Here is a 115,343-nt window from a genome sequence, read left to right on the forward strand (position 1 = left end):
TACTAGAGATATCGCAAATACAATCGCAATTAGATGGAATGGCACTGGAATTTGATATGGATACACAATGCTCCACCAAACGAAAATCTCATAAATCGCATTGTAAAGTAAGGCAGCTACAATCAAATCTTTTGTACTAGAATAAACATCGCTTGGATTGGCAAAAGCTTTACTTCTGCTATTTAAATATAATTCCGGTAGAATCGGTGCAATCACAACTAGAATCCAATAGATTGGGAGTTCGCCTTGTAGGAAGAAGTTAATGGCGCACCACGCGGCCGTAAAATAAACAGACGCATAAGGTTTTCTTACAACTACCCAACATAGCACTAAAGCAAAAGCACAGAACAGGTAAACAAAAGTATGGTTAAACGGGAAAACAACACCAGCAAATTTGAAGAAATACCAAAGTACACGATATAAAACAGCAAATATTACAATTGTAATTAAATCAACCGCTGTTACCTTTCTTTTTACCATTGAAAGCTTAGTACCTAACTCTACTTGTGACATCACATAACCTCCTACATATTCATATTTTTTTATTTAAATGTATGGTGTAAGCCCTCTCAAATGATTAATATCCTCTACTGTAAATCCCTCAAAACTTATTCCTTCCGCTTTAAAGTCTCTTTCCATTAACAGTGACGCTGTATTAATAAGTGAGTCGGTATATGGCGTCTCTAACCCTACTTTTCTACTTAACTCTGAAATCGGCACCAGCCCATATGGAATATCTTCGGTGACATATCTGTAGTCCAAAGTAGTTGGTGCTAATCCGTCTGGAAATAATCCCGGAAGTGCCTCGTATAAGCTTGGGTAATCAGTTTTATAAAACTCGTTCAAAATAGATAGGATACTTTGTGTTTTTATATTAAGATGTTCAGCAAGTTTGATCCTTTCCTCATCCAGTTTTTCAACATATGAAACAGTCAATGGTGATGTTCCGTCACCGTAAAATCTAAATTCACTTGCTGAGTCGATTCTGCTAGCATTAAACAAAGTGATTGGAGTATGTACTACGACGTTTGAATTGTTCAGGGAAGTTTCGATAACATTGTTAGCTAGAATTAATTGTGGGAATGTTTCTAGGAAGTATTTTGAGATTGTAAGATTCTTAGAAGTAGGTATTACACTAATTTGTACATTTTGCTTAATTCTACTGATTGTTACAGATCCAGTGGAATCGGCTTTTGATATAAAAGGCATTGCGCTTGTTTCAGCGATTGTAAGATTTTTCTCTTCAATATCATCGCCAAGCACTGCCTTACATTCAATTGCTCCCCAATATCCAGGGAATATTGCAATTGTTTGGTTCTTTTTCAAATGTGGTTTTAGTTGTTTGAATATTGATTTATGTCCTGAAGCTGTAGACGTGATAATAATATATTCTACATCATCAATTACCTCCTCCATTTGAGATGATACTTGGATTGGAACTCTACCTGTATAAACCCCTTTTAATTCTAGACCTTGAAAAGATAGAATTTCTGCTTTTACCGGACTTCGACTATAAAGCTTTACTTTCTTTCCTTGTAAAGAGAGGTATCCAACAATAGCTTGACCTGTATTACCTGCTCCAATGACAGCGAAAGACATATAACTCCTCCTTGCAGCTATTTAATTAAAATACTTAACTGATAAAACGATCTGTCACTTCAAAGATTCTAGATATTGTTCCACCCCTATTACGGCTTGTTCCATTGAATCTAAAATATGTTTTTTGATTGCTAATTCTGCATTCAATTTATCCTTTTGAATAATAAAGTTTAGGATTGTCTCATGCTCATCTGAGGTTTTCTTTGTATCTACTTGATGTGCTAGACGTCGATATCTTGAGATTTTATCATTCAGTTGAAATAAAATTTTTATAACTGTCTGGTTGTTGCTAAGTGTGTATAGCGTTGTGTGGAACTGACCTCCAAAATGATCTACATCTTCGTAGTTGCTTTTAGTTGAATTATTTTTAATCATAAAAGCATGATAAGCAAGATGCTTAATGTCATTTTCTGTAATATTATCAATTGCCTCGATAATAATGATTCCTTCTAACAAGCTTCGGACAAGAAATAGTTCCTTCACTTCTTGTACAGAAATAGATGCTACCTTTAAACGACCATTTGACTGTCGTTCCACTAACTCCTCTATTTCTAAACGTTGAAGCGCCTCTCTTAAGGGCGTCCTACTAATCTCTAATTCTTTTGCTAATTCATCCTCAATGATTGGTTGTCCTGGCTTAAAAGAACACTTAATAATACGTTCCTTTATTTCTGTATAAGCGATATCTTTTGCAGAAACTCTTGTCATCGACGTTTTTTTCAAATGCATTTTTTCACCTCCCCTAATATAAAAAAATAATTGAATATTTGTATACAATTATATTTCTAAATGTTTTAAATGTAAAGAAAATTTAGTTTATTTTAATGAAAAATTTTTCTTCGTTTACAAATAATAAAAAAGGCGCTAGCCCTATTAAAAAGAGCTGCGCCTGTTAATATTTAATTGCCCTAACTGTTGAATCTGATCTATTGTATTCGTTACGTTCTGTAACGTATGAAATAACTCACTCACTATTTTCAAGAAGAGCTGGATCGAATTGTCCATTCTCGATATTGTGTAGATACAAGTTGATGCCTTCTTCTTCTTGTTTGTTATATTCAACGATTTGTTGCTGCGACTCCTGGTGGCTGAAGTCCATTGAAGGTTTCCATGTCTTCCTGGATTTCAGTAAGCATTGTTTCAAACATTTAAATCCCAATACGGCAAAAAATCAACTTTGATGTGGTGGATATATAGAGGTTCCTCCATAAGATTTTGGAAACATCACCTTCCATTCAGTGCCACTATATTGATGACAATATAAACCACTCCCGATAATGGCTATCTTCTTAATCAGGAAGTGGTCTTTTATTTGAGATTATTTGGGGACGCTTCATCCCAAAATGTACTTTTTAGACAACCATTTTATTTGGTTTCTAATATACTTAATACATTTTTTACAGAATGTGCCGATTTTGCGAGGGCTGTTTTTTCATCATTTGTTAACGGAATTTCGATTATACTTTCAATTCCATTACCACCTAAAACGGTTGGAACACCTAGGTAAATATCCTTATAGCCATATTCACCTTCTAGATAGGCAATAGATGGTAAGATTCGTTTCTTATCTTTAAGGATTGCTTCTGTCATTTCGACCATCGAGGCAGCTGGTGCATAATAGGCACTACCTTGGCCAAGCAAGTTGACGATTTCGCCTCCGCCTTTACGCGTCCTTTCCACAATAGCTGCTATTCGTTCTGCTGGCAGTAATTTTTCAAGAGGTATGCCTCCTGCATAGGAATAGCGAACAAGTGGAACCATATCATCCCCATGTCCACCCAGAACAAATCCTGAAATATCCTCAATCGAAACTCCCAATTCTTCTGCAACAAAGGTATTAAAACGAGCTGTATCTAGAACACCTGATTGTCCAATAACGCGATTCTTTGGAAATCCTGTTGTTTTATAGCACACGTAGGTCATTGCATCGACTGGATTACTCAAAACTAAAATGTAGCTATTGGGAGCATACTTCTTAATATTATTTGAAACTTCAATCATAATCTTTTCATTTGTTGCTACTAAATCATCGCGGCTCATACCTGGTTTACGCGGAATACCAGCGGTTATGAGGACTAGATCAGCGTCTTGAATATCTTCATAATTAGAGGTCCCTGTAATGTTAGCGTTAAAGCGCTGAACTGGACTTGCCTCTAGCATATCAAGGGCTTTCCCTTTTGTAGGATTTGATTGTGAAGGAATATCAACTAATACAACATCTCCCAGCTCTTTTTGAGCTAGCATAAGAGCGGCTGTTGCACCGGTAAACCCTGCACCAATGACAGCTAATTTCTTTCGTGTAAAAGCCATTTTTCTCCTCCGTTCTTAGTCATGTTGTCTATCCATTAGATAAATATTATTCTGTTTTCTCATCTTGCTTAGGCTCGGCTTTTGGTGTTTCACTCTTGACGTTTGTTGCATTCTTCTTAGAATTTCTTGTATTACGTTTTGGTGTTGCTGATTTTGTAGGTACTGGTGAACTTTTTCCCTTTTCTTCTTTCTTACTTTCAAATAATGTAGAGTTGATTGATTCATCCGGATGTGGGATGACATGTGCGGAAATAAGTTCCCCCACTCTTCTTGCCGCCTCTTTTCCGGCATCTACAGCAGCTTGGACAGCACTCACATCGCCTTGAACTAAAACAGTAACAAGGGCTGCATCAACCTTTTCTTGTTTTACCAACGTAACATCCGCCGATTTTAACATTGCGTCCGCCGCCTCAATCGAACCGACTAATCCTCTCGTTTCAATCATTCCTAATGCTCTACCCACGTTCATTTCACCTCTTTTTCTACATCAACAGAATCTATAATTCCAATAATCAGGGCATCTATTGGTATCTTTTTTTCACTAGAAGATAGATTAGCAGCTGCGCTTCCACGGGTTACAAGAACTTGGTCACCAAATCCAGCTCCAATCCTATCTACTGCAACAAATGGAACTCCAGCATTCGTTCGGTCTGCATGTTCAGGTTGCACAATTAAGAATTTTAATCCTTGTAACTCATCCTCTTTCCTTGTAGCCCAAACGTTTCCAATTACTGTCCCTAATTCCATTTAAATTTTCGCCCCTTTTGAATCAAGTATCCTGATGTCTATTTGCATTTCTCTAGCGGTATCTCTAGCTAACGGTGTCATAATTGTATTAGAATCCACTTCTATGAAATTCTCCTTACAATCCTGTATATCACGCCTTGTCAAAATCTTTTTCTTTTTAGATCGTAGCTTATCCTTTTGACTTGAGGCAGTGGTTTCATTATTTGCTTCTACAAAGCGCTCAAAAGTGCCTACCCTTGCTCCAAACAATAGGAGTGAATCAATATATCCTCTTAGGTGAGTAACATATGCTTTATTAATGGGACTCTCGGAAAATAAACGGTCCTCTAAATAGATAGTGGGTACAATTGTTACAGGAGTTGACTCCATGAAACATCGAGAAAGTAATTTACTTTCGGGTGTGTCAAATATTCCCAAAGCCCCTTTTACAAGCAAGTCCTGTGTTGCGTGCATAAAGAGTACATGGTTGATATGATCCAATCTTACTTTTTCCTCGCCCACATAATTGCTAATCGACCATTTCGCTTGTAATTTCGATAATTGTTCAGGCGCTGCAAACGAAATATCCCCAACTACTAGTAAATTTGGTTTCTCTATTATATGGGGGTCCTTTACCGATAGCCTTCCAACAACTTCTCCTACAATTCTTTCAATCATCTCTCGATCAATCATGATCCGTTCTCCCCATACTTAACAATTCTCCCAAATGTTTTTCCTTTTAAAAAACCAGCATTCGCTTCATCTGTATCGACATGCATTTCGAGTTCGTATTTTGGTGAAACACGAATTAACACCTTGCCAAAAGTAATCGGTCGTTCTCCTTGAACCTCTATCTTCACATATTCTCCATCTTCTACACCTTGATTCTGTGCCTCGTCAGGATTCATGTGAATATGCGCCTGGGCAATGATTAATCCTTCTTTTTTGTAAATACTTCCTTTAGGTCCAACAATAGTAACTGGTGCTGATCCTTCAAGATTACCAGATTCTCTAAGAGGTGGCTTTACGCCAAGTTTAATAGAATCTGTTTGACTAATCTCTACTTGGGTCATATTACGCGCAGGACCAAGAATGCGCACTTTTTCAATGCTGCCTCTTGGTCCCACAATCGTAACGAATTCATTTGCTGCGAATTGTCCAGGCTGTGACAAATCCGCTTTTTTTGTTAACTTAAATCCTTCACCAAATAGTTCTTCAAGGTCACCTATACTCAAATGGCAGTGTCGAGCAGAAACTGCGATTGGAATAGAATAAGGTTTTGCCTTTATCCCATTCAATTGGGAAACAACTTCCTCCACAATCGTTTCTATGAGACGTTGATTCATGTTTCATGCTCCTAACCTATGTGTCTATTTATTATTCTTGGATTTCTAATTTTGGCAAAATGCTTTCTAATTCATTATGTGGTCGTGGAATAACGTGTACCGAAATGACTTCCCCAACGCGTTGAGCTGCAGCAGCTCCAGAATCAGTAGCAGCCTTTACTGCACCTACATCACCTCGGACTAAGACAGTTACAATACCTCCACCAACATGTACTTTACCTACTAAGTGAACATTTGCTGCCTTTACCATCGCATCAGCAGCTTCTACAGAAGCAACTAATCCTTTAGTTTCAATCATTCCTAATGCTGTTAATTCTCTACTCATTTTTATTTCCTCCTATTGGTACGTTTTTAATTTTTATATTTTAATAAATTGTTAATTCATTTGATATTTTTTTATAACTTGGTTCACCATTTCTGCTACTTGCTTCTCATCAATTTCATTTTTCGATGGTACTTTGTTTAAGATTTTTTTGACAATATCATCAACACTTTGAGGTTTGCTCGTTTCTTGTTTAGTAGTTGTATTTGAAGAGGATGGTTTAGGAATCGAAACTTCCTTAATTCCATATGCCATTCTCTTGATATTAATTAGATGGCGAGCTGTTACATTATCAGAAGTGATATTCCCACCAAAGGAACCACATCCCAATGTCAAGGATGGCAATAAGCCTGTTGTTGCACCCACTGCCCCAATTGACGAAAGTGTATTTACCATCAATCTTGAAACTGGCATTTCAAGAGCAAATTCATTTGCAATTTTTTCATCATTTGTATGAAGCGCTAAGCTATGTCCTCTTCCACCTAAATTAAGAAGCTTTGTACAATATTCTTTCGCTTCTTCAAAATTATCTGCTGTATAGAAGCCAAATATTGGAGAAAGTTTTTCAATTGAGAACGGTACACTTTTTCCCACATTCGTTTCTTCAGCAACTAATATTCTGGTATCAGACGGTACAGTAAATCCTGCCATCTCCGCAATTCTAGCCGCACTTTGACCGACAATTGCAGGATTCAATTTTCCTGGCTCTGGTGATATGAGTTTTTCTAGATTTGCCTTTTCACTTTCGTTCAACATGTATGATCCATTGTTTTTTAGCTCACGAATCACCATATCTTTAATATTCTTATCTACAACAAGCGCTTGCTCTGTTGCACAGATGGTGCCATTATCAAAAGATTTACTATCTACAATCATTGAAACGGCCTTCGAAACATTTGCTGTCCTTTCAATATAACAAGGTACGTTTCCTGGTCCTACACCATAAGCTGGTTTCCCAGAGCTATAAGCAGCCCTTACCAAACCACCACCACCAGTTGCTAAAATAACGTCAATATCACGATGCTTCATTAATTCAGATGTTGCAGCCATGGAAGGTTTTGAAATCCAACCAATCAGCCCTTCTGGAGCTCCAGCCTCAATCGCTGCCTGTTCACAAATTTTCAGTGCTTCTACTGTACATTTAATGGCGCGTGGATGTGGACTTACAACAATTGCATTTCTAGTTTTCAAGGAAATCAATGCCTTAAAAATAGCAGTCGAAGTAGGGTTTGTCGTGGGAATAATCCCAGCTACAACTCCGAAAGGATAGGCGATTTCTGTTACTCTCCTCACTCGGTCCTCATTAACAATTCCAACCGTCTTTTCATCTTTAATTGATTCATAGACGGCCATCGAACCTACTTCATTCTTTATCTTCTTATGCTCAACAATACCCATCCCTGTTTCTTCAACAGCCATCTTTGCAAGTTCAAGTGATTTTGAATAAGCAGCTTTTGCAACACGTTCAACAATTTCATCAACCTGCTGCTGTGTAAAGGACAAGTACTTCAGCTGCGCTTCTTTTGCGCGTTTAACCGCATTGCGCATTTCTTGAATGGATTGGAGATCTTGGTCAAATTGCACAGGACAAACTCCTTTCTATTTAATATTTCAATGGATTTTCGGCAATCCGTAGAATACTCTCTCGGAACGCATCGGCTGCTGCCTTACAAGCAGATTGTGAACCTGTCAGCAATCCTCCACCAAAGTTCGTTTCAGACGGTGGTCCAAAAAACTTAACTAATTCTACGTCTGCAGCCTTCAAAGCTGCATCTAAACCATATACTGCTTCAAGAGGAGGTGCGATTAAATAAGCAATCGGTTCTCCCTGATTGATACCTGCCTCTTTTGAGAGGTAAGAACCAGAACTAGAAATAACATGAGCATATATTGCATGCGTTTTTTCTGAATCAAACGCTTCAAAATATGCATCAGTTTCTGCAGTTTGTAGTACAGCTTCTATTCCACTTTGAACTTCATCTGGTGTTGGTCCTGCTAAGATACCTATCATTTCACCAGATAGAGGTCCTGAAGCATGAGCAGACCCAGCGTAAAACGATCGCGCATAGACAACATCAACAGCTGCCCTTTTCGTTGCTTCATCTAAAGCTGTGTATCCAATATCATCAACGGTTGATGTAAAGATTCCCAAACTTCGCTGATGAGGTCCAAGGTTCAATTCCCTTCCCAATACAGGATCTACATTTGGTATGATACGAACAGCTAAAATATCAGCATAAATTCGCTCTAAGGCCAAATTGATTACCTCCTATGATTCTTTCTGAACCAGTGATACTCCACTAGCTTCATATTTTAATATTTTTTGAATCACAGTTCCGATATAAGCACCGGCTTCTACAGGGGGAATACCGCCCTTATGGATGTTTGAAATCACCATCCGGTCTGCTTCAATTGTTCCTATTCTTGGCTGGTAACAAAGGTATGCGCTTAAAGATTCTGCACTAATAAGTCCCGGGCGTTCACCAATTAAGAGAACCACAACGTCTGGTTGAAGGATTTCACCGACATCGTCCATTACAGCGACTCTACCTTTTTCAATATAAAAGGATGTCCCTGTATCAATGCCAAGACTTTTCAAAGATTGTTGTAAGGAGAGGTAAACGTCTTCCACATTCTCTTCTACTGCGCTTGAGCTTAACCCATCAGATACAATAATTTGAACTGTCGGGTTTTTCTTACATTTTTCTAGGATGGTTTTCTTTGCTTCATCTGATAATTTTCTTCCAAAATCAGGTCTGCGAATATAAACCTCTTTATCATTTACCTTCGTTTCCACCTTAAATAGTTCCAAGCTTTGTAGAAGTTTATCATTCACCGTACCATAGACAGCATCTACAGCAGCAGCGTGGTCATATCTAAACTTTAACCAAGTATTCGTTTTGGGACGAAGACCAGCTCTACCAATTCCAATTCGAGCAGGTGTTTTCGAAACTAATTCCTTAAGCTCATCAGGATTTTTAGGATTTTCAATTCCGGTTGGTGTCTCAAGGCTGGTTGGTATATCTGGTTCCTGTTCGATTGGACCCTCTGAATTATTGGTATAAGGCTTAATCTGAATAACATCCCCAAAAGATTCAGTACTTTCTTCATGAACTGTAGAATGGAATGTCTTTTTCTTTTTTGAATTAGAAGAATGATTCCAAAATGTAACAGCTGTTTCTTCTTGTTTTTCAACAACAGACTGCTGTTCATCTGTGCCTTGTTCATTCTGTAACTTTTCAATAACGAGCTTAGTGACCATCTCAACTAAATCTGGATTCATTTGATTCATCTCCTAACGTGAAAAAATGGTTGGATCTCCTGCAACTTTGCTAAGTTTTCCATTTTCGAATATGCCCATTTTTTCCAGCCATTCTGCAAATAGTGGGGATGCACCTTTGTTCAATGTTTGTCTTAATGTAGCTACGTCATGGTAACTGAGTGATTGATAATTTAGCATGCAATCATCCCCCATTGGTGTAGCAATGACAAAATTCACTCCTGCAGCAGTCAAAAGAACACTCAAATCTTCAATATCATTTTGGTCCGCTTTAATATGGTTTGTATAGCAAATATCCACACCCATTGGAATTCCATGCATTTTCCCCATAAAATGATCCTCTAACCCTGCTCTGATAACCTGCTTATTATTATACAAATACTCAGGGCCGATAAATCCAACAACAGTGTTGACAATGTACGGGTCATAGTAACGCGCAAAACCATAATTTCTTGATTCTAATGTCATTTGATCGATTCCAAAATGAGCTTCTGCTGATAATTCGGAACCTTGCCCTGTCTCAAAGTACAAGCACTGTGGACCGGTTCCCGTTCCTAAGGTTCGAGCCATGTCCCTAGCTTCCTCAAGCATAGTTGCTGAAATACCAAAGGAACGATTTGCAGACTCAGTTCCAGCGATACTTTGGAAAATCATATCTGCTGGTGCTCCTTGTTCGATGGCTTTCATTTGTGTTGTAACGTGAGCTAATACACAGTTTTGTGTTGGAATCCGCCAATCTTGAATAAAATCATGTGTAGCATGAAGCAACCGTTTTACACTTTCAACTGAATCATCTACAGGATTAATTCCTATAACGGCATCTCCTACTCCATAAGAAAGCCCTTCTTTTAATGAAGCAATAATTCCTTCAACATTATCTGTTGGATGGTTTGGTTGAAGACGTGATGCTAAGGTTCCTTTCTGTCCAATAGCAATGTTACATTTTGTGATAATTTCTACTTTATTTGCAGCATGTACTAAATCGAGATTAGACATGATTTTCGTAACAGCTGCAATCATTTCACTATTTAAGCCTAAGCTCAGGCGTTTAAGGTCCTCTCCAGTTACCTCATCATTTAAAATAAATTCTCGTAACTCTGCCACAGACCAATTTTTAATTGATTGATATACTGGTTCTTTCACCTGACTTTCTATAATTTTTGATACTTCATCCTTTTCAGGAGGGAGTAGTGGATTTTCCCGAATATTTGAAAGTGTTAATTGACTTAGAACCTCTTTTGCTGCAATACGTTCTTGTACTGTTTCAGCCCCAATACCAGCTAAACGATCCCCTGATTTCTCTTCGTTTGCTTTTGCGAATAAATCTTTTAATGATGAGAATTGATAAACTGTACCCAAATAATTGGTTTTCAGCCTCATTTGGCCCCCTCCTTTCTTAATGGTGGAATGTTAATGTTTTTATAACTACTGGGACAACACTCGTTTGTAGAAGATGACCAATGTCAATATAGTCACCATGTTCAACTCGAATTTGATCGATACATATGATGCTTTGTGTTGGACTTTGAACTTTCAATGTTTGCCCTAATGCCTTTGCATGATCACTTTCGAGAACGATAACCAGTGGCTGTTTGGTGTTTATCTTTAATTTCATAGAATCCAAGATTGCTTTGGCAAATGCTTGGATATCCTTAAAGCTCAAATAAGGAATTTCTGTAAAATACAAGGCAAAATTTTGTCCCTCTTGATTCGGGTCATACATTTCAATAGCCTGTTCAACAGATATTCGTAGTTGCTTCAATCCTGTGTCTAAGTTATTCCCTAATGGAACTTGATAAACAGGCAAGTTTCGAAGTGGTAGGTCATTGCTATCAACCTGGATTGTAGCGCCACTTATTTCAGTAGTTTGTGTCCCAGCACCTAGTACTGTTGCTCGTACAGTCTCATCAGGTTGAATCCAAGTCCACTTAGATAACTCTTTGCTCTCTTTTAAGGATGTGGCTAGCTTTTCTCCGATGTCGTCATAATCTGCTTCACTTGCTGATGCGGATTCCTGACGATAGATACACTCACTAATTCCACCTGAGAACATGATCGTTTCAATTTCTTCCTTCCAATTTGGCTCATGTCCTAGAAGTAGGACTTTATCTGAGTCAGTCAGTCTTCTTTCCAACATTCTAGAAATGACTGTTGCCATATAATCCGTTAGCTTTTTCTCCTCAGAATTGTTTCTGACGTCTCCTTCTTTAACTGAAACGCCCCAATGATTAAATAGCTCTTTAATTGGTGGAGAAATACTTTTAACTCTTGAGTGACTATACTCAATGAGCCGTCCACCAATATGTAGGGTACAGGTTCCACATAGTTTTCCTGACTTATAAACAGCTACGTTTGCCGTTCCACCACCAATATCTATATTGGCAATAACTTTTCCTGCCTTCTTCGAAAACTCAAATGCGCCAGAACCTTTTGCCGCAATAATTCCCTCTAAATCTGGACCTGCAGTTGCTACAAGAAAATCACCAGCATGATCAGATAGTTGATGAACCATTTGTTGGGCATTTTGTTTTGTGGCTGTTTCACCTGTGATAATGACAGCCCCTGTTTTAATATCATTTGCGGTAATTTTTGCCTTTTCATACTCCTTTTTGACAAGCTCTTCTACTTGCTCAATATTTATTGTTGTAGAATTCAATAAGGGCGTTCGATAGATTGGGCTTCGATGTAAGACTATTTTATTAACAATCTCAATACGTGGCATATGTGTTCCGCCAGCCATATTCATTAATGAAAATTGACTGATAACAATCTTAGTAGTACTGGTCCCAATGTCAATTCCAGCACTTAAAATTTCCTCACTTTGAGGCTCATACTTTTTGATGTAGCTCACCTCATTCCAAACTAATGACAAAAGAAAAAAAGGCACCCTATACAAACTGTCATTATTGACAGGTTATATAAGGCGCCTTTGCCTAGTAAATTCATTTGTTATATTAATAATATAATCTAATGCTATATTATTGTAAAGGTTTTCACACGAAAATGAGTAATTCGCTTTGTTTTGTTTCAGCATATTCTCTCATATCTAGCATCGTGTTACAGTTTACTAGATCCTTAATTTCCTGAATACCTTTACCAGTAATGGAGGAACTAATTACAATAGGACCGTTTGGAATAACTCGTTTTAGTTGTTGAACGGCTGAATCGATATCAGCATTTTCAGAATCACTTTTTGTCACGACCCCAATTGGGAGTTTGTTGATACCTGTACTAAATCCAGGTGGAAAAATTGTTTTTTTTCTAGTCGCATCCTGTAAGAACAAAACATGAGTCACTTCAAGTGATGTAGCCATAATATTTTTATAAAATAATGGATTTTCGGTGTACTCACCAGGTGTATCAACAATCCAGTCGTAATAAACTAATGCCTGAGTTTTTACTGCTTCTACCTCTCGACCTAAAAGAGCATTTGTTAAAGTAGATTTACCAGCACCAATTGATCCAATCAACATCGCTCTATTTTTTCTAGCCATTTTAATACTCCTTTACGATTTAGTAATGGCTGCCGGGGTATATTTTAAGGTTTCTGATAAGAATCTATTAATCTCTTCCATTGCCATTTCGACAGAAGATACTGTTCCTACAATCACTAGACTACCAGTAAAGCGGTCTAAAAATCCAATTTCAACATCTGCCGCTTTCGTTGCAAGATCACCTGCAATAATTACTGTTTCACTTGGAGTTAATGTAAGAATACCAATAGCTCCAGCCTGCTGTATACCTAATTTTTCAAACATATCAGGACCTGGGTTTGCGATTAAGTGACTCAATGTAACCTGTTTTCCCGGAACAAATTCCTGAATAAATCGCTGTTTCTCTTCACTCAACCTTAAAAACCTCCTTGTTTTATGCCTCTAAGCTGCGTTTTTGTTCTACTAGGTCTTCCTTCGGTAAGTACTCATCTTTACCAATGATTCCCGCTTCACGATCTTTTTTCTCTAATTCCAAGGCCTTCGGTACAGATAACCAATAAGCCAAACCAATTCCAAGTGCCCCTGCGGAAATTTTGCCAACTATAATTGGAAGAATTAATGTAGGCTGGAAATTGGCTGTAAAGGATAAATGATCTCCAAGTAAGAAAGCAGCACATACACCAAAAGCGATATTGATAACTTTATCCTTTGGAGGCATTGTTTTTACTAATTTGAACATAGCAAGGATATTTGCAATAGTCGCAATTAATCCAGCACTTCCTTCTTTACTTAAGCCAAGCTTTCGACCAAGTGCTTCAAGTGGTCCTCCCGCGTATTTCTGTAATAAATATACCATCGGGAATGCACCTGCTAGCATAATTCCGATATAACCAGCTGTTTCAAGAGCACGGAATTGATCATCAGCATCTGCCATGATTGGATCGAATCCCCACGCACCGAATACAGTTGAGAATAAGCCTGTAAAAATTTCAACAATCGAGAAAACAAGAACCAGCTTAATAGCAGCGTCCATGAGTCGGCCAAACAACATGAAACCTTTGATCATTAAATCTGGTAGAAAATATAAACCAGCTGCAATAAGTACTACAAATATGAGTAATGGACTTAAGTTTAATAATATTTGACCATATCCTAAGGCAAATTGATATTTTGCTTCACCAGATGTTGATATAAAATCTCGTACCGTTGAGTTTGTAAATACGATAATTGTACTAGAAATGAGTGCGCCAATCGGTATGGTTAATACCCCCGCCATTACTCCAAGGGCCATATATTTATGGTCACGTTTATCAAGCATCGCTAACCCCATTGGAATGGAGAAAACAATCGTTGCACCTGCCATAAACCCAACAATCATCGCCATAATCCAACCCTCTTGGGTTTCTTTTAATACCTCAGCTAATTGGTAACCACCCATATCAGTTGCTAAAATAGAAGTTGCTGCAATAGCAGGATCTGCACCAATCGCTGAAAATACTGGACCAAATACTTTATCGATGAACCAAGATAAATAAGGAATTGATGCCATAATCCCCGCAGCAGGTACGAAAATATGTCCAACTGCATGTAACCCTTCCATAAATTGAGCACCTAACCCATCATCACTGTTTCGAATTGCAGCAACAGCCCCTGCAACCGCACAAAGCATGATGATATAAATTACAATTTGCCCTACCATTTCCATTTAAATATCCCTCCCTGTTCTCTGTTATTATATAAATGGAGAATACGTATTTTTTCACACGATAGACTACCCTTATAAAAAGACAAAAAGGTACTGTACGGTATAAAAATGGATATACCGTTACAGCACCTTTGCTTCGTCTATTCACTTGTAAAAATGTTACACATCATATTTTAATATGATGTGCTTTGCTACCTTCTCCAGAGTAACCTGTTTATTCATACTAATCTTTCTCATTTTTTTAAATGCATCATCTTCGTGTACATTAAACTTTTTCATTATAATTCCTTTTGCTTTTTCAACTACTTTTCTTTCCTGTAATTGTTTATTAATATTCTGAACTTGTTCACGATATGAATTTGCATTTTCAGCTTGTTTTAATGCGATTTCAACAGCTGGAATTAAACTTGCTTCTGTAATAGGTTTCACTAAGTAGCCCAAGATATTGGCTTGCTTTGCCTTATCAATATATTCACGTTGACTGTAAGCCGTTAAAATAAGAATTGGAGTATGTAATTTTTTTGATATAATTTCACTTGCTTTTAGGCCATTTAATTTAGGCATTTTAATATCCATAATGATTAAGTCGGGATTTAGAGAAAAAGCTTTTTCTAAAGCCACTTCACCATTGCTAGCTTGCGCGATTACCTCGTATCCGTTATCCTCAAGCATCATTGCTATATCCATCCGAGTAATCGACTCATCCTCAACTACCAATACCCTTTTTTTCATGCCTAATTTCCCTCCTTTTTATATCGGGAAAACAACTGAAGCAACGGTCCCATTCTCAGCCTTGTGAATTTTAAATTGACCTGACAAATCATGTTCAATTAGAGTTCTTACTATATCTAACCCTAATGATGATTTTGATGGAGGTGAATAACCTTCACCATTATCTATTACTTGAACGATGATTTGACTATCCATTTGCTGTAATTGTACCTCAATTTCACCTGATTCAATTGTTTTAAATGCATGCTTTACACAGTTTTGGACTAATTCATTGACAACAAGTGCAACTGTAACTGCTTTATTGGATTTGATTTGTATATTTGGGCCAGAGTATGATAACGAAATATTCTTATCTACCCCTGATTCCTTCACAAGTTCATTTCCAATCTTTTCAATTAATTGATAAAGATCAACATCATCTACAGTTGAATTTGATAATATGATTTCATAAACGGCAGCAATACTTGTTATTCGATTGAGACTTTCCTCGAAATGAATTTTACTTTCTTCAGGAAGCCCTCTTCTCATTTGTAAACGTAATAGACTCGCTACAGTCTGAAGATTATTTTTCACACGATGATGAATTTCTCGAATTGCAACTGACTTAACAATAAGCTCCCGTTCTTTCTCTCGTAATTCAGTTATATTCTTTAAGATAACAAAGAAGCCGTATTCGCTTTCCTTCATGGATAGTCTTATCTTCTTCACTTGAAAAAACCTATTCAAGATCGTTAGTTCTTTGATTAGGAGGTCTTCTGGATCTTCAAGAATACTATTTATTTCAGGAAAAAACTCAATTAACATCCGATCAACCCAATGACCATCCGCATAGGTCTCTTGAATTAAGTTAGATGCTGATGGATTACAATAAACGATTCTCCCCCTATCATCAATTAAAAACAAAGATTCCTCAAGCATTTCCGGAATGATTGGACGATTTTGTGTGATTCCGACCAAAATTTCGCTCAATGTCTCAGTTGCTTCTGATAACGCTTCCATCTTTTCCTGAGTTTTTAGCTGCTCACTGATATCTTTTTCCATGATTAAGGTTCCGATGACTTTATCCCTATTATTTTTAATTGGGACAACACTTTGATTTACGGTTCTACCTTCTTGTGTTAATGCACGATTTAGAAAAATTGGTTTGCCTGTCTTCAATGAAGATAACACGGAAGGTTCAAAAACATCATAAGCAAATTTACCGACAATAGGTTTTGAATAGATGGATTTAGCTGTTGTTGGTGAGGCTTCTGCTACAACAATTGCATGTTTTCCCTCTTTTGTAAGGCAATCAACAAATACATTTGCCTTATTTAAATCTGCAATCAAGAATAAGTTTGCAGCCAAACTTTTTATAATTTCAATGTCTACCTCAGATAGATTTGTGTGGAGGGTACACAACTCCTCAATCTTGTTGTTTGTCATAGTACTTATCTCCTGTTTCTATTGAGAGCAATATATAATAAGTATTATAAGAGTCTTATATTTTTATGTCAATATTATGAATTTAATAATTAATATGATTAATAGACTTTTAGACAAAAAACAGGAATAAAGAATGTCCATTGACATTTCATAATTCCTGTTTTTTTACAAAGTTTATGATAATTGAGTAAGCTTAACGCCACTTACCTTATGTTTTAAAACCTTTTCTATTATGTCAGCAAGGTAAGCACCCGCTTCGACAGGAGGAATTCCACCTTCATGTATATTTGAAATTACCGTTCTGTCTGCCTCAACCGTATTTTCTGTTGGTCTGTATATAAGATACGCACTAATACTTTTGGATGTAGCAAGCCCTGGTCGTTCACCTATCAAGGAAATCACTACATCACAATTTGTCATAGAAGCGATTTCATCTTGAATCCACACACGACTTCTTTTAATAAAAACAGGTTCTCCCATTGAAATATTTTTCACCTGTAATCCTTGAATTAATGAAGGTAGTAAATCTGGTATATTGGCTTCAATCCCGGTGGAGCTTAGGCCATCCGATATGACAATTTGGACTTGTTTGTTTTTTGATAGATTTTTTTTAGCCCAATCTCTAGAAGTATCATTTAAAAAACGACCGCTATCTAAATTCATTAAATATTCATCCATTGATTTTGATTTGGAATGAAGGACAGGTAAATTCATTTCTTTTAAAAACTCCTCCGATACTCCATTAAATACTGCATCCTGTGCAGCAGCATGGTCGATCCGAAAATAGAGATATTCCTTTGTTTTGAATCGTGTCCCTGTACGACCAACTCCAATTCTTGCTGGTGTTATCGCCCTTGCTTTTTCGATGATGTCATAATCAACTGGATTATCTACTCCAATTTCTCTTTTATTCTCCACAATAATATGACTATTGATGTTTTCTTGTTGATCATTGGTGCTGGATACCTTTTTCTGTTTTTCCAATTCTTCAATTACTTGATTGACAATGTCTTGAATATCCATTCCATCATCTCCTATTATTTAAAAATAGATAAGTCTCCTGCTCTATCAGTTAATCGACCATTTTCCATAATCCCCATTTTTTCCATCCAAATTTCAAATTCTCTTAATGGTCGTAAACCTAGCATCTCTCTTAAACTAGCATCATCATGGTAACTTGTATCCTGATAACTAAGCATTACATCATCCCCGCCTGGAACTCCCATATAAAAGTTCGCCCCAGCTAACGCCGTTAACATTCCAGCGATTTCCTGGTCATTTTGATCAGCTTGCATATGATTTGTATACGTTGGCGCAATTCCCATTGGAATTCCATGTAATTTCCCCATAAAAAGATCCTCTAAATCCGCACGTATCATTTGTTTTCCATCGTATAGAGTTTCTGGTCCAATAAATCCAGAGACATTATTGACCATAAATGGTTTCCAGTGGCGTGCAAACCCGTAGGTTCTTGACTCAAGGGTTTGCATATCAACACCGTGGTGAGAATTGAGTGAAACCTCAGAACCTTGTCCAGTTTCGAAATAAAATTGATTCGGACCTGCTGAAGTACCGTGTTTAGCCATTAGGTCTGCTGCCTCATCTAAAATAGACTTTGAAACTCCAAAATCATCATTTGTTGAATTTGTTCCAGCTAAACTTTGAAAAATGATTCCACTTGGTGCCCCTTTTTCAATAGCTTTCATTTGAGTGGCAATATGTGCTAATACACAATTTTGTGTCGGAATTTCCCACTGCCTCATAAAATCATGTGTCATGTGTAAAATCCTAGATACAGATTCTACTGAATCGTTATTAGGATTGACTCCAATTACTGCATCCCCTGCCCCGTACGAAAGTCCTTCCTTTAAAGAAGCAAGAATTCCTTCTAGATTGTCATTTGGATGGTTAGGCTGACAGCGAAAAGCTAAACGGCCTTGTTCCCCAATTGTTGTGTTGCAGTGAGCAGTCGGTCTAACTTTCTGTGAAGCCATCACCAAATCGATACTGGACATTAACTTTGCAACAGAAGAAATCATTTCACTCGTTAGCCCTTTACTAATTCGTAGCAGTTGGGAAGAACCTGTGTTGTGCGAGAGGATGTATTCCCTTAATTCACCAACTGTCCAACCCGAGATTTCTTGATAAATATATTGATTAATATCATCATAGATAATCCTTGTCACTTCGTCTGATTCATATGGAATCACTGGTTCCTTGTAAATGTCCTTTAAGGTTAACTCACTTAAAACAAATTTTGCTGCCATACGCTCCAAATTCGAACGAGCTGCAATACCCGCCATAATATCCCCAGATTTCTCCTCACTTGCTTTTGCTAAAATTTCTTTAATGGACTGAAATTGATACACTTCATTTTTCAATGTACATTTAAACATCTTTAAGCCTCCAATCTATTTACTCTTCTTCACAATTCAGGATTCAGAAAGCGCTAACAATAATAAGTTAAATAAAAAAGGCACCTTAACAACAAGCCATAAAAATGGCTTCAGTTAAGGCACCTTTACCTGAACGTTTCACTTTTTAACAATTATAGCAAAGAGTGTAAAAACTTGAAAGGTTGTTTTTCGTAATGTTATATAATTGCAGGTTTGATCACTTTTCTATTTTATTCGACCGATAATCCATTCCAAACAATTTATATTTTTTCAGAGACCCCGGTAGCATCTTAAGCAATCCAACCGGCAATTTCTCGCAGTCTGCTTTCGACCTTTTAAAGCGGAACAACTCCTTTACCAATCTCTAACATAACGAGGGACGATTCAATTGTTACGTTTTTGTTTTTCGTTAAGCAAGGTCTCCAAAATTTCCATAAACCTACTTCGAATGTCGTCATTGTTTTGGTATTCGTAAGCTCAGCTGCAATCCATTTTTCCCGTCCCTCTTATACCAAGGTAGTTTCGGGCTCCCATTTTGTTTTCCAATCTCGGAGCGAATTACCATCATAGGCTATTATCCGGCTACATCGGTTATTCTCTTCTCCTACTTACTTCCTTCCCGAGAAGGCACCGCCAATAACGAGTTGCATTTCCAGTCCCCTTCATACTGCATTGATAATAAAACACCCTGACCATGTGAAACCGAATCCTCCCAAAAGGTTTTTAAAGCTAAGTATTTTGATACTATGTAGCGAATGACACCCACATGGGTAATGACAAGAATATGCTTCCTCTCATTAGTTGGACGTTCCATTACTTGTAGAAATAAATCATGGAGAAAGGCATCAATTCTTGATTTGAAGGTTTCCGCTGCCTCACCGTTTGGTATTGGTATTGCTTCCCAATCATCAAGCCACTCCTGCTAACGTGGCTCATTTTTTAAGTGATGATATGTTTTTCCCTCCCAATCACCAAAGTCTATTTCTCTTAATCTTGAATCTATAGTAGCTTCCGTCGAAATATTTAAATAATCAAATGTTTCTTGGCACCGTCGTAAATCACTAGTAAAGATAGAATCAAATTCCTGCTTTACTAAATCTCTTTTTAACTCTAAAAGTTGATGTAGTTCACTTTTTATAACTTGTCGGTCCGCATGCCCTAAATACCGTTTTTCCTGATTCCAGTCGGTTATCCCATGACGAACGAGAAATAAGTCCACATTATAGCAAGTCCCCATAATTCGCCTCCTTCTATTACGGTACCAAGTAAATCTCCATCTGTGCCTTTAAGATCCCATTATCGATCTGATAATAGAAGAACAAAACTCAATTAGCTATTTTCCCCTCCTGTTTTTGAACGCCCAAAAACGCTTTCCCTCAGGAAAGCGTTGTGAAAAGGCAATTTATATACTGCTCGTATATAAAACTTGCAATCTATCTATTAAATAGCAAACATATATTATTTAGAGATTGCCGCTCTTTAAACATTCCTTTCCTCGAGGAAGCTTAAACAAAACAAATAGGCAGGTCTCCTGACTTGCAAATTAACGGTTGGATACTCCTTCCCATGCTAGTTGCACAGTGGATAAAACGTAACCTTCCTCCTTGCTTACAGTGGCGGGACCGTGTTGGAATTGCACCAACTTCCCTCTTAGTCTTAATTGGCTCACTAGGAGCACATTAAGAAACCTATTTGTTAATATTCGTTTTTTTATTCTAACTGCATTATAGTCCAATCATATACATTTGTAAAATATTGTTACTTCCGAAGCAAAGTAAATCGTAAGGTAATTTGAACCTACTTAAATTACTTTAGTTACATATGGTATTCGGATAAACACTATCAAAATAGACCTTATGTTAATCCAATGATTCTACGGTAGATTAGAGATTGCCATTCACGTCCACCCCATCTATCCAGTAAAGTCTCCTTACACTATATATATTTAAAAATATTTTAATCTCTAAAGTAAAAACTGTGACAATCATAAAATAGTTGTCACAGCCATTTATTTTAGAGCAATGTTTTATTCACCCAACTGTTGAATTTGATCTATTGTATTCGTTACATTCTGCAACGTTTGAAATAACTCACTATTTTCGAGTAGAGCTGGATCTAATTGTCCATTTTCGATATTATCTAAATAAAGGTTAATGCCTTCCTCTGCTTGCTGGTTATAATCAACGATTTGTTGATGAAGGTCCTCTGCGACTCCTGGTGGCTGAAGTGAGTTAAATGAATCCATGTCTTCCTGCATTTCAGTTAGCATTGTTTCAAGATCTGCTCTTGCTTGCTCATCGGTAACAGCCTGTTCTGCTAGGCTAGGAGCCTCGTTAACAAAAGTACTAACCTCATTGACATAATCTGTTGCCTCATTCACATACGATAATGTATTATTAACATCCTCTAGGACGGAACAAGCCCCAAGAAATAGTAACCCTATTAAAGAAAAAACTAAAAATCGTTTCTTCACTCTATCCCCTCCTATTTTTTTCATACTATATATACGATACAAAACGGGAAAGGTTTCATTTTTCTTAAACTGACCCTTGTCTCCAAACTTTAGTAAAAATACGAATGATCAAAAAGAACAATGTGCTTGCGATTCCCGATTCCATCACCTTTCAAATCCCAATATGGTAAAAAGTCAACTTTGATATGGTCGATATATAGTGGTTCATCCATGAGATGATGAAAAACATCATCTTCTCGTTCAGTTCCACTATATTCGATGACAATATCCAAATCACTTTCGGCATGAAAATTGCTGTATAAACGACTCCCGATAATGGCTATCTTTATTATTTCAAGATCAAAATCGTCAAGTGTCTCGTTAACATGAGACATGATCATTGATGCTATTTCACTCTTGGAATATTGACTTAACCCGTACACCTCAACAGTACCCAGAAAGACACCTCTATTCTTCTTTTAAATAATGTATACAACTTTAGTAGTAACCGTGTGTCCCAATTTTTAGTTTTTCCTTTAGGACACTCATCACTTATTGACTGTCCACTCTGTGTGATAACCATTAAGAAGTAATGAGGTAACCTTGGTTTTGAATGTCTACATTAAATTGGATATCCATTTTCAAATTTGTATAGTATTTTGTTCTCCAATTTTTTAATTCCTTACGTGTTAATTCTCTCCGAAAGAATTGACCTATTCCAAAAATATCTGCCTTATTCTCTTTTGTTTTTGAAATCATATTGTTAAATCGTTCACTAAGTGCTTGGTTTAATTCCCTTTTAATTTCATTTAGAGACGGCTCTCCTCTTGTTTCCAATATCACTACCTTCAACTTAATTTTGCTTTTTAAGAAGGGTTGGTTGTTATGCATCGAACCTTTGTGGTGGATTGAATTATTAACAATCCGAACAGTTGCTTTTTCCATAACCTCAATTTCTCCTGAACTACTTTCGCCTTTAAAAATATTATATAATAGCGTTTCATCCGGACTTATTTGATCTACCATTTTCCCATTTTTAACGATGGCTGATCCTATTTGTTCCATAGGAAATTCATCCCCTGAACGAATTAAGGGGATTGCAACATCATACGTATAGGAATGGATTCCTCGGTAAACCTCCCAAACTCTTGTAAGTGCAATATCAGGATCCCAACCTGCATTCTTCTCAAAGAAATCAACAGTTGTTGAACCAATTGATCCAATTGTATCTTTTAACTTTGAGAAGAGCACATTTATATCCTCATCACAAATGGCTACCAAAGCTTTAGGGGAAACTTCACGGGAACGCATAAATCCTCCAATAATATCTTTCACACCGTCCTCTGCTGCTCCTCTTTCTATTATGATAAGTTTTACATGAAGTAGATCGACCCTGCTTTCTAAATTTCTACTAATTGTGTCAATCGCCTTTGCTATTGTTTTATCTTTGAAAGATACGATCCTTGATTCGATTTTCCCAGCATTTGACACTGGTAGATTAATTATAACTTCATATTCATTTTCTATTTTAGACACACCGAGAACAACCGGAAGTAATCGATGGTTGATATCCTTATTATCCCAGCATCCCGTCAAAGGTAAAATCGTTATAAGTAAAATTGCAAATGTATATATGACAGTTTTATTATATAGTTTCATGTTTACCATTCCTTTTTCTGACTCCCCAGAAATAGATCGATAATGGAACAGCTATAAATACGTAGAATCTTAATAATGTATTCCACCAAAATAGTTTCTCAACATCCTTCCAATCTGGAATCAAAAAACAAAGAAAAAAGAGTAATGAAGATAATAGATACAAAAGGTGGACTGGTTTAATACTAGGCACATAACGATTTATAATAAGGATTGTTTTACACATAACAAGAGAAATATATAAAATCATAAAGGAAATTAAACTTAATAGGAAAAAGAGAGTCACTCTATCAAACATCAGCCAACTAACGTTAATTGAGTCAGCAATGACTACAAATGGTAAAAAGGTAACCGAAGCAGTAGCTTGGCCAAGGGTAAGAATAGGTATATAAACGGAAAAAATAAAAAAAGGAATAAGTAATAATGCCGAAAAAATAATGTACTTTCTCTCATACGAAAAATAAGGTTGTACAAATCCAAGAAACAAAAAGCCACCTGAAAAAACAAAAAAGCTCTCATAGTAACTCCTACTTGTAAGGAAGTTAAGATCAGGTCTTACAGGATTAAAATATCTCCAATCCACATTTTGAAATGATAAGATAAAAACAAATAAGAATAGTGGGAGAAAAATAATAGCCAACAGTATACCTGTCCTTAAAACCGTTTCCATTCCGTTTTTTGCAACATATGTTGAAACAATCAATAACAAAAGAGTAACCGCCCATAGTGGTGTAAATGATAAAAAAACAAGTGTAATAATTTCTGAATAAGCTCGAACGGTTATTAATGTAATAATGAAGAAATACAATAGTACCGGAACTAGAAGTAATATGACAGCCCATTTCCCTATACCCGAGAATATACTTATTAAGTTTTCTCCAGGAAAATAATTTAAACCTTTCATGTAAATGTGTAAAAATAACACATGTACAAATATCCCTATCAGAATTGGTAGCCAATGACCTTGTTGCGTACTAGCGATAATATTACTAGGAAACATAAAGAAGATAAGTCCCAAATGTGTAAGCAAATAAAGAATCACAACATGCAAACTTCTTACCACTAGTACTCACTCCTCCCAGTGTTAATATGAAGATAGGATTTTCCAAAAGTATTTATACTAGCCATATGGGCACAGATGATAACAAAGCCTGTTACTAGTCCAAACACACCAAAAATAGATGCTAGAATGACATTTATATATTTGTATATCCTTATTGAAGTGAAGTTCTGGGCCCCAATTAGCGTCGAGTTGCCAATAGTAGTTGCTGCCAGAATGATAATTAATAGATTGCTTACTAATTTTGCTTCAACAATGGCTTGTCCTAAAATAATTCCTCCAACCATTGTAATTGCTGGACCAATAGACTTTGGTAGTCTTACAATCGCTTCAAGTATTAGTTCAAGTATAACCAGCATGATCAATACCTCTACAATTGCAGGGTAAGGAACTCCTTCTCGACTTTGGAGAACCGATAAAGCAATTTCAATTTGAAGAACTTCGGGATTAACCGCTACTAACGCTACGTATAAACCTGGGCTAATTAATGCAACAAGCAGACCAATCACCCGTAAACAACGGAGCGCAATCATGAGAGGTTGTGGAAGATTACGATCATTCTCAACGATAAACATATCCCATAACAAATTCGGTAAAATGATGGCAAAGGGTAACTGGTCTATAAATAGAACTATTCTCCCCCTTTTAAGAGACTGTGACGCATTATAAGGAAGCTCTGTTGAATTAAATTTTGATATGGTATCCCAAGTTGAAAACTCGAACATTTTCGATAAACCTTGTATATTGCTTATATCCATTTTTTTATTTTTTTCAATAAGAGAGTTCACCTTTTCAACAATTTTGGTATCGACCTTCCCATTTATAAAGAGTATTGCAAGACTTTTAGGAATATCATTGCCTATCGAAAAGGTATTAACAGTTAGTTGACTTGAGACAATTTGTTTACGCAGTAATCCAATATTAATTTCAATATCCTCGTTAAAAGAATTTAGCGCACCTTTTATGACATTTTCATTTGTTGATACGTCAATCGATCTATTTAGCATTTTGGAAACAGGTTCAAATAGTATACACCGGTTTGTACCTTCTATATTAATAGCAAGCTTGCCTTCCTTTATGGCAGAAATCACTTTATGACTGCTACCTTCTATCCTTTCACCAATTACATTCCAGATATCTTGTGTTGATGTACCCTGAGACAGTAACCCATGTATTAACTTTTGAAGAACGACTCTCGTTTTTTGCTTATCAACTAATGTATCAAGACATAACAAGACAACGGCAGAGTCCGCTACAATATCACGTTGAAGAAAAAAATCATTGTTCTCACCAAGAATTGACCTTATTTCCTTTACTATAGGATCCATTTCAATATTCCTCTCACAATGAAATAGTATTATTCTTCGTAATATTGGTGTTTTTTATTCACTTAGGCACTTTTATGAATAAAACACTACATTTCAACTATTGTGATATCTAACATATCACCTCTGTTACTTTGACAATTACTAAACAGTTTGTTTAGCTTTCCCATTTATTTCTGGAATCGTTTTATTGGAGAGTAGATATCCCCTATAATCTTGAACAATCCGCTATCCATATCGGTTACAATACATGTCTTTAACTATCTTAAAGTACATAATATGGCTACAATTGGAAAAATTATGAGGTAGGATGGAATTTAATATAACGTTCCTAATTGTGTATGTTGGAGGATTTTATAGATGCTACGGCACATATTTAGTAAATCGAGAAAATCAAACAAGAGGGAAAAGAAGAATCAAGATGTTAAAATACCGAGTATAATTTATGATGATTTAACAGAAAATTTATCCAACATCAAAAATATCTTAGACTCGCCTAGTGATCTGATTGTTCGTGTGTTTACTATTGGTGAAAGTGGACATCCTTGTGCGGTAGTATGTATTGATGGATTAGTAGATAAGGAATTAGTGAATGAAGAGATTATTAAAAGTATTCAAATTAGCTGTACAAAAAACAATCAGGAGTTTCCTCCTAGTGGAAAGAATATCTTGACTGAATTAGAGAATAGAGTTCTCTCCGTCCATGAACTAAAAAAGGCTGATACATTGGACAAAGTGATGTTAGCGATTTTAGAGGGAGACACAGCTCTTTTTATAAATGGTATTAACCAAGTACTCCTCGTCGGCAGTAAAGGATGGGCTGGTCGAGGGGTTGAAGAACCCATGACAGAATCGTTAATAAGGGGCCCCCGAGAAGGTTTTACCGAGAATATTAGAACGAATACTATGTTAATCCGCAGAAATGTTAGAGATCCTAATCTTCGGTTTGAATCGAATAAAATTGGCCGCCGTTCGAAAAAGGATTTGATTGTTTGTTATATCGAAGGAATTGTTCACCCAGAAATTTTGGCAGAAGTTAACCGTCGCTTAAAATGCATAGATGTAGATGATGCGCCAGAAAGTGGAACGATTGAAGAATGGATTGAGGATAGTTTTCTTTCACCTTTTCCACAAATTTTACATACGGAAAGAGCTGATAAGGTATCAACCTCTCTCTTTCAAGGAAAGGTAGCTATATTATTAGACGGTACACCCTTTGTTTTAATAGCACCAACTACACTCGCTTCCCTATTCCAATCACCTGAGGACTATTATGAACGATGGTTCATTGGTAGTTTAATACGTATATTAAGGTATTTTGCGGCATTTTTCGCAGTATTTTTACCAGCATTGTATATTGCAATTGTTTCCTTTCATCAGGGAATGATTCCATCAAGATTAGCCTTTTCCCTTGCTGCATCCAGGGAAGGCCTGCCCTTTCCTGCAATTGTAGAGGCACTATTAATGGAAGCTACATTAGAACTTCTCCGTGAAGCTGGGATTCGACTGCCGAAAACAATTGGCCAGACCATCGGAATTGTAGGTGGACTCGTTATTGGTGAAGCTGCCGTTCAAGCTGGAATCGTTAGTCCTGTTATGGTAATAGTTGTAGCGTTAACAGCCATTTCCTCATTTGCCATTCCATCGTATAGTGCAGGAATTGCGTTTCGAATCCTACGATTTGCTACTATGTTAGCTGCAGGTATTTTTGGTCTGTATGGTATCATTCTTGTTTACATTATGATTAATATTCATATTGCACGATTAAATAGCTTTGGCATTCCTTATTCTGCACCATTTGCCCCCGCCTTTTATCATGATTGGAAGGATTTGGTCATTAGAGCCCCATTAACCGCTCAACATAAAAGACCTCAATATGTTCAGACGGTTGATGACACTCGGTCGAATAAGGGGGATGAAAACTCTTGAAAACATTTGAATACGGTGACAATGAAATAGGAAGTAAAGAAATAACAATGTCTGTAGCAAGTATGGTAATAGGGTTTGGTGTCCTCACTCTCCCTCGTACAATTGTCAGTACTACGAATTCGATTGATGGATTTATTTCAATAGTTATAGGTGGTATTTGGGTACTTTTCTTTACTTGGATATTAGGAAAGCTTACAACGAGATTTCCTAAGAAAAATCTGCACGAATTTACAAGTTTGATCATTAATAAACAAGTGGCAACCATTTTAACAATGATATTTGCCTTCTATTCTATGCTATTTGTTAGTTATGAAATGAGGGGTACTGCTGATATTTCAAAACTCTATTTGTTCGACAATACACCTGTAGAAGTTATTGGCTTTGTATTTTTATTGGTGGTTATATATGCTGTTTCCGGTCCAAGCGCTGTGATCATAAGGATTAATTTAATGTTTTTACCTATTGTTTTATGTATTTTAGCTGTCTTAATTTTGTTGAATGTAAACTTTTTTGAAGTAAAAAATATCAAACCGTTCTTCGTTACCGATTGGCTAGGAATGTTACAAGCCTCAAGAGAAACGATATTCTCCTTTTTAGGTTTCGAAATCATTTTATTTTATAATATGTTCCTGAACAAACCGAAGGACATGGTGAAGTCAGCTCTGGTTGGTATATCAATCCCTTTCCTTTTATATTTACTTATCTTTTTGTTCGTAATCGGTGTTTTTGGTACCGAAGTAACTAGAAATTTACTCTATCCAACAGCTGAATTAGCAAGACTTGTAGAAATTCCGGGGGGCTTTTTTGAGAGATTCGAATCTCTATTTTTTACAATTTGGGTGATGACGCTTTTTACAACTGCTGCTATGGCCTATGATGTAACCCTGCTCGCATTAAAATCAGTATTTAACAAGGTCAATCGAATGACCCTCATTTTTATACTTTCGCCGATTATGTTTATCATTGCAATGGCGCCTCAAAATGTTCTAGAACTTTCAAGATTTGGAGAATGGATAAGTTATATTGGAATCATATTAAGTATGTTCATCCCCATTGTACTGCTGTTCATTGCAAAAATACGAGGAGTGAAAGGCAATGGCTAAACTCATGAAACTGTCAGGTATCCTTTGCATCCTTTTATCGGTTACAGGGTGTTGGGATCGCGTAGAAATAGAAGAAAGAGGCTTCGTGATTGGTGCTGCCATTGATACAACCGAGGAGAATCCTGACGATTCATTTGAAAATCTACCGAACAATGCAAGAAAAGAAAATTATAAATTGACTTATCAATATGTTGTTCCTGCAAGCATTCAAGGAAGTGGTGGTGGACAATCGGAGGGTGGATCCGCTGGAGGAAGTCCCTTCTTCAATGTCTCATCAGAAGGAAAAACTATTTTTCAAATTACAAGGCAGTTATCAACCCAAGTCGGTCGATCCCCCTATCTTCAACATGTTAAAATTATTGTTCTGTCAGAAGAACTTTCAAAACAAGGATACTTATATGATGCACTTGATTTTTTTGTTCGTGATCATGAAATGAGAAGGGTTGCGAAAGTGATGGTTACAAATGGAAAAGCTATCGATGCTTTACAAGTTGACCCCAAAAACGAACCAATGCCTATTATGTTTTTAGAATCAATCACTCAAAATACCGTGAAAACAGCTAAAATGTTACCACCAACCAATCTAGGTGATGTCCATGAAAACTTATTAATTGGAACAAGCTTTGTTATTCCGAGACTGGTAGTGGACAATAAAAATGCTGCGATATCAGGTGCAGCTGTTTTTGACTCCCAAGACCAAAAATTGGTTGGAACATTAAATGACAAGGAAACTATTGGACTAAATTTCATTCTTGGGGATATCGAAGGTGGGGTACTCGAGTTTTTAATGAAAGATCAATATTTTGCAGTAGAGGTAAAGCAAGCCAAAACTAAAATTGTTACAAATGCATTAGATAAAAATCAAATGAAATTTTCAATCGAAATAAACTCAGAAGGAAATATTGGGGAATCCTATGGAAACCTTAATTTACTCGAACCAAAGGTGTTGGCTGAGATCGAAAAAAAGGCAGAGCAGGAAATTGAGCTAATCGTTAACCAAGTGATTGAAAAACTACAAAAAGAATATAAGGTCGATGTCATTAGACTTGGAGAACATCTTAAACAAGATCATTATCAAGTATGGGAAAGCGTAAAAGATGATTGGGATAAAGGAGAGAATTATTTTTCGAATAGCGTAATTGACCTTAAAGTGAACTTCACATTAAGAGAAATTGGTTCCTCAGTTGAAACAGTTCAATAAAAAGGAGGTATGAATGTGTGGAACATGATTTTAGAAAGAATGCCTTCCATGTTTATCATCACACTCGCCATCTTATCTGCCCTACTTCCATGGGGGATCTACAAGATTAACCGAACTTTGCATCATTATGCTGACCCCCCGTGGAAAAGGGATAATGAAAAACAATGAGGGTAAATAAGCAAAGAAAGGAGGATACAAGCTCATCTAAATTCAAATGAAGTTTGGTCCTCCTTTCGTACCTATATTCAAATAATACCGTTTAGGAAACCACCCTATCGTTCTTAAAGTTCATTCACAGTCACAAACCTATACCCCTCATCCTGAAGCGATTGGATAATCCCTCAATTTCTGATAAAACTTTATCACTATCTTCATACATTGGATGCATCAGAAGGATTGAACCAGGGATGATTTGTTCTTTGACATACTGGATTCGATCATCCGATTCGGTATAGAAGGTGTCCGGTTCAATATTCGTGGTGATGTTTTGCTATTAGTTTTTTGACCACTTATGCTTTTATTATGCTTCTACTAGTAGTTTCTCTGTTACGTTTGAATTGACCGTATCCAGTTCCAAGGAGAACACCCGCTACGATTAATCCAAACCCTGCCCAATGTGATAAATAGATGCTCTCATGTAATACAAAGTAAGCAGAAATCACTGCGAAGAATGGAGAAAGATTTAAGAAGATTGCAGAATTTCCAGCACCTACCCTATGGATCGCAGCATTTACAATTAAGTAAGCTAATCCAGTAGCAACAAAACCTGAGAAAATCAATAATCCCAAAGCGACCGCACTTCCTTCTGGAATTTGAGAGATTCCGTTTGGTTCAGTGATAAGTGCATTAATCATCAATATCAATGAACCTACTAAAAGGGTAATTCCTGTCATATATGTCGTATTCAACGTATCAGAAACCTTCTTGATTAAGACAAAACTGACCGTCTGAACAATAACTGCGATCAATAAATATAAGTCACCCATTGATATCGAAAAACCTTCGTTGCTTCCTGCCAAAATGATAATGAAAACACCGATAAAACCCAATACAAAGCCTAACGCTCTCATGAGAGTAAATTTATCATTGAGAAATATTGCTGCACCAATTGCAGTTGCAATTGGTGCAGCCCCTAAAATAATGCCGGCATTTGTTGCAGTCGTAAAATTCAGTCCAACAGACATAAAATATTGGAAGCCAAATATTCCAAAAGTGGAAATACCTATAACGTAAAACCATTCTTTTCTCGTTAATTTACGATACAGTTTTTTATAGATGATGAACGGTACTAGTGCAAGAAACGCAATAAAAACGCGAATTGCAGTGATGGTAACAGGTGGAAATTCAGAAACAACAATTTTCACTGCAATTACATTAAATCCCCAAATAGCCATCATGACTGTTAATAATAGATAAAGATAGGACTGCTTCATTTATTAATCCCCATTCCCTTAAAATTAGATAAAACTTATTAATCCATAAGAAGACCACTGCAATTACTCACAGAATATGAGATTACAGTGGTCTTTGGTTAGAATAATGGTAACGAGTCAAATTCTAATTTAAGTATTCTCTTAGGCTTGAACCTTAGAACTTAGTTGAATATTTTTGAATTGTTGAACCTGGCCGGAAATAGCTTGTTCAGTTGGTAATCTTTCAATACTAGAAGCACCGAAGAATCCCGAAACTCCATTCGTTCTGCTTAGTACATATGCAGCATCCTCAGGTTCAGAGATTGGTCCACCATGACATAATACGATGATATCTGGGTTAACTGATTTACCTGCATCATGTATTTTTTGAACTAACCCCACTGCATCATCAATGTCCATCGCAGTTTGTGCACCTATTGCTCCTTTTGTAGTAAGTCCTACGTGAGCTACTAGAATATCAGCTCCTGCCTCTGCCATTTTAATTGCATCTTCTTCACTAAATACATATGGAGAAGTCACAAGTCCTAGATCATGCGCTTTACGAATCATTTCAACCTCTAAGTCATAGCCCATTCCTGTTTCTTCAAGGTTTTGACGGAATTGTCCATCTATTAATCCAACTGTTGGGAAGTTTTGTACACCAGTAAATCCTTGTTCCTTTAACTGTTTAAGAAATACATCCATATTTCTAAATGGATCTGTTCCACAAACACCTGCTAATACAGGAGTATCCTTAACAATTGTTAGAACCTCATTACCCATTTCAACAACAATTTGGTTTGCATCTCCATATGGCATAAGTCCAGCTAAAGATCCACGACCTGCCATACGGTAACGACCTGAGTTATAAATGATAATTAAGTCAATGCCACCAGCTTCAGCACTTTTGGCTGAAAGACCAGTACCCGCTCCACCACCAATAATAACCTCATTGTTTTTGATTTTACCCTTTAACTTTTGAATTACTTCTTCTCTTGAATTAGACATGTGTCGCGTCTCCTTTCTTTGCACTCATTTGCTCTAATAGTTTTGTTGCAATTAGCTTCGAAACACTTGGATCATTAATATCTTCTTCTACTTCAATCAGTGTAATATGTTCTTTTAGATTTACTTTAATTGCGTCGTATAACGCTTCACGTTCTTCTTGACCGTCGAATGGTTGACCAGCACGGTCTAATAGTGAAACACCACCTTTTGGGAAAACAAGTACAACTGGCGATGAACTTTTATTTAATTTATGTGCGATTATTTCTCCCAATTTGTGATTCTCTTCTATTGTTGTCCTCATTAACGTTGTTGTTGAATTATGCTGGTAAAACTTTCGATTCTTGAATTGTTGAGGAACTGTTTCTGGAGGACCAAAGTTTACCATATCTAATGCTCCAACAGAAACCACTTGAGGAATACCAACTCGACCGGCTGCTTCGAGGCGGGATTCACTAGCTTTGAAGATTCCTCCAACAAGGCCATCAGCTAATTCAGTTGTCGTAATATCTATAACTCCTTCAATAAAGCCTTCCTTTATTAAAGCTTCCATAGAGTCTCCACCTGCACCAGTAGCATGGAACACAAGTACATCGTAGCCATTTTGCTCTAAAATTTCTCTTGTTTTATTTACACAAGGCGTTGTAACCCCAAACATTGTTGCTCCAATCATTGGCTTTTCTTCTACTTCAATACTAATTTCATTCCCTTTAACCATCCCGCTTAAAGCATTTGCTGCATTCTTTAAGATAAGTGAAGAAAGGCTATTAATACCAGCAATATCCACAATTGAATACATCATCATAATATCTTTTTCACCAACGTATGGTCTGGTGTTACCTGAAGCCACAGTTGACACTAACAACTTAGGAATTCCAATCGGAACATCCTTCATTGCGATAGCACCTACAGTTGTTCCAGCAGTTCCACCCATTCCGAATACTGCAGCGACCTTACTCTCTTCCACTAAACGTTTTAAGACTTTCCTAGCACCGTCTGCCATTACTGTAACAGCGGTACCGCGATCATTCTTTTCTCTTAACTCCTCCAATGAAGATCCTCCAGCTTTGGCGACTTCATCATTGGGAATATCCCCTTCAGATAAAGAAGGGTAGACACCAGTATTGATTAAAATTGTTTCAAGTCCATTCTCTTCAATTATCCCCTTGACATATAAAAACTCTTTTTCCTTAGTATCCAATGAACCTATTAAAACGATTTTTTTACTCATGAGCACCCTCCTTCGCTACTGTTTGTTCAAAAAATGCCTTGGTTTGACGAACTACTTCTACTTCACCAATACGATCCTGAACATAAAATGATGGATAGTGAGTGTCAATTGTTAAAATTGCTTGTGGATCGTTTTCCGCAATTGCCTTCATTACTGGTGTATGATCATAATCATCCTTACCCGCAATTGCAAAGTTGCCAAAAGTTCCTGTAGGATTTTCTTTTGTGATTGAATTCGATAAACGGTATGCACCCTTTAAGTGCGTTTGATAAACATGACCCTTAATATGTTCATATGCTTCAACAGTTGGATATTCACCTGCTCTCCAGCCATTCAACACATCCCAATTAACCTTTAAGTTCGGATGATTCGTATATTTCATAAGAATCCCAAGCTCTTTAGCACTGTTTGTAAGTGTTGGTGGCTCGTTCTCTACTAAAAGAATTTTGTTTCTAGATTTTGCCTGTTCCGCATGTCGTAGCATAATATTTGCATTGTGACGATATTGAGCATCTTTCTCTTCATCAGAAAGAAGGTTGAAATCCTCTTGACGGTATAAGGAATAGATACGAATAAAGGTTGAACCGAAGATATCAGCTAAATCGATTAGACGGTTCAAAACCTCTTCCATTTGCTTGTGGTGCTCTTCATCATGATTATCGTATTTAGGAGGTCCTGAGAACGTACAAGAGTTTACTGCCCAAGAGCTTAAGCTGCTAACCTGCAGGCCTTGCTCTTGGATCATTTCACTTAATACTCGTGCTTTTTCTAGTGTGACATCATCTATTGTAGACCCGTTTAATTTTCCTCTTAGATCAATATTCGTAAATCCTAAGTTTTTTGCATGCTCTAAGGATTCCTGAAAAGATTCAGTTCCTAACATGTCTGTGAAAATACTAAATTTCATCTTATAACCCCCGTCTACTCGATTGTGATCCACTTACCTGAACGATTGTTCTTATACGCTTCAAAGATTTTTGTTAAATGAACAGCATCTTTTAAAGTAGCAAGTTCTACTTTTCGATCATTTAAGACTGCATGGGCGAAATGATTTACACTTTGAACCATCCCTTGTAAAAATAGGTTCTTATTATATAACTGACCAAGTGAGAATTCAGGTTCCCAATGAACAGGACCTTCTAATGGATTATCCCCAATGTAAATTGGTGCCTTTCCGTATTCTCCACTACCTTTTGACCCTCTATAGTAAGCAAGGCGGATTGCATTATCAATAACCACATTTTCTTTATTTCCTATCACTTCATAACGCTCAAATGGACTTGTGTCTGCTTGTGTTGAAGGCAGCTCTAAATTTCCAATAGCACCAGATTTGAATTTTAATAGAGTCTGCACATTCCCGCTTGGCTGATGCTCGATAAACATCATTTCTTTCACATCACCCATTAGGTAATGAATACCGGACATTGGGTGACAGATGTCTAAAAACCAATGTAGACCCGTTCTCTCTCCTAGCTTCTCGTCAAATGGAGATAATGTTAATGGATATCTACCAGTAACAGAAGCTGCCTCTCCAAAACTGCTAGATTGTAAGATTTGTTTTGTTTTTACAAAAGTAGGATAGAAATAACGTTTATTCGATACTAAGACTGTTTGGCCTGTTTGAGCTTCTAGTTCAAGAAGCTCTTCGCCTTCTTTCGTTGTGTATGCTAATGGTTTTTCCATCCATACAGGAAGCCCCGCTTTAAGGATATCTGGAACAATTTTTGGATAAAGTGGATGACCATTTTTATCAAAGTTTAAAACAATGAATACAGCGTCAAGATCTTCTTTTTTGATCATTTCCTTGTAATCCGTATAGGCACTTTTTGCTCCAAAACGCTTCTTGTACAGTTCCGCTCTTTCTTGATTTAAATCACAAACTGCTATTAGATCAATCGGTGCATAATCAAATGTTGGATATACATTTCGATATGCATGTGCACCACATCCGATAAAACCTATTCGAAGTTTGTTGGTATACTCATAGTTAAATTTAATTGGTTCCATGTTTAAGTCTCCTTTTGATTCGAATTTTTATCGTCCTTATTCACCAATTGTTTGTCTGTCAGGTGCAGAATAAGCGATAATCATTCTACATGGCTCCCAGCTAGTAACAGTTGCATTATGTGGAACATTTCTAGGAATACGTAACATCATTCCTGGTTTTAAGTGGTACGTTTCATCACCTAGGGTATGTTCACACTCACCTGATATAACAAAGATTACTTCTTCACAATTTGGATGGATATGTCGTGGATTTGATTCACCAGCATTGATATAAACCATCCCAAAAGTCATTTCAGATTCTGGATCGATTTCCTGACCGCAAAGCCATTGAATGGATCCCCAATCGTTTTTAAGTGTGTGTTTTCCTTCATATAAATCTGTAATTGTAGCCATTAAAAAATCTCTCCTTTTGTTTTAATTTTTCATTTATGATTTACAAGTATTATTTATTTGCACCACTTGCCATCCCTTCAACAAAGGACCGTTGGAAAATCAAATACACTATAATACTCGGGATCATGCTTATAACAGTTCCACCAAAGATTAACCCGAAGTTGGTTGTTTGCTCTCCTTGGAAGGAATATAGACCTAAAGAAATTGTAAATTTCTCTTGTGAAATTAATAGAACTAGCGGCAGTAAGAAATCATTCCATATATTCATAAAAGTAAAGATAAGTAGTGCAACTAAACCTGGTTTTGCTAAAGGCAACATAATTGTCCAATAGGTTCTCCATTCTCCAGCCCCGTCCATTGCAGCTGATTCACGCAATTCCTTTGGTACATCCCTAAATGTATTTCTCATTAGGAATATTGAGAATGGAAGTGCTAGACCTGCCGATACTAACGTTACACCTGAAAGAGTATCTACCATCCCCATAGCCTTCAGTTGAAAGAAAATCGGAATGATAATAGCCTGAACCGGGAGGGCCATTCCTAACAACACTAGATAAAAGATTAGATTATTTCCTTTAAATGAAAGCTGTGCAAATGCATAACCTGCTGGTGCAGCAACTAATGCAACTAGCACCATGCCCCCTATCGTAATAAATGCACTATTAAGAAAGTAAGTTTTAAAGTTTCCTAAATTCCAAGCGCCAATATAATTATCAAAATTCCATGATTTAGGTAATGAGAAAGGTGAACTAAAAATCTCCATATTCGATTTAAAACTTGCTAATATTGCATATACAATAGGGGATGTAATGAAAAGTAACAATACCGATAGGGTAATCCATAGAGTTAGCTGGGATCCTTTTAACTGTCTCAATCGTGTTACCATTCTATTCAGTCCTTTCTCGGTAATAGTTAAAGCCAATCGTAAATGCGATTACAATAATCCCCAATACCACGCTACCGGCAGTTGCATAACTTACTTTGTTCATACTAAATGCCGCTTTATACACATAAGTGGAAACAACTTCACTCATGTAGAAAGGACCGCCTTGCGTCATTATCCAAATCAATGCGAACCCTTTAAGTGCGTGGATAATAACCATACTGATAACAACATTTAATGTATTTCTTAAACTTGGAATGGTAATATGCCAAAACTTACTTATTGGTCCAGCCCCGTCGATGTCCGCAGCTTCATATACGCTATAGTCAACGCTTTGTAGACCTGCAAGGAAAAGAATTAAATACAAACCATAGAATGCCCAAGTACTTGCAATTACGAGAGCTGGGATAACAAATAAAGGTTCCCCTAACCAGTTTTTTGCTAGACTATCCAACCCTACCGTTTTAAGAAAAACATTAATGGGACCCATCATTGGATCATAGATTTTTGACCAAAGTACCCCAACAACAGCTAAGGAAAGAACACTTGGTAGATAAAATCCTGCTCTAAAAAACGTCTTTCCTTTCTTAACCCTACTGATTAATACTGCCAACACTAAGGTAGGAACCACCATAAGGGCAAGGCTAAGTACGACCCATAAAAGGTTATGGCCTAATGATTTTAAAAAAATGTCATCTTTTGTTAATTGGACATAATTTTCAAGCCCTACAAAGTTCATGGTTGATGATGCTCCATCCCAATCGAAGAAGCTATAACGGATAGCGTCAATCATTGGATAAAGCATAAAAACTGCATATAATAACAATCCTGGGAGAATGAATGACGCGATCGTAATTGCCTTCTTAATTTTCATTCTTGCTTTACTATTAACAGCGATTACATTTTTTTTATTATCCATTTCTAATACAGGTGGTGAATGACTCATATATTGCCTCCTTCCTTAGTTGGGACCTAGTCACATAATCAGCGTGTCCAAGTCCCACCATTCAATTGTTATTTCAAACTAAACCCATTAGCTCGGTCTTTTTCAGCACCTTTTTCAATGCTTTCCATTGCCTCTTGCGGTGTAACCAATCCACCGACAAGCCCTTGGAGATTTTGATAGTAAGCTTCTTTTGCTTCTACACCAATAAATACACTTGGATTTAAGCCAGAGCCATCTTCAATTTGTTTCATAGCAGATTTTAAAACTTCACCTACAGGTTCAATAGACATAGAAGCCTTAGATGCAGGGATAAAATTGTAATCTGGAAAGTTTAATACGATTTTGCTAAAGTCCTCTGATAAAATGAATCCCATCCATTTTTCAGCATAATCTACATTTATCGCCTTCGTAGGAACTACCCATGTTTGTCCAACACCCCCAACAGGCTTCGCAGTTTTTCCATCAACAAAGGATGGCATCATAAACATATCAACACTATCCTGAAGGTTTTGATCAGCTAAATCGGTAATGAGATAAGTACCTTCAGATTCCATTGCTGCTTGTTTCGATAAAAATCTGAACTTAGAATCGGCCTGAGTTTGGGTAACTGACTCTTTCGTGATATAGCCCTCTTCTACCCATTCAGCAAGCATTTCAGCAACCTTTACTACTTCTGGGTCATTCCATTTTCCATCCCCATAAAGTAATTCTTCTACTTTTTCAGTTCCCATTACACTTTCCATCATGACACCGAAGATCCAACCTATCGCATATCCGTTTCTTGCCCCAACTGTAATGGGTGCAACGCCCCCATCTTTAAGTGTTTGAAGCGCTTTCAAAAATTCATCTTTAGTAGATGGTACTTCTACACCATGCTGCTCAAAAATATCTTTGTTGTAAAACATCCCGATTGCATCAATCATGTGTGGTACCTCGTAGATGTTTTCCCCTTTTGAGATAAGGTCATATGCAAATGGTCGAAGGGCATCTTCCCAATTATTCTTCTCATATAGCTCATTGAGTGGCTGAATTAATTCTACATCTGATAGAATCGATACCCTTCCTGGACCTGCATTCATCAAGATAGCATCTGGAGGCTCAATTCCTGATTGCAAAAGAGTTGGCAATTTTCCAGACTCTACTTGCACATCCCCAGTTGTAAGATTCACTTCAATTCCAGGATTCAATTCTTTAAATTTTTCTACTACACTTTCCCATTGTTGTTTCTCTACATCGTTGTAAAAGTTCGGTATCATTAGATCAAGCGCATCACTATTCCCGCTTGCTGTTTCGTTTTTCTCTTCTGTAGAATCTGTTTTTGTTTTATTATCAGTTGATGATGTGGGTGATTGACAAGCTACTGTAAATAACATCAGTATTACAAGTAATAAAGAAATCTTATGTTTGCTCCCCTTCATAAACATCCCATCCTTATTTTCTTTTTTTGTTTAATAGAATTACAAAATTACTATTTTACTTTTCACGCTCCTTTTCATAGAATAAGAATAACGTTTATTTATTAATAATTTTAAATGATGTTAATTTTCATTCAATAGTGTAGAAGGTGGATAATAGGGGGGTGAATCGTGGTTAATATTTCATAGATTTCAAATTCACCTAATTTATGGAGGAAAATTATGAAATTCATTAACTCAATTTTTTTCAAGCTCTTTATGACTTTTCTTCTATTTTCCTTAATTCCTATGGGTATTGTTGGCTGGTTTGCCTATGATAGATATTCCAATAATGTTTATGAAAATTTACAGAATCACGCAGATGATATATTAAAGCAAAAGATGAATGCGCTTTCCTTAATCATAAATGATATGGAAAGGATGGAAAAAGGCATTACTCAGAGTAAGGTGTTTTCAGAGTTTCTCACAAATACAAATCCATTAGAACATTCTAAACTTTATTTAGAGCTCGATGAATTACTCTTGAGTATACAAAATATAAGACCTGAAATAGCAGGAATTATGATCGTTAGTAATAATGGGTATTTTTACAATTATGGGTACTCTCATGATTTACAATTTACAAATGAGGGCTTCAGAAAGCTTCCATGGGTGAAAGACGTGGAACAAAATAATTACCTTACCCCACAAATTACAAATCTACATGAAAGACCCTATTCAAATCATGATAAGGGCCAAGAAGTTTATTCCTATGTAAAAAAAGTATGGGATCGTAAATTAAAGTCATACGGATTTCTTATCATTGATTTTAAAGAGGATTCGGTCAAAGCAATATTGCAAAATAATTCAGGTACTTCCTATAAAAATTCAGGAACCTTCATTCATGACAATTCTGGTTTTGTTTTAGCACCAGAGAATAGCATAGTTTTTAAAGATGTATTTCGATCGCATTCAGGTTCAACCATTAAAAGCCAATATGGAAGGGAATATCTTATTTTCACGAAGTATTTTCCACAAACAGGTTGGTTTGTATCAGAGTATTTTGAGAAGACCGCTTTCTATGGACCAATTTATGAAATTAGAAAAATCGCAATGCTTGTTACAATTATTACTGCATTGATTTGTTTACTGGCTTCATTATTTATATCACATCGAATTTCAACGCCTATTAAAAATCTTGGTAGAGTGATGAAGAAAGTAGAAAAAGGATACCTTGAAGAGAAATTTCTTGTTAAAACAAAAGACGAGATTGGTGAACTTGGAAAAGGCTTTAATACGATGATTACTGAATTAAAGAAACTTATCCAAGCAGTTAAACGCGAAGAAAAGTTAAAAAAAGAAGCTGAAATCACGGCTTTGCAACTACAAATTAATCCACATTTTATTTATAACACTTTAGAAACGATAAACTCTTTGGCTAGAAAAAAAAGAGAACATGAAATTAGTCGTTTGATTGTATTGCTCGGTAGACTATTACGATCAAGTATAAGCTCATTTGAAGAAAAAATTCCAATCAAACAGGAAATCAATTATATTGTGAATTATTTAGAAATTCAAAAGGCAAGAATGAGAGTGCCATTTAAATACTCACTTTCAATTGACCCAAAAATAGAAAATTATCTATCAGTAAAATGGATCCTCCAGCCAATTGTTGAAAATGCCGTCATCCATGGGATAGACCCTATAAAATCAGAAGGCCAAATAGAGATTATTGGGGAAACAAAAGGAGAAACGATACTTTTTACAATTAAAGATAACGGAATAGGAATTGATTCCTTTAAGCTACAACAAATTCGGCACCAACTTAAGCACAGCTCGAAAGAACTTGCGAAATATAAGAATAAAATTGGGCTATACAATGTTCAAACAAGAATCCAGTCACATTATAACACGTCTTTTGGAATATCGATTGACAGCGAACTAAATGAGGGAACAACTGTTACAATCTCAATACCAATGGAGGTACACAATGCTCAAGATGTTAATAGTAGATGATGATTGGCTAATTTCAGATAGTTTAAAATCATTAGATGAGTGGCACGAACGTAATATCGATGTCGTTGGCACCGCTGAGAACGGAAAAGAAGCGATTTTTTGGATGGAGCAAGAGAACCTGGATATCATTTTAACTGACATTCGAATGCCAGAAATGAATGGGATTGAATTAACTAAGCATATTTATGAAAGAAATTCCAACATCCAAGTGATCATTATGAGTGGGTACGAAGAATTTTCTTACGCACAAAAAGCAATGAAGTACAATGCTAAAGGGTATGTGTTAAAACCAATTGATACGGATGAACTAATGGAAACAATTGATCGAATTCAAAAGGATATTAACCCGATGAAAAATGAAAGCTCTCATCCTGAGAATGAGCCAACTACCTACCATGATAGGCTGGTTCTAAGTGCTCAATCATATATTTTAGCCAATCTAATGAAATCACTAACTTTAAAGGAAATTGCAAATCGTTTGCATCTTACTGACCACTACTTCGGACAGGTTTTTAAATCTGTTACAGGCGAAACCTTCTTAAACTATTTAACAAGAGTACGAATGGAAAAAGCAAGTGAACTAACAAAGAATCCAAATCTTAAAATATATGAAATAGGGTCATTAGTGGGGTATAAGGATCCAAAATCTTTTACAAAAACCTTCCAAAAAGTATTCAACATGACCCCCAATGAATTTCGAAAACAATATTTTGTAAATGAAAAACAATGAAAAAAGATTACCCTTTGTGGGGTAATCTTTTCACGTTTTTACGACTTGCCTTTATTATTGTTTAAAAATAAAAGGAAAATTTATTTCTTCACTTCAATAAACTTTCTACTTTCAACATAATACTCATTCAAAGTATCACTATCAACAATCTCCAAACAATTTAATTGATGACCCATCGCACATCCGCCGTCTATTCCGATTTTATCATTAGAAAACCAAATGTTTGCGGATTTATGGATTTTATTTGTGATGATATGTCCAAAGATTACTTTTCGATCCACGTTTGTTTTATTGTTAACAAACCCGTCACGAATCGTAAAAAAAGTGCTAGGAGGTTGGTCTTTCCAGTTAAGATATGCTGGATCTAATCCAGCATGTACATAAATAAAATCATCGTCTTCAAAATATAATTTTGTTTGTTGGAGAAAGTCAATATGGTCATGATACTTTTGGTTAATAAATTGAATAGTTTCGTTGATTGACATGTTCTCGGCATCAGGACAATAACTTTGTAAAGCTTCCTTCCCACCATATTCCATAAAGACGTCATATACCGAAGAATCCCAATTTAGAACCCTGAGAAACCTGTCATCATGATTTCCACGTAAAACAATCACATTTTCATATTCTGCTAGTTCTATAATCTTTTGAATAACTTCTTTACTTTTGGGGCCTCTATCCACATAGTCACCTAACAGGATTAAGCGATCCTGGTTAGGTACATATTTGACAAGCTTTAATAAATCGTTAAATTCATCGAAACAACCGTGAATATCACTAATGACAAGTGTTCGCAATTGTCTTCCTCCTATCTATTCATTTCCTTACCACAAAATCATTCATTAACAAACTATTATTACATGTATACGATAAATCACTTAACTTTACCTTAGCATAAAATTCTAATAATTCTATTACTTTAACACCATCCCAGTCTACATCCCCTGCAACTCATTAACAGTCACAAACCTATACCCCTCATCCTTAAGCGATTGGATAATCCCCTCAATTTCTGCTAAAACTTTATCGCTATCTTCATACATCGGATGCATCAAAATGATTGAACCAGGGATTATTTGTTCTTTGACATACTGGATCCTATCCTCGGTTTCAGTGTAGAAAGTGTCCGGTTCAATATTCATGGTGATTGTGTCTTTCTTTTGTTTGTAAAGATAGTAAGGTAATCCAACGAGCTTTTTGCTGTTTGGTGGGCGGAAGTCAATTTCTCCCTCATACCCTGCTTCACGGATTAATTCATCAGTTTTTTCAATTTCTTCTTTAATATAGGATGGGGATTTGAAAATCATTCGGTTATGGGAATACGTATGATTTCCAACCTGATGCCCAGCTTCAGCTATTTTCTTCGCTTCCTCTTGATATTTCTCGATATCTTGTCCAATTAAAAAGAATGTTGCCTTCACATCATATTTGTCCAAAAGTGGTAGGATGTCGTTCACATTTTCAGTCGGTCCATCGTCAAATGTCAAAGCAACTAGCTTTTGATCTGTTTCAACTTGCTGCGTAAGCCCGCCAAAAAGTTGGAATGACCTTGAGTTCATTAACTTGTAACTACCCAGTAAAGCAAGAAAAATAATTAAAATAACAAGTCCACTAATTGATAATTTTCTTTTCATCATTTACTTCCTTTTCAATTTATTGAACTTCTATTATAGTAAATTTAACAGGAAAATTGAAACCAGAATTTGGAACAAGAAATTGCCTTGCTTAAATTTTGTAAATTGAATCGTTGAAAAAGGAAATTGATTCTTTTTAAATTAGATAATAAATGGTACAAAGAACCAGAAAAGTTTCATGAAACAGTTGTTGAGTACCTTACAGAGGAAGGAAAAAAGTCGAGTCTCTTTAAATCATAAAGAACATAACGAGCAATAATGTTCTCCGGCTTACTCATAGATAGGGAAAAGTATGAACTTTTTGTTCTCACCGGAAGTATATCAGCGGCTCCGCAAACTGCAGTATTTTGGAAAACAGACTAATTATCTCTGCTCTTTTTCATAATTGGAACATAAAAAAGAGATATACCGATATCGGTATATCTCTTAGCTTATTAAGCGCACTTATTAAGCTTTGCGAACGTTAGAAGCTTGTGGACCACGTTGTCCTTGCTCTACATCAAAAGTTACACTTTGACCTTCGTCTAATGATTTGAAGCCTTCGCCTTGGATTGCTGAGAAATGTACGAATACGTCTTCTCCACCTTCACGCTCGATGAATCCAAAACCTTTTTCTGAATTAAACCATTTAACTTTACCTTGTTCCATGTAAATTGCCTCCTAGTGTGATTGCCACACATATGTTACTATCCTTGTTCAAATACCTTAGACGAAAAACAAAATGAATCTTTAATCTGAATAAGAACAAAAATAATTCTTCCTTAGAATAACAGATATAAAAGAAAATAGCAAATGATATTAAGAAATTAATTATTATCAGGACTTTGTACTTATAGAGGAGCCTATATTAGAGGGCTCCTCGAGTACATACATTCATAAAAGAACAGTAGTGGAGTACCTATTTCACCTTAATCAATTGTAATAGATTCTTTATTTTGGGACAGTGGACCTGTCCCTCTGTCCCAATCGATATCGAATCCTAGGTCTTCTAACATTTTATGGTCAGCCGATCCTTCTTGGCCAATAGTTGTGAGATAATCTCCTACAAAAATTGAGTTTGCTGCGTAGAGGCCTAGTGGTTGAAGGCTTCGCAGATTTACTTCTCTTCCTCCTGAGATGCGAATTTCCTTCGTTGGATTGATAAAGCGCATGAGGCACAGTACCTTCAGGCAATATCGTGGGTTCAACTCGTTTGTCCCCTCCAGAGGGGTTCCAACAATCGCATGCAAGAAATTCACCGGTATGGAATCCGCGTCTAGGACGCGTAAGCTTCTTGCCATATCGACAACATCTTGCTTGGATTCCCTCATTCCCACAATTACCCCGGAACAAGGTGAAATCCCCTGTTCTTTAATGGTTTCCACAGTATTAACCCGATCTTGATAGGTATGTGAGGTTGTAATACATTCATGGTGATTTTCAGATGTATTAATATTGTGATTATAGCGGTCAACACCCGCGTCTTTTAGTTTTTTGGCTTGATCTGATTTTAAAATCCCAAGACAAGCGCAAATTTTTAAATCATATTTTTCTTTGATTTCCCTTACGACAGATACAACGTGGTCCACTTCCTTGTTACTAGGACCGCGTCCACTTGCTACGATACAATATGTGCCCACTTGCATTTGATGAGCTTTTTCAGCCCCTTTCAAAATTTCTTCCTTGTCCATCATTCGATATTTTTCAATCGGTGCAGTTGAAATACTGGATTGTGAGCAGTACCCGCAGTTTTCCGGACATAGCCCTGACTTTGTATTAATAATCATATTTAGCTTCACCTTGTTGCCATAGTAATGATGACGAATCACGTACGCACCATGAAGTAACTCTAAAATTTCTTCATCTGGAGAGTTTAAGATATCTAACGCCTCATCATTCCTTACTTTATAGCCATCTATCACCTTTAATGCTAATTCCTTCCATTTACTCATCATTTTTTCTCCTCCATCTTTTCTAATTAACTGATTTTTTCAAGTTCGCTAAATAACCACGACTAACAAGTGTCCGTTCAAAGCGGTGCGCAAATAATCCTGCTCCAATCGCAAGGACGATATCTTTTGGTAACGGGACAATCATCCACAACCATGCCATAGAATACGTAAATCCTTCTGGAGCATCCGCAAATAATTGATAGGAAAAATACATCCAGTTCGTTCCGAAAAGATAATTAATGGACATCCCAATTAGTGATGCAATGATGTATGTATGTAGCGCCTTATTTTTTTCGATGATTATTCCTGTGATATATGCCGTTAAAATAAATGAAACAATAAAACCAAAAGTTGGACTTAATAAATGAGTAAACCCTCCGCTAAACTTAGCAAACACAGGAACCCCTACTAAACCTACAAATGCATACACACACATGCTAATCGCACCAAGACGACTACCTAAAATCGCACCAGCCAAGATCGCGAAAAAGGTTTGCAATGTGATCGGTACACCGCCAACAACCATAAATGGCGCAATCGATGTAATATTTGCCCCGATTGCCATTAACGCCACGAACATTCCTACTAAACTAATATCAATTGTTGATAACTTCCTTTTCAATTCCTTAGCCTCCTTCTCTTATCTATATAATTAAAATAATGAGAAAACGGTTTATTTGTCAACCTATTTTTATTCTAAGTTAACATATAAACCATAAAAATAGGAGTCTCTTTAAGTGAGACTCCCTAAAAAATGGACTAAATTCGGCAAATAATTAGTAAACTCTAAATGTTGTAGAACCCGTACTGCTTGAGTATCCACTCTTTGAAGCAGTGGCGTCAAGTCGATATGTTCCAGTTGCAGTTGAATAGCTTGTGCCGATCGACCAAGTTGCTACACCTGACGAATTGGTTGTTGCAGTTCCTGTTACAGTTGACCCATTTGGACGTGTAACTTTAAAATTCACGGATGCATTTGCAAGCGCGGCTCCATTTGAATCTCTTACTGTACTTGTAACATAGACGGTTTCGCCACGATAATAGTAGCTATAGTTAGTAGATACTGTTGTAACTGTCTCAGTTGATGATGGTGGTGGTGGTGTGGTTCCACCGCCTCCAGAAGCTGCTACAACAGCTGCATGGGCATCAACAATTCCATATCCGTATTGCGTGGAGCTACCAGCCTCTTGTGCTGTATCTCGAAGGATTTGTCTAGCTTGTGAGACTGAAATATTCGGATTCGCCGCTCTAATTAATCCCGCTACCCCAGCCACATGCGGAGTCGCCATTGATGTACCTGATAAGGATGTATAGCGACTATTTGGATAGGTGCTGTAAATATTCGAGCCAGGTGCCATAAGCTCTAAACCTGAACCATAGTTTGAAAAGCTTGAGCGTGTTCGGTTCGATGTAACGGATCCAACCGCGATTACACTACTATAAGCAGCTGGATACGAAATACTCGATGCCCCGTCATTACCAGAAGCTGCTACAACAATCGTTCCTTGCGATGTGGCAGTTTGTACCGCCTCATCCATGCTTTGATTATAACCTCCACCGCCAAGAGACATATTAATGACATCTGCATCAATATTGGCTGCATATAAAATTCCCTGTGTGATTCCGTATAAGGAACCTGATCCATCATCACCGAGTACCTTCACTGGGATAAGGGTTGCATTTTGCATGACACCCGAAACAGACCCATAGCTTGCAATCGTTCCAGCAACGTGAGTTCCATGACCTTGAACATCCATCGTTGTTCCACCGACAAAGGTTCTTCCTAAGCTCGTGTTCACAAAATTGGCCAGACTAGGGTGGTTATGGTCGATTCCAGTATCCAACACAGCAATTTTTACAGCACTTGAACCATTTGTAACTGTCCATGCTTGCGGAGCCTTAATCATGTCGTAATGCCATTTTTGATTTTGATGAACAGCTTGAATTGTCGCTGTTCCTTCAATGGCCATCATCTTATAGTTTTCGGAAATATATCTAACTTTGAACCCAAGATTCATTAACGCTTTACGCAATTCTTTTATAGCCATATTACTAGATTTGAACTGATTCGGAGAGTATTTGACTAAGTAGACTAAGCCCATTTTCTCGACTACTTTTTTGTTAAAATTTTTATTTAGGAGTGGTTTGACTGAAGTATCTTCAACATGGAGAGTGTCTATGATTGAGAATCCTTTTGCTTTTAACGCATCATCCTGACCTGTCAGACTGTCTGCGCTCTGGATTGTGGAATCTGAATTGCCTTTTTGTTTTGGCTCCACTGAAACGATTAGTTCACCTTCAACAAAGTCTTGGTTCCCTTTCCCCGCATTGTCGGGCTGGTCGGCAAAAGTTACACCTGCAAACATCGTTAAAACGAGTAAAAGCACAATCGCAAAACTGACAAATTTCTTCATTTACATACCTCCGCTTTTAGTTTTGAAAAACAACTCGTATGATATAAGTCAGTGGCACGCTCCCTTCTATGTATCGTGTATATACAGAAAAAAAGCAAAAAATGTCGACTAACTGGTGACTTTTTCACTTTTGACTGTCAAGATTATGTATTCGCAAGAATCGTTTGATGAGGAATTGTTGAGAAGATGTAAATTGCGTTTAGTGTTTGTAAAATTTGAAATGTCCTCTGCCTCCATTACACTACAATTTTCCAGTTGTGACCGTCAATATCTTTTGTAATATTCAGTTATTTACTACCACAAAATATTTTTCACGCCAAACATGTATAAGCCGAAATATCTAATTTTACTAGTATTATAGTCTTTCACATAGATTCACCGCTTTGGTGCGGTAATAGAAAAAAAAGGTACCTCCCGAGGGAAGTACCTGATTTTTTAATAACCCGAATCCTCTGATGTTAAGTTATCTAGCATTGAGTAATCATATTTCTGTAGTGGCTTTTCTGCCGGCCCTTCTAAAACTTCGCCCGTATAGGAGAAACGTGACCCATGACATGGGCAGTCCCACGATTTTTCACTATTATTCCAATGACATTCACAGCCAACATGGGTACAGGTTGTATCAACAATGTACAGTTTTCCAGTTTCGTCTTTGTAAGCCCCTTTTCGATGACCATCAATGGAGATTACGGCACCTTCCCCTTTTTGAATGTCATTGACATTTTTCTGAGGGATTTCCATTTTTCCTTGTACTAAATGCTTCACCACTTTCGCATTGTTCACAAAGAAATTTTTCAGAGAAGGATGTGCATAGAATCGGGCTGGTGAATACAGATCGCGATATGGATTATTTCGTTTCAAAATAATATCTCTAAATAGTAAGGCAGCTACTGCACTGTTTGTCATGCCCCACTTACGGAAACCCGTTGCGACCAGAATGTTTGGTTCACTGGTTGTTAACTCCCCGATATATGGGATTTTGTCCAAAGTCTCAAGATCTTGTGCGGACCAGTGGTATTGAATATCCTCTAATTCAAAAACCTGTTCACTAAAAATACGTAAGGAATTGTAATCTTCCTTTGTGTCCGTTCTTTCACCCGTTTGATGACTTCCGCCTCCAAGGATAATGTACTCTTCGCCATTCGTTGAAACAGATCGAATCGAACGAGTTGGCTTATCGACACTCAAATACATGCCACCTGGGTAACTCTCCTGTGCTTTAATGGCAACAGCGTATGAACGCGACGCTTTCATTCTAGCCGAATAAAGCCCTGTCCCTTCGAAAAATGGGAAATGCGAACATGCAAGGACAAAACCACCAGTTACCCGTTTGTTATTGCGAGTGAGTACGGTAGGTTTTTCCCCTGTTTCAACATTGACCGCAACCGTATGTTCAAAAATGAGTCCACCTTTTTCTTTAATGATTCTGACAAGGTGCGCTAAGTATTTGACTGGATGGAATTGTCCCTGATTTTTCATCACAATTGCGTTTTTTATCTCAATGTCAAAAGGAATAGTGTCTACAAGGCCACCATCAATTCCAATTTTTTCATAGGCCTGGGCTTCGTTCTCAATCTTTTGTGCATACTCATCCGTTGTGGAGTAAAGGTAGGCATCCTGTTCCTTAAAGTCACACTCAATTTGGTGCTCTTCTACTGTTTTTTTGACAAAATTTAATGCATCCGTGTTTGCTTCATAATAAAGCCTTGCGGTGCTTCTTCCGAAATTCGTAATGAACTCATCATAGATGAGGTCATGCTGTGCTGTAACTTTTGCAGTTGTGTGTCCGGAAGTACCATTGGTTAGATGATCCGCCTCTAATAAGGCGACTTTCAATCCCTCGTTTACTAAGACATACGCGGAGGTAATACCTGCAATCCCCCCACCTACAATCACAACATCTACCTCTAGGTCTTCCTCGAGTGGTGGAAACTCCGGAATGTCAACATCGGCTCTCCATAAAGGCTCGGGTGCTTCGGGAAGCTTTTTCTCATTTGCCACAATAAACCCTCATTTCCTAAATAAGTAAGTTTAGGTTTAGGTTTTCCAGTATTTTAGGTATCATGCATGGGTCGTGATGATATTGGGGTGGGTATTAATATAATTGGGACAGTGCTGAAATTGCTTAGTTGCTGATGAAGGGGATTCGTTGATCGCTTCCGCGGGGTTTTCCCCTTCATACCGCTGGTGAACGGGATCCGCGGGTTTTTCTGTGGAGTTTTCCTCCTCATATCGCTTATGAAGGGGATTCGCCAATCTCTTCCGCGGGGTCCTCCTCTTCATATCGCTTATGTAGAACTCTACTGACCGAACTCTGCTTGGCAAGGGACTTCATTGTCCTTATGAAGGACTCTACTGATCGAACTCCGCTTGGCAAGGGACTTCATCCACCTTTTGAAGGAACCTACAAACATAACTCACTGCCTCCGGGATTTCATCTAACATCCCAAAATAAACTTAGGAAATCAAACCTCTTCCCACCCATATTGGGCCGGGGCTTCACCTTTTCTATCAACTATCCGTGCCTTAGTTTTACGCTTTTCTTCAATAATTTTTAGAACATCTATATAAAATTCCCATTCATCGCCAAAATCGAATAGATATAGAAAACTTTTTCCCTCTCGAAGTTGAAGTTCTCCCAAACTCACCTCATTTGCATAGGGACCCTCAAAATCAAATGGTGAGTTATAAAAGTTTTCTCTGCTAAATTTTTTTCCATCCATAAAAAAGGCGTAAAGATGATCATCTTCAAAATCAAAAGCCTCTTGGATTAAATGATGAACATCCAATAAAGTATGTGAAGCTGAAAATTGTAACTTCCGCCAGCATGACTGGTTTAAAGTCACTTTAAATAAATAGGTACCCGAACTATTCTTTATTTCGCTCTCAAGAAAGTTTTGAGTGACCTCACCTTCTTCAAATAAAGGCTGTAATAAAGGAAAAAGAGATTCATGTTGCATTCTTTCTGGTTCTTCACTATCTTGCCCTTGATGATATATTGAACTAAGACCTAATATATCAAGATATGATCGTGAACCAAACTCTTGATTTGACTCAGAATCCCATGTATCAAGTAATGATTCTTGTAAATGTTTAAACAATGGGGTTAGCAGAATTGATTTCGCGGCACGATAAGTCGGACTGACTTTTTTTGTTTTTTCTTCATCAAACACAACTTCCCAGAGCCCAAAGTAATGAAAGTAATATAGAAAATTCTCAAAATCAAAAAATAATCGTCTTAATATATCATTTTTATTAATGTAGATTATCTTATTAGCAGGGTATTCCTCAAGTTTATCAAACAGGATATCAATACTATGAGGGGCCCTCTCAAAATAGCCGCCTTGTAAATAATCCCAATCAACCTTCATCCAAAAAGCCTCTAACAATGCAATATATTGCTCAGAAGTTGTTAGTCTAAAAAATTCTTCATATCTTTTTGATTGTAATGTAACTGTCTTTTGTGAATGCAAAGGCTCTTTTCGAAATAGATCTAACTCGATGCTCGCAAGAAAAAATAAATGCAAAAGTGGATATCCCGGTTGATTGTTTTTTAAAGGAACATCAAATTTCGGCTCAGACATTATGTCATAAATTGCAATTAAATCCTTTCGAGGAAGGAACTCATTTGCTTTTGTTAACTTTATTTTGTTATTTGCTATGTAATCTAAGAATTGGATAAAGTCCCTAGTAATTTTTGTAGGGTATTCCTCTGTAATACGTATTCTCGTTTCTTTTTTACTCATATAGAATTCTCCTTATTCCTGTTCAGTTATATTTTTCCATTGTACCCTGTCTACATAAAAAAATCACCCGCCCACAGGACAGGTGAATTAACTTAAGAAGTAACTTCCTTATTTTTCACAACGCGTGATGTTAAAATTGGAATCACAACGATAACCCCAATCATCACAACAAGCGCAACAATCGAATACAGGACAGGGAATCCAAACAGATTGATTGTGTTAAAATCATCAAAAAATGGCTCAACATTCATGTAATATATAAACGAAAATTGGAAGATATCCTCTACCCAATTAGGAAGTTGAAGTGTTTCTACCAAAAAGTATGGTATCGCAAAGATAGCACCATTTATGATAAGTGAAACCAAAGCATTTTTACATACAGACGAGATAAGCACAATCATAATGGCAAAACTACACGCACCGAACAAATGGAACCCTAATTGCAGTAAATGGTACTCTAACATTGTAAAACTATATGGCGAAAAATAGTATTTAAATGTATATTGGATGGACGTTTCCCAGCCACTATTCCCATATTGAATAAGGTTCCACGCAATATTAAAAATCTCCCACCCTACTACAACAATAGCGGTATAAATTAAGGCAGCTCCAATTTTGGCACCTAGCAATGATCCTCTACCCTTTTTTGAGCTAAGAATATAGTTGTCCACCCCCGTGCTATATTCCTGGGTGTACATACTAGAAAGCCCCACCAAAAGCATTGCCCCGGTGATGAATACCGAAAAAACACTTGCAAAATCAATGATTTCTGCAGGACCTTTGCTATAGGCGAAATAAGAGGTATCGATCTCTTTTAGCATGGCTGTTTGAAGCTCGGTATTATATTTATTTTCCCCTGCTAGCTCTTTGATTTTTTCCTGAGCATTCAATTCCACCTGATGGCCATACGAGAGATTTTCGTAAACTCCCATCAGGGTCCATTCATCTTCAGATAACCACTGATCGGTTTCCATCATTTCGTCTTGCTTTTTCATTAACTCTTCATTGCCCTTTGCAGCAACTTCAAGTTTTTCCTCAGTAACTTTCCCTTCCCAATCCTTATAAATTGCTCTTTCTTGATCAGCACTAGGATAATAGGTGAATCCCGTCGAAAAAACAATCAACAAAAGAAACGTAACATAGACCATTCTTTGCTTAAAAATTTTATATAACTCAAATTTTAATAGCTCCATTTATGCGACCTCCTCATCGAAATAGTAGAGATATAGATCCTCTAGATTTGGATGTTCATTTACAGCATTTAGATGAGGTTTAACATCACTTAAAATCCGTAACTTGAATTTATCCCCAACACGAGCAATGTTGCCAACCTTATATATAGATTGAAACTTTGTAGTTTCAGATTCAGTATCAACTGTGACAGACCAAACCTTTTCTTCGATTCCTTTTAATAACGATTGAGGTGTCTGCTTTTGAATCAGTTTTCCTGACTTTAAAATCAAAACTTCCTTCGCAATGAATTCGATATCTGACACAATATGTGTGGATACCAATACAATACGGTTTGTTGAGATTTTTGATATCAAATTTCGGAACCGGATTCTCTCTTTTGGATCAAGTCCTGCCGTTGGTTCGTCTACGATCAGAATTTTCGGGTCATTTAACAGAGCTTGCGCAATTCCGACACGTCGCTTCATTCCGCCTGAAAACTTCCCTACCTTTTTCTTGGCGTGCTCAGTTAATCCTACCAATTCCAATGTTTCCATGACCTTTGCTTTTGCGTCTTCCTTTGACAGACCTTTTAACGTTGCAATATAAAGCAAAAACTTTTCAGCTGTAAAATTTTTGTAAAGACCCACATGCTGAGGCAAATATCCGATGACATCTCGATATCGATAATCCAAAACCGAAATATCTTGACCGTCTAGCAATACTCTTCCGGAGCTCGGCTTCATAACACTAGCAAGAATGCGCATCAATGTCGTCTTTCCTGACCCGTTCGCCCCTAAAATCCCGTACACCCCTGTTGTAAATTCTAAATGTAAAGAGTCCAGAGCCTTTTTATCATCAAAGACTTTTGAAACATTTTCAACGGTTAAATTCATATGAAATTCCCCTTTTGTAAATTCTACTCATTTTAATCAAGATAAATATCGTTGCAGCAACAGTTACAAAAATATATACAACAGCTGAAACCGTTTCGATTCTTTCCATCACATCTTGTTGTACAAGAAAAAGAGCAACAACTGTCCAAACAACTAGTCCACCAGTTAGCGTGTATGATCCACGAAATTTTGAAGCTACCACTAACATGATCGCTGTAACGATCGTAAATGGTGTCGCCCAATAAAGAATTAATTTTCCAATCATCACCTCAGGTTGAAGGACTGCAAAACTAATCGTCAAAAGGATATTCAGGGTAATATTGAAGGCTCCTACAACAACCATTCTCGATAAAATAATTTCTTGTAGGCTAAATTTAAATGACATCTCTAGTTCAGCCATCTCGGTATTTCCACTCTTAAATATTTCAATCATCCCGATGAATGTTGGGAGTGGAGCCACATACAGCATAATGAGATATGGATCTACCTCGTAAAATAGAGTTGAAGTTACTCCGATTAGTAAAAATAATAGATTTAACCCCCAAAACAATGGTGAAAAATAAAAGACTTCCCTTGTAGAATACTTCATTACGGTTGACACACTGGCAACAAGTGTATCCCATTTATTTTCTATTTTAGGAACGTGAGGACGGAGCGCATCAACTGTCATCATAATTTCAGATTCACTTGGAAATTCGACATCAAACTCGTCAAGGGACATTTCCAATTCCTGTTCCAATTCTAAAATCTCATCATCGATCTCAAATTTAATGGTTTGTCTGTCGTTTTTGATCATTTCCCTCACCTCTCTCTAATGATGTTGCAAGTTTCCCAAGGCCTTGCTTCAATCTTGATTTAACGGTCGACACATTCGCTTTCGTGATGTCGGCAATCTCCTTAATTTTCATGTCATGATAGTATTTCAGAATCACGGCTTCTTTTTGAATATCTGGTAAGCGATTAATCGCTGCCTTTACCTGCTCCCGCGATTCCTTTCGTTCAAATATGTAGGGAACATCACTGTTTGTACTTTTAATTGAATCTTGAAGCTCTGTTATTTTAGTGGTTTGTTTATAATCAGCACTCTTCCAATAATCACGGCAATGATTGACGGCAATTGTATAGAGCCAGCTTTTAAAACTACCTTTATTTGAATAAGACTTAATCCGCTGCATCATTTTTATGAAAATTTCCTGTGTTAAATCGTACGCCATTTCCTTGTTTCCCACTTTTCGATAGACAAAAGCGTATATCGATTTATAATACTTCCTTGTCAAAACCTCCATCGCCGCTTGACTACCTTGCAGGATTTCTTCAATTAGTTCTTGATCCTCAGGCATTTTTATCACCTCAATTATCTAAGACGAAAAGATTTGAAAAAAGATTTATTCCATCTAAAAAAAGTTTCTGCTATGATTATCTATTTAGAATGAGAAGGCTGCAACGGGAAATTGTAATGACGTAAAAAAGCACCTATCTCCAAAATGGATAGATGCTGATATTAATTTTAAATCTACATAAAATAATCCAATACAAAATACAAAATCAAACAAAGGATAGATCCTGTTAAAAATGGACTAATTCGAAGTCGGACTTTTTCATGCTTTTCTCTGTAACTACCGAGAAATGTATTAAAAACGGCCATCTCTGAGTTTTTTGTAAAGATATCGCCTGAGGAGCCCATTAAGATTGCGACTATTATAAAAAAACAAGAGCCAATAAACAAGGTAGTTAACGTATTTGCATCTAAATAGAGGGAAACTCCATAAAGAATTGCTACCTCTACGGCAGTAACAAGGAGCGCAAATGTGATGTATCGTACCATTGTTCATCCCTCCTTCCTCAAACTGCTGATACCGTTTATTACGAATGAGCGTGAGAAAAGTTTCGGAATACTTAGTATATACTATTCCGCTTTTTCATCATTTAGTCCGGACAAACCTAGGCTTGGACTTTTCCAAATAATAGATTATTTAAATTGTAAGCGGTTTTAGTTGGTAAGTAAAAAATACATGTTATAATGGGGTGGATGACAGTTGCAAACTAGTAGGAAAGAGAATTAAATACTACTAGAATGTATATGTAAAAGGGAGAGGACATCATGAGCCAAGTTCGAATAGAAAAGGATTTTCTTGGAGAAAAAGAGGTTCCATTTGATGCCTATTATGGCGTCCAAACGATACGTGCAGTTGAAAATTTTCCGATAACTGGTTACCGTATCCATGAAGAATTAATTATCGGATTAGCTATGGTTAAGAAAGCAGCAGCCTTAGCAAATATGGATGTGAAGCATCTATATGAAGGTATTGGTAAACCAATTGTACAAGCTGCAGATGAAATTATTAACGGAAAAATGCATGATCAATTTATTGTAGACCCTATCCAAGGTGGAGCAGGTACGTCTATTAATATGAATGCTAACGAAGTCATTGCTAATCGTGCACTAGAGATCCTTGGACATGAAAAAGGAAAATATAATGAAGTTAGTCCTAACAGCCATGTGAATATGTCTCAATCTACAAATGATGCATTTCCAACGGCACTTCATATTGCCACACTTAACTTAATTGAAAAATTACTAAGCACAATGGAATATATGAAAGGCGTTTTCCAACAAAAAGCGCAAGAATTTGACCATATCATTAAAATGGGAAGAACTCATCTTCAGGATGCAGTGCCGATTCGACTTGGACAAGAGTTCGCTGCATATGCCCGTGTTTTAGAACGTGATATAAAGCGTATTCAACAATCCCGTCAGCATTTGTATGAAGTCAATATGGGAGCTACAGCTGTAGGAACTGGGCTAAATGCTGAACCACGATATATCGAAAATGTTGTCAAATATCTAGCAGAAATTAGTGGACTGCCTTTAGTAGGTGCTGAACATCTAGTCGATGCTACCCAAAATATCGATGCATACGCAGAAGTATCAGCTGCGTTAAAAATAAATATGATGAGTATGTCAAAGATCGCAAATGATTTACGTTTAATGGCCTCAGGACCACGTGCAGGTCTCGGCGAAATCAGCTTACCAGCAAGACAACCAGGTTCATCCATTATGCCAGGTAAGGTAAACCCAGTTATGCCTGAAATGATTAATCAAGTAGCCTTCCAAGTGCTAGGAAATGATCATACAATCTCGTTAGCAACTGAAGCTGGCCAACTAGAATTGAATGTAATGGAACCAGTTTTAGCATTTAATTTATTGCAATCACTTAGCATTATGAATAACGCATTCAGAGCATTTACTGATTATTGTCTATCAGGAATCAAAGCAAATGAAGAGCGTTTAAAGGATTATGTTGAAAGAAGTGTCGGACTCATTACTGCCGTTAATCCACATATCGGATATGAAGTCGCCTCTCGAATTGCAAGGGAAGCTATTATAAACGGTAAACAAGTTCGTGAACTATGTTTACAATATGATGTATTAACTGAAGAAGAATTGGATTTAATCTTAAATCCATATGAAATGACAGAACCAGGGATTTCAGGTTCTTCATTGTTGCAACGAGCATAAACAAAGAGGACTGGTGACAGTCCTCTTTTTCATTTTAAATCGCCTTTACCATTCCACCGTCAACCAAGTATGCTTGTCCGGTCATATAGGAATTAGCATCCGATACTAAAAACGTAACGATATTAGCAAATTCTTCAGGTGCACCATAACGTTTTAACGGAATGGTTTCTTTGTACATTTGTTCAATTTCTTCAATCGGCTTTCCTAGTTTTTCGGCATTGATTTGATCCAAGTGTGCAACGCGGTCTGTTGCAATACGTCCGGGTGCGACCGTATTGATGAGAATATTATAAGGCGCTAATTCGTCAGCTAATGTTTTTGATAAACCAACAATGCCTAGCCGAAAAGTATTGGAAAGAATAAGACCAGGAATAGGCACTTTGATAGATGAAGATGCAATATTGATGATTTTTCCACCGTTTTCTTTCAAATACGGTAGAGCGCCACGGATCATTCGAACATAACTTAATAGATTTAATTCAAATGCCCCCTGCCATGCTTCATCATCTAACTGGTCAAATGTTCCTGCTGGAGGACCTCCCGCATTGTTTACAAGAATATCGATTGTGCCAAACGTTTCTATTGTATGTTTCATCAGAGCCTCAATTTCTTCTTTGTTGGTAATATCCGTTTGAAGAAAAGAGACTTTTCCCATATTTAATGCTGAAAGTTCCTCTTGAACTGCTTTTAATCTTTCCTCACTGCGACTTGCAAGCATCACATTGGCGCCTTCTTTTACGAGCTGGGTTGCGATTGCTTTTCCGAGCCCTTGGCTAGATGCGGCAACGATGGCGGTTTTCCCGCTTAAATGTAAATCCATATGTCATTCACTCCTTAAATTTGAGTTTACTCTTCCATTTTAGCCCATTTTCATAATTTTGTGTTGAGCTTAGAATGTTGAATTTTTCCCAAACTTTATTGAATTGAGTCCAACCACTCAATATTTGTTCCCTAACTCAAATTAATTGTGCACTAACCCTTAAAAGGTCAGCTCAGACAAAAAAGAGCTGACCCTTCTATTCTATTTCGAGACTGACATCTCAACCTGCTTATCAATCTTAGGTTTCCGTTCGAAAATACCAGTTCCTAGTAACACTCCACACACAATTAAAAAGAAGCCAACTAACTGAATGAATTTAAATGATTCATTTAAAAATAACACCGATCCAATCAGAGAAAAGAATGGTGCAAGATTTAAGAATATAGCCGTTTCACCTGGTCCAATTTTGGAAATGGCAAAATTATAACATAGGTTTCCGATACCCGTTGAGATAATTGCAGATGCAGCAAAAACTACCCACACATAAGCAGGTACAGCTCCAGTTGCAGCAATAGACTGCCCCTCCAATGCGAAGCTTACTATCAATAAAAATCCTGCCCCCATTAATAAAGCGTAACACGTAATGGTTTTTGCATTTAATGTGTAAGAAGCTTTTCGAATAAAAATAAAACTTACCGCTTGCGCAATGACTGATAAAAACACGTACAAATCCCCGAGTGCAAGCTTTGTAAATGACCCTCCACCAAGGATTAAGATAAAGTAAATACCCATTATTCCTAAAAAGACACCGCTGATTTTTAAAAATGTCATGTTCGCTTTTAGAAAAAGCACCGCCAAAATATTTGTAACAAGCGGAATTAAGGCTAGAATGGATGCACCATTTGTGGCACTCGTGCCCGTCAAGCCGACAGAAAGTAATGCTTGGTGGCCAAGAATTCCAGTCAAAGCACTAAGTGAAACATACCCAAACTCGTGGAGACTCATTTTTTGGAGATCTTTTTTCACATATAGAAAGACAAAAATTACAAGGCCCGCTGCCAAGATTCGTAGACCGGTAATGGATACTGGCGGAAAATTTTCAACCAATATTTTAATCGCTACAATATTAAGCCCCCACGCAACCATAACAAATAACAGAATGCCGTATAAATAAAGTTTTCGCACATTCACCAATCCATTCTGATGTGATCCATCTTTTCACTAATGCACTCTATTATACTCCATATCTGTTAAAAATTGGCTAGAAAAATAAAAGTCCGGCAGATAACACAAATCGTGCCTTCTACCGGACAAGTCCTTTTTTCAAAAGGTTCATTTCAATTGTAAAGCCCCTTAATGCGGAGTCTGATGATAAATCATAAGCAAAGGCATGGATTAAATTACGCAGCATTACAGACGTAATGATTTGTATCGAATGAAACAATTCCTCATCATTCTCTACATTCAATTTACTTATATTAATTCGAGAACTTAGCTCTTTAAAGTTTTCGTTCATTTCAACATCACCTGTAATTCTGTCAAACGTACGTTCAATTTTATGGGTCATGTTGAGCAAGGCATTTTTTAAAAATGTTAGTCCCTCATCTTCTTGCAAAAACAGTTCGAAGAAGTCAACCATCGTTTGAAACAAATCACCATCATGCTTTTCTAACATTGAAAGAAATGCAACCTTCTTTTCCTTAGCATATTCACTTAATATAAAGAAATAAACATCTTCTTTATCCTCAAAATATTGATAAAAACTACCGCGTGGAATTCCAGCTGATTTTATAATATTGGAAATCGAAGCGTCAAATAATGGAACGCTTGAAAATTCCTTTTTTGCCGCTTCAATCAGAGTTTGTTTCTTATCATCAGGTAAATTAAAAAAAGTAATCTTCGGCATTTTCACCTCTCCCTATTTGTCGAAGGATAAAAAGTCATAAGGAAGAAGGATTTTATCATCCAAAGTATAAAGCTCTTCCATTTTCGTTGATTCCTTTAGTTTGTTCATTTCTCCTTGAAGTTTTTCCATCTTTTTATCTAATTGTGCTGCTGTTACAGCCGCTTCTTTTAATTCATCCTTCATATGCTGAGGGATTTCTTTATTGTATTTATAATAAATTTTGTGTTCTAAGCTTGCCCAGAAATCCATGGCAATTGTTCGAATTTGAATTTCAACAAAAATATGTTCTTCACGATCGGACATAAAAATTGGAATTTGCACAATTAAATGTAGACTTTGATATCCGTTTGGTTTTGGATTTTTAATGTAATCTTTACACTCAATTAAGGTAATATCCTTTTGCTTTTGCAGCATTTCACTGATTTTATAAATATCGGAAATATAAGCGCATGTAATTCGAATCCCCGCAATGTCACGAATATTTTCTGTGATGGACTCAAAACTATAGTCATATCCTTTGCGTTGGATTTTGTTCAGTATACTCTCTGGTGATTTCAATCGAGATGATACATGCTCAATTGGGTTGTAATCATGTATATATTTAAACTCCTGCTTTAAAATATTTATTTTGGTCATCATTTCTTCAAGCGCAAACTTGTATGACATCATAAATCGTATCAGTTCTACCTTCATATCTTTAAACTGATTCATTCTAATTCCTATAGACATAATTCGTCTCCTTTTAGTGTGAAGCTATTGGTCTTTTACAAATTGAAGCCTTGACACCTAACGATTGCAGTTTTTTCGCAAGCTTTCGTAGTTTCATTTGGTTCAGTTCATTTTTAGGTTCTGTCTTTATCATGACATCTTGTCACCTCACAATTTACATTTTAGATGACACAATGTCACAAGTCAATTAATTATGACACATTGTCACACTATGTTCACATACAGAGAAAAGCCTTTCTCCAAGTAAGAGAAAGGCATAATTGTTATAAAGCAGTACTTGTTTTTTCCACTACGGGCTTTGGTTCATTCAATTCCGGATGAGCTTTTCTTACAACACTTGGTCTTGCTAGAACTAACACGACCCCAATTAAGATAACCGCCGAAGTGATGAGAATATATTGGCCAGGCAATACATCGTATAGATATCCAAATATAATCATTCCAAGTGGCATTAAAGCTACTGCCATTGATTCTAAAATCGAGAACACGCGTCCCTTATAATCATCATCAATCATTTTTTGCATCATAACTTGAAGCGGTGTATTGACAACGATAATCATCAAACCATTTATAAACATTGCAACAAAATAATACGCAAACACTGACCAATACGATAATGAAATCATTAATGGAACAGCCATCGCTCCCATAATGACCCCTAACCCAATGATTCCACGTTTTGAAACAAGGAAGGGATATTTCACTTCTTTTCGAATCGAGAAGTAAATCGAGAATAACAGCATTCCAATGGCAAAGGCTCCTTGCGTGAAACCGAAATGTTCTGAAGCCAACTTTAATTTTTCAATTAATATAAATGAGTAACCGACCTCAAAAGCTCCAAAAAGGAAGTTGATGACTAATGCCATCCAGATCATCGTCATCAGGACCTGTTTTGTTTTTAAATAGGAAATACCTGCTTTAATACTTTCCCACATTGTTTCCTTCTGTTCTGTTTCATCTTTCTCTTTGCGATTTGAGAACAGATTGAAGTTCATGGTAGATTCAAGTAATACAGCAATGACAGAAGCCACAATGTACATTCCTAAAAATAATTCCATTGATACTGTACCATATAACAGTCCACCTACTGCTGGGCTACCAATGGCCGCAAAAGAAATTGAAATTTGGTTAAGTGACATTGCTCTTTGAATACGTTCTTCATCCACCAAACCGGAAATCGATGAAGTGAAGGTTACGCCAGTAAATGAAGTTGCGATTGATAATATTACCGTTGTTGTATAAATTGCAATTAAAGATAAACCATAGGTCAAACTAACAACGAGTAACCCTACAATCGCTAGTGTTGCAACAAGCTGTGAGATAATGACGATTTTTTTTCGAGAATATTTGTCTGCTGCATAACCTGCTAGCGGTGCTACAAGTGCCCTCGGTAAAAGATTACATATTAGATTTGTCGCAAAGCTTGTTGCTGATCCTGTAAGTTGAAGTATATAAAAGCTGATTGCAAATGCGTATACTTGTGCGCCGAATGAGGAAATGATTTTACTTATTGTGAATGTAAACAAATGATAAGATGCCCTTTTAAGCTTTTGTTGTTCAGTCATGCTAATTCCTCCAGTTTTGGAAAAGTTTAATTTAATTAAACAAATCTTATCATCATATTACTTTCTTTTCAACAAAAAGTTTAATATAATTAAACAAAATAATAAAAATAGGGAGAGTGCCTATTTCTTATGCTAGGTGAACGCATACGTAAATTACGTAAACAAAAGAAATTAACATTAGAAGAACTTGCAGGTACAAAACTGACAAAAGGCATGCTCAGCCTAATTGAAAATAATAAAGCAAATCCATCTATGGAGAGCTTAACCTATATTGCAGAGAGGCTTGAAATAGATTTGTCACAGCTTTTAAATGAAGTGAATTTTGAGGAATTAAGGGAAGTATTGGATGAGGCTGAAAAAATATTTTCACGCAACTCAGATGATTACCCCGAAAAATATAAAAATCTGTTCACTCTCATTGACCCGGTTGTTCCCCAATTAAACCAAGGCTATGTAGCTGCAAGATTGTTGGAGCTATATGGGTACAGTTTATACTGGGAAAAGCAAGGTGACTGGAAACAGTCTCTTGAACAAGCAGCCGTCCTGTACGATCAAATGAATGTAACAACGAAACGGGTAGGCATAGCCTCATTTCGTTGCCTTGCCGATTTTATCGAACATAACTATGAGCAATCATTGGAAACAATCTTACATGAACGAAAAGAAATTGAAAAAAAGCACGTCTATATTGACCCCATTTCAAGATTGGACCTAGATTATAATGAGGCCGTTATGTATTTTGCTGTTGGGGATATTAACGCGGCAAAACAAGTCATGGATGAAGCCATTTCATTCTCTCAAAAAAACAAAACGTTTTATCGAATTGATGATTTATACAGGTTGGCAGCAGCCTATTCGATGATGGAAGAAGAATGGGAGCAATATGAATATTACCTGAAGAAGTTGAATCAATATGCGATGTTTTCAGACGATACAATGTCTCAAGTTACATCAAAACTCTTTCTCATTGAGTCCCTCAATGGCTATAAACATGATTACGCGGAAGCTCTTTCAATGGTCGATCAGCTTTTAAACGATCCAGAATTAAAACATCATCAATTAATTGAATGGTTTCATCTTGAGAAGGGAAAAGCATTACATGGATTAAAACGCTACGAAGAAGCCATTAACTATTTCGAAAAGGTAGTCATTCCTGACTATCATCACCACCCTTTTGACTTATCACAATTTTATCTAAAAGAAACATATATGGCGCAATGTCTAGTTGAACTTGGAAAAATAGAGGAGGCTTTAGGAGCTGCGAAAAAAGCAGTTGATTTATTTGATCACCTCCCTGATTCTCCTTTTAAAGAATTAAGCTTGGAGACTTATCAAAAAATTCTTGAACTGAAATCTGTTAAATGGGGAAAATCGTGATTAATGCCCATAACCATTTTGAGTAATATTAAAAAATGTCACCAAAGCAATAAATAAAGTTGTAACAGGAAATAAAAAGTACTTTTATTTGAATCTCAATATTTGATATCATACTTAAAGAAAAAGTATTAATGAAGGTGAAGAAATTGGATTATCAAATTTTACTTTATTACAAATACATCGAAATTGATGACCCGCAGGCTTTTCGAGACCAACATTTTGAATTCTGTGCTTCCATTGGTTTGAAAGGCCGAATTCTTGTTGCAACAGAGGGGATCAATGGTACTGTGTCAGGTACGGTGGAGCAGACGGAAAAATATATGGAGTTTATGCGAAGCGATGCCCGTTTTTCGGATATGGTTTTCAAAATTGAGAAAAGTGAAGGACATGCTTTTAAAAAGCTTAAAATTAAGGTGAAACCAGAGATTGTTAATTTAAGTCTGGATAAAGACTTAAATCCAAATGAAATTACGGGTAAACATCTTTCACCAAAGGAATTCCTTGAAACGTTACAACAAGACGATGTCATCGTTCTTGATGCTCGAAATACCTATGAGTACGATCTTGGTCATTTTCGAGGGGCCATTCGACCTGATATCGAAACTTTCCGAGAACTGCCAAAATGGGTTGAAGAGAACTTAAGCGAGCATAAGGATAAAAAAATACTAACCTATTGTACCGGAGGAATCCGTTGCGAAAAATTCTCTGGATTCCTTGTAAATGAAGGCTTCAAGGATGTTTCTCAGCTTGAAGGTGGCATCATTACGTACGGATATGATCCAGAGGTAAAAGGTGCACTTTGGGACGGAAAATGCTATGTATTTGATGAACGCATTTCTGTACCAGTAAACAGAACTGGTGAAGAAACAGTGGTTGGAAAATGTCATCACTGCGGGAAACCAGAAGAACGGTATGTAAAATGCGGAAATCCGGATTGCAACAAGCATCTCCTATTATGTGAGGACTGTGAACATGAACACTACAGATCTTGTAGCCAGGAATGTAAAGACCACCCTCATAATCGCTATGTGAAGGAACATCAATTGGTGTAAATTATAAAGACACTTATTTAATTACACTTCAACTAGCATAATACGTAGCAATAAAAAGAGACTAGGGTTTAAACTTTCCTAGTCTCTTTGCTAATATTAGATCTTCTTATGTTTTTTTCGTACATTGAATCAAACGTACTTTATTAGGAATTACTTTGAATTTGACATATTTCAAAGCGCTTTATAATACCTTTTAATATCGTAAAATTCAAATGTAGAGAGGGAGTGGATATTATGGCAATTAGACCCCCGCTGTTACAAAGAGGAGATACAATTGGATTAGTTACACTTGGCAGCCCTCTTGATGCAAATATTATTAATGCCGGAGTACAATTCTTGAGAGATATCGGTTTTAATATCGTCTTTGGTAATCATGTATACTCATTTAATGGTATCGTTGCGGCGCCAGCCCAACAAAGAGCAGATGATTTAATGCATATGTTCAGAGATCCGAATATCAAAATGATCCTTGCCACCCGTGGAGGGACTGGAGTTCAGACCATTCTTCCTTATCTGAACTTTGATGTCATAAGACAGAATCCTAAAATTATATCTGGATATAGTGACATGACAGTATTATTAAATAGTTTATATCAGTTTAGTGATTTAATTACGTTCCATAGTTTAATGCTTATTGAATTTAGACCAGAAACCCCTGTTTATAACTTCAATCAATTTTTTGAAGCAACATCAACGTTGAATTCCCCCAGGCTCATCCAAAACCCACCAAACATAGCCATAAGGAGTTTAGTACCAGGAAATGTTACAGGTCCAATTGTTGGTGGAAATATGACTTCGTTAGTAAATGCACTCGGAACACCATATGAGATTAATACAAAGGGAAAAATACTTTTTTTAGAAGAAACCCACGCTCCATCTACCATGATTTTTAGGTATTTAACTCAATTATCAATGTCAGGTAAATTTCAAGATTGTCTTGGCATAATTATAGGGGAATGTACGAATTGCCTTGTATCCTATGGGACAACATTCGAAGATCTAATTCATGATTTATTGGTCCCCCTAGGAAAACCACTGTTAATCAACCTTACTACCGGTCACGGCTATTATAAAGCTGCTATTCCAATAGGAGCTAATGTGAATCTAAATTCAACAGCCAAAACATTAACTGTGCTTAACCCAACGGTTTCTTAGTGATGCTTCTGAGCAGTTTTTTATTTTGCAATTTTTTCAATTTCCTCCGAAGTATAAACCACTTTACCTTGTTCTTTTTCCTGAGCCACATTGTACATCGCTTTTGCTACTGTTTTTCCTTCGATTGCTCTATATTTTTGTAAGGGGCCAGTAAATATAAACTTTAGGCATTTAAACAAGACAGCAGCTATTTCTTCTCCAAGACGAAATTCGCCTCTGTTTCCAAGAAGAAGTGAAGGACGAAAGATGGAATGTTGTTCGAAGTTAAGTTGACGAACCTTTTCTTCAAGCTCTCCCTTCATTCTTGGATAAAATAGCTTAGACTTACGGTCTGCGTTCATTGAACTTACCACTAAATAATGTCTAGCACCTGCCTCTTGTGCAATCCTCCCAATCTCAACTGGATAATCTACATCTATTTTGTACATGGCTTCTTGTGTCTTTGCCTTTTTGATAGTAGTGCCTAAACATACAAACACATCATTCACAGTGAAGTATTGTTTAAATTCATTAAGGCGTTCGAAATCGACTATTACTTCTTTTAATTTTGGATGATTCATCTTAAGTGGATTTCGAACTAGAGCATACACCTCTTTATATTCAGAGGACTCTAATAATATATGTAATAATTCATTCCCAATTAAACCTGTAGCCCCAGCAATAAGTGCCGTCTTTTCTTCCACTTTGCCAACGTCCTTTCATTTAAAGAAAATGCTAATTTTTCTTCATAAGTATACCCCTATTATTTCTAACCAAATGCACTCAGTATTCGTATGTAAAATCTGTTGCAGTACTTTATTACGAAAAAAGGGAGTTTCATAGAGAAAATAATAGAAGAATTAGGTAATAAGCACCACTTTTCGTTCTTATCTTATTTCCTTTTCCAAAATTTTCACTAATTTTAGACAAAAGTTGCTTCATCTGTATTATAATAGAAATAAAATTATTATCTAACTATTTACTATATTAAAATTCTTATCATAATCCGTCGAAGGTGAATTCATGGAAATTACTAAACACATTCTTTTTAACCTATCATTATTAATTATTCTTTCATTTATAGGCTTAATATGGTTCGAACGAAAACGAAATCTTACCTTATCAAAATGGGAAGCGTACATTGGGTTAGTTGTGCTTATTTTGGCTTGCTTTATCGTTTCATATCAACCTACCCCTAATCAATTTTTTGACCTTCGTCTTATACCTATATTAATAGGTGGTCTTTATCTTGGAATTGGTCCTATCCTATGTCTAACTGTCATTATTATTAGAGGGTTATATGGTATAAATTTTGGTTTTTACGCTACCTTTTTCCTTTATCTTCCATTAGCTGTGTCTTTATGGAAGCTGTACCCTTGGTTTTGGAAACAGAGTTCCAATAAGCGTGTATGCATTTCTGTACTTGTAACCTTTATTTTATCAGTCTTTACAGCAGTTGCACTTTTAATTTCGAAACCACCAATCAATGTTTACGATGCTTGGTTTGCTTATTTAGTCATTCCACCTATTGGTTTAGGAATCTTGTCTTACCTAACCGAATTTGTTCGCAATAATATTCAATTGCGACAAACTATTGTAAAATCTGAAAAGCTCCATGCAGTCGAACAAATGGGAGCGGCGATTTCTCATGAAATTCGAAATCCTTTAACTGCAGCAATGGGATTTGTTCAATTGCTGATGTCTAATACTCTACCAAGACATAAGCAAAAAGAGTACTTGATGATAATTAAAGAAGAGTTGGCTTCTGCTGAACATGTTATTCAAGAATATCTAACTTTTTCCAAACCAGCATTAGATACGGTCGAAACCCTTCAAATCAAACGCGAATTGCAACAAGTGATATCTATTTTAAAGCCTACTGCAAACCAGCATTCGGTAGAAGTCATTACGAATTTTTCTTTGATAGGCGCGATGGAAGGTGACCGGCAAAAGTTTCATCAATGCTTTATCAACGTCATGAAAAATGCGATAGAGGCAATGCCTGGTGGAGGAAGATTATATGTTGAAACTAGTTATGACCGATACACTGTAAGCATTATAATCCGCGACACTGGTATGGGTATGACAAAAGAACAAATTGAGAGACTAGGTGAACCTTATTACTCTACTAAAGGACCAAAAGGAACAGGTCTTGGAATGATGGTCGTTTATAGTATTGTGAAAGCAATGAAAGGTACGATCAAAGTATCAAGTTCTGTTGGCGAAGGAACTGAATTCACATTTCAATTTCCATCTGTCCTTTCCACAAACGAACCCCACGCCTGAGAACGTGGGGGTGCTTTATGCGTATTCTAAAAAAGCCTTTCCTCTCCTTTTAGTTCGAATATCCCTTTTAATAGCCTCGTAAACTTCATTTTTCGTTCCTTTTATTTCCTGTTTTTCTTCGGTAAGTAGACAATACAAAAGTTTTAAATCTAATGCAGTTGCCTCCTTCATTACCTTAGTTTTTGCGGTAGCATCAATATAGGTAATGATTTGTTCGACGGTATTCAGCTTCGTAAAATGTAGTTTCGTTCCTACCAACCCACTATATTTTTCTTCAAATAAAGAATCGACAATATCAGAAAAAGATGGTTTAGTTGTCTTGTTGGACTTTTTTTCTATATTCGCCTTGCCCGTTTTTTCCTCAACCGAGATATCTCCGTAACCATGAAAAAGCTCAATTATTTTCTCAACTTCTTTGATTTCCTTTTTTGGTATTTGCAATGTTTCATAGATCGTTTTTAATTTTTCCAAATGATCTGCTACCCTTTGATAGGTTATTGTACTCATCTAATTCTTCCTCCACTTAAAAGAGACTATTAAAAATGTTTGGTTCGATACAGAATAGAATTTCATCCGTTAGCTCTGCATATTCGGAACGTTTTTTTCCATTTGCTGTATCTCGTGCAATTTCCTCAATGTGTCTGATTACTGTTTTGAAAAGATAATTCCCTTCTTCCAAATCTGATAGAATCGAATCAATGTTTGCTTCTTTTAATTCTGCTTTTAAATCCTTCATTTCTTTTACATTATTCACATTTGTTTTTTTCAATGTTTCAAAAATCCCAATTAATCTTGGTTTCGTACCAAACAATAATTTCGCTAGCAATGCCTTTTCATGTTCCACACTAAAGGTATTATAAATTTTCTCGACAGACTTAATGTAATGAACCACCCCGCGAATACTCATCGTTTGAATAATCGACGGAATTAAATAATAATCTGATAGAAGAAATGCGCCTTGGGTAATCACATTGTTACTTGGTGGACAGTCAAACAGAATATAATCATACTTACTTTCGAGCTTCATACTTTGGAAAAACTGTTGGAGCACAGCTAGGTCTTCAAAATCATCTCTTAATCTTAAAGCAATTTGATCGAGGCCACCATTTGTATAAAATAAATTAGATGGAATGAAGTGGATCTGTTCAGGGGTTTGTTTGATTAAACGAGTTGTATCAATGGTATATTTCAAATAAGGGTACTGTTTAAATTGTGCCCACATATCATAGACAAAGTTTAGACTCTCGTTGTTCTTAAGCTGTTCAAGGTTTCGATCAATTCTTGTAAGACAAATTTCACTCAGTGAGCATTGTGGATCTAAATCAATTAGGAGTACCTTCTTTTTCGCTTCTGCCAAGTGAAGCGCAATCTGATAAATACTAGTGGTCTTGCCCACTCCCCCTTTATAATTCCCAACAAAAATTTTTTTGCCTTCAACCACTCGCTGACCCCCTCAAAAGTATTCATTTTAATGTATTAAGGAAGTAGGAAAATATTCTTATTTTGATTTGTCATAATCTTTTCTTATGTTAATTTATAAAATATTTATAATTTTCTTATATCAATTATTACTATATGATAAAAGTAACAAACGCAATGGAGGAGAAAGAATGGATATTAAATCAGACGTTAAAAAACAATTTGGCCGCAGTGCTGCCTCTTATGTAACAAGTGAAGGTCACCGTAAAGGTGGAGATTTACAAACATTGATTGCATTAGCCGATGCTACAGGTGGCGGACATACTGCGAATGCCCTTGCTCCTCGTGTAAGAAAGGTTATTGCATTAGATTTAACACCAGAAATGTTAGCTGCTGCTGAAAATTTCATTAGAGGAAATGGCCATGACAACGTTGAATATGTTGAAGGTGATGCCGAAAAACTACCATTTTCAGATGAATCATTCAATATTGTTTCTTGCAGAATTGCTCCTCACCATTTCCCTAACATTACAAGCTTCGTGAGTGAAGTATCGCGTGTTTTAAAAACAGGTGGACAGTTCTTGTTAGATGATAATGTAGCTCCTGAAAACAAGGAATTTGATGAATTTTATAATACTGTTGAAAAAAAGAGAGACTATAGTCATTTTCGTGCTTGGAAAAAGACTGAATGGCTACAAATGCTAGAAAATGAAGGCTTTGAAATCCAAGAACTCTATCGTTTTGACAAGCCATTTGACTTTGAAAGTTGGTGTAACCGTATGAATCTTTCAGATAACGAAATGGCCGAACTGAATGAATACATGCGAAACTCTTCCGAAAAGGTCAAACAAAAGTTTCGTATTCAGATTGAGAATGATAAAATCATCTCCTTCCAAGGAGAAGCATTTGTTTTAAAAGCTACAAAACTTTAAGATCAAAGTGGGGGCAAGACCCCCACTTTCTTTCATTTAGGAGGATTCGTTTTGCTTAAAAACAAAGTTACTGAACTGCTAAAGATTGAACATCCAATTATCCAAGCTCCAATGGCTGGTGGTGTTACAACTTCAGAATTAGTTTCTGCTGTATCAAATGCAGGAGGCTTAGGTATGATAGGTGCCGGATACATGACGCCTTTGCAATTACAGGAACAGATTAGTGAAATCAAAAAGCTTACGCCCCATTCTTTTGGAGTTAATCTATTTGTTCCAACCAAATTTCATACTAAAGAAAATGAAGTGAAGTCAGCAAATCAATTACTTAATCCGATTCGTGAAAAATTAAACATACCTCCAAATGAACATGTTGAGATCCCTTCATTTACGGATACAATAAAGAAGTTTGATGAGCAAATTAACGTTATCATTGAGGAAAAGGTTTCTATTTGTTCCTTTACATTTGGTCTTCCTTCAAAAGAATTGATTTCCAAATTAAAACAACATCAGATGGTTTTAATGGGAACAGCAACATCTGTTAAAGAAGCCATAGAAATCGAAAAGTCAGGATTGGATCTAGTTGTTGTTCAAGGCAGTGAAGCTGGTGGGCATCGTGGAGGATTTATTCATAACGGGCACAAGGGCTTAATTGGCTTAATGTCACTTATACCACAAGTGGCTGATAACGTTAAGATTCCAGTCATAGCCGCTGGTGGAATCATGGATGGCAGAGGATTAAAGGCATCTATTTGCTTAGGTGCACAGGCTGTTCAAATGGGGACCGCATTTTTGACATGCATTGAGAGTGGGGCACATCCTATCCATAAAAAATCCATTCTGAATGCGTCTGATGACGAAACGGTCGTAACCCGTACATTTTCTGGTAAATGGGCACGAGGACTCATCAATCCCTTTATTGAAAACATGAAGGAACACGAAAAAAACCTCCCAGAGTTCCCTGTTCAAAATTCACTTACCCAGGATATCCGAAAGGCATCAAATTCGCAGAATAATAAAGACTTCATGTCCCTTTGGTCTGGACAAAGTCCAAGATTAGCTAAGAATCAAAGCGTTGCAAACTTAATAGAATCAATCATCTCCGAAGTAAAACACATCTAATGTTAATAGTGTTCTCAGGTTCAGACACTGGCTCGCTTGTTCGGTGGTGCCAAGACAGAAGTTGTATCCGCTTCAGACTCTGGCTTACTTGTAGGGCGATTCCTTGTCCGAAGTTTGCTTGACTTCAGACACAATCTTGCCTGTTCGGCAATTCCTTGTCCGAAGTTTGCTCGACTTCGGACACAATCTCGCTTGTTCGGCGATTCCTTGTCCGAAGTTGGCTCGACTTTGTACACAATCTTGCTTGTTCGGCGATTCCTTGTCCGAAGTTTGCTCAACTTCGGACACTATCCCACTTGTTCGGTGGTCTCTTGTCCGAAGTTGACTTGACTTCGGACACAATCTCACTTGTTCAGCGGTTCCAAGTCCGAAGTCTGCTCGACTTCAGACACTATCTCACTTGTTCTACGAATCCAAGTCCGAAGTTTTTTCGACTTCGGACACTATCTCGCTTGTTCTACGAATCCATGTCCGAAGTTTTTTCGACTTCGGACACTATCTCGCTTGTTCGGCGATTCCTTGTCCGAAGTTTGCTCGACTTTGTACACAATCTTGCTTGTTTGGCGGTCCCTTGTCCGAAGTCTGCTCGGATTCGGACACAATCTCACTTGTTCTACGAACCCAAGTCCGAAGTTGGCTCGACTTCGGACACTATCTCACTTGTTCTACGAATCCATGTCCGAAGTTTGCACGACTTCGGACACTATCTCACTTGTTCTACGAACCCAAGTCCGAAGTTGGCTCGGCTTCAGACACAATCTTGCCTGTTCGGCGATTCCTTGTCCGAAGTTTGCTCGACTTCGGACACAATCTCGCTTGTTCGGTGGTCCCAAGTCCGAAGTTTGCTCGACTTCGGACACTATCCCACTTGTTCGGTGGTCTCTTGTCCGAAGTCTGCTCGGATTCGGACACTATCTCACTTGTTCTACGAATCCATGTCCAAAGTTTTTTCGACTTCTGACACAATCTCACTTGTTCAGCGGTTCCAAGTCCGAAGTCTGCTCGACTTCGGACACGATCTTGCTTGTTCGGCGATTCCTTGTCCGAAGTTTGCTCGACTTCTGACACAATCTCGCTTGTTCGGTGGTCCCAAGTCCGAAGTTTGCTCGAATTCGGACACTATCCCACTTGTTCGGTGGTCCCTTGTCCGAAGTCTCCTCGACTTCGGACACTATCCCGCTTGTTCAGCGATTCTTTGTCCGAATTTAACTCCGCTTCAGACACTATCCCACTTTGTTCGGTGGTCCCTTGTCCGAAGTCTCCTCGGCTTCAGACACTATCCCCCTTGTTCGGCGGTGCCTTGTCAGAAGTTGACACAACTGCTTCAGACGCTGCAACTCTAATTAGTTCTTTAGGGCGTAACAATGATTCAATGGTCCACTGCCTTTTCCAAGGTCTAGTCCCGCTTCAATTGCTCCCGTAATATATTGTTTTGCTTCTTTTATACTCGTTTTAATATCATGGCCTTTTGCTAAATTACAAGCAATGGCTGATGAGAGTGTACAACCTGTGCCATGCGTGTTCGGGTTACTGATCCGTTCTCCAGGGAACCATGTGAACTCGCCATTATTATATAATAGGTCATCCGCAGTATCTTCAAGATGTCCACCTTTAATCAAAATGGCCCCTTTATAGGTTTCGTACAATTTTTGGGCAGCCACTTGCATGTCTTCCTTCGTGGTAATCTCCATCCCACCAAGCGCCTCAGCCTCATGAATATTGGGTGTAATAATAGTAGCAAGCGGAATTAATTGACTAATCAAGGCGTCCATTGCCGATTCACTCAAAAGTCTACTCCCACTAGTTGATATCATGACTGGATCCACTACTATATTTGAAGGCTTATATTCTTCTAGTTTTTCCACGATTTTATGGATGATTTCAGGAGATGACACCATGCCGATTTTTACACTATCAGGAAAAATATCAGTCATGATGCAATCCAGCTGTTGCCCGACAAATTCAGGAGTCGAATCGAGAACCCCGTATACGCCAGTTGTATTTTGAGCAGTAAGAGCTGTGATTGCACTCATTGCATACATATTATGGGCTGTAATTGTTTTAATATCTGCCTGAATTCCAGCTCCTCCACTACAATCAGATCCTGCAATCGTCAATACCTTTTTCATTATTTTCCACTCCCTACCATCGTTGCTGAAAGCTTATTTAACTCCTTTGTAGCGGCTGTGATATCGGACTGTGCAAAGATTGCCGATACAACCGCAACACCGTCTACCCCACTTCCAACTAACTCTAAAATATTTGTTTTATTAATCCCACCAATTGCAACGATGGGAATCGAAACACTCTTACAAATTTCTTGCACGGTTTCGAATGTCATTGGTTTCGCGTCTTTTTTTGTACCTGTTGGGAATACCGAACCAATACCAAGATAATCTGCACCAGCTTTCTCAGCAGCAATAGCTTGTTCTACATTTTGAGCCGACACGCCTAGAATTTTATCCGTGCCAATCATTTCACGTACTTTTTCAACCCGCATATCCTCTTGACCAACATGCACACCATCTGCATCACAAGCTAGCGCAATTTCAACATTATCGTTAATAACAAAAGGAATATCATAAAAAGCCGTTAACATTTTAAGTTCAATAGCTTCTTGTAAAAAATCATCATACCCAAGATTCTTTTCTCTTAGTTGAAGGAATGTAATACCACCTTTTAACGCTGCTTCGACTTGTTCCACTAAGGTTTGGCTGCCTGTCCAGGCACGGTCTGTTACTGCATATAGTTGCATAAATTTTTTATCGATTTTCAATGTTCATACCACCTTGCAATTGCAAAAAATTTAGTTTACTCATCACATCAATCAAGTACATACGGAATGATGAAGTTCCTGCATCCATTTCTTCTACTTTTTGATGAGCTAATTCACCGCAATATCCCATTGCGCTCACTGCTGCGGCTGTACTCTTTAAAATTTCACTAGGATTCGCTCCACAATAAGCAGCTACAACAGAAGTAAGCATACAGCCTGTCCCTGTAATTTTCGACATCAACGGATGGCCATTTCTGATTGCAAATGCTTCGTACGTGTTCGCAACGATATCTATAGCACCTGTGATTACAATGACTGCACCTGTTTGTTTACTTACCTGTTTAGCAAACTGAATCATTTCTTCGAGATTACCTTCATTGATGACGTCTTCTGCAGCTGCGTCCACACCTTTGGTATTTCCACTGCCTGCATGCACCGTTTTTATTTCTGATAGGTTCCCTCTGATAACAGCAAATCGTATCTCATCTAAAAGCTGATAAACAGTATTAGTTCTTAGGCTGGACGCCCCTGCTCCAACTGGATCCAAAACAACAGGATGTCCTAGTTTGTTTGCTGCCTTCCCTGCTAAAATCATAGATTCTATCGTTCTCTCATTTAATGTACCGATATTAATCACAAGCGCATTGCAAATACTTGTAATATCCACCACTTCTTTTGGATCGTCCGCCATAATCGGTGAACCTCCACAAGCAAGGACGATATTTGCAACATCATTAACCGTCACATAGTTTGTAATATTATGGACGAGCGGTGTTTTTTGCCTAACGTTTTTTAAGATTTGCTCAAACATGGTAATCCTCCATTCAAATAAAAAATGCGGTATACCTGAAACAGATATACCGCATGAATCGTCATACTTACACACATTCCCTACGTTGGCATTATCCAAATCAGGTAAAGGGTCAAAGCTACATTTTGCTTACTCTCAGCCCACAAGTGTGAGCTCCCCTGCACTATTCAATTTGATTCTATTATAGCATACGAATCTGTGCTGTCATTCTTTTTAAGTCCTATACATTTTTCCGGAGGCTTAATGCATCATATTGTCGTCTATGTTGTCAATGTATAGTGTCCCATCTTTTTGTACCTCTGCATAAAAGACCTCAGATGCATCCGTCACCCCAGCATTTTTTAATTGTTGGTTTAGCCAGTTTGTATCTAAATTTAATCTAGAAAGATTCATGTTATTAATTACACCGTCTGAGATGACCTCGGTCGAGGTTGGATATATATAGGGATTACTCTTAACACTGGCATCCTCTTTTGTGTAAGGCATTTTATGTTCGTATGGCATCACCGAAAGTTGGCCACTAGTTTCAAAGATGGCATACTGTACATCTTTAATAGAAAAGTACCCTTTTTGTCTTAATATTGAATTAAGGGTATCCATATCTAGTCGTGTTGAACGAAGTGAATTCTCCATAACCTTTCCTTCTTTTATCACAATGATCGGTTCCCCTGTTGTTACTTTCCTTGCTTTTTTCGACTTTATATCAATAAAAGCAATCGCTAATGTAAAAACAGTCCAGCCTATTAACGCTAGTACCCCATTTACTATACTTACATTTGAATTCATTGCAAAATTTGCGGCAATAGAGCCTATAGCAATGGCAGAAACAAAATTAAAAAATGTCATTTGACTGATTTCTTTTCTTCCCATTATTCTTGCAAGTACAAATAACACAACAAAAGCAATAGCGATCCTTAGTAAGAGCTGTGAAGCAGCCATCATAAAACTCCTTTTTAGTTTGTTGAGATTTATTTTATCCCTAATAAAGCGATTTAATTAATTCACCCAATTTTAAAAAAAGAATTGTTTTCTTCGCAACAATAGTGTACGATACATAGTATAAATCAAATACTGTATGTCATATAGTAATAAAAATGAGGTGGGTAAATGAGTGATTTATTTAACTCATTAATAACTGAACTAAGAAGAGGAACGTTGACACTAGCGGTTTTGAGTCAATTACGAACCCCACAATATGGCTATTCCCTAGTCCAGTTATTAGAGGGGTCAGGTATCAACATTGAGCAAAGTACGTTATATCCACTGCTTCGTCGGCTGGAAAAACAGGAACTAGTGACAAGCAATTGGGACACAACGGAGAGTAGGCCCAGAAAGTACTATGTTTTGAGTGAATACGGTCTCGAAATCTTTTTACAATTAAAAAAGGAATGGATTCAAAATTCGAAAGAGCTATATAAATTATTAGAGGGAGAGGAAGATTATGAATCTGATTGAAATTTACATTCAGGAAGTCACGCGACGACTTCCTGAAAAAGTGAGAGATGACATTGCTCTTGAACTGCGGTCGACAATCGAGGACATGTTGCCCGATGATTACAATGAAGAAGATGTAAAAATCGCGTTAGAAAAATTAGGGAGCCCGGCAAAATTGGCCAGTGGTTATCTTGATCGGCCCATGTACCTTATTGGACCACGTTATTTTGATGTGTATGTTACTTTATTAAAAATGATTATACCGATTGCGGCTGTTATCTCACTCATCGCAATCATCCCTGAGTATTTTCTTGGGCAACAAGGTGAGGAAACCATCATTAATATGGTATTGGAAATTGTCGGTTTCGGCATATGGAGAATTATTGAAGTATCAATACAAACATTCTTTTGGCTGACAATTGTGTTTGCCATTATCGAAAGAACGGATAAATCAAAAGATGACCAACCATTAACAGCCAGTCTAAAAAAATGGACTCCAGATGATTTAAAAAGTATAACCTATATCCCAAAGAAAAAAGCGATCTCAAAGTTTGAAGTTTTTGGAGGTTTACTATGGACTGCCATTTGGGCAACTCTATATTTTAAAGCAAATCAGCTTTTAGGTATCTACGAAGGCGGGAAAGATGGACTTGAATTTGTAATTCCAGCCTTAAATCAAGACGTTTTGTTACAGTTCTGGCCAATCGTTCTTATTGTGATTGTTACAGAAATTTCACTTGCTTTATATAAATTAATTAAGGGACAATGGACGAAAGGCTTGGCCTTCTCTAATGCTGCTGTCGAACTAATCGGAGCCATTGTATTCATCGTGATATTCATACATCCGAATATCATGAACCAGGCCTTTATCACCTATATATCCGAAGACCTTTTCACCATGAACCCAGATCACTTTAACTCTAGGTTTATTATTGGTGTAATTACTATTCTCTTAGTATCTGCGGCAATTAGTATATATGATGGTTTTCGAAAGGATCGTATCCGATAACAGACTTTTACCAACTCCCGTGGGATTAGTTGTCCTAATCTTTTTCTCGAATGCATATAGATGAGTAATAGATATGGAACAAAGGAGTTTGGTAACTTTGAATAAATTGTTGACCGCCATCGGGATTCTATCCATTATATTTGTGACCGGTGTAATTGAATCAGATGATGTCTATGAATACAAAAATGCAATTTCTGTATCTGGTATGTCTTCGGACGAAGAAGTAACAGCAAATCCGGAAGAGGATACTTCAGAAGAGGAACTGATTCTAGAATTGGAGATGCAGTATGTTGACACTGAGATTGTCAACGGTAATAAGGTTGACATCTACCGTGAATATGAAATTTATCGTAATGAAGCGAATGAAGTAATCAAAAGAGTTCCCACTGACAATTATGAGTATTTAGAGTACTGGGGATAAAGATAAGGAGTTAAGTCCTGTGTATAAGACTTAACTCCTTTTTTCTTAACAACTTTCTACAAATCTTGTAAAAATACGTTTCGCAATCTCATCACCATTGACCGCCAAGCCTTCAGGATGCCATTGCACGCCTAACACAAAAGAATGTCCCTTGCTTTCGATTGCCTCGATGATTCCATCTGATGCAACCCCTGAAACCTCAAGTGGATATGGTACATGGCGAACTGCCTGGTGATGATACGTATTCACCTTAAATTCAGAAGACCCTGCAATAGATTCTAGCAAACTCCCTTCCTTTGCTTTCACAAAGTGGGCAAGATGATATCTTGTTGCCTTCTGTGAGTGCTGAAGTAGCCCGGTTTCATGTTGATCATAAATATCCTGATACATATCCCCACCAAGTGCAATATTCAAAATCTGGATACCGCGACAGATTGCAAGGATTGGCTTATTTGCATCTAATATCTCCTGAATGATGGCTGGCTCAAAATCATCTCTTCCTGGCGAAATCGTCCCGAGCTTTGGATGTGGCTCCTCTCCAAATAAGGTTGGGTCAATATCCCCTCCCCCTGTCAGTAGAAGCCCATCTATCTTACTGGCAATCTGTGAAACATCTTCATCAATGCCAATTGGCAAAATAACCGGAATTCCTCCTGCTCCAATTACAGCTTGAATATAATCATTCGACAGCGTATGTTTATAATCCAACTCAACATGCGAGGTAACACCAATAATCGGCTTATTCATATTTATTCCCCCTCATTATGAAATGATCTCACTCATCAGTTCTGCCAATGAATACAGTGTATTTCCATTTCTGCCTATTGTCGTTTTCGCAGTTAGTAATGATTGTAATATCGCTTCCTCTGTAGCGTCTGCTGTTGCTAAAAAGGCTTGATCCAAGTCATCTTCATGAATGACTTTTATAGTTTGGAGTTCCCCTTTATTTTCATGACTGATTGTGTTTGCGGTTGAGAAACCGATGAAAACATCCCCACTCCCATTTCCAATAAAAGAACCTGTTCTACTAAGTCCCACTGATGCACGTTTGATGATTCGCTTTAATTGACGTGAAGTCACCGGCAAATCAGTTGCAATGATGATCATGATAGAGCCTTTGTCACCCTTCTCGCTTTTTGACGAGATCTTCTCTTTGATGATTGGACCCACATGGATTCCGTTTAGGCGAAACTGATCAATCTCCCCAAAATTCGAGAGCACCAGGACGCCCAGGGTGTAGTTTCCATGAGGATATGTAAGGATTCGTGACGAGGAACCGATCCCCCCTTTTAGCCCAAAGCATTTCATTCCCGCACCTGCTCCTATACTGCCTTCTTCGAAATTGGTTGTTGCTGTTTCTAACGCTTCCAGGACATTCGTTTCTTTAATTGACTGTTTTCGGATATTATTTAATAACATATCATTGCACTCGCCGATGACTGGATTTATTGTCCCGGTTGTATCACCGATTTCTTTGTTCTGCTCAAGCATATAACTGATAAGGTGATTGGCTGCTACCCCCACACTTAGCGTATTTGTTAGCAGAATAGGTGTTTCAATTGTGCCCAGTTCATCGATTTGAAGAGTCCCCATCGTCTTTCCGAACCCATTCATAGCATATGAAGCAGCAACCACTTTATTGTTAAAAATATTTGTGTCGTGCGGGATGATGGCTGTCACCCCTGTCTGGATATCCCCGTCGGATATGGTGGAGTGGCCGACTCTCACGCCTTTTACATCTGTGATTTTATTTAAAGTTCCTGTTGGTAAGTTACCGATATTTATCCCGTAATCTTTTAGTCTTATTTGCATTTTTGTGTAACCCTTTCCGATTGATATTTGTTATTAGTATAGGATAGATGGGCGGGTTGAGTATAGGTGGGTAGGGATATTTTTGTTTTATTAGGAACAGAGTGTTATGTTCGCGGTGTTGCTGGTTCGGTGTATCCTAATTTTATCTAGGTGCGGGTGTCTTTCGCGGCTTTGCTGGTTCGCTGTTCCCTAATTTTATCCAAATGTGGGCGTCTTTCGCGACTTTGCTGGTTCGCTGTTCCCTAATATTATCCAGACGCGGGCGTCTTTCGCGGATTTGCTGGTTCGCTGTTCCCTAATTTTATCCAGATGCGGGCGTCTTTCGCGGATTTGCCGGTTCGCTGTTCCCTAATTTTATCCAAATGCAGGCGTCTTTCGCGGCTTTGCTGGTTCGCTGTTCCCTAATTTTATCCAGATGCGGGCGTGTTTTGCGATTTTGTTGGTTCGCATTCTCCTAATTTTATCCAATAAGTGACCTCTTTTAAGTGTGTAGTAGGCTACCTAGCCACAAATTTGGCCTTTTCATTACTCTTCTACTCTTCAAATCTAACAATCCGGTACGTATCCCACTCTTGCGTTACCTTTCCTTACTCCAAGTCAAAAAATCGGACACGCATCCCCTCTACAATCCAATTAGTTGAAATGTTCTGTAGAATTCTATTAAAATGAAACTATCGTTTAGACAATTTAGGAGGGGAAAAACATGAAAGCGTTTGTACATTACAAAGTTCCTGGAATGGACGGAACATCCTATTCCGATATTGATGAGATTGAACCAAAACAAGGTGAAGTGAAGGTTAAGCTAAAAAGCGCTGGACTCAATCACCGTGATTTATTTGTTTTACATAGACATAAAGAAACAGATCCCCCATTAGTAATTGGGTCGGATGGCGCTGGGATTGTTGAAGCGGTTGGCCCTGGTGTTGAAGATGTTAAGATTGGGGATGAAGTAATCCTCAATCCTTCCTTAGGCTGGAAAGAAAATAGCGATGCTCCACCTGAAGGTCATGAGATTCTTGGATTACCCGATCACGGAACCTTTGCCGAAAAAATCACAATCTCTGCGGATAATGTTGGTCCAAAGCCAGCACATTTATCATGGTATGAAGCTGGAGTCTTATCTCTTGCAGCCATGACTGCCTATCGCGCATTATTCACTCGTGCAAATGTAAAGCCAACTGATACTATCTTATTACCTGGAATCGGAAGTGGTGCCGTAACGTTCCTTTTACTATTTGCGAAAGCAATCGGGGCTCGTGTTATCGTTACTTCTCGCTCTGAAGCGAAGCTAAAACAAGCTCTTGAATTAGGCGCTGATGTAGCGATTGATAGCAATGGTAACTGGAATGAGGCGTTAAATGGAGAAAAAGCAGATATCGTAGTTGAAACAGTTGGAGCAGCGACATTCCATAAATCACTTGGACAGCTTCGAAAGGGTGGAAAAATGGTAACATTCGGTGCGTCTGCTGGTGATTCTGTGGACTTCAATCTTCGTGAATTCTTTTATGGTCAATATACATTACTTGGCTCCACCATGGCGAGTACAGAAGAGTTTAATGAAATGTTGCAATTTGTCAATGAACATAAAATTAAACCTGTAATTGATAAAGTATACCCTCTGGAAGAAACTAAAAAAGCAATGCAGCGTATTGACGAAGCTGAACAATTCGGAAAAATCGTGATAAAAATCGAAGACTAAAACGTAAAGCTCAAGTCACCCTCACCAACAAAAAGACAAGAAAAGTGCTTTTTACCTTCAGAAGCTATTGACTTGTAACCCAAAGACGATGGCTAGTGAAGCTAGATAACTAGAACTGCACCTATAATAAAGGTGCAGTTTTTTTATCCAAAATAACTAGCTAACTTTTTCTTCATCTGCTCCTTGTTCTCAGCAAATTGTCTATGGCGGTGACCATTTCCACCTGAGGTATGTGGAAATCCATAAAGAACGTTATCTGAGGATACATACCCATTTTCTGCTAGGTAGTTGAACACTGCTGTCACATTAACCCCTAAAGGAATGATGAGTGGATTTTGAATACGCACTAACTCTTCTGTAAAACTATCCATAATATGCTTCTTTAACAATTCCGTATTTAACATCTTTGGAGTTGAGCCACTGTAATTTTTCCCCTTATAGAATACTGGATACCTAATAACAGAAGCTGTTTGAACAAGATGACTGGCAGACGTAAAAAGCTCACTGGTAGATTCAATTCCCAGGTATGAGTGTAACCCAAGTTCATCGAGCATCCCAATCAGATTTTTCCTCATCGGACCTTCAAAACTTGAATTCTTTTTCACCTCGTGTAAGAGTTGCTCATCAGATAGACCTTTATTTTTCGGATCAAGGATTGTTGAAAATGATTTTTTCATTTGATGTAGTCCTGGTGTAATTCCGACTATCATAACTTTTGCAGACTCATTTACGTATTCAAATGGGGCATAATAAATTTCGAGGTGCTTTTTTTCATCCACTTCCAATAAAAATGTCTTGCTCTTAATGTCTTCTTCCTTATAGTCCCTGGGCAAGGATAAAATTTTTTGTTTGTATGTTTCGAACTTCGAACCAGCCACGATTGCCACATGAATTCCTCCCTTAAGCTGTAAAAGGTATACCGGGTTGGTATACCTTTACGCTACTACGTCTCGTTCATTTTTAAATTTTTCGTATTGTTTTTCGTCCATTATTGTTTTTAACATCTGAACAACTTTCCAAACGTCCTCATAGGAATTATAAAGGGGCACTGGTGCAAGTCGGATGATATTTGGAGCTCGAAAGTCTGGAATCACTCCATTTTCTTTTAGCGCCTTACAAATTCGTGCTGCTTCCTTATGCTCGAGACTTACGTGACCTCCCCTAATAGAATTATCACGGGGTGAGCCAATCGTGAAACCCATACATGTTAGTTCAGAAGCGATTAGTTCAATTAAAAAATTAGTCAATCCAAGAGATTTACTCCGAATATTTTCAATCCTTGCCTCAGCAAACATTTCAAGTGAACCTAGTAAAGGTGCCAAACTTAATACATGAGGAGTCCCAATTTGAAAGGTCCCCGCATTGCCCGCTGGCGTAAACGTATGTTCCATATCAAATTGCTTTTCTTTATTCGATCCAAACCATCCCGCTAAACCCGGTAATATACCAAAGTGCTTACGATTCACATACAATCCTGCAACCGCTCCAGGCCCACCGTTAAGATGCTTATAATTGCACCAAAAGGCAAAGTCTACATCCCATTCAGAAAAGGAGTGTGGAATCGCACCGATTGAATGACAGCCATCAAACCCGATTAAAATTCCGCGCTTATGCGCTTCATAAGTGAGACGTTGCATATCTATGATTTGACCACTTCGATACAATATGCTGGGCAAAACCACCAGAGCCACCTCATCGGTCATAGCCGAAATGATGTCTTCTTCAGCAATATATCTTCCATCATGACTTTTTACCCTGATAAGATGCTCATCTGGGTTAAGTCCATGAATTTGCAACTGGCTTTGTAGGGCATAAATATCAGATGGGAAATTTAATTCATCTGCAACAATCTTTGTACGTTTCCCTTTTGGCTTATAAAAGGTGGCAACTAATTGATGGAGATTCACCGTCGTTGAACCCGTTACCATCACTTCCTCAGGTGATGCTCCAACAAGCGGAGCAAGTAATTCGCTTGCCTGTTCAGACATATAAAACCAAGGTTTCCTCCCTTGTGTCCATCCATCAATCCCATATTCTTTCCAATCCTCTAATGAACTAAGTAATGTACGTTCTGCCCGCTTTGATAACAGTCCAAGTGAATTACCATCCAAATAGATGGTATCCGGTTTTATATAAAATTCATCACGGAACGGAGCTAACGGATCCTCTCTATCAAGTTTTCTTGCATACTCTAAAGAATTCAAAACAGATTCCCCCTTAAAAGAAATCATACATATATGCAGGACGATTCGGAATCATTTTTTCAAATGCTTCTATTTCAATTTCTGATCCTGCAATCATACCAACTGCAAAAAGTTCGTTCGGACGTTGATGACCGAAGAGGGCCGTGGACAATGCATTAATCGAAAGTTTAATCGCTCCATCTGTGTCGTCGGTAATACGAACCTTGCCATCTTTAATAAGGAATGTTTTTTCATTCCAAGGTGCAAATGGGTCTGTAATTTGAAGCTTAATCATCTCGTTTCCTGCAAATTTGTATTCTTGTAGAAATGACTCTACATCAACAATTCGCACCATAAAATATGGACTCACTTCACGTTTCACGGTCTTTTGTCTCTTTAATGCGAAAAACAATGGTTCTTGTTCATATGAAATCATTTCGAGCTCAGAAATCATTGAATCGTGTTGACATATAAAATTCCATAAGCCTTGTCTGGCCTCGACATTAACAGGGACAAATTCCTCAACCGTCATCTTACTGTCCTTAACTTCATAAAGGACATAACCATTTGGCTTATTTGCTGGATCGTAATAAACCGCAATATTAAGATCATCAACCACGCTTTTCCACCAATCATCCTCCCGAACAAGCATCCCCGAGAATGTAGTTGCATACTGCGCATAGATCTGTTTAAGCTCTTCCAGATTGGCGTTTTCAAATTGATAACGCTTGATTGTACCATTTGCAGGTTCAAACATAGTCAAATCAGCTTGCTTATGAAGCGTTTTAAGGCGATTGCTAAATAGTTCCCAGCCATATTTTCGGTAAAAAGATACATCAAATGGATGCAACATCGAAACGGTAAATCCCTGTGTCCTCATCGTTTCAAGCGCATACGTAAGCAATTCCTTCACATACCCACGTCTTCGGTATTCCGGATACGTCGCAACACCTGCTATTCCACCCATTTTAAACGATTGATCCCCCACATATGTGGAGAGTGGTATGAGATGAAACTTTGCAGCTAACTTATTATTTTCATAGATTCCATAAATTTGATGGTTTTTAAGTTTTTTAGGAACCTCATCAAGCTGTTGTTCTGAAAGCTTATATGTAAATGCATATTCTGATAAACGCACAGAATCTAAAAATTGTTCCTCAGTAAGTCTTTCGATTGTCATAGCCTACCAACTCCTGTTTAGAAAAGAATTAATCTATTTTGATCAATACTCATATTTACTCGCAGCTAACTTCGTCTAGACTAAAGATATTTTTCGCTTCAAATACAACAGTTTCCCCTTTGTCCATACACGCTTCTAAAATCTGTGTGTTCATTTTGTGGTTATCTCTAATTTCTAGTATTCTTACAACACCAAACGTTACAATCACAAGACTCCCAATGATTGCAATGAGGAGATTTCGTTTACTTTTACTCATTACTTCACCCCTTCTTTAGGGTAACATAGTTCCCACATTTTTCAATTTACAAAATGAAATTTCGCAATTTTTGTAAAATTATTTTTGTGGATTTTACAGTTCATCGGGTGTAAGATAGTAACATTAACAATGGGGAGATGGTAGAAAATGAGGAAACGATTCGCTCTAGCCATCATCATGTTTGTTGCGATCATGTCTTTTTCAGCTACAATCGCACATTCCCATGCGTTTAAATCACCCGACATTCAAGAAAACACAGTAACTATTAGCAGTGTTTCAATCGACAATTTTTCTTCCAATGATGATGGTAAACCAAAAATTTCTTGGGTGCTTTTTTCAATCACATCGGGTTTTATCGTCCTGCGAGGTGTTTTTAAAAACATCGAAGTCAACAAAACCTACCGAAAATTTATCTGGATAACACCCATTTTTTATCAATCTAATTATGTGGTAAAAGCTCTTTGATTTTTTTACATCATTATAAAAATCAAGGAGGAGAAAAATTATGTGGTTTAGATTCATTATGATCGGATTATGTTCGTTAACGGTGACTAGCCTGTTCATCTTTCAAGGTATCGAGATTACACAAGCCTTTAAAGATTTCTTTACAAATAAATAAATAAGATAAAAAAGAGGCTGGGACAAAACCCTCCTCTGAACTGAAAAAGCCTGTGAATTTTTACTATGAGTAAAATTTCACAGGCTTTGATTATTTTTAAATAAAAAATAAGGACATTCTTTGTTAAAATTAAGTTACCACACAAAATCCAAACAGAAAGAAGTGTCCTTATGTTTAAAGATTATAACATGAATCAATTAATTTTGCCTTTAGATTTAGAAGTAAAATTACAAAATAATGATATTGCCTTCCATGTCCATCATTTAGTTGAAAGTATCCCGCAAGAAGCATTCGAACCATTTCTTCGAAATGAGGGTTGTCCTGCTTATCATCCACGCATGATGCTTAAAATTATCTTGTGTGCCTACTCGCAATCTGTCTTCTCTGGACGCAAAATTGAAGCCCTATTAAAAGATAGTATCCGTATGATGTGGTTAGCTCAAGGGTATGAACCAAGCTACCGCACAATCAACCGATTCCGTGTTCAATCAGAAGTGAAAGATTTAATTCGCAAATGTTTCGTCCAATTCCGTTGCCAATTAGTTGAAGAAAAACTTATTGATCAAGAAGCTATTTTTATTGATGGTACAAAGATTGAAGCGAATGCGAATAAATTTACGTTCGTTTGGAAGAAATCCATTGAGAAATATAGTGAAAGCTTAATTGAAAAGTCAAACCAGCTATACAACGAGCTACTTAAGAACGAAATCATACCTGAAATTGAACGCGAAAACACCGAACAGTTATCGTTGGAAGAGCTCACTCAATTGGTTCAAAAAGTAGACGAAGTCGTAACCGAGTATGATAAACAAATTGAAGTTACATCAGATGTTTCAGAACGAAAAGCTTTAAGAAGCGAACGCAAATATCCGAAACAAGTACGTAAGCAATTGATTGATTTTGTCTTACGTAAACAGAAATACCAAGAAGACTTAGAAATCTTTGGCACACGTAATAGCTATTCTAAAACGGATCCTGATGCGACATTTATGCGAATGAAAGAAGATTATATGAGAAATGGACAGTTGAAAGCTGGTTACAATGTACAAATCGCAACGGAAGGTCAATACACTCTTGCTTATAGTTTGTTTTCTAATCCAACAGATACACGTACGTTAATTCCATTTCTAGATGAAATCGAGCAGCATTATTTCGAGTTACCGAAACACATTGTCGCAGATGCAGGTTATGGTAGTGAACAAAACTATAATGATATCCTTTCCAATAGAAAACGAGAAGCGCTTATCACTTATAACCTGTATTTGAAGGAACAAAACAAAAAGTTTAAACAAAACATATTTAACCCTGACAATTGGCAGTATGATGAAGAAACAGATACATATACATGCCCTAATCATAAACGTCTTGAGTTTCAATATCATTCTATTCGCACTGACCGTACAGGCTTTGAACGGAAGTTCAAAATCTATGAGTGCGAAGACTGTTCGGGATGCCCATTCCGCTTATCATGTACAAAAGCCAAAGAAGGTAACAATCGAAAACTAATGGTGAATGAAAAGTGGGAACAGCAAAAAGAATACGTAAGAGCGAAGCTTTCAGAAGAGAAAACGAGTGCCCTCTATCGAAAACGCAAAATCGATGTGGAACCAGTTTTTGGATTCTTGAAAGCTAATTTGCGTTTCTCCCGATTTTCTGTTCGAGGAAAATCGAAGGTGGAAAACGAAATGGGTCTAGCTTTAATGGCAGTGAATTTAAGAAAATTCACTGCCAACAACTAAGGTAATAGGAGAGTTTACACGAAAATAGAAAAAGGTGAGTTTGAGCGTGCTCAAACTCACCTTTTTCATTATTCGAAGCTAGTTAATGTCCCAGCCTCTTTTTATTTAGGTTATTTCTGAGCCATTCTTACCGTTGTACGATACAGGAGCTCAGTACCTAGTGAGATATCTTCAAAGGTTGAAAATTCCTTAGGATTATGACTAATTCCATCTTTACAACGGACAAATATCATTCCATATTCACATTCATATGACATGGCTAATGAGTCGTGAAAAGGACCGCTCATTAATTCCATTGGTTCCAATCCTATGCTTTGCATTTCATTGCGCATAATATCTTTGATTCTTTCTGCACAATAACGAGGTTCGCTATTAGTATCTTCTGTAATTTTACTTCGTAGCCCGTGTTCCTCGGTAATTTCCTTAATCTTTTCATGTAATTGTGCCTCAAGCTTGTGACGTCTATTTAAATCAATATCTCTTAAGTCCACCGTAAAACTTACTTTTTCAGGAATGATGTTACGTGAATCCGGGAAAACCCGTAAACTTCCCACTGTACCAACGGTTGGCGCCCCAGGCTCCTGGCTTGCTATCTCGTTGAGTGCTATGATGATTTTTGCAGCACCTACAAGGGCATCTTTCCTCATTGGCATTGGAACGGAACCTGCATGCCCAGCAAAGCCTTCTAATTCAACTGTTAACCATAATGGACCCGAAATACCTGACACAATTCCAACTGGTTTATTCATATTTTCTAGAACAGGTCCTTGTTCAATATGCATCTCAAGGAATGAGCCAATGCTTCCTTTTGGATACTCTGACTCTTTAAATTTTGAAGGATCGCAACCAAATTCAATGAGAGCCTCTCTTCTTGTAACGCCATCTTTATCCTGACGATCTAACTCATCTTCTTCGAGTTTCCCTAGGATTCCCCTTACACCAAATAATCCTTTATTAAAGCGGCAACCTTCTTCATCTGAAAAAGCAACTACCTCAATTGGGCGATTTGGAACTACGTGATTTTCTTTCATTGTTTGAATGACTTCAAGTGCGCCTAATACACCAATTGTTCCATCAAATCTTCCTCCATAAGGCTGGGAATCAATATGCGATCCTAGCATTAATATCGGGGCATCCTGATTTTTCCCTTCCATTCTTCCAATTAGATTTCCAAAGTGGTCAATTCTAGCAGTTAACCCCACTTCCTCCATCCAGCCTTTAACCGTTTCTACCGCTTGCCGGTCTTCCTTAGATAAGGTTAGTCGACACACTCCCGTTTCACCGATTTTCCCTATTTTTGATAACTCTGTAATTCTCTGTTCAAGTCGTTCCTTATTAATGGTTAATGTTTGGATATTCATAGAATCAGCCTCCTATTTAAATAGTGGTTACAAACGGTAGATTATGAGCTCTTGCAACCCCTTCGTAAACGACTTTTCCACCAATCACATTTAGTCCTTTATGCAAGGCTCTATTTTCCGCAAAGGCACGTTCATAGCCCTTATTTGCAACCTGTAGAATATATGGGACTGTTACATTCGTAAGTGCAATAGTAGATGTTCTAGGAACAGCACCAGGCATGTTACCTACTGCATAATGAACGACTCCATGTTTCGTATATGTAGGATTTGCATGTGTGGTAACATGGGTAGCCGTCTCAAATATACCCCCTTGGTCAATTGCAACATCGACAATCACTAACCCTTCCTCCATTAAACGAACCATTTCCTCTGTCACCAATTTCGGAGCTTTAGCGCCTGGAATAAGAACAGCACCAATCACGAGATCAGATTCTGCAACCGCTTGGCCAATCGTAAATGGATTCGACATCAAGGTTGTGATGGAATTTCCAAAAATATCATCTAACTCTCGCAATCTTGTAGCACTGACATCTAATATCGAAACTTGCGCACCAAGGCCCACTGCAATTTTTGCAGCATTCATTCCGACTACACCACCGCCAATAACGGTGACTTTTCCACGACTAACACCTGGTACACCACCTAGTAGAACACCTTTCCCACCTTTTGTTTTTTCAAGAAAAGAGGCTCCAATTTGTGTCGCCATTCTACCTGCTACTTCACTCATTGGGGTGAGTAAAGGAAGGCTTCTATCCTCTAACTGCACGGTTTCATATGCAATCGCAACAACATTCTTTTGGATTAAAGCCTCTGTAAGCTCTCGATCTGCGGCTAGATGCAAATAAGTGAATAATAGTAATCCATCATAAAAATATTGAAATTCCTCTTGGATTGGTTCTTTTACTTTAATCACCATATCGCAAGCCCATGCATCTGCAGCAGTTGGAACTATTCTTGCTCCAGCATCAATATAAAGTTCATCAAAAAAGCCTGAGTTCAGGCCCGCACCAGTTTCAACAAAAACCTCATGATTATGTTGAACCAACTGCATGACACCTGCAGGAGTTAAGGCCACACGATTTTCATTATTTTTAATTTCCTTTGGTACTCCAATTCTCATCTCCATCCACCTTTCTTTTTTCTTGGGAAAAACACCCGCAATCTATTTCATTATGAAAATAGATTACGAGTGTTGGTACTTACCTTTTTACAATTCTTTTAATTCTTCGGTTACTGTTCTAAGAACAAATTCGAGGTCCTCATTGGATATCGAAAGAGGTGGCGCAAGAGTTAACACATTATTGTACCCCGCTACTGTCGCTCCATTTTTACCAATAATTAGTCCCTTTTGTAGACATCCGGCAATCACTTTGTTGACCTGACTTACTTCAAGCGGTTCTTTTGTTTGTTTGTCTTTGACAAGTTCAAGCCCAATCAATAAGCCTTTTCCTCGAATATCGCCTATATGAGGATGATCAACTAAAGCTGCTATCAGGCCATCCTTTAATTTGTCCCCGAGTTCCTTTGAACGGTCAAATAGTTTCTCATTTTCCATAATTTCTAGATTCTTAAGTGCCAATGCACAAGCCGCAGGATTTCCACCAAATGTATTAACATGCCGGAAATAATCATATTCTTCGGACCCTTTAAATGCCTCGTAAATTTCTTTCTTGACGGCTGTTGCAGATAATGGGAGATACGCACTGGTAATCCCCTTTGCCATTGTAATGATATCTGGTTTAACACCATAATTCATAAATCCAAATGGTTTACCTGTTCGCCCGAATCCACAAATAACCTCATCAACAATTAGTAGTGAACCATGCTTTTCACACACTTCCTTTACACCAGCCATGTAATTATCAGGTGGAACAATGACTCCACCACCAGTAATGATTGGTTCCATAATCACACCTGCTATAGTTTCACTAAGCTCCCATGTCATCACACGGTCTATCTCCTGTACAGACTTTAAATCCGATACTTCTGCATCCACCTTCTCATCAGATCGGTATAGGTCTGGTGGCGATACATGAATGAAGCCTGGTGCGAGTGGTTCATATTTATATTTACGCTGCGCTTGGCCAGTTGCGGCTAGAGATCCCATGGAATTACCATGGTAAGCACGATATCGAGAAATAAATTTGTAACGAGAGTGTTCTCCTTTTTGCTGATGGTATTGTCTAGCCAATTTAAAGGCTGTCTCATTTGCTTCCGACCCACTATTAGAGAAGAAAATAACATACTCGTCTCCTAACATTTCATTAAGCTTTTCTGCAAGTTGGATTGCTGGTTCATGGCTTTGTGTTAATGGATAATAGGCCATTTGCTTTAGCTGTTCATATGCAGCATGTGCTAACTCTTCTCTTCCATATCCCACATTTACACACCAAAGCCCTGACATTCCATCAAGATACCGTTTCCCATTATGGTCTGTCACCCATGACCCTTCTGCTTTCGTAATGACTAGCGTAGAATTTGGATTATATGGTTTCATGCCATGCCATACATAATCCTTATCCTTTGTTAAAAGGTCTTCCCCTTGCGTAACCTTCGTCATACCGCTTCCCTCCTCATCCAAATTAGTAATCAAATCGGGATGTAATCATCTTTTTGCGCGTATAGAAATTTACTCCATCTTTACCATTCACATGGAGGTCGCCATAGAATGAATCTTTCCAACCAGAAAATGGGAAAAAGGCCATTGTAGCTGGTACACCCACATTAATGCCAAGCATACCCGCTTCTGCTTCTTCTCTGAATTGTCTTGCTGCCCTAGCATCCTTTGTATAGATGGTCGCGCCGTTCCCAAATCGGGACTTTTGAATATATTCAAGACCTTCGTCTAAATCCTTGGCACGTAATAGGCTTAAAACGGGTGCAAAGATTTCTTCTTTAGCAATCGTCATTTCTGGGGTTACATGGTCAAAAATGGTTGGACCCAAAAAATTTCCTTCTGGCATTTCATCCATTTCTTTTCTGCCGTCTCTAATAAGTTGCGCACCTTCTTCAAGCCCTTTTTCTACATAACCAAGTACTTTATTTAGATGTGACTCGCGGATAACAGGTGTTAAGAGCACCTCATCATCCATTCCATTTCCAATCGTGAGACGATCTGCAGCATCCTTTAACGCAGATACAAACTTTTCTCCATCTCCTACAACGACAACGGCACTACAAGCCATACATCGTTGCCCTGCACTACCAAATGTTGAGCTTATGATATTGGCTACTGCTTTTTCCATATCTGCATCTGGCATAACAATATGATGGTTTTTTGCACCTGATAAAGCTTGAACGCGTTTCCCTTGTTGCGCTGCACGTTCATATACATATTTCGCAACTGGCTGTGAGCCTACAAATGAAATTGCACTGACATTTGGATGATCTAACAAACCATTTACAACATCATGTGCCCCATGAACAACATTTAAAATGCCGTTTGGTGCACCCGCTTCTGTAAATAATCTAGCAAGCTCATTAGCTAGCATTGGCGTCCGCTCTGATGGCTTTAAAATAAACGTATTTCCACAAGCAATTGCCAATGGGAACATCCACATTGGGACCATCATCGGGAAATTAAATGGAGTAATTCCTCCTACTACTCCTAATGGATATCGGAACATTTCAGAGTCTATATCCTCTGCAATGTTTGATAATGTCTCACCCATCATTAAAGTAGGTGCACCTGCTGCAAATTCAACACATTCAATCCCTCGTAGAACTTCACCATGTGCCTCTTTATATGCTTTACCGTTTTCTTGGACAACAAGTCTTGCTAGTTTTTCATGATTCTCCATTAATAAATAGTGATATTTGTATAAGATCCTTGCCCTTTTGGGAACAGGAGTATTTTTCCATGTTTTAAATGCTTCTCTAGCCGCTTTTACAGCTAAATCTACATCTTCCTTTGAAGAAAGCGGCACACGTACTAATGTTTCTTTTGTTGCTGGATTGGGTACCTCAAGTGATTGAGTTCCAAGGGCGTCCACCCATTCCCCATTTATATAATTTTTCAGAACAACTGTTTCATTTTTGACTACTGACATTTTTTGTACAGCCTCCTTTTTCGTATTTCAATATTCGTTAATCCTTAACCTATATGTAAATTATCCCTCATAATGAAAATGCTTTCATTAGACATTCTGTAAAATAACTGCTTGTTATTTTTCCACATTATGAATACTCTTTGCACGAAAAAACCCACTAACTCTAGTGGGCTATAAAACTTGCTTTTTCTCTTTTAGTTGATTTGATGAAATTAAAAACTCATATGATAAAATCATAAATTCAATCGCGAGCCGTTTTTCGTGATTCATAAAGTCTGAGCCTAGTAGCTTTTCTAGTTTTTGAATGCGGTGATATAATGTTTGCCTTACTACAAATAAACGCTTTGCCGTTTCTTGTTTCGAGCCGTTACATGATAAATAGGTTTTAAGTGTATCCATTAGTTTTCCATTATATTTTTTATCATATTCGATTACCGGCTCCAAATACTCTAATACAACCTCCTGCAAATCGATATGTCTGTTAAGTAACGAAATAAGCCTAAAAATATGTAAGTCATCATAAAAATAGCTTTGGGCTGGTACCGACATACGGTTTTGAATTCGAATTGTTTCTATCGCAGTTTGATAGCTTTTATGTAGATCTGTGAGCTCTTCTATAAATTTTCCAACGCCAAGTATCGGTTTGACTTTGTCATTACCTAGTTGTGACTCAGAGTCCATTAATCTTTGGATTCCATCTTGGACTCTCGCTTTCCACGTCACATGATTTCGTTCATTGAGAAGGATAAAAACAATTGTGTTTCTTTTATCTGCTACGTAAAGGGAAAAACCCTGTTGTTCAAAAACGGCACGGGTAAACATTTTGAAATAAGTTAAATCACTTGTGGAATAATCTTCAATGGAATCTATTTTACAAATACATACAACCGCTCCTTTTGGTTTACTAGTTGAAGTAAGAGCTAGATAGTCTTTTATCGATTCTTCGTTTTGTTCACCTTCCAACCAATCATTGATCCATTCTGTTTCTTCTACTTTATGTTTTTCCTCTACATAAAGATTACGAAGAAAAAGCTGTGCAAGGGCAGTTGCAGTTCGATCCAGAATGAGTTGATCAAATTCGGTTAGCTCTCTTTCCTCCGAAATGATTGCAAGTTCTGCATAGCTTTCACCTAGCAAATGGATCGGAATTTTGGCTATATAAGTCGAATCTTCAGTCTGGGATTGCAGGTTTTCTAGTAGTTTCTTTCGTTTTTGCTCGGTAGCTTCTGGAATAAATTGAGTTTCCCTGTTCGTAAAGAGGATAATTACTTGGACTTGGAGATAACTTCTAATAAATTTAAGAATTTCAACATAATGATCGATGGTTAATAATCGTTTATTTAATGCCTGTGAGTAACTTTCAAGATTGGAAATCATTTGATATTGGCTGTTAATAAGTAGCCCATGAATATCTTGCGTGATTTCAACAAAAGGTACTTCCTTTAAAAAAAGGATTATTGGAAATTGGGACTTGTTTGCGAGTTCAATGATTTCTGGTGGGATCGATGAGGTGTATATTCCTAATTCAATACAAATACCTGCTGCCTGCGAATCAATTAATTGCTCAATGACGGAGATAAATTTCTCCTTATTATCCCTCCAAGCAACACCGGTTGAAAGAATTAATTCATTTCCATTTAAGAGATTCTTAATATTAACAATTTCAACAACGTGGACCCATTTTACTTGTCGCCCGAGTCCCTCTTTACCTGCGATAACTTTAACACTTTCAAAGTTCTTTCGACTTAAAATATCATCAACTGTAATATATGATTTCAATCTACAGCTCTCCTAAATTGAATTTTCAGATTAGTTCCATTATACGCGATAACTTGTCAGTAAAGGAGTGTTTTTCCAAATATTTTTATACTTTCCTGTTAAATGGCCCAAAAAAGCCAGTACCCTTCCACTGGTACTGGCTTTCAACTATTTTTATATTGGAACAAAAAAACATTATGCACCTTCCTTTTGTTGCTTAATAAGCATTACCGCAAAATACTTACGACCTTCTGGGGTGATAATGTGTAAGGTTTCTTTTTCATCTTCTTTCTCAAAATCTACAAACGCTCCGCTAAGGTTTTCTATTACATTAGTGATTTTATAGCCTTTTTGAAGGAAATAATCCACTTTGTCTCTCTCTTGCAAAAATACTTGATACTCTGACATGTACTGACACTCCTTTGTTTAATGTTTCAGGTACTATGCAGTCGTTTCTCTATCGATATCAGCCTCATACATATTGGTGTCTTCTTCGACAGTCCCTCCAGGTAGAGCCCAATTTAATAACACGCCCAAAATAGCTGAAAGTGCCATCCCATGTATTTCGAAGTTAGCTGAAAACTTCATAATGGCTCCACCGATTCCGACAACTAAAATAACGGATGAAATAATGAGGTTACGCTTATCACCCAAATCTACTTTACTATCAACAAGCATCCGTAATCCAGATGCAGCGATAATCCCAAATAAAAGGAGAGATATGCCACCCATTACTGCTGTTGGTATTGAGCTAATGAGAGCTGTAATTTTACCGATAAACCCAAATAGTATCGCAAACACTGCTGCCCCGCCGATAACAAAGACACTAAACACTCTCGTAATGGCCAATACACCAATATTTTCACCGTACGTCGTATTCGGCGGACCTCCCATTAATGCTGCTAGCATTGTGGCAAGACCGTCTCCCATTATCGAACGATGTAAACCTGGCCTTTGAATGAGATCTTTTTGAACGACTTTACTTAACACCATTTGGTGTCCAATATGTTCAGATAATGTGACAATTGAAACAGGTACCATGAGTGCAATAATACTTAGGGTTACAGTAGGAGAATAATGAACAAATGGAAAAAGAAAATCAGGTACTTCGAAAATTTTTGCAATCTTAACACCGGATAAATCCACTAAGCCGACAATGGCAGCATAAATATATCCTCCAACTATTCCAATTAAAACGGGAATTAAATTTAAAAAGCCTTTAAGGAAAATGGAGCTTAAAATAACAATCGCTAAGGTCACTAATGCAACTGTAAAATGAAGGAGACTATATTCACCATTTGGGTTATTCATTGCCATACCAACTGCTGTCGGTGCAAGGCTAAGTCCAATTACGATAATAACTGGCCCAACAACTACTGGTGGAAGTAATTTAACTAGCCATTTATGGCCTGTAGCTTTAATAACTAAAGCAACAATCCCATAGACTAGACCGGCTAGAAAACTTCCAATCATTGCTGCACCAGGACCATCTGCTGCTGTTGCCGCAATGATCGGGGCAATAAATGCAAATGACGAACCAACATATGCTGGAACTTGACCTTTGGTTATAATCAGAAAAGTGAGTGTCCCAATTCCACTTGAAATAAGGGCTACACCTGGACTCAAGCCAACGAGATACGGAACTAAGATGGTTGCACCAAACATGGCAAACAAATGCTGGATGCTTAAAATCAAAAACTTACCTGGTGGCGGTGTCTCGTTTATCCCCAAAACAACCTTCGAATCTTCACTGCTCATACCAAATCCCCCTTTGCTTTTGCTATTGTTGGAATTGTTTAAAGCTATCTCTTTAAGTCAACAGTTGTTTTATTAATGACATCAACGATTTCATTCTCAGAGATTTCCCAATCACGTCCTACTGTAATTCCTAAGTATTTCTCATCGTCTGGGTCAACAATTTCTGCTTGAGTAAACTTTTGAAAATACCAATATTTCGCTAATACATAGTAAATAACTGCTCCTACGCCAAAGCCTACAAAGAAAGAGTAAGCAGAAAAGAAATAAGCGGCAGTTCCTCCGATTACCCAAGCGATCATACCAGCCCAGTTGACTCCATTTGAATACCTGTACTGCCCCTCACTCTCATAAAGTTCTGGAACATTAACCCTTCTCTTTCTTAAAACGTAATAATCAGTAAATAAAATCCCTACAATAGCTGAAAGAATTCCCCCTATTATTAAAAGTGCTGGAATAATTACTCCAAATAAATTCCAAGGCTGAACAACAATTCCTACAATCCCTGCAGTAATAACCCCTGCCCAAAATGGAAATTTAGGCCCTCCCACGTTTGAAAAGATTGTTGCAGCAGGTATTACATTAGCAGATGTATTTGTTGACCATTGTGCAAGTACAATCATTAATAAAAGGATAACGAGTACAATTCCTCCTGCTGCTTCCTGCAATGCAACAACAGGGTCATAATTTAATACAGCAAGGTATGCAACTGCACCAATGATAATCATAAATAAGTTAACAAGTGGCATAACAACTACATTTCCTGCAATTTGTGCCTTGTTTCGTTTTAACCAGTTCCTCTCATACTTTGGGGCTTTAAAGAACCTGGATAATGAGGGCATGTCAGCAGCCAGCGTTGCCCAAAAGCCCATGTTTGCCATTACGACAACCATAAAAGCAGTTATTGCAGCACCGCCAGAAACTGGACTTTCAACCCATGTCCAAATATCTCTACCTTGATCAGCTGCTTTCCCTGAAAGGGATATAAACATCCATATCGAGATAAGAATGATGATTGGAGCAGCCAAATCTGCAAATCTCTCAATTGCTTTGATCCCAAGGGCAGTGTTTACTAACTGAAAGGCTGCAAATAAAATAAAACAGACGAACCAGTTATCAAACCCTACGAGAGTATTTAATATCGCATTCATAGCTGTTGCACCAAAATAGGTATTTATACCAAACCAACAAGAAGCTGTTACACCACGTACTATTGAAGGTATATGAGTTCCGATTGTACCAAAAGGAGCCCTCATATAGACCGGAAACGAGAGCCCATGCTCAACTCCAATATCGCCAATAAACGTCATGAAAATACCAATTAACACTGAACCTATAATTGTTGCAACAATTACCCAACCAAGAGGTAAATGCTTAATGCCGTCTCCTCCAATTGCGAATGCCGCTAGTAATATCGCCATGCCTACCCAAATTACGGAGAAACCAAACGCACTTATCCTTCTAGCCCCATGCCCTATTGGAAACAAATCTGGAGATTTCAGATAATTACTGCTTTTTTTCATTCCAACACCCTTCCCGAAAATTATTTTAAATATTCTGAATTACATCAGCGTATATTCACCTCATTTCCTCATTTCAAATGGAGGAAGGAGTTATACTCCCTCCTCTTTAACCCAGGAATTAAATTGTAGTCGTTTTATCTTTTACAACTTCGTAATTTTCTCCGTACTTTGCACGTTTAATAAATTGACCTGCTCCTAATTTTCCAACAAACCTCTTATCACGGATAACAAATTCTCCTCTAGAAAGAACGGATACTGGTTCTCCGGTAAATTTCATTCCCTCAAATGCACTGTAATCGACTGCCATATGGTGAGTCTCGGCAGATATTGTTCGCTCGATATTCGGATCAAAAATGACAAGATCGGCATCAGCACCAACCGCAATCGTGCCTTTCTTTGGGTACAACCCAAACAGTTTAGCCACTCTGGTAGATGTTAGATCGACAAATTGATTAAGTGAAATTCTTCCCTTTTTGACACCTTCTGAGAAAAGCACTGTTAAGCGGTCCTCAATCATTGGACCTCCATTAGGAATTTTCGAGAAGTCACCTAACCCTAGCTCTTTTTGTCCTTTAAAATCAAACGAACATTGATCTGATCCAAATGTTTGAAGTTGTCCGGTTCTCAGTGCATTCCATAACACCTCTTGGTTCCACTTTTCTCGAAGTGGAGGAGACCAAACGTACTTAGCTCCTTCAAAATCTGGCTTTTCTAAATAGGTTTGATCAAGTACTAAGTATTGGGGACATGTTTCTCCCCACACATCAAATCCTTTTTCTCTTGCTGCTGTGATTGCTTTTACTGCATCTGCACAAGTAACATGAACAACATAAAGTTGAGAATTTGCAAGTCCTGCGAAGGTCGCAGCCCTTTCTGTAGCTTCCCCTTCGATTTCCTGTGGTCTTGTTAACGCATGATAGATTGGATCTGTTTTTCCTTCAGTTAAAGCCTTTTTAACAAGATAGTCAATTACGTCACCATTTTCAGCATGAACCATGACCAGTGCCCCTAAATCTTTTGCCACAACTAAAGTTTTAAATAAAGTTTCATCATCTGCCTGAAGCACATTTTTGTACGCCATAAATACTTTAAAGGATGTGATTCCTTCATTTTCAATCACGGATGGAAGCTCATTTAAGACAGCATCCGTTACCTCTCCGATAGAGAGATGAAATCCGTAATCAATTACTGCTTTCCCTTTTGACTTCTGATGCCATGTTTGAATGGCATCCTTTAGAGGTTTCCCTTTATTCGATAAGCAAAAATCAATAACCGTCGTTGTTCCTCCAAAGGCAGCTGCAATTGTTCCAGTTTCAAAATCATCTTTAGAGACTGTTCCTCCGAACGGCATTTCTAGATGAGTATGCGGATCAATTCCGCCTGGAAAAACATAGCATCCATTTGCATCAACTACATCTGCACCTTCAGTCGAGAAATTTCTCCCAATTTGACTAATCACACCATTTTCCACAAGAATTTCTGCTTGATACGTATCTGTTGCTGTTACAATTGTTCCATTCTTGATTACTTTTTTCATCCAAAGTCCCCCTCAAAGAACGAAATAGCTTTTATTTTACAGAGTCAATTTTACAACTAACTGCACCGAGTGCCGCCTGCCGCTCATTCCATGTCATTGGAGGTAATCCACTTGGTACTTCAACCATATCAATTGCCCCATCAACAGGACATACAATCGAACATAAATTACAGCCGACACAGTCTTCCTCCCTTACCTTTAAAATGTTGTAGCCATTTCCATCCTTAAGCATGTCGATACATTGATGGGATGTATCTTCACATGCAATATGACATTTATTACAGTTAATACAAACATCATTATTGATCCGTGCTACAATTTTATAGTTAAGATCAAGGTCACCCCAGTCAGAATATCTCGGCACTGTTTTTCCGACGATATCCATAACTGAAGCAATCCCTTTTTCATCCAGATAATTTTCTAACCCTTCAATCATGTCCTCAACAATCCTAAAGCCATGATGCATTGCTGCGGTACACACCTGAACTCCTGAGGCTCCCATCAACATATATTCAACTGCATCTTGCCAAGTTGAAATTCCACCAATTCCTGAAATTGGAATGTTGATATGAGGACTTCTTGCACATTCCGCAACCATATTAAGGGCAATCGGCTTTACAGCTGGACCACAATATCCACCATGCGCACCTTTACCCCCAACATGTGGAATTGTATTCCACGTATCTAAATCAACTCCTGCTAAACTATTAATTGTATTAATCATACTGATGGCATCGGCTCCACCTCTAGTAGCAGCCTCTGCAGTAGCCGTGATATCTGTAATATTAGGAGTAAGTTTCACAATAACCGGTGTTTGCGCAACTTCTTTCACCCAATAGGTTTGTTGTTCTACCAGTGAAGGTACCTGACCCGATGCAGAACCCATTCCTCTTTCAGCCATACCATGTGGACATCCAAAATTAAGTTCTAGTCCATCTACACCTACTTCTTCCACTCTCTTTACGATTTCATGCCACTTTTCCTGTTTTGGTTCAACCATTAGTGAGGCAATGATTGTATGATTGGGAAAGAGCTTTTTCGTTTCTTTTATTTCTTTTAAATTCACCTCTAATGGACGATCAGAAATTAATTCAATATTGTTAAACCCCGCTACTCGTTGCCCATTAAAACTAACAGCTCCAAATCTGGAGGTGACATTTAAAATGGGGTCACCTAATGTCTTCCATACTGCTCCACCCCAGCCTGCATCAAATGCCCGTTGCACTTGGTAACCAGAATTTGTTGGGGGAGCAGAAGCCAACCAAAATGGATTAGGGGATTCTATACCTGCTATATTTATTCGTAAATCTGCCATTGATAAGCCTCCTTATCACCTTTTAGTTTTTTACACAATATCGGAAACTGCACCGAACATGACCTTGTGAATCGCATATGCTGCATCCTTACCTTGCTGTGCGGCTGAAACTACCATTGCTTCTCCTTGGCCCTTTCCAAAGATCACATCGCCACAGGCAAATACCTTTTCATTCGATGTTTGGAGGGTTTCTTGATTAATTTTCACAACTCCACCATCATGCTCAAGACCGAATTGTTCTATAAGCTCTGTATATCTTGTTTGACCAATGGCTTTAATCACCGCATCAACCACTAAGATGAACTCAGAGCCCTCAATTGGTACAGGACGTCTCCGCCCATCTTTACCCGGCTCACCAAGCTCCATTTTGATGCATTCAATTGCTTTCACACGTCCTTGTTCGTCACCAACGATTTTCTTAGGCGCTGTTAGCCATCTAAATTCAACACCGTCCTGTTTGGCAAATTCATATTCAAAATCATAGGCAGTCATTTCTTCAACCGTTCTTCTATAAAGGATTTTTACATTTTCAGCTCCTAATCGGACCGAACATGTCGCTCCATCAATAGCCGTATTACCTGCACCAATGACAACAACCTTCTTCCCTAAGAATTGGTCTGAAATTGGCTTTGTTTTGGTTTCCTTTACAAAATCAATGGCATCAAATACTCCATCCAAATCTTCACCATCAATACCAAGTGAAGGTACTTTTGACATCCCAATTGCTAGAATCACAGCATCAAAGTTAGTAAGAATTTCATCTACCGAAATATCCTCTCCAACTCTAGTATTGGTTTGGATTTTTACATCTAAGCTTTCTACCTGCTTAACCTCCCAGAATGAAATGTTCTGTGGAAGCCTAAATGAGACAATTCCGTAAGTGTTTAAACCTCCAGCATTTTCCGCTGCCTCAAAAATAGTAACATCGTAACCGAGTAATCCTAGTTCTCTTGCTGCCGAAAGACCAGCAGGACCACCCCCAACAATTGCAACTGTTTTTCCATTTTTCTTTCCTGGTTCGAATAGTACCTGTTCATTTCGTATAGCCCAGTCTGTCGCGTATCTTTGTAAGTTACCTATCATGATAGGTTTTGTAGAACGATTTAAAACACATGCTCCTTCACAAAGTTCCTCTGTTGGGCAAACACGAGCACAACTAGCACCGATAGGATTTGATTTCATTATCGTTTTTGCTGATCCTTTTATATTTCCAGAAGCGATTTTTTTAATAAAGGTAGGGATATCAATACCGGTAGGGCAAGCAGTAATACAAGGGGCGTCATAGCAATAAAGGCAACGATTCGATTCTTCAATGGCTTCGCGGTCAGTTAATCCAGGGTTCACTTCATTGAAATTCATTTTTAAATTCTGATAGGATATTCTTGTGTTTGAAAGACTCATAGATTTACCTCCTTTATATAGTGGAAGTTGCAATATCTTAAAGCCACAACATTGCAACTAAATAAACCTATAGATAGAAAGCGTTTTCAATAAATAATAGTATTAACTGCCCTTATTTATGACTAAGCTAGAGCAGTTGTCCGAAAAATACGAACTTTATGTCTATTTTACTTATTACCTAGTATGATTGCATTATACAGAGTGTTAAAAGATAAAAGTTGTTTTCTACTCATAATGTAAAAGACAAAAAGGAAGAAATCGATTTGATTTCTTCCCTTGAATAAATAATTCGTTACATATTAGTTTTGTCCGTTTCCGTTTTTGCCTTGGCTGTTACCATTGCCTTGACCTTTACCGTTGTTACCTTTGCTTTGGCCATTGTTTTTGTTCGCATGATTATTATTTTTGTGTTCTTTTGCTTCTTTTTGTTTTTCAGTCTTATTAACTTGTGCTTGTTGTTTTTTCTCTTGTGACTTTTCAAGAGCTTGGTCACGCTTTTCGTTTACTTTTACTTGTTTCTTCTCTACTACTGGAGCAGCAACTACTGGTTGTACATCTGTTTCAGTTGTTTCTTCCACTACTACTGGCTCAACAGCTACTTCTTCCTCAACAACTGGTACTTCAGTTATTTTTTGGATCGCTTCATTTTTATGCTTAGCTTCAAACTTTTCAGACTTTCCCTCAAGTTTTGCAAGCTTCTTATCTAATTTTGCAAATGATTTTTGAATATTTTTCATTAACGCTTTTTGAGCAGTTGGATTTTTAACATTTGCTAGTGCTGCCGTTAATGCGTCAATGTTATTTGCAAGCTTCACTTCAACTTCTGTGCCTTCATCTAAATCAACAGTTATTTCTTCTTCAGTAACTACTGAATCTTCTTCTGTTTTTTCTTCTTCAACAGAATCTTTTTCTGTAGCTTCTGTTTCTTCGTCAGAAACCTCATCCGATTCTGGTAGAGTTTCAGTTGCAGCTTCTTGAGTTTCAATTGCTTTTTGAAGTAACTCTTCAGCTTCTTCTGTTTTACCTTCAACTAATAATGCATTTGCTTCCGCGATACGCTCTGCAGCGAAATCAGCTAGAAGTTTTGCTTCCTTGTAATCATCCACTGTTACTGCAAGACGTACTTTTTCAATCATTTGTTTTACAAAGTAAAAGAAATCTCCAGGTACTAAAGATGGTGTTTCTTCAGCTTGAACTTCCTCCTCAGTTGACTCTTTTTCAGTGCTTTCTCCATTTTCATTTGATTCTACATCTTCAGTAGCTTCTTCCTCTGCCACTTCTTCGCCAACGTTTTCTTCTACAATCTCTTCTTTAGAAGCCCCATAGTTTACTGGAATTTCTTCTACAACCGTTTCTTCCGCAACAACTGTATCTTGCTCAGTTCCTTCCTCATTTGCAAAAGCGGCTGGTGTTGCTAATGATAAAATAAGTGCGGATGCTACTGTGCCACTTACAATCGTTTTCTTGAAATCCCGTTTCGTCATTTATGTGATCCCCCTATTTATAAATTACGTTAAAAGCAATTCGACGAAAGCTGACAAATATATGTCCGTTTATCACTTAAAAAGTAATAGATGATTCATAAGTCTATAGAAATGTTAAAAGATTGCCAAAAGACCTAGTGCAATTGGCACTAGGTCTTAGTTACTCCATTAGGACTTTGTTGGTGACTTTAACATTTTTTCTGTAATAAGCTCTTTAATTAATTGGGTAGCTTCTTCTACTTTTTTCACATGCAGTACTTTGCTTCGGTCCTCTGGTATTTGTTCTGCTGTGAAGTGATACCTTGGATCATAATAATATTCTAATAGTAGTTTCACGGCTGAATGATAATCTCCGGATTCAAGATCTTTCTCGATTTGTGTTGCAATTGGAGTATGAATTCTCCTTTTGATGCGTTGGAAGGCAGCCATACAATCGTTTGGAAACTCCCATGGACGGTAATCTTCTAAAATGTTTAACACGCGCTCCTCCATCGGCAGGTCAACAAAAATATGGTATCCTTCTTCCTTTAATTTCAGTAAAAAGTCAGGTAGAGTCGCACGTCCAACACGTTTGCTTTCTGCCTCCAACAATACATATGGTGATTTTTTTATCTGCAGAATCCGTTCTACAAGCATCAAGTCAAACACTTTTTGGTTATGTGGCTGCTTCCCAATCATCCCAAAAACCGAACCACGATGGTTTGCCATCCCTTCTAAATCAAGAACAGGATATCCTTTACCTTGAAGCTCATTTAAAATTTTTGTTTTCCCGGAGCCTGTGTATCCATTAATGACCAAGGCCTTTGGTTTAAAATCGGTGGCAACCTCTTCTAGTTTTTCTACCACCCATTCTCGATACCCGCGAATTCCCCCAATAAGTCTTTTCGAGCTGATTCCCATTAAATCAATAAGGGTTGCTGATGTTTTACTACGCATTCCTCCGCGCCAACAGTAAACAACCTTTTCATCTTCAGGGAGTTTCGAAAACTCTTTTATAAAATTAGGAAGCTTGGCAGAAACAATTTCAAGTCCTTTTTCCTTAGCTGCGTCTGGACTGATTTGTTTGTAAACTGTTCCAATTTCTGCACGTTCTTCATCCGTAAAAATGGGGATATTTACACTACCAGGTATATTCGATTCAGTAAATTCAGAAGGGGAACGCACATCAACAATGGCTATCGGTTTCTCCTTCTGTAATTCCCGTAATTCATCAACAGAAATATCTTGAAACATCTATTTTCTTCCCTTCTATTATATGTTCAAATTGGAGGTTGAAAAGGACCACTTCAGCGATGGCGCCACGTCCTGTGGCGACGCCGACACTAGCACATCCTGTGCGTCGAAAGTTCGAGGCGGCGCAGTTTTGAGTAGTGGAACGTATGTTACTGATACGTGAGCAGACGATTTTGAACGCCGTAAAAGTGGTTTTCTTTTCCAAGGAACGGAAAAAACAAGCCAACGAGCTTCCACAGGATGTGGTGACTTCGAAGTTCGACACAGGACGTGTCGGTAGTTAGTCGAAGTTCCTCTATCGAAGTGTCAATTTTCACCGGACTATTTGAACATCCCTTCCAAAGTGTCTATCTACACTATTTCCACATTCTCTCTCTCCTATTATAAAACAGAATAACTTCTTTAGCTTTAAAGATGCAATTACATTATTTTTTTGAAATGATAGAATGAATATAATGATTGATTTCGGAGGAATCTTTATGCTTATACCATCCCTTGCTAAAAAAATTATTAAAGAAGTACGTAGATTAATTGATGAAGATATTATTATCGTAGATATTTCGGGAACGATTATTGCAAGTACGGATTCAAGTCGAATCGGAAGTTTTCACGAAGGTGCCCTCCTTTCAAGTAGGGAACAAAAGAAAATGATCATCACAAAAGACTTGGAAAATCACCTAAAAGGGGTAAAGGCAGGCATCAATTTACCCATTCTTTATCAGCACAATGTTGTTGGGGTAATCGGTATAACCGGAAACCCTGAAAAAGTATCCTCATACGGGGAGCTCTTGAAAAAAATGACGGAGCTCTTAATCCAAGAGAGCTATTATGCTGAGCAAATGGAATTAGAGTCTCGAGCACTTGAAACCTTTGTGTTTGATTGGCTTCACATTAATGAAAAAACCCCAGAGTTTGTTAAGCGTGCAGAGCATTTGAATATTGATCTTAATCTTAAACGTCAAGTGGTAATGGGCTTCATTAAGAGTGAAACAGAAATTCCACTCCGGGATATATCCAATCACCTGCAACAAAGTCCATTTTTAACAGAGAATGAAATTTTTGTCAGATGGGGAAATGAACGTTTCCTACTCCTTTTAACTGACCGTTCAAAAGAGCAAACACAAAACATTCTTCAATTAATTAAAAGAAATTTAGAAGATAGTTTTACTGTAAAGATATCGTTTGGAGTTGGGAGCGAGGAACCCTTACTAAAAAGATCTTTTGAGGAAGCTGAACGCGCTCTTAAAGTTGCAAAACGGAATGACTCTATACAATTTGATGAAGAACTCATTTTAGAAATGCTTGTTCATGAAACTAGCGGACATGTGCAGTCGGAATATGTGAGACGTACCATCATTAAGCTCTTAGATAAGGATCGAACACTAGTTAAGACGTTAATTGAATTTATTTTAAATAATCAGTCCATCAAAGAAACTGCTGAGTCTCTTCATATTCATGTGAACACTCTTTCTTATCGTTTTGATAAAATAGAAGAGCACACCGGCTTACATCCAAAGAACTTTACAGATTTAGCAGCACTTTATCTGGGGATATTACTTTTGGATAAATCTATAAAAATTTTTGATTAACGCCACAAATATTTGTGGATTTCTACATAGCGGAAATATCCGCTTTTTTTTATGCTTATACATAAGAAGATTTTTTGGAGGCGTTCTCATGATTGATACAAAAGCAAAACAGCAATTTATTAAAATTGTCGGACCTGAAAATTACGATGATTCAAAAACAGGTCGACTTGTGTATTCGTATGATGCGACACCACAATTCCAGTCGATGCCGGATGCAGTGATTTCTCCTCGAAACAAAGAGGAAATATCCGAAATCGTCAAGGTTTGTAATGAATACAAGATTCCAATTGTCCCTCGCGGCTCAGGGACAAATCTCTGTGCAGGTACTTGTCCAACTGAGGGTGGAGTAGTCCTTCTTTTTAAACATTTAAATAGGATACTAGAAATTGATGAAGAGAATTTAACAATCACAGTCCAACCTGGGGTAATTACTCAGGAGGTGACAACTGCTGTAGAGGCGAAGGGTTTATTTTATCCACCAGATCCTGGTTCGATGAAAATATCAACAATTGGAGGCAATATCAATGAGAATTCCGGGGGTTTGCGTGGCCTTAAATATGGGGTAACACGAGATTATGTCATGGGGCTAGAGGCTGTATTGGCGAATGGTGAAATTATTAAAACCGGAGGAAAGCTAGCAAAAGATGTTGCTGGATATGACCTCACTCGCCTCTTTGTCGGCTCAGAAGGCACACTTGGTATCATTACCGAAGCCACGCTTAAGCTCATTCCAATGCCTGAAACGAAAGAAACAATTCTTGCCCTTTATCAGGATTTGGAGTCGGCAGCAAAATCGGTTTCAAAGATTATTGCAAGTAAAATCATCCCAATTACCTTAGAATTCCTTGACCAACCTACTCTTGAAGCGGTCGAAGCCTTCGCAAAAATTGGACTTCCAACCGATGCAAAAGCAGTCCTTCTCATTGAACAGGATGGTCCTGCAGAAATAGTAAAACGAGATATTGCTAGAATCAAAGAGATTTGTAAGGAAGAAAATGCAGTATCTGTGAAATCTGCGGAATCTGAGGAAGAAGCAGAAGCCTTACGTACAGCAAGGCGGGCTGCACTTTCTGCTCTTGCACGCTTAAAACCGACTACCATTTTGGAAGATGCAACTGTACCACGTTCTGAAATTGCAAACATGGTAAATGCAATTGGTGAAATCGCAAAAAAATACGACTTGAATATTTGTTCCTTTGGACACGCCGGAGATGGAAACCTACACCCTACTTGCTTAACAGATGTTAGAGACCGTGAAGAAATTGAGCGCGTTGAAAAGGCATTTGAAGAAATTTTTAAAAAGGCGATTGAGCTTGGCGGTACAATTACGGGTGAACATGGTGTCGGCGTAATGAAAGCACCCTATCTTGAAATGAAGTTAGGTGCTGCAGGGATTGCAGCGATGCAAGCGATTAAAACGGGGCTTGATCCTAACAACATCATGAATCCAGGCAAAATGTTTGCAAAGGATTCTAGAAAACGTGTGGTGGTTTCAAAATGACAACGATTCAAGAGCAACATAAAATCCAAAAAGAATTCCAATCACGGATGGACCAAAATGAATTATTAAACTGTATGCGTTGTGGGTTCTGTCTTCCTACCTGCCCTACCTATATCGAATCCGGCTATCAAGAATCTCACTCACCAAGGGGCAGAATTGCATTAATGAAGGCAGTTGTAGACGGACTTATTGAACCTGATGAAGACTTTGAAAAATCACTAAATATGTGTTTGGGCTGTCGAGCTTGTGAACCAGTTTGTCCTTCAGGCGTCAATTACGGGCACCTTTTAGAAGAAGCAAGGGATATCGTTCATCAAAATAAAAAGCATTCGCTACCTGTGAAAGCTGTAAGAAGTACGGTTTTTGAAGGTCTCTTCCCTCATCAAAATAGGATGCGTACGTTAACAGGTTTACTTGGAGTCTACCAGCGCTCTGGCATGCAAAAAGTGATTCAAAAAAGTGGTCTTTTGAAGTTTTTACCTGATAGCTTTGCGACAATGGAACGCGTACTTCCTGAAGTGCCATCCTTAAAGGAACTAAAGAACAGGCCATACCATCTTGAACCAATTGGTGTACGAAAGAAAAAGGTCTCCTTTTTCACAGGATGTTTAATGGATACGATGTTTATGAAAACAAATGATGCCACCATGAAGCTTCTTCAATTGGCTGGTTGTGAGATTGTCATCCCAAAAACACAGGCTTGTTGTGGGGCCTTACATGGACATAGTGGCGAGAAAAACAAAGCAAAGGAACTGGCGAAACAAAATATTGCGGCATTTGAAGAGATAGAAGCTGATTATATCATCACAAATGCAGGCGGCTGCGGTGCATTTTTAATCGATTATGACCACTTACTAAAAGATGACCCCCAGTGGGCAGAACGAGCGAAAAGTTTTTCGAATAAGCTGAAAGATATTTCATCTGTTTTGGTAGAATTAGAGTTTCATAAAAAAGATCTTTCCCTTCCTGCACAAGTTATCACTTACCAGGATTCATGCCATTTGCGAAATGTAATGAAGACGGCGTCTGAGCCTAGAACGCTACTTCAATCTATTGATGGCGCAACTTATATGGAAATGAAAAATGCGGACAGCTGCTGCGGCTCTGCTGGCATCTATAATATTGTAGAGTCTGAAATGTCGATGAAAATATTAGATTCAAAAATGAAAAACGTTAAAGATACACAAGCCAAAACAATTGTCACAGCAAATCCCGGTTGTTTGCTACAGATGAAACTTGGCATCGAACGGGAAGGTTTGTCGGAACAAATCCGTGCTGTCCATATTGTTGATTTATTACTTGAATCCATTGAATAAGATAAAAAAGAATCGTCTTGGTAATCCTAGACGATTCTTTGGTTTACATATATATCTAATTGCTTTGTTTTATTTGGGTCCGGAACAGCATTTCTGATACAGTAACAAATTCATATCCATCTTCCTCTAGTTCTGTGAGTATTTGGTCTAATGCTTGAACGGTTTGCGTTCGATTTCCACCTGAATCATGAAAAAGAATGATGTTCCCTGGTTTTACACCTGAAATAACCCTTTTCGTGATCCTGCTAACCCCTGGATTTTTCCAGTCCTTCGTGTCTTGATGCCAAGACCATAGCACAACATGGTATCCATTTTCTGCTGCAGTGTTAATAATAACGTCATTGTAACTCCCACCAACTGGACGAAAAAGAGTTGGGCTAAATCCAGTTATTTCCTTAAGAGTGTCGGTGGTTATTTCAATCTCATTTTCAAGTTTTTGGGAATCACGTACTATGTTTGAATGATTAAAGGTATGGTTTGCAATTTCATGCCCCTCCAATACTTCTCGACGAATGATTTCGGGGTGTTTAATTGCATGTTTTCCAACAACAAAAAAAGTGGCTTTTGCTTTATGCTTTGCTAAAACATCTAAAATTTGTGGTGTGTAAACTGGACTTGGTCCATCGTCAAATGTGATGGCTACCATCTTCTCATCTGTCTTCACTTCCCAGGTAGCCTTACCCGTTTTTTCAAAGTCAAAGCGCTCTGTTGCCTCTGTAGGTAAATGATTTAAAAATAGGAAAAGAACAACCATTACTATACATCTTCCCAAAAAAGTGCCCCCTTTTATCATTGAGCTTTTGGGTAGTTTATGGATTTTATTTGAAAATTATTAGGCTAGTCAATGGAATTCGTTTCCTACAAAAAAATGACGAGATTATCTCCTCGCCATTTGTGATGCATGATTATTTTATTTAAGGAAAAACTTTTCTACATAATATTTTGTTACGGACAAATACTCGCGACCGTATGCTTTTACCAAAGTAATTTTTGGAGTTTTTGCCGGTAGTCCCTTGACCTTCAAATCAGCGTCTTTGGCAATTTGGACTGAACGGTAAAGATGATAATCATTTGTCACTACAATCCCTAACTTCGCATCCTCAGGTATTAATTCTTTTGAGAATTTAATATTTTCATAAGTACTTGTTGAGCGGTCTTCAAGATATATTCTTGATGTAGAAATCCCTGTTTCCAAAAGCTTTCTTCTCATCGCTTCCGCTTCTGTAATATCCTCACCCGGCCCCATGCCACCTGAAGCGATTAAAATTGTGTTCTTATTTTCCTTCGCATATTTGGCTGCCGCATCGATTCGGTATTGTAACGCAAGTGATGGAATTTCACCATTCACCTTGGCACCAAGAATAATCAAATAATCGGCGTTTTTGGGAGGAACTGCATCCACGTACTGAGATATCTTATAATGAATACTTCCGAAATATACAACCCCAATAATGAGTAAAATTCCAATAAAAAGTAGCATCATTTTCCTCTTTTTCAAATTAGTAACAACCCCTTCAAGGTTATTCTATTATTATATCAAAAGGAGAATGTAGTAGAAGTAATTTCTAAAGAGATAAAAAATGTAATAATTAACCACTTGTGTATCGATTTTAAGAAAAAAATCAATAAAAGCATACTTAAATAAATAATGCATATGCTTTTATCTAACTTTGCAGTATAAAACCATTCGTAAAATCCAAAAAAAGGAAGTAATCATTCAAAAAGTGATAGGAATTGTAAAATCCATCCATTTGTGTATCGTTTTTTAGGAACAAAACGATAAAAGCATACGTAAAAAAGATTTGCGTATGCTTTTATCTAGCTTTGCAGTATAAAACCATTCGTAAAATCCTACACTTGGTGTGCCTTAGCTTTATTTTAGTTTAGCCAATTTTGATTTTCCAGATCTTCGTAATATGGCTGTGAACTATCCATTTTGATATCAGCTTGTTCTAAAACGTCCTGCGCATTCATCTTTGAAACATATCCAAGCTCACGTGTTGCATTAACCGTTGACCAAGGTTTGTCCTTGTTATCTGATACCCCATAATATGTCCCAAATTTTACCGTTGATTGAATGGCTAAATCAAATAACTGAATCACATCCTTGTGACTAAGTAATGTTTTGTTTATCCGGGGATTAGTTTGTAAATCCTCCACTTCATTACGCCTGACACTACCGATTCGCAAATTAATGACAGAAAGATTGTTTTCCTCCTCATAAGCCAAAATATGCCCGATATTTTCTGATGCCAATTTGAGAGTGCCATATAATGATTTTGAGTAGGGATAATCATCAACAGTAATTTCACGACCAAATACTGAAACTCCACCATTCTCATAAAAATCAGTTACATGGTTGCTGCTTGCATAGACCACCTTAGCTATCCCGAGCTCAATTGCCGCCCTAAAAATGTAAAAAGATGCAAGGAAATGAATCTCAGTCTTTTTGCGAAATTGAGTAACATCTTTAAAATCGTTTTTCGTTTTAACATTCAACAGGTTAACGAGTGCATTACAGTCAGCAGGAATTTTATGAATCAGTTCTTCAAAATCCGTTGCATCTACCTCGACGTGATTTGGATGGTTGTCTACCTTTTTATCGAGAATAGTGATGTCGTACTTGTCACCAAGCCCTGCTTCCAGAATTGAACCGATTAATCCATTCCCTCCGATGATGGCAATTTTCTTTTTCATTGTATTGGTCCCCTTTAGATTTGACTTACTTGTTAAAATTTGTTTTTTAGAAAAAAACATACCTCAAAAAAGATGTTTAAAGGGTCATGATTTTATTTGGGGTGACAAAATAGAGCTGTTTGTCTGCCACTTGTTCACCCGTGATTCTTTCCCAAATTCGCTGGTATAGGTCGATTTGGCTTCGATAGTATTTTGTTAATTCTGGTAGCATCTCAACATCCCTTGGCCTGTCTGTTTTATAATCAACAATCTTCCAAAAACCGTTCAGTTTATAAACGAGATCAATGATTCCATTTACAAAAACAATCTCAGCATTGTCCCTTTTTTTGACATATTGATACAAAGGATCTTTTGCATCGATTTGTATAGTGAAAGGAACTTCTGTTAGAACTTGATCTGCAATTTTGAGCTCTGCCCAAATCGTCGATTGTTTAAAACGTTCCACAACTTGCGCGATTTCTTCCATTCGTCCTAAAGAGATTTCGTGTTTTTTCATGGTGGATACAATAACGATTTCAGCTTCTTTACCTTTAACGACCCCCTCAAAAACCTCATGAACGGCAGTTCCCCATGCCAATCCTCCACCCTCCTCACGTTCAATTCCGAGCGTGAATATATCTTGTTTTTCTCCAGAAGGGCTAAATGTAGCATAGGAAGGTTGTTTTCGGTCCTCGAGCCAGTCCAGTAATCCTTGTGTTTCAAGTCTGTAATCATCTTGAGTTGTGATATTTCCCTTTCTGTCATTTTCATCCGTTATCACTTCTGGGATATCTATATCCTCGAGCACAGGTAGTCCATCTAATAGAAGACTCCATGGATTTTTCGTATTTTTAGACTCAAATGTACTAATGATCATGGCTTTCTCAGCTCTAGTAGCAGCAACATACAGAACGCGAATTTCTTCAGCTAGTAAGTATGCTTCCTCCTCGTCTAAGTGTTCCTCCCAAAACAGGGGTTGTGCAACAGGTTTCGTCGTTTGACCATGCTTTCTTCCAAACATAAAATACCCCGTAGCGCCATTGTCTTCACGTTTGATATGGGACCATATTTTATTGCGAATTTCAGGTTTTTTACCGGGATGGGCTAAGAATACAATCGATGCCTCCAAGCCTTTTGCTTTATGAACATTCATGATTCGTACCGCATTTTCGTCTTCCTCAAGGCTGATAACATTTGTTTTTTCCTCAATTTGCGTTTTTACAAATTGAACAGCTTGTCTAAAGGTTAATGCCTCTTCTTCCTCTTTTACCCTCAGTGCTTCAAGGATTTGGATGAGATTTGTCATTTCCCTCTTACCATAGGTTTTAACGGCGAATATTGGGTATAAACCGATATCCTCCACTATTTTCACAATTGCGACAAGCGGTGAAAAGGTAGTTTTCCATTTGGCATATTGTTGTAGCTTTGAGATTGCAACATCAAAATGCTGTTTCGTTACTCCATTTAGACTTTCGGGAGTTTCCGAATATAAAGAAAATGCTCCTCCTGCCTGTCTCCATTGGAATAGTTCCTCATCACTGATACCAAACCAGACACTTCGAAGTGCTGCAACGAAAGCAATTTGATCAGTCGTATCCACAAGAGCATCGAGAAGGCGAAGAAGGTCCATGAATTCGGGAATTGTTCCAATTTCCATTTCACCGCTGACACTCACTGGAATCCCTACTCCCTCCAAAACGCGCGTGTAAACATCAATACCCTCTTTCTGACGAGTTAAGATCATGAATTCAGCTGGCTCATGACCTTCATTGATTAATTTTTGGATATAACCCGCTATACACTTTGCATCTTCATCTAGCGTTGTCGTTTTATTTTTTGCGAAATTATCCGACAATACTAGTTTCTTAATCCCTGCTATAACGGAATTACCTGCTTCTTTATAGGAATACAATGGACGGTATGCGGCCTGATGGACTGTTTCTTTTTCGGGTAGATGCTCCTGAAATACGCCATTTAGTAGGCTTGTAACAGTTTCAACCGTTCTGAAATTCATGATTAACTGAAGAACTTCACCACCATGAGCTTCAATCAGTTCCTTCACTAGATTGTAAATATCAATATCGGCACGTCGGAAACGGTAGATTGCTTGCTTTGGGTCTCCCACAACAAAAAGGGAGCCAGGACGTGGTTTACACTTTGTCCAATTTGGTTCCGAAACATCGTCTCCTGTTAAATAAAACATAATTTCCGCTTGAATCGGATCCGTATCCTGAAACTCGTCTACAAGCAACCTTTTGTATTTCTGCTGAAAATACGTACGTACTTCTGAATTGTCCTTTAAAAGGGCTGCTGTTTTCATCAATAAATCCTGAAAATTCATTAATGAGCGTTCTTGTTTCATTTTTTCGTATTCTTTTAGAGCTTCATTAAATAAGTCAATGACAAATGGATGACAAAATTCATTCCACTTATTCAGCAATGGCTTGATTTGCGCATCAACAAAATCGGTTATTCTAGCTTCATATTCCTTAGCATCTTCTTTTGAAGTCCATCGGTTCTGCGTAACCTTTAAGTTTTTATCAAACAATCGAAAAATGGTAATCATTAGAGAGTCCGTTTTGGCATTGAATCTTATTTGACGTAGTGATTCTTCCACGGCTTCCTGGAGTTTGTCGGGTCCCTTGGGAATATCCTCTGGTATGCAACGACTTGCTTCTGATAAAAGTGATATAAAACGACGAAACACATCATCAAGATATGGTTTTTCCACTGCATCACTAGCCCAATGAACATCTGGATAGTTTTTCATATATCGGAAGCGATCTAACAAATCCTGTTCCTCAATCGCAAGTTCCTTCATCATTTTCGCTTTCTGTGGGTTATCTTGTTCTAACTTATGTATGTAAACAAGCCATGCAGCCTCAGCAATTTTTTCATCTTCTGAATCTTCAAGTTCCTTAAAATTAACATCAAGACCCCCTTCAATTGGCCTTTCTCGTAGTAATCGAGCACAAAAGGAATGAACCGTACCGATAAAGGTTTGTTCAATATTTTGCAATGCTTTTTCAAGCAGAAATTTTACGTCCAGGTCTGATTCTTCTTTACACTTTTTTTCGAGAACGGTTAAGAATCGTGTTTTAAGCTCATCTGCTGCCTTTTTTGTAAATGTGATCGCGACAACCTCATCTATTTTCGCCGTTCCTGTATATATAAGATTGACCATTCGATCAACTAGGCTTGTCGTTTTCCCCGAACCCGCTCCAGCTTCTACGAGAAAGTTTTGATTCAATACATTTGTAATCTTTTCTCTTGCCTCTTGATCAACAATTACCTTAGT

The 115,343-nt window shown here is 37.6% G+C and carries 107 protein-coding genes, 1 pseudogene and 2 riboswitches (3 of these 110 only partly in view); of the genes and pseudogenes, 22 read left to right on the forward strand and 86 right to left on the reverse strand.

What is annotated here, in order from left to right; genetic code table 11:
- From NST91_RS17240 to NST91_RS17375, 28 genes and pseudogenes are all read right to left on the reverse strand, one after another.
- Positions 1-513, reverse strand: partial view of a hypothetical protein gene (locus tag NST91_RS17240; RefSeq protein WP_121445153.1) — the 5' portion only. Its footprint begins 66 nt before the window's first position; the window shows 513 of its 579 coding nt (coding positions 1-513); it begins with the start codon at positions 511-513; its stop codon lies beyond the left edge, outside the window.
- A gap of 33 nt (positions 514-546) precedes the next feature.
- Positions 547-1,599, reverse strand: a complete 1,053-nt coding sequence (locus NST91_RS17245; RefSeq protein ID WP_341332112.1) for an NAD/NADP-dependent octopine/nopaline dehydrogenase family protein — start codon at positions 1,597-1,599, stop codon at positions 547-549.
- A 54-nt stretch (positions 1,600-1,653) separates the two neighbouring features.
- Positions 1,654-2,328: an FCD domain-containing protein gene (locus NST91_RS17250; protein ID WP_121445155.1), complete on the reverse strand. Its 675-nt coding sequence runs from the start codon at positions 2,326-2,328 to the stop codon at positions 1,654-1,656.
- A 235-nt stretch (positions 2,329-2,563) separates the two neighbouring features.
- Positions 2,564-2,743 (reverse strand): DUF6376 family protein, encoded by a 180-nt coding sequence (locus NST91_RS17255; RefSeq protein WP_341332113.1) that lies wholly within the window; start codon positions 2,741-2,743, stop codon positions 2,564-2,566.
- 221 nt (positions 2,744-2,964) lie between these two features.
- Entirely contained in the window at positions 2,965-3,909 is a 945-nt protein-coding gene (gene mdh / locus NST91_RS17260) for a malate dehydrogenase (RefSeq protein WP_341332114.1), read from the reverse strand.
- Positions 3,910-3,955: 46 nt separating this feature from the next.
- Positions 3,956-4,372, reverse strand: coding sequence for a BMC domain-containing protein (locus tag NST91_RS17265; protein ID WP_341332115.1), 417 nt, complete (start codon positions 4,370-4,372; stop codon positions 3,956-3,958).
- 2 nt (positions 4,373-4,374) lie between these two features.
- Positions 4,375-4,656: a EutN/CcmL family microcompartment protein gene (locus NST91_RS17270; protein WP_341332116.1), complete on the reverse strand. Its 282-nt coding sequence runs from the start codon at positions 4,654-4,656 to the stop codon at positions 4,375-4,377.
- The gene (locus NST91_RS17275) at positions 4,657-5,328 is read right to left on the reverse strand and encodes a hypothetical protein (RefSeq protein ID WP_341332117.1); all 672 of its coding nucleotides are present in this window, start codon (positions 5,326-5,328) and stop codon (positions 4,657-4,659) included.
- Positions 5,325-5,981 (reverse strand): phosphate propanoyltransferase, encoded by a 657-nt coding sequence (gene pduL / locus NST91_RS17280; RefSeq protein ID WP_341332118.1) that lies wholly within the window; start codon positions 5,979-5,981, stop codon positions 5,325-5,327. The genes NST91_RS17275 and pduL overlap by 4 nt, the downstream gene beginning before the upstream one ends.
- A gap of 31 nt (positions 5,982-6,012) precedes the next feature.
- Positions 6,013-6,306, reverse strand: coding sequence for a BMC domain-containing protein (locus NST91_RS17285; protein WP_335393997.1), 294 nt, complete (start codon positions 6,304-6,306; stop codon positions 6,013-6,015).
- Between the two features lie 51 nt (positions 6,307-6,357).
- Positions 6,358-7,887 carry an acetaldehyde dehydrogenase (acetylating) gene (locus NST91_RS17290; RefSeq protein WP_341332119.1) on the reverse strand — a complete coding sequence of 510 codons (1,530 nt, stop codon included), beginning with the start codon at positions 7,885-7,887 and terminating at the stop codon, positions 6,358-6,360.
- A gap of 19 nt (positions 7,888-7,906) precedes the next feature.
- Positions 7,907-8,560 (reverse strand): ethanolamine utilization microcompartment protein EutL, encoded by a 654-nt coding sequence (gene eutL, locus NST91_RS17295; RefSeq protein ID WP_341332120.1) that lies wholly within the window; start codon positions 8,558-8,560, stop codon positions 7,907-7,909.
- A 12-nt stretch (positions 8,561-8,572) separates the two neighbouring features.
- Entirely contained in the window at positions 8,573-9,586 is a 1,014-nt protein-coding gene (eutC, locus tag NST91_RS17300; protein WP_341332121.1) for an ethanolamine ammonia-lyase subunit EutC, read from the reverse strand.
- A 12-nt stretch (positions 9,587-9,598) separates the two neighbouring features.
- The gene (locus tag NST91_RS17305; protein ID WP_341332122.1) at positions 9,599-10,963 is read right to left on the reverse strand and encodes an ethanolamine ammonia-lyase subunit EutB; all 1,365 of its coding nucleotides are present in this window, start codon (positions 10,961-10,963) and stop codon (positions 9,599-9,601) included.
- 16 nt (positions 10,964-10,979) lie between these two features.
- Positions 10,980-12,425, reverse strand: a complete 1,446-nt coding sequence (locus NST91_RS17310) for an ethanolamine ammonia-lyase reactivating factor EutA (RefSeq protein ID WP_341333552.1) — start codon at positions 12,423-12,425, stop codon at positions 10,980-10,982.
- Between the two features lie 151 nt (positions 12,426-12,576).
- Complete coding sequence (locus NST91_RS17315; RefSeq protein WP_341332123.1) at positions 12,577-13,077, reverse strand: EutP/PduV family microcompartment system protein; 501 nt, start codon at positions 13,075-13,077, stop codon at positions 12,577-12,579.
- Between the two features lie 12 nt (positions 13,078-13,089).
- Positions 13,090-13,431, reverse strand: a complete 342-nt coding sequence (gene eutS / locus NST91_RS17320; protein WP_341332124.1) for an ethanolamine utilization microcompartment protein EutS — start codon at positions 13,429-13,431, stop codon at positions 13,090-13,092.
- 19 nt (positions 13,432-13,450) lie between these two features.
- The gene (eutH, locus tag NST91_RS17325) at positions 13,451-14,722 is read right to left on the reverse strand and encodes an ethanolamine utilization protein EutH (protein ID WP_341332125.1); all 1,272 of its coding nucleotides are present in this window, start codon (positions 14,720-14,722) and stop codon (positions 13,451-13,453) included.
- A gap of 159 nt (positions 14,723-14,881) precedes the next feature.
- Entirely contained in the window at positions 14,882-15,454 is a 573-nt protein-coding gene (locus tag NST91_RS17330) for an ANTAR domain-containing response regulator (RefSeq protein ID WP_341332126.1), read from the reverse strand.
- Positions 15,455-15,472: 18 nt separating this feature from the next.
- Complete coding sequence (locus NST91_RS17335) at positions 15,473-16,879, reverse strand: GAF domain-containing sensor histidine kinase (protein WP_341332127.1); 1,407 nt, start codon at positions 16,877-16,879, stop codon at positions 15,473-15,475.
- A 174-nt stretch (positions 16,880-17,053) separates the two neighbouring features.
- A complete protein-coding gene (gene eutC, locus NST91_RS17340) occupies positions 17,054-17,902 on the reverse strand; it encodes an ethanolamine ammonia-lyase subunit EutC (protein ID WP_341332128.1) in 849 nt (282 codons plus the stop codon).
- Between the two features lie 14 nt (positions 17,903-17,916).
- Positions 17,917-19,275 carry an ethanolamine ammonia-lyase subunit EutB gene (locus NST91_RS17345; RefSeq protein ID WP_341332129.1) on the reverse strand — a complete coding sequence of 453 codons (1,359 nt, stop codon included), beginning with the start codon at positions 19,273-19,275 and terminating at the stop codon, positions 17,917-17,919.
- A 604-nt stretch (positions 19,276-19,879) separates the two neighbouring features.
- A pseudogene (locus NST91_RS17350) lies at positions 19,880-20,512 on the reverse strand (histidine phosphatase family protein).
- Between the two features lie 267 nt (positions 20,513-20,779).
- Positions 20,780-20,982: riboswitch (cobalamin riboswitch) on the reverse strand.
- 319 nt (positions 20,983-21,301) lie between these two features.
- Complete coding sequence (locus tag NST91_RS17355; RefSeq protein ID WP_341332130.1) at positions 21,302-21,748, reverse strand: DUF6376 family protein; 447 nt, start codon at positions 21,746-21,748, stop codon at positions 21,302-21,304.
- An 89-nt stretch (positions 21,749-21,837) separates the two neighbouring features.
- Positions 21,838-22,170, reverse strand: coding sequence for a nucleotidyltransferase domain-containing protein (locus NST91_RS17360; protein ID WP_341332131.1), 333 nt, complete (start codon positions 22,168-22,170; stop codon positions 21,838-21,840).
- Positions 22,171-22,309: 139 nt separating this feature from the next.
- Positions 22,310-23,386: a Ger(x)C family spore germination protein gene (locus NST91_RS17365; RefSeq protein ID WP_121445503.1), complete on the reverse strand. Its 1,077-nt coding sequence runs from the start codon at positions 23,384-23,386 to the stop codon at positions 22,310-22,312.
- Entirely contained in the window at positions 23,373-24,446 is a 1,074-nt protein-coding gene (locus tag NST91_RS17370; protein ID WP_246006329.1) for a GerAB/ArcD/ProY family transporter, read from the reverse strand. The genes NST91_RS17365 and NST91_RS17370 overlap by 14 nt, the downstream gene beginning before the upstream one ends.
- Positions 24,446-25,771, reverse strand: coding sequence for a spore germination protein (locus NST91_RS17375; protein WP_341332132.1), 1,326 nt, complete (start codon positions 25,769-25,771; stop codon positions 24,446-24,448). Before NST91_RS17375 ends, NST91_RS17370 begins: the two co-directional genes overlap by 1 nt.
- Before the next feature lie 357 nt (positions 25,772-26,128).
- On the opposite strand from NST91_RS17375, the gene NST91_RS17380 reads away from it, so the two are divergent.
- From NST91_RS17380 to NST91_RS17395, 4 genes are read left to right on the forward strand one after another with little or no spacing between them, the layout of a single operon-like run.
- Positions 26,129-27,697 carry a spore germination protein gene (locus NST91_RS17380; RefSeq protein WP_121445161.1) on the forward strand — a complete coding sequence of 523 codons (1,569 nt, stop codon included), beginning with the start codon at positions 26,129-26,131 and terminating at the stop codon, positions 27,695-27,697.
- The gene (locus tag NST91_RS17385) at positions 27,694-28,800 is read left to right on the forward strand and encodes a GerAB/ArcD/ProY family transporter (RefSeq protein ID WP_341332133.1); all 1,107 of its coding nucleotides are present in this window, start codon (positions 27,694-27,696) and stop codon (positions 28,798-28,800) included. Before NST91_RS17380 ends, NST91_RS17385 begins: the two co-directional genes overlap by 4 nt.
- Positions 28,793-30,001, forward strand: a complete 1,209-nt coding sequence (locus NST91_RS17390) for a Ger(x)C family spore germination protein (RefSeq protein WP_341332134.1) — start codon at positions 28,793-28,795, stop codon at positions 29,999-30,001. The genes NST91_RS17385 and NST91_RS17390 overlap by 8 nt, the downstream gene beginning before the upstream one ends.
- Before the next feature lie 15 nt (positions 30,002-30,016).
- Positions 30,017-30,169 carry a hypothetical protein gene (locus NST91_RS17395; protein WP_165918075.1) on the forward strand — a complete coding sequence of 51 codons (153 nt, stop codon included), beginning with the start codon at positions 30,017-30,019 and terminating at the stop codon, positions 30,167-30,169.
- Positions 30,170-30,510: 341 nt separating this feature from the next.
- Here the strand turns inward: NST91_RS17395 and NST91_RS17400 are convergent, their stop codons facing one another.
- The 9 genes from NST91_RS17400 to NST91_RS17440 all read right to left on the reverse strand — a co-directional run bounded on the left by NST91_RS17400 (position 30,511) and on the right by NST91_RS17440 (position 39,296).
- Positions 30,511-31,434: a DMT family transporter gene (locus NST91_RS17400; RefSeq protein WP_341332135.1), complete on the reverse strand. Its 924-nt coding sequence runs from the start codon at positions 31,432-31,434 to the stop codon at positions 30,511-30,513.
- Between the two features lie 141 nt (positions 31,435-31,575).
- Complete coding sequence (locus NST91_RS17405; protein WP_341332136.1) at positions 31,576-32,421, reverse strand: phosphoenolpyruvate hydrolase family protein; 846 nt, start codon at positions 32,419-32,421, stop codon at positions 31,576-31,578.
- A complete protein-coding gene (locus NST91_RS17410) occupies positions 32,414-33,649 on the reverse strand; it encodes a Tm-1-like ATP-binding domain-containing protein (RefSeq protein WP_341332137.1) in 1,236 nt (411 codons plus the stop codon). The genes NST91_RS17405 and NST91_RS17410 overlap by 8 nt, the downstream gene beginning before the upstream one ends.
- Positions 33,642-34,556, reverse strand: coding sequence for a sugar phosphate isomerase/epimerase family protein (locus tag NST91_RS17415; RefSeq protein WP_341332138.1), 915 nt, complete (start codon positions 34,554-34,556; stop codon positions 33,642-33,644). The genes NST91_RS17410 and NST91_RS17415 overlap by 8 nt, the downstream gene beginning before the upstream one ends.
- 14 nt (positions 34,557-34,570) lie before the next feature.
- Positions 34,571-35,656, reverse strand: coding sequence for a Gfo/Idh/MocA family protein (locus NST91_RS17420; RefSeq protein WP_341332139.1), 1,086 nt, complete (start codon positions 35,654-35,656; stop codon positions 34,571-34,573).
- 36 nt (positions 35,657-35,692) lie between these two features.
- Entirely contained in the window at positions 35,693-36,049 is a 357-nt protein-coding gene (locus NST91_RS17425; protein ID WP_341332140.1) for a cupin domain-containing protein, read from the reverse strand.
- A gap of 49 nt (positions 36,050-36,098) precedes the next feature.
- Positions 36,099-36,935 carry a carbohydrate ABC transporter permease gene (locus tag NST91_RS17430; protein WP_341332141.1) on the reverse strand — a complete coding sequence of 279 codons (837 nt, stop codon included), beginning with the start codon at positions 36,933-36,935 and terminating at the stop codon, positions 36,099-36,101.
- Between the two features lies 1 nt (position 36,936).
- On the reverse strand, positions 36,937-37,878 hold the full coding sequence (locus NST91_RS17435) for a carbohydrate ABC transporter permease (RefSeq protein ID WP_341332142.1): 942 nt from the start codon (positions 37,876-37,878) through the stop codon (positions 36,937-36,939).
- 68 nt (positions 37,879-37,946) lie between these two features.
- Positions 37,947-39,296: an ABC transporter substrate-binding protein gene (locus NST91_RS17440; protein WP_341332143.1), complete on the reverse strand. Its 1,350-nt coding sequence runs from the start codon at positions 39,294-39,296 to the stop codon at positions 37,947-37,949.
- Positions 39,297-39,515: 219 nt separating this feature from the next.
- Here NST91_RS17440 and NST91_RS17445 point away from each other — a divergent pair, with 219 nt between their 5' ends.
- Together NST91_RS17445 and NST91_RS17450 are read left to right on the forward strand one after the other, a co-directional pair.
- Positions 39,516-41,288, forward strand: coding sequence for a cache domain-containing sensor histidine kinase (locus NST91_RS17445; RefSeq protein ID WP_341332144.1), 1,773 nt, complete (start codon positions 39,516-39,518; stop codon positions 41,286-41,288).
- Positions 41,263-42,018: a response regulator transcription factor gene (locus NST91_RS17450; RefSeq protein WP_341332145.1), complete on the forward strand. Its 756-nt coding sequence runs from the start codon at positions 41,263-41,265 to the stop codon at positions 42,016-42,018. The genes NST91_RS17445 and NST91_RS17450 overlap by 26 nt, the downstream gene beginning before the upstream one ends.
- 80 nt (positions 42,019-42,098) lie before the next feature.
- Here NST91_RS17450 and NST91_RS17455 read toward each other — a convergent pair whose 3' ends face one another.
- From NST91_RS17455 to NST91_RS17515, 13 genes are all read right to left on the reverse strand, one after another.
- Positions 42,099-42,815: a metallophosphoesterase family protein gene (locus NST91_RS17455; RefSeq protein ID WP_341332146.1), complete on the reverse strand. Its 717-nt coding sequence runs from the start codon at positions 42,813-42,815 to the stop codon at positions 42,099-42,101.
- A 138-nt stretch (positions 42,816-42,953) separates the two neighbouring features.
- On the reverse strand, positions 42,954-43,652 hold the full coding sequence (locus tag NST91_RS17460; protein ID WP_341332147.1) for a polysaccharide deacetylase family protein: 699 nt from the start codon (positions 43,650-43,652) through the stop codon (positions 42,954-42,956).
- A gap of 447 nt (positions 43,653-44,099) precedes the next feature.
- Complete coding sequence (locus tag NST91_RS17465; RefSeq protein WP_099353760.1) at positions 44,100-44,300, reverse strand: cold-shock protein; 201 nt, start codon at positions 44,298-44,300, stop codon at positions 44,100-44,102.
- 260 nt (positions 44,301-44,560) lie between these two features.
- Positions 44,561-45,583 carry a biotin synthase BioB gene (bioB, locus tag NST91_RS17470; RefSeq protein WP_341332148.1) on the reverse strand — a complete coding sequence of 341 codons (1,023 nt, stop codon included), beginning with the start codon at positions 45,581-45,583 and terminating at the stop codon, positions 44,561-44,563.
- A gap of 22 nt (positions 45,584-45,605) precedes the next feature.
- A complete protein-coding gene (locus NST91_RS17475; RefSeq protein ID WP_341332149.1) occupies positions 45,606-46,205 on the reverse strand; it encodes a biotin transporter BioY in 600 nt (199 codons plus the stop codon).
- Between the two features lie 154 nt (positions 46,206-46,359).
- Positions 46,360-47,997 carry a S8 family peptidase gene (locus NST91_RS17480; protein ID WP_341332150.1) on the reverse strand — a complete coding sequence of 546 codons (1,638 nt, stop codon included), beginning with the start codon at positions 47,995-47,997 and terminating at the stop codon, positions 46,360-46,362.
- A gap of 435 nt (positions 47,998-48,432) precedes the next feature.
- Positions 48,433-49,998 carry an FAD-dependent oxidoreductase gene (locus tag NST91_RS17485; RefSeq protein ID WP_341332151.1) on the reverse strand — a complete coding sequence of 522 codons (1,566 nt, stop codon included), beginning with the start codon at positions 49,996-49,998 and terminating at the stop codon, positions 48,433-48,435.
- 464 nt (positions 49,999-50,462) lie between these two features.
- Positions 50,463-51,743 carry a plasmid pRiA4b ORF-3 family protein gene (locus NST91_RS17490; protein WP_341332152.1) on the reverse strand — a complete coding sequence of 427 codons (1,281 nt, stop codon included), beginning with the start codon at positions 51,741-51,743 and terminating at the stop codon, positions 50,463-50,465.
- Positions 51,744-51,835: 92 nt separating this feature from the next.
- Positions 51,836-52,936, reverse strand: coding sequence for a hypothetical protein (locus NST91_RS17495; RefSeq protein WP_341332153.1), 1,101 nt, complete (start codon positions 52,934-52,936; stop codon positions 51,836-51,838).
- The gene (locus NST91_RS17500; RefSeq protein ID WP_341332154.1) at positions 52,937-53,809 is read right to left on the reverse strand and encodes an ABC transporter ATP-binding protein; all 873 of its coding nucleotides are present in this window, start codon (positions 53,807-53,809) and stop codon (positions 52,937-52,939) included.
- Positions 53,793-54,605 (reverse strand): hypothetical protein, encoded by an 813-nt coding sequence (locus NST91_RS17505; RefSeq protein WP_341332155.1) that lies wholly within the window; start codon positions 54,603-54,605, stop codon positions 53,793-53,795. Before NST91_RS17505 ends, NST91_RS17500 begins: the two co-directional genes overlap by 17 nt.
- Positions 54,577-55,149, reverse strand: a complete 573-nt coding sequence (locus NST91_RS17510; protein WP_341332156.1) for an RNA polymerase sigma factor — start codon at positions 55,147-55,149, stop codon at positions 54,577-54,579. The genes NST91_RS17505 and NST91_RS17510 overlap by 29 nt, the downstream gene beginning before the upstream one ends.
- Before the next feature lie 173 nt (positions 55,150-55,322).
- Positions 55,323-55,634, reverse strand: coding sequence for a hypothetical protein (locus NST91_RS17515; protein ID WP_341332157.1), 312 nt, complete (start codon positions 55,632-55,634; stop codon positions 55,323-55,325).
- Between the two features lie 276 nt (positions 55,635-55,910).
- Between NST91_RS17515 and aspA the strand changes: the two genes are divergently transcribed.
- Positions 55,911-57,329: an aspartate ammonia-lyase gene (gene aspA / locus NST91_RS17520; protein WP_341332158.1), complete on the forward strand. Its 1,419-nt coding sequence runs from the start codon at positions 55,911-55,913 to the stop codon at positions 57,327-57,329.
- A gap of 34 nt (positions 57,330-57,363) precedes the next feature.
- Here the strand turns inward: aspA and NST91_RS17525 are convergent, their stop codons facing one another.
- The 5 genes from NST91_RS17525 to NST91_RS17545 all read right to left on the reverse strand — a co-directional run bounded on the left by NST91_RS17525 (position 57,364) and on the right by NST91_RS17545 (position 62,289).
- Positions 57,364-58,149 carry an SDR family oxidoreductase gene (locus tag NST91_RS17525; protein WP_341332159.1) on the reverse strand — a complete coding sequence of 262 codons (786 nt, stop codon included), beginning with the start codon at positions 58,147-58,149 and terminating at the stop codon, positions 57,364-57,366.
- 201 nt (positions 58,150-58,350) lie between these two features.
- Positions 58,351-59,274 carry a DMT family transporter gene (locus NST91_RS17530; protein WP_341332160.1) on the reverse strand — a complete coding sequence of 308 codons (924 nt, stop codon included), beginning with the start codon at positions 59,272-59,274 and terminating at the stop codon, positions 58,351-58,353.
- Between the two features lie 118 nt (positions 59,275-59,392).
- The gene (locus NST91_RS17535; protein WP_341332161.1) at positions 59,393-59,995 is read right to left on the reverse strand and encodes a TetR/AcrR family transcriptional regulator; all 603 of its coding nucleotides are present in this window, start codon (positions 59,993-59,995) and stop codon (positions 59,393-59,395) included.
- Between the two features lie 12 nt (positions 59,996-60,007).
- A complete protein-coding gene (locus tag NST91_RS17540) occupies positions 60,008-60,724 on the reverse strand; it encodes a RelA/SpoT-related domain-containing protein (protein WP_121445192.1) in 717 nt (238 codons plus the stop codon).
- Positions 60,725-60,987: 263 nt separating this feature from the next.
- Complete coding sequence (locus tag NST91_RS17545; RefSeq protein ID WP_341332162.1) at positions 60,988-62,289, reverse strand: MFS transporter; 1,302 nt, start codon at positions 62,287-62,289, stop codon at positions 60,988-60,990.
- A gap of 129 nt (positions 62,290-62,418) precedes the next feature.
- Between NST91_RS17545 and NST91_RS17550 the strand changes: the two genes are divergently transcribed.
- From NST91_RS17550 to NST91_RS17560, 3 genes are all read left to right on the forward strand, one after another.
- On the forward strand, positions 62,419-63,666 hold the full coding sequence (locus NST91_RS17550) for a helix-turn-helix domain-containing protein (protein WP_341332163.1): 1,248 nt from the start codon (positions 62,419-62,421) through the stop codon (positions 63,664-63,666).
- Positions 63,667-63,797: 131 nt separating this feature from the next.
- On the forward strand, positions 63,798-64,718 hold the full coding sequence (gene trhO / locus NST91_RS17555; RefSeq protein WP_440272310.1) for an oxygen-dependent tRNA uridine(34) hydroxylase TrhO: 921 nt from the start codon (positions 63,798-63,800) through the stop codon (positions 64,716-64,718).
- A gap of 234 nt (positions 64,719-64,952) precedes the next feature.
- Entirely contained in the window at positions 64,953-65,873 is a 921-nt protein-coding gene (locus NST91_RS17560; protein ID WP_341332164.1) for a S66 peptidase family protein, read from the forward strand.
- A gap of 20 nt (positions 65,874-65,893) precedes the next feature.
- Here the strand turns inward: NST91_RS17560 and NST91_RS17565 are convergent, their stop codons facing one another.
- Positions 65,894-66,556: an oxidoreductase gene (locus NST91_RS17565; protein WP_341332165.1), complete on the reverse strand. Its 663-nt coding sequence runs from the start codon at positions 66,554-66,556 to the stop codon at positions 65,894-65,896.
- A 319-nt stretch (positions 66,557-66,875) separates the two neighbouring features.
- On the opposite strand from NST91_RS17565, the gene NST91_RS17570 reads away from it, so the two are divergent.
- On the forward strand, positions 66,876-68,138 hold the full coding sequence (locus NST91_RS17570; protein ID WP_341332166.1) for an ATP-binding protein: 1,263 nt from the start codon (positions 66,876-66,878) through the stop codon (positions 68,136-68,138).
- Positions 68,139-68,153: 15 nt separating this feature from the next.
- On the opposite strand, the gene NST91_RS17575 is transcribed toward NST91_RS17570, so the two are convergent.
- Entirely contained in the window at positions 68,154-68,645 is a 492-nt protein-coding gene (locus tag NST91_RS17575) for a hypothetical protein (protein WP_341332167.1), read from the reverse strand.
- Between the two features lie 16 nt (positions 68,646-68,661).
- Entirely contained in the window at positions 68,662-69,579 is a 918-nt protein-coding gene (locus NST91_RS17580; protein ID WP_341332168.1) for a ParA family protein, read from the reverse strand.
- Between the two features lie 169 nt (positions 69,580-69,748).
- Here NST91_RS17580 and NST91_RS17585 point away from each other — a divergent pair, with 169 nt between their 5' ends.
- Both NST91_RS17585 and NST91_RS17590 read left to right on the forward strand, forming a co-directional pair.
- Complete coding sequence (locus NST91_RS17585) at positions 69,749-70,489, forward strand: class I SAM-dependent methyltransferase (RefSeq protein WP_341332169.1); 741 nt, start codon at positions 69,749-69,751, stop codon at positions 70,487-70,489.
- 51 nt (positions 70,490-70,540) lie between these two features.
- The gene (locus tag NST91_RS17590; RefSeq protein ID WP_341332170.1) at positions 70,541-71,608 is read left to right on the forward strand and encodes an NAD(P)H-dependent flavin oxidoreductase; all 1,068 of its coding nucleotides are present in this window, start codon (positions 70,541-70,543) and stop codon (positions 71,606-71,608) included.
- 1,343 nt (positions 71,609-72,951) lie between these two features.
- Here NST91_RS17590 and thiD read toward each other — a convergent pair.
- The 4 genes from thiD to NST91_RS17610 form a co-directional block, all read right to left on the reverse strand.
- Entirely contained in the window at positions 72,952-73,737 is a 786-nt protein-coding gene (gene thiD / locus NST91_RS17595; protein WP_341332171.1) for a bifunctional hydroxymethylpyrimidine kinase/phosphomethylpyrimidine kinase, read from the reverse strand.
- Positions 73,737-74,384 carry a thiamine phosphate synthase gene (thiE, locus tag NST91_RS17600; RefSeq protein ID WP_341332172.1) on the reverse strand — a complete coding sequence of 216 codons (648 nt, stop codon included), beginning with the start codon at positions 74,382-74,384 and terminating at the stop codon, positions 73,737-73,739. Before thiE ends, thiD begins: the two co-directional genes overlap by 1 nt.
- Positions 74,371-75,195: a hydroxyethylthiazole kinase gene (gene thiM / locus NST91_RS17605; protein WP_341332173.1), complete on the reverse strand. Its 825-nt coding sequence runs from the start codon at positions 75,193-75,195 to the stop codon at positions 74,371-74,373. The genes thiE and thiM overlap by 14 nt, the downstream gene beginning before the upstream one ends.
- A gap of 60 nt (positions 75,196-75,255) precedes the next feature.
- Positions 75,256-75,365: riboswitch (TPP riboswitch) on the reverse strand.
- A gap of 70 nt (positions 75,366-75,435) precedes the next feature.
- The gene (locus NST91_RS17610; RefSeq protein WP_341332174.1) at positions 75,436-76,134 is read right to left on the reverse strand and encodes a YetF domain-containing protein; all 699 of its coding nucleotides are present in this window, start codon (positions 76,132-76,134) and stop codon (positions 75,436-75,438) included.
- Positions 76,135-76,302: 168 nt separating this feature from the next.
- Between NST91_RS17610 and NST91_RS17615 the strand changes: the two genes are divergently transcribed.
- The 3 genes from NST91_RS17615 to NST91_RS17625 all read left to right on the forward strand — a co-directional run bounded on the left by NST91_RS17615 (position 76,303) and on the right by NST91_RS17625 (position 78,059).
- The gene (locus tag NST91_RS17615) at positions 76,303-76,650 is read left to right on the forward strand and encodes a helix-turn-helix transcriptional regulator (protein ID WP_121445211.1); all 348 of its coding nucleotides are present in this window, start codon (positions 76,303-76,305) and stop codon (positions 76,648-76,650) included.
- On the forward strand, positions 76,637-77,638 hold the full coding sequence (locus tag NST91_RS17620) for an HAAS signaling domain-containing protein (RefSeq protein ID WP_341332175.1): 1,002 nt from the start codon (positions 76,637-76,639) through the stop codon (positions 77,636-77,638). Before NST91_RS17615 ends, NST91_RS17620 begins: the two co-directional genes overlap by 14 nt.
- A gap of 97 nt (positions 77,639-77,735) precedes the next feature.
- Entirely contained in the window at positions 77,736-78,059 is a 324-nt protein-coding gene (locus tag NST91_RS17625) for a hypothetical protein (RefSeq protein WP_121445213.1), read from the forward strand.
- A 45-nt stretch (positions 78,060-78,104) separates the two neighbouring features.
- On the opposite strand, the gene NST91_RS17630 is transcribed toward NST91_RS17625, so the two are convergent.
- Together NST91_RS17630 and NST91_RS17635 are read right to left on the reverse strand one after the other, a co-directional pair.
- Complete coding sequence (locus tag NST91_RS17630; RefSeq protein WP_341332176.1) at positions 78,105-78,806, reverse strand: gamma-glutamyl-gamma-aminobutyrate hydrolase family protein; 702 nt, start codon at positions 78,804-78,806, stop codon at positions 78,105-78,107.
- Positions 78,807-78,821: 15 nt separating this feature from the next.
- Positions 78,822-79,871 carry a DmpA family aminopeptidase gene (locus NST91_RS17635; protein WP_341332177.1) on the reverse strand — a complete coding sequence of 350 codons (1,050 nt, stop codon included), beginning with the start codon at positions 79,869-79,871 and terminating at the stop codon, positions 78,822-78,824.
- Positions 79,872-80,574: 703 nt separating this feature from the next.
- On the opposite strand from NST91_RS17635, the gene NST91_RS17640 reads away from it, so the two are divergent.
- The gene (locus tag NST91_RS17640) at positions 80,575-81,570 is read left to right on the forward strand and encodes a zinc-binding dehydrogenase (RefSeq protein WP_341332178.1); all 996 of its coding nucleotides are present in this window, start codon (positions 80,575-80,577) and stop codon (positions 81,568-81,570) included.
- 143 nt (positions 81,571-81,713) lie between these two features.
- Here the strand turns inward: NST91_RS17640 and NST91_RS17645 are convergent, their stop codons facing one another.
- Genes NST91_RS17645 through NST91_RS17660 form a run of 4 tightly spaced genes read right to left on the reverse strand, consistent with a single transcriptional unit; the run spans position 81,714 to position 85,189 of the window.
- The gene (locus NST91_RS17645; RefSeq protein ID WP_341332179.1) at positions 81,714-82,457 is read right to left on the reverse strand and encodes a hypothetical protein; all 744 of its coding nucleotides are present in this window, start codon (positions 82,455-82,457) and stop codon (positions 81,714-81,716) included.
- A gap of 48 nt (positions 82,458-82,505) precedes the next feature.
- Positions 82,506-83,774: a kynureninase gene (gene kynU / locus NST91_RS17650; RefSeq protein WP_445724494.1), complete on the reverse strand. Its 1,269-nt coding sequence runs from the start codon at positions 83,772-83,774 to the stop codon at positions 82,506-82,508.
- 13 nt (positions 83,775-83,787) lie between these two features.
- The gene (locus NST91_RS17655; protein WP_341332181.1) at positions 83,788-84,933 is read right to left on the reverse strand and encodes a GNAT family N-acetyltransferase; all 1,146 of its coding nucleotides are present in this window, start codon (positions 84,931-84,933) and stop codon (positions 83,788-83,790) included.
- A 55-nt stretch (positions 84,934-84,988) separates the two neighbouring features.
- Complete coding sequence (locus NST91_RS17660) at positions 84,989-85,189, reverse strand: hypothetical protein (protein ID WP_341332182.1); 201 nt, start codon at positions 85,187-85,189, stop codon at positions 84,989-84,991.
- 147 nt (positions 85,190-85,336) lie between these two features.
- Here NST91_RS17660 and NST91_RS17665 point away from each other — a divergent pair, with 147 nt between their 5' ends.
- The gene (locus NST91_RS17665; protein ID WP_341332183.1) at positions 85,337-85,654 is read left to right on the forward strand and encodes a hypothetical protein; all 318 of its coding nucleotides are present in this window, start codon (positions 85,337-85,339) and stop codon (positions 85,652-85,654) included.
- A 324-nt stretch (positions 85,655-85,978) separates the two neighbouring features.
- Positions 85,979-87,547 carry an IS1182 family transposase gene (locus NST91_RS17670; protein ID WP_341329892.1) on the forward strand — a complete coding sequence of 523 codons (1,569 nt, stop codon included), beginning with the start codon at positions 85,979-85,981 and terminating at the stop codon, positions 87,545-87,547.
- Positions 87,548-87,657: 110 nt separating this feature from the next.
- Here NST91_RS17670 and NST91_RS17675 read toward each other — a convergent pair whose 3' ends face one another.
- The 13 genes from NST91_RS17675 to mnmH all read right to left on the reverse strand — a co-directional run bounded on the left by NST91_RS17675 (position 87,658) and on the right by mnmH (position 104,963).
- Entirely contained in the window at positions 87,658-88,908 is a 1,251-nt protein-coding gene (locus NST91_RS17675) for a M20 family metallo-hydrolase (RefSeq protein ID WP_341332184.1), read from the reverse strand.
- Positions 88,909-88,924: 16 nt separating this feature from the next.
- Positions 88,925-90,028 (reverse strand): alanine dehydrogenase, encoded by a 1,104-nt coding sequence (gene ald, locus NST91_RS17680; RefSeq protein ID WP_341332185.1) that lies wholly within the window; start codon positions 90,026-90,028, stop codon positions 88,925-88,927.
- Between the two features lie 87 nt (positions 90,029-90,115).
- A complete protein-coding gene (locus tag NST91_RS17685; protein ID WP_341332186.1) occupies positions 90,116-91,468 on the reverse strand; it encodes an aspartate aminotransferase family protein in 1,353 nt (450 codons plus the stop codon).
- Between the two features lie 22 nt (positions 91,469-91,490).
- On the reverse strand, positions 91,491-92,957 hold the full coding sequence (locus tag NST91_RS17690) for a CoA-acylating methylmalonate-semialdehyde dehydrogenase (protein ID WP_341332187.1): 1,467 nt from the start codon (positions 92,955-92,957) through the stop codon (positions 91,491-91,493).
- Between the two features lie 171 nt (positions 92,958-93,128).
- Positions 93,129-94,736, reverse strand: coding sequence for a PucR family transcriptional regulator (locus NST91_RS17695; RefSeq protein WP_341332188.1), 1,608 nt, complete (start codon positions 94,734-94,736; stop codon positions 93,129-93,131).
- 174 nt (positions 94,737-94,910) lie between these two features.
- Entirely contained in the window at positions 94,911-95,123 is a 213-nt protein-coding gene (locus NST91_RS17700) for a hypothetical protein (RefSeq protein WP_121445227.1), read from the reverse strand.
- A 33-nt stretch (positions 95,124-95,156) separates the two neighbouring features.
- Complete coding sequence (locus NST91_RS17705) at positions 95,157-96,473, reverse strand: solute carrier family 23 protein (protein WP_121445228.1); 1,317 nt, start codon at positions 96,471-96,473, stop codon at positions 95,157-95,159.
- A gap of 44 nt (positions 96,474-96,517) precedes the next feature.
- A complete protein-coding gene (locus tag NST91_RS17710) occupies positions 96,518-97,993 on the reverse strand; it encodes an NCS1 family transporter (protein ID WP_341332189.1) in 1,476 nt (491 codons plus the stop codon).
- Positions 97,994-98,111: 118 nt separating this feature from the next.
- Positions 98,112-99,530 carry a dihydropyrimidinase gene (hydA, locus tag NST91_RS17715; RefSeq protein ID WP_341332190.1) on the reverse strand — a complete coding sequence of 473 codons (1,419 nt, stop codon included), beginning with the start codon at positions 99,528-99,530 and terminating at the stop codon, positions 98,112-98,114.
- Positions 99,531-99,561: 31 nt separating this feature from the next.
- Positions 99,562-100,845, reverse strand: a complete 1,284-nt coding sequence (gene preA, locus NST91_RS17720) for an NAD-dependent dihydropyrimidine dehydrogenase subunit PreA (protein WP_341332191.1) — start codon at positions 100,843-100,845, stop codon at positions 99,562-99,564.
- A 30-nt stretch (positions 100,846-100,875) separates the two neighbouring features.
- Positions 100,876-102,246, reverse strand: a complete 1,371-nt coding sequence (locus tag NST91_RS17725) for an NAD(P)-dependent oxidoreductase (RefSeq protein WP_341332192.1) — start codon at positions 102,244-102,246, stop codon at positions 100,876-100,878.
- A gap of 299 nt (positions 102,247-102,545) precedes the next feature.
- On the reverse strand, positions 102,546-103,730 hold the full coding sequence (locus tag NST91_RS17730; RefSeq protein ID WP_341332193.1) for a DUF5667 domain-containing protein: 1,185 nt from the start codon (positions 103,728-103,730) through the stop codon (positions 102,546-102,548).
- Positions 103,731-103,898: 168 nt separating this feature from the next.
- The gene (gene mnmH / locus NST91_RS17735) at positions 103,899-104,963 is read right to left on the reverse strand and encodes a tRNA 2-selenouridine(34) synthase MnmH (protein WP_341332194.1); all 1,065 of its coding nucleotides are present in this window, start codon (positions 104,961-104,963) and stop codon (positions 103,899-103,901) included.
- A gap of 479 nt (positions 104,964-105,442) precedes the next feature.
- On the opposite strand from mnmH, the gene NST91_RS17740 reads away from it, so the two are divergent.
- The 3 genes from NST91_RS17740 to NST91_RS17750 all read left to right on the forward strand — a co-directional run bounded on the left by NST91_RS17740 (position 105,443) and on the right by NST91_RS17750 (position 109,369).
- Complete coding sequence (locus tag NST91_RS17740; protein ID WP_341332195.1) at positions 105,443-106,552, forward strand: CdaR family transcriptional regulator; 1,110 nt, start codon at positions 105,443-105,445, stop codon at positions 106,550-106,552.
- Positions 106,553-106,640: 88 nt separating this feature from the next.
- Positions 106,641-108,053 carry a glycolate oxidase subunit GlcD gene (gene glcD / locus NST91_RS17745; protein ID WP_341332196.1) on the forward strand — a complete coding sequence of 471 codons (1,413 nt, stop codon included), beginning with the start codon at positions 106,641-106,643 and terminating at the stop codon, positions 108,051-108,053.
- Positions 108,050-109,369, forward strand: coding sequence for a (Fe-S)-binding protein (locus NST91_RS17750; protein WP_341332197.1), 1,320 nt, complete (start codon positions 108,050-108,052; stop codon positions 109,367-109,369). The genes glcD and NST91_RS17750 overlap by 4 nt, the downstream gene beginning before the upstream one ends.
- Positions 109,370-109,424: 55 nt before the next feature.
- Here the strand turns inward: NST91_RS17750 and NST91_RS17755 are convergent, their stop codons facing one another.
- The gene (locus tag NST91_RS17755; protein WP_440272297.1) at positions 109,425-110,162 is read right to left on the reverse strand and encodes a polysaccharide deacetylase family protein; all 738 of its coding nucleotides are present in this window, start codon (positions 110,160-110,162) and stop codon (positions 109,425-109,427) included.
- A 117-nt stretch (positions 110,163-110,279) separates the two neighbouring features.
- Positions 110,280-110,852, reverse strand: a complete 573-nt coding sequence (locus NST91_RS17760; protein ID WP_341333554.1) for a YdcF family protein — start codon at positions 110,850-110,852, stop codon at positions 110,280-110,282.
- A 395-nt stretch (positions 110,853-111,247) separates the two neighbouring features.
- Complete coding sequence (locus NST91_RS17765) at positions 111,248-112,066, reverse strand: NAD-dependent epimerase/dehydratase family protein (protein ID WP_341332199.1); 819 nt, start codon at positions 112,064-112,066, stop codon at positions 111,248-111,250.
- A gap of 76 nt (positions 112,067-112,142) precedes the next feature.
- Positions 112,143-115,343, reverse strand: the 3' portion of a protein-coding gene (locus tag NST91_RS17770) for a UvrD-helicase domain-containing protein (protein ID WP_341332200.1). 3 nt of this gene lie beyond the right edge of the window; 3,201 of the gene's 3,204 nt are visible here — the last part of the coding sequence; the start codon falls outside the window, past its right edge; the stop codon is at positions 112,143-112,145.
- On the reverse strand, positions 115,339-115,343 hold the final stretch of the coding sequence (locus NST91_RS17775; protein WP_341332201.1) for a PD-(D/E)XK nuclease family protein. 2,932 nt of this gene lie beyond the right edge of the window; only the last 5 of its 2,937 coding nucleotides appear in the window; its start codon lies off the right edge, out of view; it ends in the stop codon at positions 115,339-115,341. Before NST91_RS17775 ends, NST91_RS17770 begins: the two co-directional genes overlap by 8 nt.

This window comes from Ferdinandcohnia sp. FSL W7-1320 (assembly GCF_038050315.1).
In the GTDB taxonomy this organism is placed as follows: Bacteria; Bacillota; Bacilli; order Bacillales; family Bacillaceae_L; genus Ferdinandcohnia; species Ferdinandcohnia aciditolerans.

What these genes read in the sequence shown, in the direction of transcription:
- NST91_RS17245 (WP_341332112.1), bottom strand. Translation starts at nt 1,599, where the DNA reads ATGTCTTTCGCTGTCATTGGAGCAGGTAATACAGGTCAAGCTATTGTT.
- NST91_RS17250 (WP_121445155.1), bottom strand. Translation starts at nt 2,328, where the DNA reads ATGCATTTGAAAAAAACGTCGATGACAAGAGTTTCTGCAAAAGATATC.
- mdh (WP_341332114.1), bottom strand. Translation starts at nt 3,909, where the DNA reads ATGGCTTTTACACGAAAGAAATTAGCTGTCATTGGTGCAGGGTTTACC.
- NST91_RS17270 (WP_341332116.1), bottom strand. Translation starts at nt 4,656, where the DNA reads ATGGAATTAGGGACAGTAATTGGAAACGTTTGGGCTACAAGGAAAGAG.
- NST91_RS17275 (WP_341332117.1), bottom strand. Translation starts at nt 5,328, where the DNA reads ATGATTGATCGAGAGATGATTGAAAGAATTGTAGGAGAAGTTGTTGGA.
- pduL (WP_341332118.1), bottom strand. Translation starts at nt 5,981, where the DNA reads ATGAATCAACGTCTCATAGAAACGATTGTGGAGGAAGTTGTTTCCCAA.
- NST91_RS17285 (WP_335393997.1), bottom strand. Translation starts at nt 6,306, where the DNA reads ATGAGTAGAGAATTAACAGCATTAGGAATGATTGAAACTAAAGGATTA.
- eutC (WP_341332121.1), bottom strand. Translation starts at nt 9,586, where the DNA reads ATGAATCCAGATTTAGTTGAGATGGTCACTAAGCTCGTTATTGAAAAG.
- NST91_RS17305 (WP_341332122.1), bottom strand. Translation starts at nt 10,963, where the DNA reads ATGAGGCTGAAAACCAATTATTTGGGTACAGTTTATCAATTCTCATCA.
- NST91_RS17315 (WP_341332123.1), bottom strand. Translation starts at nt 13,077, where the DNA reads ATGGCTAGAAAAAATAGAGCGATGTTGATTGGATCAATTGGTGCTGGT.
- eutH (WP_341332125.1), bottom strand. Translation starts at nt 14,722, where the DNA reads ATGGAAATGGTAGGGCAAATTGTAATTTATATCATCATGCTTTGTGCG.
- NST91_RS17330 (WP_341332126.1), bottom strand. Translation starts at nt 15,454, where the DNA reads ATGAAAAAAAGGGTATTGGTAGTTGAGGATGAGTCGATTACTCGGATG.
- NST91_RS17335 (WP_341332127.1), bottom strand. Translation starts at nt 16,879, where the DNA reads ATGACAAACAACAAGATTGAGGAGTTGTGTACCCTCCACACAAATCTA.
- eutC (WP_341332128.1), bottom strand. Translation starts at nt 17,902, where the DNA reads ATGGATATTCAAGACATTGTCAATCAAGTAATTGAAGAATTGGAAAAA.
- NST91_RS17345 (WP_341332129.1), bottom strand. Translation starts at nt 19,275, where the DNA reads ATGTTTAAATGTACATTGAAAAATGAAGTGTATCAATTTCAGTCCATT.
- NST91_RS17365 (WP_121445503.1), bottom strand. Translation starts at nt 23,386, where the DNA reads ATGAAACTATATAATAAAACTGTCATATATACATTTGCAATTTTACTT.
- NST91_RS17375 (WP_341332132.1), bottom strand. Translation starts at nt 25,771, where the DNA reads ATGGATCCTATAGTAAAGGAAATAAGGTCAATTCTTGGTGAGAACAAT.
- NST91_RS17380 (WP_121445161.1), top strand. Translation starts at nt 26,129, where the DNA reads ATGCTACGGCACATATTTAGTAAATCGAGAAAATCAAACAAGAGGGAA.
- NST91_RS17390 (WP_341332134.1), top strand. Translation starts at nt 28,793, where the DNA reads ATGGCTAAACTCATGAAACTGTCAGGTATCCTTTGCATCCTTTTATCG.
- NST91_RS17400 (WP_341332135.1), bottom strand. Translation starts at nt 31,434, where the DNA reads ATGAAGCAGTCCTATCTTTATCTATTATTAACAGTCATGATGGCTATT.
- NST91_RS17405 (WP_341332136.1), bottom strand. Translation starts at nt 32,421, where the DNA reads ATGTCTAATTCAAGAGAAGAAGTAATTCAAAAGTTAAAGGGTAAAATC.
- NST91_RS17410 (WP_341332137.1), bottom strand. Translation starts at nt 33,649, where the DNA reads ATGAGTAAAAAAATCGTTTTAATAGGTTCATTGGATACTAAGGAAAAA.
- NST91_RS17415 (WP_341332138.1), bottom strand. Translation starts at nt 34,556, where the DNA reads ATGAAATTTAGTATTTTCACAGACATGTTAGGAACTGAATCTTTTCAG.
- NST91_RS17420 (WP_341332139.1), bottom strand. Translation starts at nt 35,656, where the DNA reads ATGGAACCAATTAAATTTAACTATGAGTATACCAACAAACTTCGAATA.
- NST91_RS17425 (WP_341332140.1), bottom strand. Translation starts at nt 36,049, where the DNA reads ATGGCTACAATTACAGATTTATATGAAGGAAAACACACACTTAAAAAC.
- NST91_RS17430 (WP_341332141.1), bottom strand. Translation starts at nt 36,935, where the DNA reads ATGGTAACACGATTGAGACAGTTAAAAGGATCCCAGCTAACTCTATGG.
- NST91_RS17435 (WP_341332142.1), bottom strand. Translation starts at nt 37,878, where the DNA reads ATGAGTCATTCACCACCTGTATTAGAAATGGATAATAAAAAAAATGTA.
- NST91_RS17440 (WP_341332143.1), bottom strand. Translation starts at nt 39,296, where the DNA reads ATGAAGGGGAGCAAACATAAGATTTCTTTATTACTTGTAATACTGATG.
- NST91_RS17445 (WP_341332144.1), top strand. Translation starts at nt 39,516, where the DNA reads ATGAAATTCATTAACTCAATTTTTTTCAAGCTCTTTATGACTTTTCTT.
- NST91_RS17450 (WP_341332145.1), top strand. Translation starts at nt 41,263, where the DNA reads ATGCTCAAGATGTTAATAGTAGATGATGATTGGCTAATTTCAGATAGT.
- NST91_RS17460 (WP_341332147.1), bottom strand. Translation starts at nt 43,652, where the DNA reads ATGAAAAGAAAATTATCAATTAGTGGACTTGTTATTTTAATTATTTTT.
- NST91_RS17465 (WP_099353760.1), bottom strand. Translation starts at nt 44,300, where the DNA reads ATGGAACAAGGTAAAGTTAAATGGTTTAATTCAGAAAAAGGTTTTGGA.
- bioB (WP_341332148.1), bottom strand. Translation starts at nt 45,583, where the DNA reads ATGAGTAAATGGAAGGAATTAGCATTAAAGGTGATAGATGGCTATAAA.
- NST91_RS17480 (WP_341332150.1), bottom strand. Translation starts at nt 47,997, where the DNA reads ATGAAGAAATTTGTCAGTTTTGCGATTGTGCTTTTACTCGTTTTAACG.
- NST91_RS17490 (WP_341332152.1), bottom strand. Translation starts at nt 51,743, where the DNA reads ATGAGTAAAAAAGAAACGAGAATACGTATTACAGAGGAATACCCTACA.
- NST91_RS17495 (WP_341332153.1), bottom strand. Translation starts at nt 52,936, where the DNA reads ATGGAGCTATTAAAATTTGAGTTATATAAAATTTTTAAGCAAAGAATG.
- NST91_RS17500 (WP_341332154.1), bottom strand. Translation starts at nt 53,809, where the DNA reads ATGAATTTAACCGTTGAAAATGTTTCAAAAGTCTTTGATGATAAAAAG.
- NST91_RS17505 (WP_341332155.1), bottom strand. Translation starts at nt 54,605, where the DNA reads ATGATCAAAAACGACAGACAAACCATTAAATTTGAGATCGATGATGAG.
- NST91_RS17510 (WP_341332156.1), bottom strand. Translation starts at nt 55,149, where the DNA reads ATGCCTGAGGATCAAGAACTAATTGAAGAAATCCTGCAAGGTAGTCAA.
- NST91_RS17515 (WP_341332157.1), bottom strand. Translation starts at nt 55,634, where the DNA reads ATGGTACGATACATCACATTTGCGCTCCTTGTTACTGCCGTAGAGGTA.
- aspA (WP_341332158.1), top strand. Translation starts at nt 55,911, where the DNA reads ATGAGCCAAGTTCGAATAGAAAAGGATTTTCTTGGAGAAAAAGAGGTT.
- NST91_RS17525 (WP_341332159.1), bottom strand. Translation starts at nt 58,149, where the DNA reads ATGGATTTACATTTAAGCGGGAAAACCGCCATCGTTGCCGCATCTAGC.
- NST91_RS17535 (WP_341332161.1), bottom strand. Translation starts at nt 59,995, where the DNA reads ATGCCGAAGATTACTTTTTTTAATTTACCTGATGATAAGAAACAAACT.
- NST91_RS17540 (WP_121445192.1), bottom strand. Translation starts at nt 60,724, where the DNA reads ATGTCTATAGGAATTAGAATGAATCAGTTTAAAGATATGAAGGTAGAA.
- NST91_RS17545 (WP_341332162.1), bottom strand. Translation starts at nt 62,289, where the DNA reads ATGACTGAACAACAAAAGCTTAAAAGGGCATCTTATCATTTGTTTACA.
- NST91_RS17550 (WP_341332163.1), top strand. Translation starts at nt 62,419, where the DNA reads ATGCTAGGTGAACGCATACGTAAATTACGTAAACAAAAGAAATTAACA.
- trhO (WP_440272310.1), top strand. Translation starts at nt 63,798, where the DNA reads ATGAAGGTGAAGAAATTGGATTATCAAATTTTACTTTATTACAAATAC.
- NST91_RS17560 (WP_341332164.1), top strand. Translation starts at nt 64,953, where the DNA reads ATGGCAATTAGACCCCCGCTGTTACAAAGAGGAGATACAATTGGATTA.
- NST91_RS17570 (WP_341332166.1), top strand. Translation starts at nt 66,876, where the DNA reads ATGGAAATTACTAAACACATTCTTTTTAACCTATCATTATTAATTATT.
- NST91_RS17575 (WP_341332167.1), bottom strand. Translation starts at nt 68,645, where the DNA reads ATGAGTACAATAACCTATCAAAGGGTAGCAGATCATTTGGAAAAATTA.
- NST91_RS17585 (WP_341332169.1), top strand. Translation starts at nt 69,749, where the DNA reads ATGGATATTAAATCAGACGTTAAAAAACAATTTGGCCGCAGTGCTGCC.
- thiD (WP_341332171.1), bottom strand. Translation starts at nt 73,737, where the DNA reads ATGAAAAAGGTATTGACGATTGCAGGATCTGATTGTAGTGGAGGAGCT.
- thiM (WP_341332173.1), bottom strand. Translation starts at nt 75,195, where the DNA reads ATGTTTGAGCAAATCTTAAAAAACGTTAGGCAAAAAACACCGCTCGTC.
- NST91_RS17610 (WP_341332174.1), bottom strand. Translation starts at nt 76,134, where the DNA reads ATGGCTGCTTCACAGCTCTTACTAAGGATCGCTATTGCTTTTGTTGTG.
- NST91_RS17615 (WP_121445211.1), top strand. Translation starts at nt 76,303, where the DNA reads ATGAGTGATTTATTTAACTCATTAATAACTGAACTAAGAAGAGGAACG.
- NST91_RS17620 (WP_341332175.1), top strand. Translation starts at nt 76,637, where the DNA reads ATGAATCTGATTGAAATTTACATTCAGGAAGTCACGCGACGACTTCCT.
- NST91_RS17630 (WP_341332176.1), bottom strand. Translation starts at nt 78,806, where the DNA reads ATGAATAAGCCGATTATTGGTGTTACCTCGCATGTTGAGTTGGATTAT.
- NST91_RS17635 (WP_341332177.1), bottom strand. Translation starts at nt 79,871, where the DNA reads ATGCAAATAAGACTAAAAGATTACGGGATAAATATCGGTAACTTACCA.
- NST91_RS17640 (WP_341332178.1), top strand. Translation starts at nt 80,575, where the DNA reads ATGAAAGCGTTTGTACATTACAAAGTTCCTGGAATGGACGGAACATCC.
- NST91_RS17655 (WP_341332181.1), bottom strand. Translation starts at nt 84,933, where the DNA reads ATGACAATCGAAAGACTTACTGAGGAACAATTTTTAGATTCTGTGCGT.
- NST91_RS17660 (WP_341332182.1), bottom strand. Translation starts at nt 85,189, where the DNA reads ATGAGTAAAAGTAAACGAAATCTCCTCATTGCAATCATTGGGAGTCTT.
- NST91_RS17665 (WP_341332183.1), top strand. Translation starts at nt 85,337, where the DNA reads ATGAGGAAACGATTCGCTCTAGCCATCATCATGTTTGTTGCGATCATG.
- NST91_RS17670 (WP_341329892.1), top strand. Translation starts at nt 85,979, where the DNA reads ATGTTTAAAGATTATAACATGAATCAATTAATTTTGCCTTTAGATTTA.
- NST91_RS17675 (WP_341332184.1), bottom strand. Translation starts at nt 88,908, where the DNA reads ATGAATATCCAAACATTAACCATTAATAAGGAACGACTTGAACAGAGA.
- ald (WP_341332185.1), bottom strand. Translation starts at nt 90,028, where the DNA reads ATGAGAATTGGAGTACCAAAGGAAATTAAAAATAATGAAAATCGTGTG.
- NST91_RS17685 (WP_341332186.1), bottom strand. Translation starts at nt 91,468, where the DNA reads ATGACGAAGGTTACGCAAGGGGAAGACCTTTTAACAAAGGATAAGGAT.
- NST91_RS17690 (WP_341332187.1), bottom strand. Translation starts at nt 92,957, where the DNA reads ATGTCAGTAGTCAAAAATGAAACAGTTGTTCTGAAAAATTATATAAAT.
- NST91_RS17700 (WP_121445227.1), bottom strand. Translation starts at nt 95,123, where the DNA reads ATGTCAGAGTATCAAGTATTTTTGCAAGAGAGAGACAAAGTGGATTAT.
- NST91_RS17705 (WP_121445228.1), bottom strand. Translation starts at nt 96,473, where the DNA reads ATGAGCAGTGAAGATTCGAAGGTTGTTTTGGGGATAAACGAGACACCG.
- NST91_RS17710 (WP_341332189.1), bottom strand. Translation starts at nt 97,993, where the DNA reads ATGAAAAAAAGCAGTAATTATCTGAAATCTCCAGATTTGTTTCCAATA.
- hydA (WP_341332190.1), bottom strand. Translation starts at nt 99,530, where the DNA reads ATGAAAAAAGTAATCAAGAATGGAACAATTGTAACAGCAACAGATACG.
- preA (WP_341332191.1), bottom strand. Translation starts at nt 100,845, where the DNA reads ATGGCAGATTTACGAATAAATATAGCAGGTATAGAATCCCCTAATCCA.
- NST91_RS17725 (WP_341332192.1), bottom strand. Translation starts at nt 102,246, where the DNA reads ATGAGTCTTTCAAACACAAGAATATCCTATCAGAATTTAAAAATGAAT.
- NST91_RS17730 (WP_341332193.1), bottom strand. Translation starts at nt 103,730, where the DNA reads ATGACGAAACGGGATTTCAAGAAAACGATTGTAAGTGGCACAGTAGCA.
- mnmH (WP_341332194.1), bottom strand. Translation starts at nt 104,963, where the DNA reads ATGTTTCAAGATATTTCTGTTGATGAATTACGGGAATTACAGAAGGAG.
- NST91_RS17740 (WP_341332195.1), top strand. Translation starts at nt 105,443, where the DNA reads ATGCTTATACCATCCCTTGCTAAAAAAATTATTAAAGAAGTACGTAGA.
- glcD (WP_341332196.1), top strand. Translation starts at nt 106,641, where the DNA reads ATGATTGATACAAAAGCAAAACAGCAATTTATTAAAATTGTCGGACCT.
- NST91_RS17750 (WP_341332197.1), top strand. Translation starts at nt 108,050, where the DNA reads ATGACAACGATTCAAGAGCAACATAAAATCCAAAAAGAATTCCAATCA.
- NST91_RS17755 (WP_440272297.1), bottom strand. Translation starts at nt 110,162, where the DNA reads ATGATAAAAGGGGGCACTTTTTTGGGAAGATGTATAGTAATGGTTGTT.
- NST91_RS17760 (WP_341333554.1), bottom strand. Translation starts at nt 110,852, where the DNA reads ATGATGCTACTTTTTATTGGAATTTTACTCATTATTGGGGTTGTATAT.
- NST91_RS17765 (WP_341332199.1), bottom strand. Translation starts at nt 112,066, where the DNA reads ATGAAAAAGAAAATTGCCATCATCGGAGGGAATGGATTAATCGGTTCA.